Annotated in this window: 105 protein-coding genes and 3 pseudogenes (1 of these 108 only partly in view); 57 read left to right on the top strand and 51 right to left on the bottom strand. The window is 67.6% G+C overall.

Features of this window, described 5'->3' with window-relative positions; translation table 11 throughout:
• From ACIO52_RS26110 to ACIO52_RS26060, 11 genes are all read left to right on the top strand, one after another.
• A protein-coding gene (locus ACIO52_RS26110; RefSeq protein WP_316573305.1) for a glycosyltransferase family 4 protein crosses the window boundary here: on the top strand, positions 1–227 show its 3' portion. Its footprint begins 901 nt before the window's first position; 227 of the gene's 1,128 nt are visible here — the last part of the coding sequence; its start codon lies beyond the left edge, outside the window; its stop codon occupies positions 225–227.
• A 43-nt stretch (positions 228–270) separates the two neighbouring features.
• Positions 271–666, top strand: coding sequence for a polyketide cyclase / dehydrase and lipid transport (locus ACIO52_RS26105; protein ID WP_218717270.1), 396 nt, complete (start codon positions 271–273; stop codon positions 664–666).
• A gap of 50 nt (positions 667–716) precedes the next feature.
• Complete coding sequence (locus tag ACIO52_RS26100; protein ID WP_218717271.1) at positions 717–1,154, top strand: SRPBCC family protein; 438 nt, start codon at positions 717–719, stop codon at positions 1,152–1,154.
• Entirely contained in the window at positions 1,151–2,428 is a 1,278-nt protein-coding gene (locus ACIO52_RS26095) for an ArsA family ATPase (protein ID WP_342801138.1), read from the top strand. The genes ACIO52_RS26100 and ACIO52_RS26095 overlap by 4 nt, the downstream gene beginning before the upstream one ends.
• Positions 2,421–3,260, top strand: a complete 840-nt coding sequence (locus tag ACIO52_RS26090) for a hypothetical protein (protein ID WP_402647526.1) — start codon at positions 2,421–2,423, stop codon at positions 3,258–3,260. Before ACIO52_RS26095 ends, ACIO52_RS26090 begins: the two co-directional genes overlap by 8 nt.
• A complete protein-coding gene (locus tag ACIO52_RS26085) occupies positions 3,257–4,252 on the top strand; it encodes an ROK family protein (RefSeq protein WP_218717123.1) in 996 nt (331 codons plus the stop codon). Before ACIO52_RS26090 ends, ACIO52_RS26085 begins: the two co-directional genes overlap by 4 nt.
• Positions 4,253–4,368: 116 nt before the next feature.
• Positions 4,369–5,097, top strand: a complete 729-nt coding sequence (locus ACIO52_RS26080; RefSeq protein WP_218717124.1) for a 1-acyl-sn-glycerol-3-phosphate acyltransferase — start codon at positions 4,369–4,371, stop codon at positions 5,095–5,097.
• Between the two features lie 80 nt (positions 5,098–5,177).
• Positions 5,178–5,951 (top strand): sporulation protein, encoded by a 774-nt coding sequence (locus ACIO52_RS26075; RefSeq protein ID WP_402647522.1) that lies wholly within the window; start codon positions 5,178–5,180, stop codon positions 5,949–5,951.
• A 106-nt stretch (positions 5,952–6,057) separates the two neighbouring features.
• A complete protein-coding gene (locus ACIO52_RS26070; RefSeq protein WP_402647519.1) occupies positions 6,058–7,437 on the top strand; it encodes an ABC1 kinase family protein in 1,380 nt (459 codons plus the stop codon).
• Between the two features lie 113 nt (positions 7,438–7,550).
• On the top strand, positions 7,551–9,107 hold the full coding sequence (locus ACIO52_RS26065) for an alkaline phosphatase D family protein (protein ID WP_402647516.1): 1,557 nt from the start codon (positions 7,551–7,553) through the stop codon (positions 9,105–9,107).
• 51 nt (positions 9,108–9,158) lie between these two features.
• The gene (locus ACIO52_RS26060) at positions 9,159–10,430 is read left to right on the top strand and encodes an FAD-binding oxidoreductase (protein ID WP_218717128.1); all 1,272 of its coding nucleotides are present in this window, start codon (positions 9,159–9,161) and stop codon (positions 10,428–10,430) included.
• A gap of 76 nt (positions 10,431–10,506) precedes the next feature.
• Here the strand turns inward: ACIO52_RS26060 and ACIO52_RS26055 are convergent, their stop codons facing one another.
• A complete protein-coding gene (locus ACIO52_RS26055; RefSeq protein ID WP_218717129.1) occupies positions 10,507–10,923 on the bottom strand; it encodes a cytochrome c oxidase subunit 4 in 417 nt (138 codons plus the stop codon).
• A gap of 10 nt (positions 10,924–10,933) precedes the next feature.
• A complete protein-coding gene (locus ACIO52_RS26050; RefSeq protein WP_218717130.1) occupies positions 10,934–12,055 on the bottom strand; it encodes a cytochrome c oxidase subunit II in 1,122 nt (373 codons plus the stop codon).
• Positions 12,056–12,408: 353 nt separating this feature from the next.
• Between ACIO52_RS26050 and asnB the strand changes: the two genes are divergently transcribed.
• Entirely contained in the window at positions 12,409–14,379 is a 1,971-nt protein-coding gene (asnB, locus tag ACIO52_RS26045; RefSeq protein WP_316573300.1) for an asparagine synthase (glutamine-hydrolyzing), read from the top strand.
• A 60-nt stretch (positions 14,380–14,439) separates the two neighbouring features.
• On the opposite strand, the gene ACIO52_RS26040 is transcribed toward asnB, so the two are convergent.
• Together ACIO52_RS26040 and erpA are read right to left on the bottom strand one after the other, a co-directional pair.
• A complete protein-coding gene (locus tag ACIO52_RS26040; protein WP_255587322.1) occupies positions 14,440–15,429 on the bottom strand; it encodes a carbohydrate kinase family protein in 990 nt (329 codons plus the stop codon).
• 267 nt (positions 15,430–15,696) lie between these two features.
• Positions 15,697–16,053 carry an iron-sulfur cluster insertion protein ErpA gene (erpA, locus tag ACIO52_RS26035; RefSeq protein WP_067496006.1) on the bottom strand — a complete coding sequence of 119 codons (357 nt, stop codon included), beginning with the start codon at positions 16,051–16,053 and terminating at the stop codon, positions 15,697–15,699.
• Between the two features lie 258 nt (positions 16,054–16,311).
• On the opposite strand from erpA, the gene ACIO52_RS26030 reads away from it, so the two are divergent.
• On the top strand, positions 16,312–16,971 hold the full coding sequence (locus tag ACIO52_RS26030; protein WP_218717133.1) for a DUF3043 domain-containing protein: 660 nt from the start codon (positions 16,312–16,314) through the stop codon (positions 16,969–16,971).
• A 52-nt stretch (positions 16,972–17,023) separates the two neighbouring features.
• Here ACIO52_RS26030 and ACIO52_RS26025 read toward each other — a convergent pair whose 3' ends face one another.
• Positions 17,024–17,191, bottom strand: a complete 168-nt coding sequence (locus ACIO52_RS26025; protein ID WP_316573299.1) for a hypothetical protein — start codon at positions 17,189–17,191, stop codon at positions 17,024–17,026.
• Positions 17,192–17,277: 86 nt separating this feature from the next.
• Here ACIO52_RS26025 and ACIO52_RS26020 point away from each other — a divergent pair, with 86 nt between their 5' ends.
• The 6 genes from ACIO52_RS26020 to ACIO52_RS25995 all read left to right on the top strand — a co-directional run bounded on the left by ACIO52_RS26020 (position 17,278) and on the right by ACIO52_RS25995 (position 22,846).
• Positions 17,278–18,258, top strand: coding sequence for a helix-turn-helix domain-containing protein (locus tag ACIO52_RS26020; protein ID WP_402647508.1), 981 nt, complete (start codon positions 17,278–17,280; stop codon positions 18,256–18,258).
• Between the two features lie 206 nt (positions 18,259–18,464).
• Complete coding sequence (locus ACIO52_RS26015) at positions 18,465–19,379, top strand: alpha/beta hydrolase (RefSeq protein WP_402647505.1); 915 nt, start codon at positions 18,465–18,467, stop codon at positions 19,377–19,379.
• A 16-nt stretch (positions 19,380–19,395) separates the two neighbouring features.
• Positions 19,396–19,929 carry a bifunctional adenosylcobinamide kinase/adenosylcobinamide-phosphate guanylyltransferase gene (locus ACIO52_RS26010; RefSeq protein WP_402647502.1) on the top strand — a complete coding sequence of 178 codons (534 nt, stop codon included), beginning with the start codon at positions 19,396–19,398 and terminating at the stop codon, positions 19,927–19,929.
• A 39-nt stretch (positions 19,930–19,968) separates the two neighbouring features.
• Positions 19,969–21,081 carry a nicotinate-nucleotide--dimethylbenzimidazole phosphoribosyltransferase gene (cobT, locus tag ACIO52_RS26005; protein ID WP_218717137.1) on the top strand — a complete coding sequence of 371 codons (1,113 nt, stop codon included), beginning with the start codon at positions 19,969–19,971 and terminating at the stop codon, positions 21,079–21,081.
• Between the two features lie 169 nt (positions 21,082–21,250).
• Positions 21,251–22,000 (top strand): adenosylcobinamide-GDP ribazoletransferase, encoded by a 750-nt coding sequence (locus ACIO52_RS26000; RefSeq protein ID WP_402647499.1) that lies wholly within the window; start codon positions 21,251–21,253, stop codon positions 21,998–22,000.
• Positions 22,001–22,132: 132 nt separating this feature from the next.
• A complete protein-coding gene (locus tag ACIO52_RS25995) occupies positions 22,133–22,846 on the top strand; it encodes an MBL fold metallo-hydrolase (protein WP_218717139.1) in 714 nt (237 codons plus the stop codon).
• 173 nt (positions 22,847–23,019) lie between these two features.
• Here the strand turns inward: ACIO52_RS25995 and ACIO52_RS25990 are convergent, their stop codons facing one another.
• A complete protein-coding gene (locus ACIO52_RS25990; protein WP_218717140.1) occupies positions 23,020–24,117 on the bottom strand; it encodes a branched-chain amino acid aminotransferase in 1,098 nt (365 codons plus the stop codon).
• A gap of 26 nt (positions 24,118–24,143) precedes the next feature.
• A complete protein-coding gene (gene gcvT, locus ACIO52_RS25985; RefSeq protein ID WP_316573295.1) occupies positions 24,144–25,244 on the bottom strand; it encodes a glycine cleavage system aminomethyltransferase GcvT in 1,101 nt (366 codons plus the stop codon).
• Positions 25,245–25,408: 164 nt separating this feature from the next.
• On the opposite strand from gcvT, the gene ACIO52_RS25980 reads away from it, so the two are divergent.
• Entirely contained in the window at positions 25,409–26,950 is a 1,542-nt protein-coding gene (locus ACIO52_RS25980; RefSeq protein ID WP_255587327.1) for a bifunctional phosphatase PAP2/diacylglycerol kinase family protein, read from the top strand.
• An 85-nt stretch (positions 26,951–27,035) separates the two neighbouring features.
• Positions 27,036–27,665 (top strand): nucleotidyltransferase domain-containing protein, encoded by a 630-nt coding sequence (locus ACIO52_RS25975; protein WP_218717142.1) that lies wholly within the window; start codon positions 27,036–27,038, stop codon positions 27,663–27,665.
• 18 nt (positions 27,666–27,683) lie between these two features.
• Here the strand turns inward: ACIO52_RS25975 and ACIO52_RS25970 are convergent, their stop codons facing one another.
• Complete coding sequence (locus ACIO52_RS25970) at positions 27,684–28,718, bottom strand: hypothetical protein (RefSeq protein ID WP_402647494.1); 1,035 nt, start codon at positions 28,716–28,718, stop codon at positions 27,684–27,686.
• Between the two features lie 116 nt (positions 28,719–28,834).
• Here ACIO52_RS25970 and ACIO52_RS25965 point away from each other — a divergent pair, with 116 nt between their 5' ends.
• Positions 28,835–29,086, top strand: a complete 252-nt coding sequence (locus ACIO52_RS25965) for an excalibur calcium-binding domain-containing protein (RefSeq protein ID WP_218717143.1) — start codon at positions 28,835–28,837, stop codon at positions 29,084–29,086.
• Positions 29,087–29,143: 57 nt separating this feature from the next.
• Here the strand turns inward: ACIO52_RS25965 and ACIO52_RS25960 are convergent, their stop codons facing one another.
• The 3 genes from ACIO52_RS25960 to msrA are packed head-to-tail and all read right to left on the bottom strand — an operon-like array spanning position 29,144 to position 31,099.
• Positions 29,144–30,259 carry a hypothetical protein gene (locus tag ACIO52_RS25960; RefSeq protein ID WP_308248397.1) on the bottom strand — a complete coding sequence of 372 codons (1,116 nt, stop codon included), beginning with the start codon at positions 30,257–30,259 and terminating at the stop codon, positions 29,144–29,146.
• A gap of 15 nt (positions 30,260–30,274) precedes the next feature.
• Positions 30,275–30,547, bottom strand: a complete 273-nt coding sequence (locus tag ACIO52_RS25955; RefSeq protein ID WP_402647490.1) for a hypothetical protein — start codon at positions 30,545–30,547, stop codon at positions 30,275–30,277.
• A 36-nt stretch (positions 30,548–30,583) separates the two neighbouring features.
• Positions 30,584–31,099 carry a peptide-methionine (S)-S-oxide reductase MsrA gene (gene msrA, locus ACIO52_RS25950; RefSeq protein WP_402647487.1) on the bottom strand — a complete coding sequence of 172 codons (516 nt, stop codon included), beginning with the start codon at positions 31,097–31,099 and terminating at the stop codon, positions 30,584–30,586.
• Positions 31,100–31,338: 239 nt separating this feature from the next.
• Between msrA and ACIO52_RS25945 the strand changes: the two genes are divergently transcribed.
• Both ACIO52_RS25945 and ACIO52_RS25940 read left to right on the top strand, forming a co-directional pair.
• Positions 31,339–31,740 carry a hypothetical protein gene (locus tag ACIO52_RS25945; protein ID WP_402647484.1) on the top strand — a complete coding sequence of 134 codons (402 nt, stop codon included), beginning with the start codon at positions 31,339–31,341 and terminating at the stop codon, positions 31,738–31,740.
• A gap of 110 nt (positions 31,741–31,850) precedes the next feature.
• On the top strand, positions 31,851–33,806 hold the full coding sequence (locus ACIO52_RS25940) for a GMC family oxidoreductase (protein ID WP_402647481.1): 1,956 nt from the start codon (positions 31,851–31,853) through the stop codon (positions 33,804–33,806).
• Here ACIO52_RS25940 and ACIO52_RS25935 read toward each other — a convergent pair.
• The 7 genes from ACIO52_RS25935 to ACIO52_RS25905 all read right to left on the bottom strand — a co-directional run bounded on the left by ACIO52_RS25935 (position 33,803) and on the right by ACIO52_RS25905 (position 41,933).
• On the bottom strand, positions 33,803–34,183 hold the full coding sequence (locus tag ACIO52_RS25935) for a DUF742 domain-containing protein (RefSeq protein ID WP_402647478.1): 381 nt from the start codon (positions 34,181–34,183) through the stop codon (positions 33,803–33,805). The two genes, ACIO52_RS25940 and ACIO52_RS25935, sit on opposite strands and share 4 nt — an antisense overlap.
• Positions 34,180–36,192 carry a nitrate- and nitrite sensing domain-containing protein gene (locus ACIO52_RS25930; protein WP_402647475.1) on the bottom strand — a complete coding sequence of 671 codons (2,013 nt, stop codon included), beginning with the start codon at positions 36,190–36,192 and terminating at the stop codon, positions 34,180–34,182. Before ACIO52_RS25930 ends, ACIO52_RS25935 begins: the two co-directional genes overlap by 4 nt.
• Before the next feature lie 196 nt (positions 36,193–36,388).
• Positions 36,389–37,693, bottom strand: a complete 1,305-nt coding sequence (locus ACIO52_RS25925) for an AAA domain-containing protein (RefSeq protein WP_218717150.1) — start codon at positions 37,691–37,693, stop codon at positions 36,389–36,391.
• Positions 37,690–39,171 carry a hypothetical protein gene (locus tag ACIO52_RS25920; RefSeq protein WP_316573285.1) on the bottom strand — a complete coding sequence of 494 codons (1,482 nt, stop codon included), beginning with the start codon at positions 39,169–39,171 and terminating at the stop codon, positions 37,690–37,692. Before ACIO52_RS25920 ends, ACIO52_RS25925 begins: the two co-directional genes overlap by 4 nt.
• Positions 39,172–39,217: 46 nt before the next feature.
• Positions 39,218–40,303 (bottom strand): hypothetical protein, encoded by a 1,086-nt coding sequence (locus ACIO52_RS25915; protein WP_218717152.1) that lies wholly within the window; start codon positions 40,301–40,303, stop codon positions 39,218–39,220.
• Positions 40,300–41,100 carry a hypothetical protein gene (locus ACIO52_RS25910; protein WP_342801343.1) on the bottom strand — a complete coding sequence of 267 codons (801 nt, stop codon included), beginning with the start codon at positions 41,098–41,100 and terminating at the stop codon, positions 40,300–40,302. Before ACIO52_RS25910 ends, ACIO52_RS25915 begins: the two co-directional genes overlap by 4 nt.
• 221 nt (positions 41,101–41,321) lie before the next feature.
• Positions 41,322–41,933 (bottom strand): GNAT family N-acetyltransferase, encoded by a 612-nt coding sequence (locus ACIO52_RS25905; protein ID WP_402647470.1) that lies wholly within the window; start codon positions 41,931–41,933, stop codon positions 41,322–41,324.
• A gap of 89 nt (positions 41,934–42,022) precedes the next feature.
• On the opposite strand from ACIO52_RS25905, the gene ACIO52_RS25900 reads away from it, so the two are divergent.
• Together ACIO52_RS25900 and ACIO52_RS25895 are read left to right on the top strand one after the other, a co-directional pair.
• A complete protein-coding gene (locus ACIO52_RS25900; protein ID WP_308248398.1) occupies positions 42,023–42,835 on the top strand; it encodes a helix-turn-helix domain-containing protein in 813 nt (270 codons plus the stop codon).
• A gap of 9 nt (positions 42,836–42,844) precedes the next feature.
• On the top strand, positions 42,845–44,356 hold the full coding sequence (locus ACIO52_RS25895; RefSeq protein ID WP_218717155.1) for a leucyl aminopeptidase: 1,512 nt from the start codon (positions 42,845–42,847) through the stop codon (positions 44,354–44,356).
• Here ACIO52_RS25895 and ACIO52_RS25890 read toward each other — a convergent pair whose 3' ends face one another.
• On the bottom strand, positions 44,357–44,701 hold the full coding sequence (locus ACIO52_RS25890; protein WP_218717160.1) for an oxidoreductase: 345 nt from the start codon (positions 44,699–44,701) through the stop codon (positions 44,357–44,359).
• Between the two features lie 257 nt (positions 44,702–44,958).
• Between ACIO52_RS25890 and sucB the strand changes: the two genes are divergently transcribed.
• The 6 genes from sucB to ACIO52_RS25860 all read left to right on the top strand — a co-directional run bounded on the left by sucB (position 44,959) and on the right by ACIO52_RS25860 (position 50,355).
• Complete coding sequence (sucB, locus tag ACIO52_RS25885) at positions 44,959–46,707, top strand: 2-oxoglutarate dehydrogenase, E2 component, dihydrolipoamide succinyltransferase (RefSeq protein WP_402647465.1); 1,749 nt, start codon at positions 44,959–44,961, stop codon at positions 46,705–46,707.
• A gap of 20 nt (positions 46,708–46,727) precedes the next feature.
• Positions 46,728–47,633: a TIGR01777 family oxidoreductase gene (locus tag ACIO52_RS25880; RefSeq protein ID WP_402647462.1), complete on the top strand. Its 906-nt coding sequence runs from the start codon at positions 46,728–46,730 to the stop codon at positions 47,631–47,633.
• Positions 47,633–48,136, top strand: coding sequence for a GNAT family N-acetyltransferase (locus tag ACIO52_RS25875; protein WP_218715930.1), 504 nt, complete (start codon positions 47,633–47,635; stop codon positions 48,134–48,136). Before ACIO52_RS25880 ends, ACIO52_RS25875 begins: the two co-directional genes overlap by 1 nt.
• 65 nt (positions 48,137–48,201) lie before the next feature.
• Entirely contained in the window at positions 48,202–48,951 is a 750-nt protein-coding gene (gene lipB / locus ACIO52_RS25870) for a lipoyl(octanoyl) transferase LipB (RefSeq protein WP_402647459.1), read from the top strand.
• On the top strand, positions 48,948–49,970 hold the full coding sequence (lipA, locus tag ACIO52_RS25865) for a lipoyl synthase (protein ID WP_218715932.1): 1,023 nt from the start codon (positions 48,948–48,950) through the stop codon (positions 49,968–49,970). Before lipB ends, lipA begins: the two co-directional genes overlap by 4 nt.
• A gap of 73 nt (positions 49,971–50,043) precedes the next feature.
• Positions 50,044–50,355, top strand: coding sequence for a pyrimidine/purine nucleoside phosphorylase (locus ACIO52_RS25860; RefSeq protein WP_218715933.1), 312 nt, complete (start codon positions 50,044–50,046; stop codon positions 50,353–50,355).
• Positions 50,356–50,416: 61 nt separating this feature from the next.
• On the opposite strand, the gene ACIO52_RS25855 is transcribed toward ACIO52_RS25860, so the two are convergent.
• Positions 50,417–51,409 carry an SDR family NAD(P)-dependent oxidoreductase gene (locus ACIO52_RS25855; protein ID WP_402647454.1) on the bottom strand — a complete coding sequence of 331 codons (993 nt, stop codon included), beginning with the start codon at positions 51,407–51,409 and terminating at the stop codon, positions 50,417–50,419.
• A gap of 71 nt (positions 51,410–51,480) precedes the next feature.
• On the opposite strand from ACIO52_RS25855, the gene ACIO52_RS25850 reads away from it, so the two are divergent.
• Positions 51,481–52,824, top strand: a complete 1,344-nt coding sequence (locus ACIO52_RS25850) for a TIGR01777 family oxidoreductase (RefSeq protein WP_402647452.1) — start codon at positions 51,481–51,483, stop codon at positions 52,822–52,824.
• A 7-nt stretch (positions 52,825–52,831) separates the two neighbouring features.
• Here the strand turns inward: ACIO52_RS25850 and ACIO52_RS25845 are convergent, their stop codons facing one another.
• The 5 genes from ACIO52_RS25845 to ACIO52_RS25825 form a co-directional block, all read right to left on the bottom strand.
• Entirely contained in the window at positions 52,832–54,079 is a 1,248-nt protein-coding gene (locus ACIO52_RS25845; RefSeq protein WP_316573276.1) for a cyclopropane-fatty-acyl-phospholipid synthase family protein, read from the bottom strand.
• Positions 54,076–54,798: a DUF1365 domain-containing protein gene (locus ACIO52_RS25840; protein WP_316573275.1), complete on the bottom strand. Its 723-nt coding sequence runs from the start codon at positions 54,796–54,798 to the stop codon at positions 54,076–54,078. Before ACIO52_RS25840 ends, ACIO52_RS25845 begins: the two co-directional genes overlap by 4 nt.
• Entirely contained in the window at positions 54,795–56,108 is a 1,314-nt protein-coding gene (locus tag ACIO52_RS25835; protein ID WP_402647448.1) for an NAD(P)/FAD-dependent oxidoreductase, read from the bottom strand. The genes ACIO52_RS25840 and ACIO52_RS25835 overlap by 4 nt, the downstream gene beginning before the upstream one ends.
• 91 nt (positions 56,109–56,199) lie before the next feature.
• Positions 56,200–57,042: a MerR family transcriptional regulator gene (locus ACIO52_RS25830; protein WP_218715939.1), complete on the bottom strand. Its 843-nt coding sequence runs from the start codon at positions 57,040–57,042 to the stop codon at positions 56,200–56,202.
• Positions 57,043–57,077: 35 nt separating this feature from the next.
• Positions 57,078–57,458, bottom strand: coding sequence for a hypothetical protein (locus ACIO52_RS25825; protein ID WP_402647444.1), 381 nt, complete (start codon positions 57,456–57,458; stop codon positions 57,078–57,080).
• Positions 57,459–57,595: 137 nt separating this feature from the next.
• Between ACIO52_RS25825 and ACIO52_RS25820 the strand changes: the two genes are divergently transcribed.
• The 4 genes from ACIO52_RS25820 to ACIO52_RS25805 all read left to right on the top strand — a co-directional run bounded on the left by ACIO52_RS25820 (position 57,596) and on the right by ACIO52_RS25805 (position 63,049).
• Positions 57,596–58,144, top strand: a complete 549-nt coding sequence (locus ACIO52_RS25820) for a lipocalin family protein (RefSeq protein ID WP_402647693.1) — start codon at positions 57,596–57,598, stop codon at positions 58,142–58,144.
• A complete protein-coding gene (locus ACIO52_RS25815; RefSeq protein ID WP_402647441.1) occupies positions 58,141–59,463 on the top strand; it encodes a cryptochrome/photolyase family protein in 1,323 nt (440 codons plus the stop codon). The genes ACIO52_RS25820 and ACIO52_RS25815 overlap by 4 nt, the downstream gene beginning before the upstream one ends.
• 89 nt (positions 59,464–59,552) lie before the next feature.
• Positions 59,553–60,974, top strand: a complete 1,422-nt coding sequence (locus ACIO52_RS25810) for a WGR domain-containing protein (protein WP_218716432.1) — start codon at positions 59,553–59,555, stop codon at positions 60,972–60,974.
• Between the two features lie 113 nt (positions 60,975–61,087).
• Positions 61,088–63,049, top strand: a complete 1,962-nt coding sequence (locus ACIO52_RS25805; protein WP_402647438.1) for a UvrD-helicase domain-containing protein — start codon at positions 61,088–61,090, stop codon at positions 63,047–63,049.
• A gap of 124 nt (positions 63,050–63,173) precedes the next feature.
• On the opposite strand, the gene ACIO52_RS25800 is transcribed toward ACIO52_RS25805, so the two are convergent.
• Together ACIO52_RS25800 and ACIO52_RS25795 are read right to left on the bottom strand one after the other, a co-directional pair.
• Positions 63,174–63,908: a glucose 1-dehydrogenase gene (locus ACIO52_RS25800; RefSeq protein WP_402647435.1), complete on the bottom strand. Its 735-nt coding sequence runs from the start codon at positions 63,906–63,908 to the stop codon at positions 63,174–63,176.
• Between the two features lie 187 nt (positions 63,909–64,095).
• Positions 64,096–64,641, bottom strand: coding sequence for a hypothetical protein (locus tag ACIO52_RS25795; protein WP_218716435.1), 546 nt, complete (start codon positions 64,639–64,641; stop codon positions 64,096–64,098).
• Between the two features lie 279 nt (positions 64,642–64,920).
• Between ACIO52_RS25795 and ACIO52_RS25790 the strand changes: the two genes are divergently transcribed.
• Positions 64,921–66,018, top strand: coding sequence for a WD40/YVTN/BNR-like repeat-containing protein (locus tag ACIO52_RS25790; RefSeq protein WP_402647432.1), 1,098 nt, complete (start codon positions 64,921–64,923; stop codon positions 66,016–66,018).
• Positions 66,019–66,021: 3 nt separating this feature from the next.
• Positions 66,022–66,294, top strand: a complete 273-nt coding sequence (locus ACIO52_RS25785) for a MoaD/ThiS family protein (protein ID WP_218716437.1) — start codon at positions 66,022–66,024, stop codon at positions 66,292–66,294.
• Positions 66,295–66,297: 3 nt separating this feature from the next.
• On the opposite strand, the gene ACIO52_RS25780 is transcribed toward ACIO52_RS25785, so the two are convergent.
• Positions 66,298–66,453: a hypothetical protein gene (locus ACIO52_RS25780; protein ID WP_218716438.1), complete on the bottom strand. Its 156-nt coding sequence runs from the start codon at positions 66,451–66,453 to the stop codon at positions 66,298–66,300.
• Between the two features lie 141 nt (positions 66,454–66,594).
• Between ACIO52_RS25780 and ACIO52_RS25775 the strand changes: the two genes are divergently transcribed.
• The 11 genes from ACIO52_RS25775 to ACIO52_RS25725 all read left to right on the top strand — a co-directional run bounded on the left by ACIO52_RS25775 (position 66,595) and on the right by ACIO52_RS25725 (position 78,478).
• Positions 66,595–68,427: a PQQ-binding-like beta-propeller repeat protein gene (locus tag ACIO52_RS25775; protein WP_402647429.1), complete on the top strand. Its 1,833-nt coding sequence runs from the start codon at positions 66,595–66,597 to the stop codon at positions 68,425–68,427.
• A gap of 129 nt (positions 68,428–68,556) precedes the next feature.
• Complete coding sequence (locus ACIO52_RS25770) at positions 68,557–68,772, top strand: hypothetical protein (protein ID WP_218716440.1); 216 nt, start codon at positions 68,557–68,559, stop codon at positions 68,770–68,772.
• Positions 68,769–70,019 (top strand): hypothetical protein, encoded by a 1,251-nt coding sequence (locus ACIO52_RS25765; protein WP_402647425.1) that lies wholly within the window; start codon positions 68,769–68,771, stop codon positions 70,017–70,019. The genes ACIO52_RS25770 and ACIO52_RS25765 overlap by 4 nt, the downstream gene beginning before the upstream one ends.
• Positions 70,020–70,075: 56 nt before the next feature.
• Positions 70,076–70,387: a hypothetical protein gene (locus ACIO52_RS25760; protein ID WP_316573266.1), complete on the top strand. Its 312-nt coding sequence runs from the start codon at positions 70,076–70,078 to the stop codon at positions 70,385–70,387.
• Positions 70,387–72,177: a M91 family zinc metallopeptidase gene (locus ACIO52_RS25755; RefSeq protein ID WP_402647422.1), complete on the top strand. Its 1,791-nt coding sequence runs from the start codon at positions 70,387–70,389 to the stop codon at positions 72,175–72,177. The genes ACIO52_RS25760 and ACIO52_RS25755 overlap by 1 nt, the downstream gene beginning before the upstream one ends.
• A gap of 209 nt (positions 72,178–72,386) precedes the next feature.
• Positions 72,387–72,884, top strand: a complete 498-nt coding sequence (locus ACIO52_RS25750) for a hypothetical protein (RefSeq protein WP_402647420.1) — start codon at positions 72,387–72,389, stop codon at positions 72,882–72,884.
• A gap of 166 nt (positions 72,885–73,050) precedes the next feature.
• Positions 73,051–74,025: a hypothetical protein gene (locus tag ACIO52_RS25745; protein WP_402647417.1), complete on the top strand. Its 975-nt coding sequence runs from the start codon at positions 73,051–73,053 to the stop codon at positions 74,023–74,025.
• 72 nt (positions 74,026–74,097) lie between these two features.
• Positions 74,098–75,213, top strand: a complete 1,116-nt coding sequence (locus ACIO52_RS25740; protein ID WP_402647414.1) for a type VII secretion target — start codon at positions 74,098–74,100, stop codon at positions 75,211–75,213.
• Positions 75,197–75,847, top strand: coding sequence for a hypothetical protein (locus ACIO52_RS25735; RefSeq protein WP_218716446.1), 651 nt, complete (start codon positions 75,197–75,199; stop codon positions 75,845–75,847). The genes ACIO52_RS25740 and ACIO52_RS25735 overlap by 17 nt, the downstream gene beginning before the upstream one ends.
• Positions 75,844–76,272, top strand: a complete 429-nt coding sequence (locus ACIO52_RS25730) for a hypothetical protein (protein ID WP_402647412.1) — start codon at positions 75,844–75,846, stop codon at positions 76,270–76,272. The genes ACIO52_RS25735 and ACIO52_RS25730 overlap by 4 nt, the downstream gene beginning before the upstream one ends.
• A 202-nt stretch (positions 76,273–76,474) precedes the next feature.
• Positions 76,475–78,478 carry a UvrD-helicase domain-containing protein gene (locus tag ACIO52_RS25725; protein ID WP_402647409.1) on the top strand — a complete coding sequence of 668 codons (2,004 nt, stop codon included), beginning with the start codon at positions 76,475–76,477 and terminating at the stop codon, positions 78,476–78,478.
• Positions 78,479–78,771: 293 nt separating this feature from the next.
• Here ACIO52_RS25725 and ACIO52_RS25720 read toward each other — a convergent pair.
• From ACIO52_RS25720 to ACIO52_RS25690, 7 genes and pseudogenes are all read right to left on the bottom strand, one after another.
• A pseudogene (locus tag ACIO52_RS25720) lies at positions 78,772–79,919 on the bottom strand (IS3 family transposase).
• A 224-nt stretch (positions 79,920–80,143) separates the two neighbouring features.
• On the bottom strand, positions 80,144–80,434 hold the full coding sequence (locus ACIO52_RS25715) for a hypothetical protein (RefSeq protein WP_402647407.1): 291 nt from the start codon (positions 80,432–80,434) through the stop codon (positions 80,144–80,146).
• Positions 80,435–80,473: 39 nt separating this feature from the next.
• Positions 80,474–85,891 carry an ATP-binding protein gene (locus ACIO52_RS25710; protein ID WP_402647404.1) on the bottom strand — a complete coding sequence of 1,806 codons (5,418 nt, stop codon included), beginning with the start codon at positions 85,889–85,891 and terminating at the stop codon, positions 80,474–80,476.
• Positions 85,888–87,525 (bottom strand): hypothetical protein, encoded by a 1,638-nt coding sequence (locus tag ACIO52_RS25705; protein ID WP_402647401.1) that lies wholly within the window; start codon positions 87,523–87,525, stop codon positions 85,888–85,890. The genes ACIO52_RS25710 and ACIO52_RS25705 overlap by 4 nt, the downstream gene beginning before the upstream one ends.
• Positions 87,516–91,781, bottom strand: a complete 4,266-nt coding sequence (locus tag ACIO52_RS25700) for a protein kinase (protein ID WP_402647398.1) — start codon at positions 91,779–91,781, stop codon at positions 87,516–87,518. The genes ACIO52_RS25705 and ACIO52_RS25700 overlap by 10 nt, the downstream gene beginning before the upstream one ends.
• Positions 91,781–93,196, bottom strand: a complete 1,416-nt coding sequence (locus ACIO52_RS25695; RefSeq protein WP_402647395.1) for a hypothetical protein — start codon at positions 93,194–93,196, stop codon at positions 91,781–91,783. Before ACIO52_RS25695 ends, ACIO52_RS25700 begins: the two co-directional genes overlap by 1 nt.
• Positions 93,193–95,334, bottom strand: a complete 2,142-nt coding sequence (locus ACIO52_RS25690; protein ID WP_402647392.1) for a restriction endonuclease subunit M — start codon at positions 95,332–95,334, stop codon at positions 93,193–93,195. The genes ACIO52_RS25695 and ACIO52_RS25690 overlap by 4 nt, the downstream gene beginning before the upstream one ends.
• Positions 95,335–95,593: 259 nt before the next feature.
• Between ACIO52_RS25690 and ACIO52_RS25685 the strand changes: the two are divergent.
• Positions 95,594–96,815: pseudogene (locus ACIO52_RS25685) on the top strand (IS3 family transposase).
• Positions 96,816–96,909: 94 nt separating this feature from the next.
• On the opposite strand, the gene ACIO52_RS25680 reads toward ACIO52_RS25685, so the two are convergent.
• Positions 96,910–98,051, bottom strand: a protein-coding gene (locus ACIO52_RS25680; RefSeq protein ID WP_402647389.1) for an IS3 family transposase whose coding sequence is annotated in 2 segments (ribosomal slippage) — positions 96,910–97,736 and positions 97,736–98,051 — 1,143 coding nt in all. Because the reading frame shifts where the segments join, the coding sequence is not laid out codon by codon here.
• Positions 98,052–98,224: 173 nt separating this feature from the next.
• Positions 98,225–98,746 carry a hypothetical protein gene (locus tag ACIO52_RS25675; protein ID WP_402647386.1) on the bottom strand — a complete coding sequence of 174 codons (522 nt, stop codon included), beginning with the start codon at positions 98,744–98,746 and terminating at the stop codon, positions 98,225–98,227.
• A gap of 111 nt (positions 98,747–98,857) precedes the next feature.
• Between ACIO52_RS25675 and ACIO52_RS25670 the strand changes: the two genes are divergently transcribed.
• Positions 98,858–99,532: a hypothetical protein gene (locus tag ACIO52_RS25670; RefSeq protein WP_402647383.1), complete on the top strand. Its 675-nt coding sequence runs from the start codon at positions 98,858–98,860 to the stop codon at positions 99,530–99,532.
• On the opposite strand, the gene ACIO52_RS25665 is transcribed toward ACIO52_RS25670, so the two are convergent.
• The 7 genes from ACIO52_RS25665 to ACIO52_RS25635 form a co-directional block, all read right to left on the bottom strand.
• The gene (locus tag ACIO52_RS25665; RefSeq protein ID WP_402647380.1) at positions 99,529–100,242 is read right to left on the bottom strand and encodes a 2'-5' RNA ligase family protein; all 714 of its coding nucleotides are present in this window, start codon (positions 100,240–100,242) and stop codon (positions 99,529–99,531) included. The genes ACIO52_RS25670 and ACIO52_RS25665 overlap by 4 nt on opposite strands.
• Positions 100,243–100,342: 100 nt before the next feature.
• Positions 100,343–101,821 carry an arginine--tRNA ligase gene (gene argS / locus ACIO52_RS25660; protein ID WP_402647377.1) on the bottom strand — a complete coding sequence of 493 codons (1,479 nt, stop codon included), beginning with the start codon at positions 101,819–101,821 and terminating at the stop codon, positions 100,343–100,345.
• Between the two features lie 7 nt (positions 101,822–101,828).
• Positions 101,829–102,110 carry a hypothetical protein gene (locus tag ACIO52_RS25655; protein WP_402647374.1) on the bottom strand — a complete coding sequence of 94 codons (282 nt, stop codon included), beginning with the start codon at positions 102,108–102,110 and terminating at the stop codon, positions 101,829–101,831.
• A gap of 51 nt (positions 102,111–102,161) precedes the next feature.
• The gene (locus tag ACIO52_RS25650; protein ID WP_402647371.1) at positions 102,162–102,887 is read right to left on the bottom strand and encodes a hypothetical protein; all 726 of its coding nucleotides are present in this window, start codon (positions 102,885–102,887) and stop codon (positions 102,162–102,164) included.
• Positions 102,884–103,141, bottom strand: coding sequence for a hypothetical protein (locus ACIO52_RS25645; protein ID WP_402647368.1), 258 nt, complete (start codon positions 103,139–103,141; stop codon positions 102,884–102,886). Before ACIO52_RS25645 ends, ACIO52_RS25650 begins: the two co-directional genes overlap by 4 nt.
• A gap of 38 nt (positions 103,142–103,179) precedes the next feature.
• Positions 103,180–103,800, bottom strand: coding sequence for a class I SAM-dependent methyltransferase (locus ACIO52_RS25640; RefSeq protein ID WP_402647365.1), 621 nt, complete (start codon positions 103,798–103,800; stop codon positions 103,180–103,182).
• A complete protein-coding gene (locus ACIO52_RS25635; RefSeq protein ID WP_402647362.1) occupies positions 103,797–105,314 on the bottom strand; it encodes a pyridoxal phosphate-dependent decarboxylase family protein in 1,518 nt (505 codons plus the stop codon). The genes ACIO52_RS25640 and ACIO52_RS25635 overlap by 4 nt, the downstream gene beginning before the upstream one ends.
• A gap of 331 nt (positions 105,315–105,645) precedes the next feature.
• Between ACIO52_RS25635 and ACIO52_RS25630 the strand changes: the two genes are divergently transcribed.
• From ACIO52_RS25630 to ACIO52_RS25610, 5 genes and pseudogenes are all read left to right on the top strand, one after another.
• On the top strand, positions 105,646–107,100 hold the full coding sequence (locus ACIO52_RS25630; RefSeq protein ID WP_402647359.1) for a hypothetical protein: 1,455 nt from the start codon (positions 105,646–105,648) through the stop codon (positions 107,098–107,100).
• Between the two features lie 98 nt (positions 107,101–107,198).
• On the top strand, positions 107,199–108,341 hold the full coding sequence (locus ACIO52_RS25625) for an IS3 family transposase (RefSeq protein WP_402647356.1): 1,143 nt from the start codon (positions 107,199–107,201) through the stop codon (positions 108,339–108,341).
• Between the two features lie 121 nt (positions 108,342–108,462).
• Entirely contained in the window at positions 108,463–108,849 is a 387-nt protein-coding gene (locus ACIO52_RS25620; protein WP_402647353.1) for a CBS domain-containing protein, read from the top strand.
• A complete protein-coding gene (locus tag ACIO52_RS25615) occupies positions 108,830–109,168 on the top strand; it encodes a hypothetical protein (protein WP_402647350.1) in 339 nt (112 codons plus the stop codon). The genes ACIO52_RS25620 and ACIO52_RS25615 overlap by 20 nt, the downstream gene beginning before the upstream one ends.
• 86 nt (positions 109,169–109,254) lie before the next feature.
• Positions 109,255–109,359, top strand: a pseudogene (locus tag ACIO52_RS25610) (hypothetical protein); the annotation flags it as partial.
• Positions 109,360–109,580: 221 nt separating this feature from the next.
• Here ACIO52_RS25610 and ACIO52_RS25605 read toward each other — a convergent pair.
• The 7 genes from ACIO52_RS25605 to ACIO52_RS25575 all read right to left on the bottom strand — a co-directional run bounded on the left by ACIO52_RS25605 (position 109,581) and on the right by ACIO52_RS25575 (position 114,867).
• A complete protein-coding gene (locus tag ACIO52_RS25605; protein ID WP_402647690.1) occupies positions 109,581–109,931 on the bottom strand; it encodes a SitI3 family protein in 351 nt (116 codons plus the stop codon).
• Positions 109,932–110,040: 109 nt separating this feature from the next.
• On the bottom strand, positions 110,041–110,505 hold the full coding sequence (locus ACIO52_RS25600) for a hypothetical protein (protein ID WP_402647347.1): 465 nt from the start codon (positions 110,503–110,505) through the stop codon (positions 110,041–110,043).
• Positions 110,498–111,958, bottom strand: a complete 1,461-nt coding sequence (locus ACIO52_RS25595) for a deaminase domain-containing protein (protein ID WP_402647344.1) — start codon at positions 111,956–111,958, stop codon at positions 110,498–110,500. The genes ACIO52_RS25600 and ACIO52_RS25595 overlap by 8 nt, the downstream gene beginning before the upstream one ends.
• A gap of 5 nt (positions 111,959–111,963) precedes the next feature.
• Positions 111,964–112,266: a WXG100 family type VII secretion target gene (locus ACIO52_RS25590; protein WP_402647341.1), complete on the bottom strand. Its 303-nt coding sequence runs from the start codon at positions 112,264–112,266 to the stop codon at positions 111,964–111,966.
• A complete protein-coding gene (locus ACIO52_RS25585) occupies positions 112,266–112,565 on the bottom strand; it encodes a WXG100 family type VII secretion target (RefSeq protein WP_402647338.1) in 300 nt (99 codons plus the stop codon). The genes ACIO52_RS25590 and ACIO52_RS25585 overlap by 1 nt, the downstream gene beginning before the upstream one ends.
• 561 nt (positions 112,566–113,126) lie before the next feature.
• A complete protein-coding gene (locus tag ACIO52_RS25580) occupies positions 113,127–113,861 on the bottom strand; it encodes a transposase (protein WP_402647687.1) in 735 nt (244 codons plus the stop codon).
• Positions 113,862–113,946: 85 nt separating this feature from the next.
• Positions 113,947–114,867 (bottom strand): restriction endonuclease, encoded by a 921-nt coding sequence (locus ACIO52_RS25575; protein ID WP_402647335.1) that lies wholly within the window; start codon positions 114,865–114,867, stop codon positions 113,947–113,949.
• Positions 114,868–115,107: the final 240 nt, after the last annotated feature.

Below are 115,107 nucleotides of genomic sequence, written 5' to 3'. Positions count from 1 at the left end.
TGCCGGTGGTGGCGGGCAGTTCCGGCGGCGCGCCCGAGACCGTGCGGGAGGGCGAGACCGGGCTGGTCGTGCACGGCCGCTCCGCCGAGCAGATCAGCGACGCCCTCGTCGAACTGCTCACCGACCGCGACAAGGCGGCCGCCATGGGCGCCGCCGGGCGCGCGTGGGTGGAACAGAACTGGCATTGGGACCGTCAGGGCGCCCGGCTGCGGGAGCTGCTGCGGTGACACCCCGGCCGCGTCCGGTGTGGCGTCCACTACGCTCAGCGAGGTGAGCAGTATCCAGGTCGCAGATCAGACCTTTCTCGCGGCGCCGCCCGCCGCGATCGCCGACGTGCTGAGCGCCACGAACAACTGGCGTCGCTGGTGGCCCGATCTCCGTCTCGACGTGCGGGAGGATCGCGGCGACAAGGGCATCCGCTGGACGGTGGCGGGCCCGCTGGACGGGACCATGGAAGTGTGGCTGGAGGCCGTCCCCGAGGGGGCCATCCTGCACTACTTCCTGCACGCCGAGCCCACCGCCGCCAAGCCGCTGACCCCGCGCGCGCTGGCCGCGGCGAATCGGGCCCGCCGGGTGGCGGGCAAGCACATGTCGTTCGAATTGAAGGCTCGACTCGAGGCAGGCCGACCCGCCGGCGTCGCGCCCGCGGTCGCCGCGGCGTCCTGACGCCACCGGCACCGACTGCTCGTCCCGCACGAAAGGAACCGTTGTCCGCCATGGCCGACCGGACCCAGAGATCGATCGTCATCGAGGCGCCGTCGCAGCAGGTGATGGCCGTCATCGCGGACCTGGAGTCCTATCCGGAATGGGTCGCGGCCGCGCAGTCGGTCGAGGTGCTCGACACCGACGCCGCCGGGCGGGCGGCGACCGCCAGGTTCGTGCTCGACGCGGGCGTCGTCAAGGACACCTACGTGCTGGCCTACACCTGGCGCGCCGACGGCCACGCGGTGAGCTGGCGGCTGCTCAGCGGTGACCTGCAGAAGGCCCAGGACGGCAGCTACGAACTGCGCGAACGGCCCGACGGCAGCACCGAGGTGGTCTACGAGCTGACCGTCGACTTGAACATCCCGATGATCGGCATGTTCAAGCGGAAGGCCGAGAAGGTGATCACCGATACGGCCTTGAAGGAACTGAAGAAGCGGGTCGAGGGCTGAGCGCCCCGGGCGGTACCCGCGTCGAACTGTTCGTCGGCAAGGGCGGTGTCGGCAAGACGACGCTGGCCTGCGCGACGGCCATGGCCCACGCCCGCGCCGGACAGCGGGTGCTGATCGCCTCGCTCGACCAGGCGCATTCGCTCGGCGACGCGCTCGGCTTCCGTTTCCCGCACGATCCGGGCACCGTCGCCGGGGTGGCCAGGGTCGCGCCCGGGCTCGAGGTGATCGAGATCGATTCCCTCGCCCTGCTCGAGGACCGGTTCCGCGATGTGGTGCGGATGCTGGCCAAGGGCGGCGGCCACGATCACGGCGTCGACTTGACCGCGATCGACCCGGCCGAGCTGACCGGCCTGCCCGGCGTGCAGGAACTGCTGATGCTGGTGGAGATCGCCCAGTACACCGAGGAGGACGACTGGGACGTCATCGTCGTCGACTGCCCGCCCTCGGCCGACATGCTGCGCCTGGTCACCGCGCCGGACACCCTGCTCACCTATCTGGAACGGCTCTGGCCGCGCCACGAACGCACGATGAGCGCGATCGGCCCCGATCTGCGCAAAGCGGTGCTGGCGGCCACGGTCGAACGGATCGTCGCCGCGGTCACCGGGGTTCGCGACCTGCTCGCCGACCGCACCCGCACCAGCGCCCGGCTGATCACCGGTCCCGAGCAGGTGGCCGTCGCCGAGTCCCGGCGCGTGCGTTCGGCGGCCGCGCTGCTCGGTCTGCGGCTGGACGCCGTCGTGGTGAACAAGGTGCTGCCGCAGGTGCCGCCGCCCGGCGAGAACGCCCATCCGGCCGTGCACTGGTATCTCAACCGTCGCGCCGAGCAGCTCGAGGTGGTGGCGCGGCTGCACGAGCAGATCACCGATGTCCCGATCCTGATCGCCCAGCACGCGGGCGCCGAGCCGGCGGGGCTGAGTTCGCTCTCGGCGTTCTCCTACGCGGTCGACACGCTGCCCGGCCCGCACGCTCAGAGCGCGCGATCGGGCGAACCGATGGTTCGATGGGAGTCGGGCTCCGGTGTCGACTCCGTGTACGCGATGCGGATGCGGCTGCCGGTAGTCGATCCCGGCACCTTGCGGCTGGGCCGAGTGGAGGACGATCTGATCGTGGGAGCCGACGGGGTGCGCACGCGCGTACGGCTCGCGCCGGTGCTGCAACGCTGCACGGTGGCGGGCGCCGAGCTCGACGACGGTCATCTGGTGGTCCGCTTCCGGCCCGATCCGCAGGTCTGGCCCGCCGATCCGAACTACACGAAGGCCACCGCAGATGAGTAGTGACGCCCAGTCCGACCGCCGCGGCTACCACCCCGACGGCTTCGCCGAGTTCACCGAGGAGCTGCGGCTGCTGGCCGAAGTGCTGCTGGCCAGAGTCGAACCGGTGCTGCGCCGCACCGCCGCCGACGGGCAGGCCGATCTCGGCGGCTGCGCCTGGTGCCCGGTCTGCGCGGCCGCGGCGCTGGTGCGCGGCGAACACCACGACGTGGTCGCCGCCCTCGCCGAGCACGGCACCTCGATGGTGACGGTGCTGCGCGAGGCGCTCGCCGGTGTCCCCGTGGAGCCGGTCCTGCCGCCGGAGTGGGCCGAACACGCTGCCGGACACCATGATTCGCACGACCCCGCGTGGCCGCACCAGCACGGCGCCACCGACGCCCGGCCGGCCCCCGACGCCGACGGACAGCACGACGGCGCCGACGGCGACGGAACCCGGCCCGCCGCCGGAGCTCAGCACCACGGCCGCGCGACCCCCGGCGCGGCGCAGGACAGCGACGCGGGGCCCCCCGCGCCCGCGGACCCGTCCCCGGACGACCAGCACGCCACCGCCCCCTCCGACACCGCGGCCCGGTCCCGCCTGCGCTGGGGTTCGGCCCGCCCCGAGGGCACTCCCCGGCCGCGCCGGGTCGACGAGTACGCCGCGCCCCGACAGCAGGGCGCATCGACTCGCACCGCCGCAGGACCGCAGGTCCCGAGCGACTCCGGCACCGGCGTTTTCGCGACCCCGGCGCCGCCCCGGGCCGACACCGCCGAGCGTCCCCGCGACGATCGATCGCGGACCGCCCGCGCGCCGCGCTCGCGTTATGTCGACATTCCGGTGACGATCCGGGGATGACCCAGGGGATCGACCGTCAGCACCTGCTCACCGTCGGCGTCGACGTCGGTGGCACGAACATCCGCGCCTCGGTCGTCGACGCCGAGGGCGAGCTGCTCGATTCCGTGCAGTCCCCGACACCGCACGCGGCGCGCGCGCTCGAGGACGCCATCGACCGCTCGGTCCGCGAGCTGGGGCGCAGGCATCCGATCGCCGCGGTCGGCCTGGCCGTGGCCGGCTTCATCTCCGAGGACCGCTCGACCGTCCGGTTCGCGCCGCACCTGCCCTGGCAGGACGCCCCGGTCGCGCAGCGGCTGACCGCGCGACTCGGGCTGCCGGTGATCCTGGAGCACGACGCGAACGCCGCGGGCTGGGCCGAGTACCGCTTCGGGGCGGCCGCGGGCGGGCACACCGTGGTCCTGGTCGCGATCGGCACCGGCATCGGCGCCGCCCTGCTCATCGACGGGAAGCTCTATCGCGGCAGCCACGGCATCGCCCCCGAACTCGGGCACCTGCAGGTGGTGCCGGAGGGGCGCGCCTGCGCCTGCGGCAAACGCGGCTGCTGGGAGCGCTACTGCAGTGGCACCGCGCTGGCCGACACCGCGATCGAACTGCTGGCCACCGATCCGGTGCGCTCGGTGCTCGCCAAGGATGTCATCCGCGATCCCGGCTCGCTGACCGGCCGCCGGGTGGCGGGCGCCGCCCAGGACGGCGACCCGCTCGCGGTCCGGGTGATGGCCGACTTCGCGCGCTGGCTCGGCCTCGGCCTGGCCTTCGTCAGCGACCTCTTCGATCCCGATCTGGTCGTGATCGCCGGCGGCGTGAGCAGTTCGGCGCCGCTGTTCCTCGACGAGGCGCGCGAGCACTACGCGAGCGCGGTCACCGGCGCCGGGCACCGCCCGCTGGCCCGGCTGCGCACCACCCAGCTCGGGGAGGCGGCGGGCATGATCGGCGCGGCCGAATTGGCCAGGGCGGCGGTCGACACGCCGCTGGCGGGTCGCACCGGGAGATGAGGGTCACAACCATGCACTGCGGCTACCGTCCTGGGTTGGTTGTGACCTGCGACCAGCGGTAAAGTCGTTTTCCGACGAGGCCGCACACCACGATCCCGGTCCGAAGAAAGGACGCCATGTTCTACTGGCTGCTCAAGTTCGTCTTCCCGGGACCGTTCATGCATCTATACAACCGGCCCGTGGTCGAGGGTGTCGAGAACGTGCCCACCGACGGACCGGCGATCATGGCGGGCAACCACCTCTCGTTCGCGGACTGGCTGTTCGCCCCGCTGCTGAGCCCGCGCCGGATCAGCTACCTCGCCAAGGCCGAGTACTTCACCACCCCCGGTCTCAAGGGTCGGCTGCAGAAGTTCTTCTTCAGCGGCACCGGCCAGTACCCGATCGACCGCAGCGGCGCCTCCGCCGCCGAGGACGCCCTCAACGCGGCCCGCAAGCTGCTCGACAAGGGCATGCTCGTCGGCCTGTACCCGGAGGGCACCCGCTCCCCGGACGGTCGCCTGTACAAGGGCAAGACCGGCATGGCGCGGCTGGCGCTGGAGACCGGCGTCCCGGTCATCCCGGTCGCCGTCATCGGCACCGACAAGGTGAGCCCGCCCGGACCGTTCAAGTGGCGCAGGCACCGGGTCACCCTCAAGTTCGGTGCCCCGCTGGACTTCTCGCGCTACGAAGGGATGAGCGGCAACCGCTTCGTCGAGCGCGCCGTCACCGACGAGGTGATGTACGAGCTGATGCGCCTGACCGGCCAGGAATACGTCGACGTCTACGCGCACAGCCTCAAGAAGGGTGTCGCCCCCACCGACCGTCAGCTCGAGGCCACCCGCATCCCGGACACCGCCGCCGGCTGAGTGCCCGCGGCACGATGAGCTGATCCACAGCACCGGCCGACGGTAAGCGGATCGTAAGCGCCGTCGGCCAGACTGCTCGCATGTTCAAGCAATTGCTGGCCGCGGCCGGTGTCGGCGGCGCCGAGGTGGAAACCGAATTGTTCACCCCGGGTGCACAACCCGGCGGGCTCGTCGAGGGTGTGATCCGGCTGCGCGGCGGCCGCGTCGACCAGTCGATCGGGCACGTGGCCGTCGAGTTCGTCACCCGCGTCGAGCGTGAGTACGCCGACGGCGAGGAGCATGTCACCGATCACGGCTTCGGCCGGGCCGGGGTGGCCGGTCCGTTCACCCTGATCGCGGGCACGGTCGCCGAATTACGGTTCGCCGCACCGGTTCCCTTCGAGACACCGATCACCTTCTTCGACGGTCACCACCTGCCGGGCGCCGGCGTCGCACTGCGCACCGTGGTCGACATCCACGGCGCCGTGGACGCCACCGATACCGACCCGCTCGGCATCGGGGCGCTGCCCGCCCAGCACGTCGTGCTGGATGCCGTGCGGCGCATGGGTTTCGGGTTGCGCCGCACCGATGTGGAGGCGGGCGCCATCGCGGGCACGCCGCAGCTGCTGCCGTTCTATCAGGAGATCGAATTCGGTCGCTCGCCGCACTTCCCGCGGGTGAACCAGCTCGAACTCACCTTCATCGCCGCCGAGCACGGCATGAGCGTCGTCCTGGAAGCCGACATCGAGGGCGGCTGGTTCCGCGAGGACCGCGACGGCATCGGCACCTTCTGGGTCGACTACGCGCACCTGGCCCACCGGGACTGGACCGCCGAGATCCACCGCGTCCTGCACGGGCTCGGCGCGCTCGGCTGAGCTACCCGCGCCGACCCGCTACGCGCTGCCCACCCCGGTTGATAACCTGCACAGAACACGACGCCGGGCAGGCGTCGACTCATTCCGGCGGGGCAGTGAGGTGGACATGGTCGGGCGCGATCCCGAGGGCAGGGTGATGCCGTTCGCCCGCTCCGCTACGGATTCGCGGATCGGCCATCCCCCCACCGGCAAGGTCGTGCGCGGCGCCCGGCTGGCGGCGGTCCCGGTCGCCTACGCCGGCCGCCGCATCGCCGGGTTCGGCAAGAAGGCGATCGGGCGGGTGCCCGCGGACGTCGACCGCGACATCCGAGCCCGCACCGCCGAGCATCTGTTCCAGGTGCTCGGCGAGCTCAAGGGCTGCGTGGCCAAGCTGGGTCAGCTGCTCGGCCTGCTCGAACTGGGCCTGGCTCCCGATCTGGCCGAGCCGTTCCGGCAGGCGCTGGCGCGGCTGCACGACTCGGCGCCCGCCATGCTGCCCGCCGCCGTGCACAGCGAACTCGCGACGCAGCTCGGCCCCGACTGGCATTCGCTGTTCCTGGAATTCGACGACCGCGCCGCCGCGGCGGCCTCGGTCGGCCAGGTCCATCGCGCCCGCTGGCACGACGGCACCCCGGTCGCGGTCAAGGTCATGTACCCCGGTGCGCGTCGGGCGGTCCTGGCCGATCTGCAGGCCCTGCGCGGCGCCACACCGCTGTTCACGGCGCTGCTGCCCGGCGCGGACACCCGCCCGGTGATCGAGGCGCTGTGCGAGGAGATCAACGCCGAACTCGACTACGCCCGCGAGGCGGCCAACCAGCGGGTGTTCGCGGCCGCCTTCGCCGACGATCCCGATGTGGTGGTGAGCCGGGTGATCGCCCAGCGCGGCGACGTCCTGGTCACCGAATGGCTCGACGGTGTCCCGCTGTCACGGTTGATCGTCCGGGGCGAGGCGGCCGAGCTCGACCGGCTCGGCGTGCTGATCCTGCGTTTCCTGTTCTCCGCGCCCGCCCGCGCCGGTCTGGTCTACGGCGACCCGCACCCCGGCAATTTCCTGCGGATGCCCGACGGCCGCTTGGGCGTGGTCGACTTCGGCGCGTGCACGCCGTGGCCCGCCGCCTTCCTCGATGTCGCCGGCGACGTCGGCGCCGCGGTGATCGCCGACTCCCCCGCCGATCTCGAGGCCGCCATCCGCCGCCACGGTTTCGTCGCCCCGGGCCGTGACCTCGACATCGCCACCGTGGCCGCCCGCCTGCGCCCGGTGCGCGAGGCCTTGCTGGCCCCCACCTACCCGCTCTCCGCCGACTGGTTGCGCACCCAGGTCCGCCTCGCCACCGACCTGCGCCTGTCGAACGTGTTGCGCCAGTTGACGATGCCGCCCGGCCACACCCCCATCCTGCGATCCTTCCTCGGCGGTGTCGCCGTCCTGTGCCAGCTCCAGACCGAGGTCCCGCTGCGCGCCGAGTGCACCCGCTGGTACCCGGAGACCGCCGCCGCCGCGGGCTTGTAGGTCAGCGGGCGGCCCAGCGCGGCGGAGACCGTTAGCCATCCGTACGACACCGTTCATGTGGCGTTGCCGCGCGCGCGTCCCGGTGTTCCGTCCGGCGATGCACCGTGAGGCCCATGGCTCGATCGGATTTCGCGATGTCCCGGCGCACCCTGTTGCGCGCCACCGCCCTCGGTCTGGTGACCACGCCCGCGCTGGCCGCGTGCGCTGACGGTGACGGCCCCGGCCTGGTGCGGGCCAGGCCCACACTGACCCACGGCATCGCCGTCGGCGACCCGCGCAGCGACGGCGCGCTCATCTGGGCGCGCTCGGACCGGCCCGCGACCCTGGTCGTGGAGACCGCGGCGACCGAGAAGTTCGGCGACGTCAAGCGTTTCACCGGTCCGCTGCTCACCCCGGCCACCGACGGCACCGGCCGGGTGCGCGTCAACGGCCTGCCCGCCGGTCAGCTCGTGCACTACCGGGTGCGTCTGGAGGGCGAGGACGGCGCGAGCTCGGAAACCCTCACGGGCGTCTTCCGCACGGCTCCGACCGCACCCGCCGACATCAGCCTGCTGTGGTCCGGTGACGTGGCGGGCCAGGGCTTCGGCATCAATCCCGGCCTGGGCGGCATGCAGGTATTCTCCGCCATGGCCGCCCGCGACCCGCATCTGTTCCTGCATTCCGGCGACTGCATCTACGCCGACAACGCGCTGAAGGAATCGGTGACGCTGCCCGACGGCCGGGTCTGGAAGAACATCACCGCCGAGGCCAAGAACGCGCCCGCCGAGACCCTCGACCAGTTCCGTGGCAACTACGCCTACAACCTCACCGACGACAACTACCGCCGCTTCAACGCCGCCGTCGCGCAGGTGGTGCAGTGGGACGACCACGAGACCACCAACAACTGGTACCCCGGCGGCACCGTGGCCGCCGACAAGGGCTACACCGAGCGCAGCATGGACACCCTGGCCGCGCGCTCCTGGCAGGCCTTCCACGAGTGGATGCCGTTGGAGCCCGCGGAAGCCGTCGACGGCCGCCTGTACCGCAAGATCTCCTACGGTCCGCTGCTCGAGGTCTTCGTGCTGGACATGCGCGCCTACAAGGACGCCAACGGCGCCAACACCGCACCGCGCGGCACCGTCTTGGGCGCCGCCCAGACCGAATGGCTCATCGCCGGCCTGCGCGATTCGAAGGCCACCTGGAAGATCGTCGCCGCCGATCTGCCGCTGGGCCTGATCGTCCCCGACGGCAAGACGGCCTTCGAGGGCCCGGCCAACGCCGCCGGCGGCGCGCCGAGCGGCCGCGAGACCGAGATCGCCCAGGTGCTCTCGGCGATCAAGGCGAACAAGGTCGCCGACGTCGTCTGGCTCACCGCCGACGTGCACTACACGGCGGCGCACCACTATTCGCCCGCCCGCGCCGCCTTCCCCGATTTCGACGAGTTCTGGGAGTTCGTCTCCGGTCCCCTCAACGCCGGGGCGTTCGGGCCGAATGAGCTCGATCCCACCTTCGGACCGGAGGCGGTGTTCGTGCACGCGCCGCCCGCGCCGAACACCTCGCCGCTGGACGCGCAGTACCAGCATTTCGGCGAGGTCCGCATCGACGGACGCTCCGGCGAGCTGACCGTGAACCTGTGCGACGCGACCGGGAAAGTCCTGTTCACGAAGCAACTCGCGCCTACGCGGAAGTAGGTCCGAGGTACCGTGCGCAAGAATCGCCGAGCTGTGGTTAGCTATGCGGTCATGGGCACGCCGCACTCCGTCATCTCCGAAGAATATCTCCCCCGGGACACCGCGGATGTCGTTCGCACTGTACGTGATTCGCGCGATCGTTCGGAACGGTTGACGGTTCGCGGCGGCGAGCAGACCGAAGAGTCCTATGGGCTGGCCGATCAGCGCGCGGTGCTCTCGCTGCGCAAGATGAACTCGGTGCTCGACATCAACCTGGGCAGGCGGACGGTCCGGGTGCAGGCGGGCGCCAAGCTCTCCGAGATCGACCGCCGCCTCGGCGCGCACGGTCTCGGGCTGCCGGTGGTCGGCGACCATCGCGACATCACCGCGGGCGGCTTCGCCTCCGTCGGTGGCGTCAGCACCGCCTCGCACCGCTACGGCATGTTCATCGATCAGATCGTCGACCTGGAGTACGTCGACCCCGACGGCCGGATCGGCACCTGCGGGCGCGGACACCACACCGAGCGGTTCCATCGCATCCTCGGCGCGGGCGGCCGCGCGGGCATCATCACCGCGCTGACCCTCGACGTCGTCGAGGTGGACAAGGACCACACCTGGCTCACCACCGACGCCGACCGGTTCCTCGACTTCGATTCGTTCGTCGAGCACGCCACCACCGAGATCACCAATCCGGGCAGCGCGGCGCTGCAGGTCGGCCGCTGGGTCGACACCGCGCCGCTGAAGGTGGCCCGCCCGGTGGGCACCGGCCAGGTGACCCTCGGCGCCGTCCGCTTCGGCCAGTGGTCGAGCCTGTACCCCACCGCCCCCACCCGCGGCCTGCGGGCGCGGCGCGAGGTCGGCACCCGCACCCGCAAGTCACTGGGCGCCATCGCCTCCGCGGCGGGCGGGCGCGCGGGCATGCCGGTCCGCAACGCGGCGGCGGGCGCGCTGATGTTCGCGCCGAAGGTGCTCACCATGCGCGACGCGGAGTACCTGGCCGATACCGTGATCAGCTCCTCCGAGCGCGGCCCGGCCTACCGGGTCGGCGTGTTCGCCCCGCTGGCCAACTACGGCTCGGTGTTCTACGGCCTGCACGACCTGTTCTCCAATCACCGGGAACGCACCGGCTGTTTCACCGTCATCTCCGCGATGACCTACGGCGTGCGCTCGGCGTACCTGCGCGCCGAGGCGGCCGCCCGCGGCCTGTCCCCTGCCGACTACGGCCTGATCACCTTCACCTGCCGCCTGCGCCCCTCCGCGCTGCCGTCGGAGCAGCTGCGCGAGATCGTCTCCGGCATCGACGACATCTGCCGCTCGGAGCAGGCGCTGCGCTACAGCGTCTAGCCCCATCCGCCCAGACAAGGGAAGGGCCCCACCGGAATCCGGTGGGGCCCTTCCCTTGTGTCTGTGTAGCTGTCGCTCAGTGCTTCTCGGCGCCGAGGTAGTACTCGAACACCAGGCCGGCGGCGGCACCCAGCACGCACACCACGCCCAGGGCGATCAGCCACATCTGGAAGAACGCCAGACCCAGCGCGGTCACCGAACCGGCGGCGGCCAGGGTGATGGGCCAGAAGCTGCCGGGCGAGAAGAAGCCCAGGTCACCGGCGCCGTCGACGATCTCGGCCTCCTCGTAGTCCTCGGGCCGCAGGTCGATGCGGCGCGCGACGAACCGGAAGTAGGTGCCGATGATCAGCGACAGGCCCGCGGTCAGCACGATCGCGGTGGTACCGGCCCATTCGATGCCGGTGCGCGACTGAGCGGTGAAGAAGCCGTAGACGATGCCCACCAGGATGAAGAACGCCGTGAGCAGTTCGAAGATCCGTGCTTCGATCCTCATATCAGAATCCTCACTTGCTCTCGTTCACCGAAGCGCTCTTGATGTCACGCTTGGTGTTGAAGGGGTACGTGGAGGTGGCCACCGGCGACTCGCCGATCGACTCGAGCGCCTCACCGTTGGTCTTGCCGTCGATGCGCGCCTGCATGTACTTGGCGTACTTCTCCGGCGAGACCGCGCGGACCTCGAAGTTCATCATCGAGTGGTAGGTGCCGCACATCTCGGCGCAGCGGCCGACGAACGCGCCTTCCTTCTCGATCTCGGAGATCTGGAAGACGTTGTCGGACTGGTTTTCCTTCGGGTTCGGCATCACGTCGCGCTTGAACATGAACTCCGGCACCCAGAAGGCGTGGATCACGTCGGCGGCGGCGAGCTGGAACTCGATGCGCTTGCCGGTCGGCAGCACCAGGACCGGGATCTCGGTGCTGGAGCCGATGGTCTCGACCTTGTCGTAGTGCAGGTACGAGAGGATGTCGTTGGCCGGCTTGCCGTGCAACGGACCCGGCTGCGGGTGCCCCTCTTCGTTCTTGCGCTCCTCGTACTGCGCCAGCTGCTCTTCGTTCGCCAGCTCACGCTCGGAGTCGATGCCGTTCCAGGTCAGCCCGCCGACGTTGTTGACGTTGCGGTAGCCGAACTTCCAGTTCCACTGGAAGGCGGTCACGTCGACGGTGACATCCGGGTTGTCCGTCTTCTCGTGCACGTAGTTCTGCACGACCACGGTGAAGTAGAACAGCACCGCGATGATCACGAACGGGATCGCCGTGTAGGTCAGCTCCAGCGACACGTTGTAGCCCGTCTGGCGCGGGAACTCCGGGGAGTCCTTGCGCTTGCGGTGCATGATGACGGTCCAGAAGGTCAGACCCCAGACCAGCACGCCCATGGCGAGCGCGGCCAGCACGGACCAGGTCCACAGCTCCCGCATCCGGGTGGCCTGCGGCGTGATGCCCGAGGGCCAGCCGAACCGCAGCCATACATTGTCGATCGAGCAGCCCGAGACGAGGACGGCAGTGATCCCCAAGGACACCGCCAGCCCGGCCCGTCGAAGGATGCGGCCCTGCCGACCCCGAACGGGTCGTGCCCCGATCTCTTCGCTCGCCTTGTGCGCCACGCTCACGCCTTCCTGGTCGCTACACATTCCGACACATTGCGTCGTCCGGGCCGCGATCCGCCCGTTCCGACACCGCTTTCAAGCACGTTTCAGGCCGCCCTCGAGTATTGCCGCTGTGACGCCTGCACACCTGAGAAGGACCTGAGTACTACGCAGCGTAGACCAAAGCGGGCGCTGTCTTGTCGCGGGGTCGTGTTCGACACTCCGCTGTGACCGCACCGGAGGCGGCGACCTGCGGTTTGCCGTCCGCGGCGGGTCGCGGGCACCGCGGCGACGGGTTGGGCGCGGCGCGTCGCCCGGGTGTGCGGCATACTCGGACACAGCGTTTCGGCCCGAGGAGCGGCCACCCCATCATCGAACGAGAGAAGGTTGCCGACACCGTGTGCGGACTGCTCGGATTCCTGACAGCTGATCCGGCGACGACCGAGGTGGTCGATCAGGTGTACGACGCGCTGCACTGCCAGCGGCACCGCGGCCCCGATGAAAAGGGAACCTGGCACGGCGTCGCCTCGGAGCGGGGGCCCCTCGACGATCACATGATCTTCGGCTTCAACCGCCTCTCCATCATCGATATCGAGCACTCGCATCAGCCGCTGCGCTGGGGCCCCGCGGACAACCCGCAGCGCTACGCGATGACGTTCAACGGCGAGATCTACAACTACCTGGAACTGCGCGAGCAGCTGGCCGCCGAGCACGGCGCCGAGTTCCCCGACGGCAAGATCTTCGCCACCGACGGTGACGGCGAGTCCATCGTGGCCGCCTTCCACTTCTGGGGCCCCGAGGCCGTGCGCAAGCTGCGCGGCATGTTCGCCTTCGCGATCTGGGACACCGAGACCCAGGAGTTGTTCCTGGCGCGCGACCCGTTCGGCATCAAGCCGCTGTTCTACGCGACCGGCCCCGGCGGCACCGCCTTCGCCAGCGAGAAGAAGAGCGTCCTGGAACTGCTCGGCCCGCTCGGGCTCTCCGACGAGCTGGATCCGCGCGCGCTCGAGCACTACACGGTGCTGCAGTACGTGCCCGAGCCCGAGTCGCTGCACCGCAACATCCGCCGCCTCGAATCCGGCACCTACGCCACCGTGAAGGTCGGACAGGCGCCGACGACCACCCGCTACTTCCGTCCCGACTTCCGGGTCCGCCCGTTCGCCGAGGGCGCCGAGCGGGCCCGCTACGCCGAGATCGCCGCGGCGCTCGAGGACTCCGTCGCCAAGCACATGCGCGCCGATGTCACCGTCGGGTCGTTCCTGTCCGGCGGCATCGACTCCACCGCCATCGCGGCGCTGGCCATGCGGCACAACCCGAAGCTGATCACCTTCACCACCGGCTTCGAGCGCGAGGGCTACTCCGAGGTCGACGTGGCCGCCGAGAGCGCCGAGCTGATCGGCGCGCGCCACATCGTCAAGGTGGTCTCCCCCGCCGAGTTCGCCGCCGCGATCCCCGAGATCGTCTGGTACCTCGACGACCCGGTCGCCGACCCGGCCCTGGTGCCGCTGTACTTCGTGGCCAAGGAGGCCCGCAAGCACGTCAAGGTGGTGCTCTCCGGCGAGGGCGCCGACGAGCTGTTCGGCGGCTACACCATCTACCGGGAGCCGTTGTCGCTCAAGCCGTTCGAGTACCTGCCCGCCGGGCTGCGCAAGCTCGTCGGCAAGCTCGGCGACAAGATGCCCGACGGCAGGCGCGGCAAGTCGCTGCTGCAGCGCGGGTCGCTCACCCTCGAGGACCGCTACTACGGCAACGCCCGCAGCTTCAACGACGCGCAGCTGCGCTCGGTGCTGCGTGAGTTCCGGCCCGAGTGGACCCACCAGGACGTCACCGCGCCGATCTACGCCCAGTCCGCGGGCTGGGACCCGGTGGCCCGGATGCAGCACCTGGACCTGTTCACCTGGCTGCGCGGCGACATCCTGGTCAAGGCCGACAAGATGACCATGGCCAACTCGCTGGAGCTGCGGGTGCCGTTCCTGGACAACGAGGTGATGCGCGTCGCCCAGGGGCTGCCCTACGACCAGAAGATCACCAAGGAGACCTCGAAGTACGCGCTGCGTCAGGCCTTGGACGGGATCGTGCCCGACCACGTCCTGCACCGCGCCAAGCTCGGCTTCCCGGTCCCGCTGCGGCACTGGCTGCGCGGCACCGAGCTCTACGACTGGGCCCAGACCCAGATCGCCGAGTCCCAGACCGACCACCTGATCGACAAGGCCGCGGTGCTACAGATGCTGCGCGACCACAAGGCCGGGGTGTCCGACCACAGCCGCCGCCTGTGGACCCTGCTCGTGTTCATGGTCTGGCACGGCATCTTCGTCGAGGACCGGATCAAGCCGGAGATCCAGGAACCGGTCTACCCGGTCTCGCTGTAGTCCCTCGCGACGCGCGAACGCCCCCTCGATCGACAGATCGAGGGGGCGTTCGGTTTTCGGTTACAGCAGGACCGACAGCTCGTCGGCGGCGTCGGCGCCGTAGGCCTTGGTGAGGCGTTCGACGGCCTCGTCCCGGTTGAGGGTCCATTCCTGGGTGCCGGTGGTCTCCAGGACCAGCACGGCGATCAGGGAGCCGAGCTGGGCGGCGCGCTCCAGGCTCAGGCCGGCGCGGTGAGCGGTGAGGAAGCCGGCGCGGAAGCCGTCGCCGACACCGGTCGGGTCGACCTTGGACACCTCGGGCACCACGCCGACACGCACCTCGGTGCCGTCGGCGTCGACGACGAGCACGCCCTCCGAACCCAGGGTGGTCACCCGGATGCCGACCTTGGCGGCGATCTGCTCCTCGGTCAGGCCGGTCTTCTGCAGCAGCAGGCCCCACTCGTACTTGTTGGTGAACAGGTAGGCCGCGCCGTCGACCAGCTCGGCGGCCTGCTCGCCGTCGAGGCGGGCCAGCTGCTGGGACGGGTCGGCGGCGAAGGCGATGCGCTGGGCCTTGGCCTGGCGGGTGTGCGCGACCATCGCCTCGGGGTCGTTCGCGCCGACCAGCACCAGGTCGACATCGTGCGCGTCGGCGATGGCGGCGACATCGATATCGCGCGCCTCGCTCATCGCGCCCGGATAGAACGAGGCGATCTGCGCCATCGCCTCGTCGGTCGTGCAGACGAACCGCGCGGTGTGCGCCGTGCTCGACACGTGCACCGCCGAGCAGTCGACGCCGTTGGACTCGAGCCACTGGCGGTACTCGGCGAAGTCGGCGCCCACCGCGCCGACCAGCACGGGCCGCTGCTTGAGCAGACCCATCGCGTAGGCGATGTTGCCCGCCACGCCGCCCCGGCGGATCTGCAGGTCGTCGACGAGGAAACTCAGGGACACATGGTCGAGCTGATCGGCGAGCAGCACGTCGGCGAACTTGCCGGGAAAACGCATGAGGTGGTCGGTGGCGATGGATGCGGACACAGCAACAGACACGAGGCGAGGCCCCTTCGACATTAGGCGCGGGAACAGAAAAGCCCGAGATCACCAGATCTCGGACTTCAACGGTAGCAAGCGCCACACCCCCTGGGGTTCACCTCCGCGCTACGGTTTTCGGCCGCCCCGCGACCGAGGGGCGATACGTCACGGCGAAGCCGGAGTATCGCCCCTCGGTCGCGGGGTTACGAGGCCGAAAACCCGCGGCGCCAGCCGCCAATCGACACTGCCGAAAACCCGCGGCGCCAGCCGCCAATCGACACTGCCGAAAACCCGCGGCGCCAGCCGCTAGTTGAAACTGTCGCCGCAGGCGCAGGAGCCGGTGGCGTTCGGGTTGTCGATCGTGAAGCCCTGCTTCTCGATGGTGTCGACGAAGTCGATCGAGGCGCCCTGGATGTAGGGCGCGCTCATGCGGTCGACGGCGAGCTTCACGCCGGAGAACTCGACGACGATGTCACCGTCGAGGACGCGGTCGTCGAAGAAGAGCTGGTAGCGCAGGCCGGCACAGCCACCCGGCTGGACGGCGATGCGCAGGGCGAGGTCGTCGCGACCTTCCTGGTCGAGCAGCGCCTTCGCCTTGGCGGCGGCAGCGTCGGTCAGCGTCGCACCGTGGGTCTCGGTGGCGGTCTCGTTCTGCACAGTCATGGACACTCCTAAGTCGGCCGGCCCGCGTAACGGACCTCAGGTGCACAGCGCACGACTGATTTCAACACCATCGCGGCGGCTGCTATTCCTATTTTGCCACCCCCGCCACGCAGCGTGGATTCGACCTGGGTGGTTCACCCCACAGTACGCGTCGCGTCGGCGTGACCCAGCTCGCACTCCGGGCGCCGATGAGACCGGGCGCACCGCTCGGCGGACCGCATTTCCCGATGCTCGGCACTATCGAATAGCCTGGTGAACGTGAAATTGTTCCGTCGCGACGAGTCCAGCACCATCGACGAGTCCGTCGACCCCTCGGTGCCGGATGTCGAACAGACCGCCACCGCACCCGCCTCCACCACCCCGGGCAAGGGTCGCCCGACCCCGAAAAGGCGTGAGGCCGAAGGCAAACGGCGCGGCCCGGTGGCGCCCGCCCCGATGACCGCCAAGGAAGCCCGCGCCCGCCGCAAGGCCGCGAAGGGCTCCAAGGAAGACCGCAAGGCCGCCGCGGCCGACCGCCGCGCCGCCGTGCAGGACCGCCGCGCCCGGATGCTGGCCGGCGAGGACAAGTACCTGCTGCCCCGCGATCAGGGCCCGGTACGCGCCTATGTGCGCGATCTGGTCGACGCCCGCCGCAACCTGGTCGGCCTGTTCATGCCGATGGCGCTGGTGCTGATCCTGTCGATGTTCGTCGCCCCCGGGCTGCAGACCATCGTGACGCTGGCGATGCTGGTCATGATGGTGTTCATGATCATCGAGGGCTTCGTGCTCGGCAAGATCGTGAACAACCGGGTGATCGAGCGCTACCCCGACACCACCGACACCGGCTTCAAGCTGGGCTGGTACGCCTTCGTGCGCGCCTCGCAGATCCGCAAGATGCGCGCCCCCAAGCCGCGGGTCGGCCCCGGCGACGCCGTCTGAGTTCGCCCTCACGAATTCCGTTCCACCCGCGGGTGGGGCGGCATTCGCGCGTTCAGTGATGCCCGGGGCGGATGTCGGTGGCATAGCCGGCGATGGCGGCCAGTTCGGCGTCGATGCGCTGGGCGTCGCGGTCGACGACGCCGGTCGAGCCGGCGGTCCCGCGCCCGATGAGGACGGCGAGTCCGATGATGGTGGCGAGGACGATCGAAAAAGTAACCATGGCAGAAATTTTGCGCTCGTCAGTTTTCGGCCGAAAGTGGCGGTACTGTCATTGTGCGTAAAAATTCGGCCAGATAGCATGGGGTGATGCTGTCCAAGGTCTCGGTCGTCCTCAACGACAAACTCGCCATGTTCGAATTCGGCGTCGTCTGTGAGGTTTTCGGGCTCGACCGCACCGCCGACGGTCTGCCCGGCTTCGACTTCAAGGTCTGCGGGGCCACCCCCGGCAAGCCGCTGCGCTCCACCACGCCGGGCGTCTCGGTGACGCCCGAGTACGGCCTCGACGAGCTGGTGCACGCCGACCTCGTCGCCATCCCGGCCTTTCCGTTCACCGTCGGCCACAGCTACGACGAGCGGGTCGTCGAGGCGGTCCGGGCGGCCTCGGACGCGGGCGCGATCGTGCTGACCGTGTGCTCCGGCGCCTTCCTGGCCGGCGCGGCCGGGCTGCTGGACGGGCGCAAATGCACCACGCACTGGCGCTACGTCGACATCCTGGCTGCCCAGTTCCCCGAGGCGACCGTCGACCCGGACGTGCTGTTCGTCGACGAGGGCAACCTGATCACCAGCGCGGGCACCGCGGCGGGCATCGACGCCTGCCTGCACCTGGTGCGCCGCGAGATCGGCACCGCCGCGGCCAACGGCATCGCCCGCCGGATGGTCGTGCCGCCCCAGCGCGACGGCGGCCAGCGCCAATTCATCGAGCAGCCGGTGCCCGAATGCCGCTCCGAGGGCCTGTCGACCACGCTGACCTGGCTCACCGAGAACCTGGCGCACCCGCATACCGTCGACGAGCTGGCCGCCCGATCCAGCATGTCCACCCGCACCTTCGCCCGCCGCTTCGCCGCCGAGACCGGCACCACCCCGGTCAAGTGGCTCACCACCCAGCGCGTCCTGTTCGCCAAGCACCTGCTCGAGGCCACCGACATGCCGCTCGAACGCATCGCCGACCAGTCCGGCTTCGGCTCCGGCGCACTGCTGCGCCACCACTTCCAGCGCCAGGTCGGCATCGCCCCCACCGAATACCGCCGCCGCTTCGGCGGCCCCACCCGCGAGCCCGCCTCCTCGTAGGGAGCGAGCGCGCGCCGTGTGGCGCGATCCGGTCTCGCGCCGCCGATCCCTTGGTGAACAGCACAGTTCTCCACCCGGTCGGCCTGTAGACCCTCAGCATCGCCTTGACTGTCCCGCGCGCTCATCGACAGGCTGGTCTGGTGCTTCATGCTGGGTGGGGAAATCTTCGGACGCTGACAAGAGCGCTCTCGGTCGTCACGACGGCCGTGGTCCTGTCGTCGATCGGCTTGTCGACGGCCACCGCCGGACCGCTCGCCGCACCGGTAACGCGCACTCCCGCAGGCGGTTTCGAGGAGCTGCTGGTCCCGTCGAGCATGGGGCCGGTGCGGGTGCAGGTGCAGTGGGCCGCGCGCGGTGGCAGCTCGGCGCTGTATCTGCTCGACGGGCTGCGCGCGCCGTCCGATCACAGCCAGTGGACCACCGACACCGACGTGCTGCGCCGATTCGCCGGTGACGACGTCACCTTGGTGTTCCCGGTCGGCGGGCACTCGAGCTTCTACACCGACTGGTACCGCCCGAGCAGCACCAATCGGCAGGCCACGACCTACCGGTGGGAGACCTTCCTCACCCGCGAACTGCCGGACTTCTTGGCCGGATACGGCGTCTCGCGCACCGACAACGCGATCGTCGGCGTCTCCATGGGTGGCAATGCCGCGCTGACCCTGGCCGCCCATCATCGTGACCAGTTCCGGTTCGCCGGATCGTTCTCCGGCTTCCTCAACCCGGCCTACCCGCTGTGGAATCAGGCCATGCGCGCGGCCATGCTCGACGAGGGCGGGTTCAACATCGACGACATGTGGGGCGCCGCGGGCGATCCCGCCTGGAGCCGCAACGACGCCACCGTCCAGGCCGAACGGCTGCGCGGGCTGCCGATCTACGTCACCACCGGCAACGGCGTCCCCGGCCCGCTGGATCTGCCCAACGGCGTCGGCGACACCGTCAACGCGGCGGGCATCGAGGCGTTCGCGGTGATCGCGGCCAGTATCTTCCGCGACCGGACCGCGGCCCTCGGCATTCCCGCACGGGTCGATTTCGGCACCGGCACCCACACCTGGCCGTACTGGCAGCAGTCGATCACCACCGCCCGGCCGATGATCCTCGACGCACTCGGCGTCGGCTGATTGCTACCGTGCTGGCATGCCAGCCAGCGCCCCGACCCGCACCCTCGTCCTCGGCGGCGCCCGCTCCGGCAAGTCCGCGTTCGCCGAGAACCTGCTGGCCGAGGCGACCACCGTGCGCTATCTCGCCACGGCCGTGCTGGATCCGGCCGACGAGGATTTCGCCGCCCGGATCGCCGGACACCGCGACCGGCGGCCCGCGCACTGGACGACCGTCGAGAACACCGAGCCCGTAACGGTTCTCACCACCGCGGCGCCCGCGACCCTGCTCGACGACATCGGTACCTGGCTCACCGCCCGCCTCGACGCCCGCGCCGCCTGGGACGCCCCGCGCGGCACCGTCGCCCCCGACTGCGACGCGCTCGTCGCGGCCGTCGAGTCCTACCGGCAGCGGCTGGTGATCGTCTCGCCCGAGGTCGGGCTGGGTGTCATCCCGGCGACCCGCTCCGGGCGGTTGTTCCGCGACGAGATCGGCGCGCTCAACCAGCACCTGGCCCGGGTGTGCGACGAGGCGTTCCTGATCGTGGCCGGGCTGCCGGTCCGGCTGAAATGAGCCGGGTCGGTCGGCGCGACGCACCGTGATCCGGGCAAGATGAGCGTCGAACACCCGGCACCCCTGTCGAAAGGCTTGCAAGTGACACACGGATTCGGACCGGTCGCGGCCCCGGACGCGCAGGTCCGCGCGGCGGCCGAGCAGCGCCAGACGCAGCTCACGAAACCGGCCGGATCGCTGGGACGGCTCGAGACCCTCGGCAACTGGATCGCGGCCTGCCAGGGCGTGTGCCCGCCCCGGCAGTTCGAGCGCGCCAGGGTCGTGGTGTTCGCCGGGGATCACGGGGTCGCCCGGCACGGCGTCTCGGCCTACCCGAGCGAGGTCACCGGGCAGATGGTGGCGAACTTCCTGGCGGGCGGGGCGGCCGTCAACGCGCTCGCCGCGGTCGCGGGGGCGACGGTTCGGGTGGCCGATATCGCCGTCGACGGTGACACCGATCCCGCGGTCGCCCAGCACAAGGTGCGCCGCGGCAGCGGCGCGATCGACCGGGAGGACGCGCTCACCGCCGACGAGGTCGCCGCCGCACTGGCCGCGGGCCGCGCGATCGCCGACGAGGAGATCGACGCGGGCGCCGACCTGTTGATCGCCGGAGACATGGGCATCGGCAACACCACCCCCGCCACCGTTCTCATCGCGACGCTGACCGGCACCGAGCCGGTCGCCGCCGTCGGCCGCGGCACCGGCGTCGACGACGCGGGCTGGATCCGCAAGGTCGCCGCCATCCGCGACGCCATGCGACGGGCCCGGCCCGTCGCCACCGATCCGGTCGACCTGCTGCGGGTCGCCGCGGGCGCCGACTTCGCCGCCATGGCCGGATTCCTGGCCCAGGCCGCGAACCGCCGGACCCCGGTCGTGCTCGACGGTGTCGTCGTCACCGCCGCCGCCCTGGTCGCCGAGGACCTCGCCGCGGGCGCCAAGGAATGGTGGCTGCCGGGCCACCGCTCCACCGAACCGGCGCACGACCTGGCCCTCAAGCATCTGCGCCGGGAACCACTGGTCGACCTGGGCATGCGACTGGGCGAGGGCTCGGGCGCGCTCACCGCGCTGCCGATCCTGCGCGCCGCCGTCGCCACCCTCGCGGAGATGTCGACCTTCGCCGACGCGGGCGTCAGCACCGCCGACGAACTGGACGCCGTCGACCTGAGCAAGTGATCACGGTCGCGACGGGCACCGTCAGCCGCAGGTCGTTCCCTGTGCACGCCAGGTCGTGCCAGCGCGCCCGGTGCCGATCCGCAATTCGTGGCGTCGCGCGAGGTGGCCGGGCCCGCCACCACCGCGGACCCATGACGATCACCCGTTCGCCGCGGTCGCGGAGCGCGTCGTGAACAGCGTGCGGCTGGCTGTTTCCTGGCTCACCGTCCTGCCGGTGCGAAGCCCCGATACCGTCGACCGGCGGGCAGCGGGCCAGGCCATCGCGCTCGCGCCGCTGGTCGGGCTGCTGCTCGGCGGGGCGGCCGCCGCGGCGATGCGGCTGTCGGTGGCCGCGGGGCTCACCACACTGCTGGCCGGACTGCTCACCGTCGGGCTGCTCGCGCTGCTCACCCGGGGCATGCACCTGGACGGTCTGGCCGACACCGTCGACGGCCTGGGCAGCTACGGTCCGCCCGAGCGGGCCAGGCAGATCATGAAGTCCGGCGGCGCGGGACCGTTCGGGGTGGCGGCGCTGATCTTCGCCATCGCGATCCAGGCCGTCGCCTTCGCCGCGCTGGCCGGCGAGCAGCGGTGGGTCGCGATCGTGCTGGCCGTGGCCCTGGGCCGGGTCGCCGTGGTGCTCGCCTGCCGTCGCGGCATCCGCGCGGCCCCCGACTCCGGGTTCGGCACGCTGGTGGCGGGCACCCAGCCGCTCGGCCCCGTCCTGATCTGGCCGATGGCGGCCGTGGTGGCGGCGGTATTCGCGGTGCCAGCCAACCTCTGGCTCGGCCCCGTGGTGACCGTCGCGGTGCTCGCGCTGACGATCACGCTGACCCGGCATTGCGTCCGCCGCTTCGACGGGCTCTCCGGCGACGTGCTCGGCGCCGTCGTCGAGATCACTGTTTCACTTGCGGCCGTTGGGTTCTCGCTCGCGGGTTAGTCCACCGCCCAGCGATGTGAAACCTGCATTGGTCACAAGCTCGGGACGGCGGCGGTTGTGTGGTCGCACAGACAGTCCGCTCATCGGTACTCGGGTGCTCCCCCAGCACACCGGTGGCAATACAGTGTTGACATGTCTTCCGAGCGCCTCTACTTCCGCCAGCTACTGTCCGGCCGGGATTACGCCGTCGGCGATCCGATCGCCACGCAGATGCGCAATTTCGCGTATCTGATCGGCGACCGGGAGACCGGCGAAACCGTCGTCGTCGATCCCGCCTACAAGGCATCGGACCTGGTCGACGTCGCGACCGCCGACGGGATGACCGTCACCGGCGTGCTCGCCACCCACCACCATCCCGACCACGTCGGCGGCACCATGCTCGGCTTCACCCTCGGCGGCGTGCGTGAGCTGCTGGAGAAGACCAGCGTCGCGGTGCACGTGAACAAGCAGGAACTGGACTGGGTCGCCCAGACCACCGGAATCGCGCCGAGCGAACTGACCGGCCACGACAACGGCGACAAGGTGAAGGTCGGCGCGCTCGAGATCGAGTTATTGCACACCCCCGGCCACACCCCGGGCAGCCAGTGTTTCCTGTTCGACGGCCGCCTGATCTCCGGCGACACCCTGTTCGTCGACGGCTGCGGCCGCACCGACTTCCCCGGCGGCGACTCCGACGAGATGTTCCGCAGCCTGCGCCACCTGGCCGCCCTCGACGGCAACCCGGTCGTCTACCCCGGCCACTGGTACTCCGAACAGCCCAGCGCCGAACTGTCGGCCATCCGCGACAACAACTACGTCCTTCGCCCGCAGACCTTGCAGCAGTGGCAGGCCCTGATGCCGGGCTAGGCAGACGAACTCGGCCATCACGCCCCGACCTCGAGGAGGGGCAGGCCGACGCAGTCGGCCGTCGCGGCCGTCCCGTCGGTCGGGTTGCCGTTGCGTAGGCGACACAGGAGCGAGCAACGGTGCCTGACCGACGGGACAGAAGTGGCCGCGACTCGAGCGCGCCGGCGCTCCGATTACACCGTGCGCATCCACCCGTGGGTGTCGGCGAAGGTGCCGCGCTGGATGCCGGTCAGCGTGTCGCGCAGCGCCATCGTCACCTCGCCGGGCTCACCGCCGCCGATGCTGAACTCGCCGTCGGCCGAGCGCACCCAGCCGACCGGGGTGATCACCGCGGCGGTGCCGCACGCGAAAACCTCGCTGATCTCGCCGGATTCGGCACCCTTGCGCCATTCCTCGACCGAGACCTTGCGCTCCTCGACTGGGTAGCCGGAATCGGCGGCCAGGGTGAGCAGCGAGTCGCGGGTGATGCCGGGCAGCAGCGAGCCGGACAGCTCCGGGGTCACCAGCCGGGCCTCGGAACCGGTGCCGTAGACGAAGAACAGGTTGTTGGTGCCCATCTCCTCGACGTAGCGGCGCTCGCAGGCATCCAGCCACACGACCTGGTCACAGCCCTTTTCGGTGGCTTGAGCCTGGGCCAGCAGCGAGGCGGCGTAGTTGCCTGCCACCTTCGCCTCGCCGGTGCCGCCGGGGGCCGCGCGCACATACTCGGTGGACAGCCACACCCGCACCGGCTTCACCCCGCGCGGGAAGTACGCGCCGGCCGGCGAGGCCAGCAGCAGGTACTTGTAGGCCGCCGCGGGCTTGACGCCCAGGCCCGCCTCGGTGGAGAACATGAACGGACGCAGGTACAGCGAGTCCTCGCCGCCTGCGGCGGGCACCCAGTCGGCGTCCACGTCGAGCAGCTGACGCACGGATTCGACGAACAGCTCCTCCGGCAGCTCGGCCATCGCCATCCGGGCGGCCGAGCGGCGGAAGCGCGCGGCGTTGGCGTCGATCCGGAAGGTGGCGATGCTGCCGTCGGGCTGCCGGTAGGCCTTGAGCCCTTCGAAGATCGCCTGCCCGTAGTGGAACACCATGGTCGCCGGGTCCATCGACAGCGGGCCGTACGGCTCGACCCGCGCGTTGCCCCACGCGCCGTCGGCGTAGTCGATCGACACCATGTGATCGGTGAAGAACCGCCCGAAACCGGGGGCCGCCAGTACCTCTTCCCGCTGCTGCGCCGAAACGGGCGCCGGATGCGGAATACGAGTGAACTGTGCAGCGACTGTCATGATGCGATCCTATCCATTGCGCGGAATTACTTCGTTTTGGTGTCGACGAACGGCGGCTTGACCACCTCGCAGCGCAGCCTGCGCCCACGCACGTCGACCTCCACCTCATCGCCCGGTTCCAGCTTCGCGGTGGTGTCGAGCAGGGCCAGCGCGATGCCGATCTTCAACGACGGCGAGAACGTCCCCGAGGTGGTCTCGCCGACCGGTTCGCCGTCGCGCAGCACGGTCTGCCCCTGCCGCAGCACGCCGCGATCGAGCGCCTTCAAACCCATCAGGGTGCGGCGCGGGCCGTCGGCCTTCTCCTGCTCGAGTGCCGCCTTGCCCCAGAACTCCGGCTTCTTCCAGCCGACGGCCCAGCCGGTGCGGGCCTGGTTCGGGGTGATGTCGAGGGACAGCTCGTGGCCGTGCAGCGGGTAGCCCATCTCGGTGCGCAGGGTGTCGCGCGCGCCCAGCCCGGCCGGCTGGCCGCCCGCGGCGAGGACCTGCGCGGTGAGCGCGCGGAAGACCGCCTCGGCGTCGGCCCAGCGGGGCAGCAGCTCGTAGCCGTGTTCGCCGGTGTAGCCGGTCCGGCACACCCGCACCGGGCGGCCGTCCCATTCGGCGTCGGCGTAGGCCATGTATTCCATGTCGGTGGGCAGGCCGAGCGCGGCCAGCACCTCGGTCGACCGGGGGCCCTGCACCGCGAAGACCGCGTAGTCGCGGTGCTCGTCGGTCACGGTGACGCCCTCGGGCGCCACGGTGCGCAGCTCGGCGACGACGGCCGCGGTGTTGGCGGCGTTGGGCACCAGGAACACCTCGTCGTCGCTGACGTAGTAGGCGATCAGATCGTCGATCACGCCGCCGTCGGCGGCACAGCACAGCGTGTACTGGGCCTTGCCGGGACGGATCCGGGCCAGATCGTTGGTCAGCGCCGAGTTCACGAACGCCGCCGCGCCGGGGCCGGCGACCGTGGCCTTGCCCAGGTGACTCACGTCGAAGAGTCCCACGGTGGTGCGCACGGCGGTGTGCTCGCCGACGGTGCCGCCGTACTGCACGGGCATCTCCCACCCGCCGAACGGCGCGAAGGTGGCTCCGAGTTCGACGTGAACAGCGTGGATGGGGCCCTCGAGCAGCGCGTTGTCGGTCATGGCCGAGAGCTTATCGGTCCCTCCCGGCACCACGCGAACCTCCGAGCAGGGGGGTGCGAGCCCCGACGTCGGCGTCGGTGCCGGCCGCCGTCATCGGGGTCCGGGTCGCCCGCGCACGAAAGCCGATGCCGGGCAACGGCGGTAAGGTCGTGGCCGTGAGTGAGATGTCCGGCCGCAGGTTCCGCACCGTCTCCCGGATGGACCGGGTGCTGAGCCAGACCGTGTCCAGGATCCCGGAGTCGTCGGTGGACCGGGGCATGCTGCGCCTGACCAAGTCCGCCAACACCGGCGGTCTGTGGCTGGCCGCGGCGGCGGTGCTGGCGGTCAAGCCCGGCCAACCGCGCCGGGCCGCCCTGCGCGGGGTGATCGCGCTGGCGGGGTCGAGCTTCACGGTGAATCTGGTGCTCAAGTCACTGATCCCGCGCCGACGTCCCCCGGCCGAACTCATGCCGCACGGCAGGCGCCTGATCGACGCGCCGGTGTCGTCGTCGTTCCCGTCGGGGCACAGCGCCAACGCCGCGGCCTTCGCCACCGCCGTCGCCCTGGAGAGCCCGCGGACCGCACTCGCCGTCGCCCCGGTGGCCGCCGCTGTCGCCTATTCGCGCATCCACACCGGCGCGCACTGGCCGTCCGACGTTCTCGTCGGTGCCGCCGTCGGCACCGGTGTCGCGCTGGCCACCCGCCGCTGGTGGCCGATCCGCGAATCCGACGAGGCGGACGCGCACGTGGTGCGCGACGCGCCCGCCCTGGTCGACGGCAAAGGTCTACTGCTGCTGATCAATCCGCGCTCCGGCGACTCCGCCTACGACCCCACCGCCGACATCGCCGAGGCGCTGCCCGCGGCCACCCTGCTGCACACCGAGCCCGGACGCGACGCCGTCGAACTGTTGCAGGAGGCCGTCGACTCCTCGATCGTCGCGGTCGGCGCGGCCGGGGGTGACGGCACCATCGCCGCGGCGGCGGCCGTCGCGGTGCGCAATGATCTGCCGCTGGTCGTCGTCCCGGCGGGCACCCTCAATCACTTCGCGCGCGACCTCGGCGTCTACGACCTGCGCGAGGTCGTGGACGCGACCGGCGCGGGCGAGGCCGTCGAAGTCGACATCGCCGCCGTCGAGTTCGACACCCCCGAGGGGCCGCGCACCCACTACCTGATCAATACCGCCAGCATCGGCGCCTACCCCGAACTGGTCCGGCTGCGCGAGAAGTGGGAGGACCGCTGGGGTAAGTGGCCCGCGTTCGCGGCGGCGCTGATCGTCATGCTGCGCCGGGCCGAACCGACCCGCGTCCGGATCGACGACCGCTGGCACGATCTGTGGTTCCTGTTCATCGGCAACGGTCCGTACCATCCGCACGGCGCGGTCCCGGCGTTCCGGTCCCGGCTGGACGAAGGCCTGCTCGATGTCCGCTGGCTGCGCGCCGACGTCCGGTTCTCCCGCACCCGTGCCGTCATCGCGCTGATGCTGGCCGCCATCGGGCACAGCCGGGTCTACGGCGAGCGCCAGATGCACGAGCTGTCGGTGGCCGTGCACGTCCCCGTGTCGGTGGCCGCCGACGGCGAAGTCGTCGGTACCGCACGCGATCTGCGCTTCACCATCGCGGGCCGCATCCCGGTCTACCGGCGCAACGAGGACAACCCGCGCTGGGAGAACCGGGCGCGACCGCACCATCGCCGTCCGCTGGCCTGGCTCACCGACCGCCGTCGCTGATTTCCTCACGAACCCGTCTCACCTCGATCACCATCGGCCACAACAACCTTGCGCGGGCCCCCGCACCTGTGGACATGATGGATTCATGAGCTCACCGGACGGCGCCCGTCCGATCACCGACACCGAAGCCACCCGCCGCTGGGACCCGTGGACCCCGAGCGTCGTCGCCGCCCGTCTCGACTCCTGCTTCGCGCCGTGGGCGGTCGCGGGCGGCTGGGCGATCGATCTGTTCGCGGGCGGGATCTCCCGCGCGCACGGCGACATCGAGATCGCCGTCCCCCGAACGGCTTTCCCCGAGATCGCCGACGCCTTCCCCGAATACGAGTGGGACATCGTCGGCGACGGCCACCTGTGGCCCTACGCCCGCGCCGCCGACCGCGACGACCTGCACCAGACCTGGCTCCGCGATCCCTACACCGGCGCGTTCCACCTCGACGTCTTCCGCGAACCCCACGACGGCGACACCTGGATCTGCCGCCGCGACCCGACGATCACCCTCCCCTACTCCGATCTGATCCGCACCACCCCCTCCGGCATCCCCTACCTGATCCCGGAGGTCGTCCTGCTGTTCAAGGCAAAAGCCCACCGCCCCAAGGACGACGCCGATCTCCGCCGAGCACTGCCGCTGCTGTCCGAGCAGCGCCGCGCCCGCCTGACCTCGTGGCTGGAACTGGTCCACCCCGACCACCCGTGGCTGAGCAGGACCGCGGCCTGACCCTCGGCCGGGTCCGATTCAGCCGGGCAGGCGGCACCAACCCTGCCGGTAGTCCGTCCAGTCCTGGGGTCTGGCCGCGAAATCCACGTACAACGCCACCCCGAAATTCGCCCGGTCCGCGTCGGCTCGGGTCAGGCCGAGCCGGATGCCGCGGACGGCGGCGGCCACCGTTTCCGAGGACCCGTCGTGGCCGGGGTCGTCGGCCCAGAACGCGGGTGCGCCCATGAGCAGGTCGACCTCGTGTGGGGTCACCTCGGCGGCCAGTTCGGTTTGCTGGGCCAGGTATCCGCTGTAGAGGGCCTGGGTCGGCATCGCGGTGTCGTAGGACATCACCGCCACCTGCTCGACGCGGCGCGCGACCTCGGCGAAATAGGCTTGGCTCCACCATTTCCCGTGATCGACGAGCGCGATGCCCACCGAGTGCAGGCCGGGCAGCGGATCGATGACCGGGGCCGAGACCGACAGCGGGACCCCCGCCGCCGAGGTCACCGCCCTGGTCGCGTCGAGCAGCGCGAGGAAGCCCGGGGAGCCGGACCGGATCGGCTCCAGGTCGTAGTGGATTCCGTCGAAGCCGTATTCCAGGACCTGGCGCGCGGAGGCGACCACGCGGTCGCGCGACGGCGCCGATTCCACGTCCAGACCATCGAATTCGGGCCGCACGATGTCACCGAGCCACGACTGCACCCGCACGCCCGGCACCTTCGCGTGCACCGCGTCGACGAACCAGCGCGCCCGTGGCGCCAGCTCGTCGCGCAGGCTCCCGTCGTGTTCGAGCGGGCCGGTGTGCACGTAGAGATCGCGGATACCGGTGCCCGCCAGCAACGTCGCCAGCCGGTCGACATCGGCGTCGGTCTTGCGGCCGTCCACCCACGCGTGCCCGAGCCAGAAGGCGTCCTTGCCCCGGGTGCGCGCGTGCTCGGACTGCTCGCCGATGTTGTGCGCCAGCAACGCCGTCACCACCCCCGCGACCGGCAGCGACACCACGGCGAGCACCACGAGCACGAGCACCGCGCTCCGCGTCCACCACGACCACTTCCGCCACATCCCCCGCATCGCGGCCTCCCTCTCGCCCGAGACCCCAGATTACCCGCAGGTACCGATCCGCAGATTTCCGGCAAACCGACAGCCCGTGAAAAGCTGTGCGCCGCTGTATAACTGAACGGAGCACCATGAAATTCGCCGTCACCCTGGGATCGGCCGCCCTCGCGGCCTTCGCTTTCGCGATCGTGACACCGGCCGTGGCCACCGCCCAGCCGTCGGGCAACTGCCACAAGTCCTACTCACCCTGCCTACCGATCGTCAGCGATGTCGACTGCGAGGGCGGCAGCGGGAACGGACCGGTCTACACCGGACGCGTCCAGGTGATCGGGCCCGACGAGTACGGCCTCGACCGTGACGGTGACGGCATCGGCTGCGAGTAGCACGAAAAAAGGGGGCGTGCGATGCGGTGCATCGCACGCCCCCTTTCCTGTGCGGGGTCAGCGGTCGATATCGGGACTGCCGGGGCCCTCGCCCGGCTTGCCCAGGTCGGGCCTGCCTTCGGGTCCGCCCGGCGTGCCGTAGCCCGGGCTCGTGCCGGGGGTGCCATAACCCGGCTGACCACCTTCGGCCGGACCGCCGTACCCGGGCTGCCCACCCTGCGCAGGGCCACCGTAGCCAGGCTGACCACCTTCGGCCGGGCCACCGTAACCGGGCTGACCGCCCTGAGCCGGACCACCATAGCCGGGCTGACCGCCCTGAGCGGGGCCGCCATAACCGGGCTGACCCCCCTGAGCCGGACCACCGTAACCGGGCTGACCGGGGTACCCCGGCTGCCCGTACCCGGGCTGACCCGGCTGACCGAATCCGCCTGCGGGCCCGCCGTACTGCTGCGGGTAGCCGGGATCGGCGACGGCGGTCGCGGCGCCGACGACCGGTCCGCCGGTCACCACCCGGTACGCGTAGGTCGAGGCGATGATCGTCAGCGGGACCGTCACCAGCAGGCCGAGACCGCACAGCAGCGCGCCGACGATATTGATGCCGAACAGCGCCAGCGTCAGCAGCAGCAGGGGTCCGGCATTGCTCGAGATCGCCGAGAAACTCGATTTGATCGCCGTCACCGCATCCTGGTTCCGGTCGATCACGAATTGCATCGTCCACCAGGTGAAGAAGGCGATCACCAGACCCGGCAGGATGCACAACACGAAGCCGATGCCGGTGGCCAGACCGACCAGAATGCCGGCCAGAATCACCGCGCCGACATTGGTGAACTGGAAGAAATCACCGAATCCCGGTTTGCGCCCATCGGTTTCGTGCAGCGCGCCGCGCACGAACGCGGCGGAGATCAAATAGCCGATGACGGCGCTGACGACGGTGCCGATGAACTGCCAGATACCGAAGCCGATGCTGATGCCACCGTCATAGTCGGTATCGGTCGTGTTCCCCAGGCCGAACAGGAAGTTGATCGCCACCTGGATGACGAACGCGATCAGCACGATCGCGATCCACACCACCGCGTTGTTCTTGAATTTGTCCCAGCCGTAACCGATGGCGTCGCCGACACCGAGTTTCGGCCCCGCCGGTGGATACCCGGGTTGCTGCTGTCCATACGTCATCCGAATCGCATCCCCTCACCTTGTGCGACGACCGAAGCCGCCGATATGAGTCTTCCGATCCGGCGCCACGGTCACGCCGATGGGTCCGATCATTTCACACCACCCGCCCCACGTGCGGTTTTCCTGCGCCGAGCCCGGCACAGCGGGGAATTCGGCCGCCCAGGCCCACGGGAAAACGGCACGGTGTTTCGACGGAATCAGCGGTGCAACGAATTCGACACGATTACCGGCCGGATCGTCGGTGCGGAATGCGGGAAACTCGGCGGGAAGAACCGCCGCACCGAACACCCCGGCGCGAGACCGGGGCGAACGGGTCGCGAAGGGCTACTTCTCGGCCTCGGCCCGCTTGGGCAGCTTCCAGCCCGGGCGCGGGAAGTGGCAGGTGTAGCCGTCGGGGTAGCGGATCAGGTAGTCCTGATGCTCCGGCTCGGCATCCCAGAAGGTGCTCGCCGGGGTCACCTCGGTGACGACCTTGCCCGGCCACAGGCCCGAGGCGTCGACGTCGGCGATGGTGTCGATCGCCGTGTGGCGCTGGTCCTCGTCGAGATAGAAGATCGCCGAGCGGTAGCTCGAGCCGATGTCGTTGCCCTGACGATCCTTGGTGGTGGGGTCGTGGATCTGGAACAGGAACTCGAGCAGGGCCCGGTAGTCGGTCTGCGCCGGGTCGTATTCGATCTCGACGGCCTCGGCGTGGCCGGGGTGGTTGCGATAGGTGGGGTGATCGTTGCTGCCACCGGTGTAGCCGACCCTCGTCGACAGCACGCCCGGTTGACGGCGGATCAGATCCTGCATGCCCCAGAAGCATCCACCGGCCAGAATCGCCTTACGGGTTTCGGTCACGCGTCCTCCTTCATAGAGCTCCACGGTCGCACAGAACGGCCACAACCGCCTCTATGGAACTCCCCTGTCGGCCCCGGAATTCCCGCCAGTAGGCTCGCCGCGCGAGCGATACCTCAGGAACGTCCATGTGTGCCCCAGCGTCACCCAGGAAACAGGAGGAAGTCGGCGAAATGCCACGTAGCGTCGTTGCCCGGTATTCGATGATCGGACTGGCCGCAGTCGCTCTCACAGCGGGTGCGGTGACCACCGCGGGAGCCCATCCCGGCAGCGCCGACACCGTCGAGCAGACCTCGACCTGCGAAGCCAGACAATCGCGACAAAACGACCTAGCGCTACGCACGCCCGACCCGGCGGCCACCGGGCAGATCGACGCGGTCCTGCTCGACGAGTCCACCCGAAAGCCGATCACCGGCGGCGAGGTGGTCCTGACCGGTTTCGACGCCTGTGGCGACACCATCCACCGGCACCTGTCCACCGGCGCCGACGGACAGGTGAGCTTCCGCGGCCTGCAACCGGGCCGCTACCAGGTGAGGGCCTACCCCGGCGAGGCCACGGCGAAAACGGCCGCCACCGCCGATGTCGAACTGTCGACACCGACGCTGAAGGCACTGCAGTTCACGGTCGCCACCGGCCGCCGTTAGCCGCCGGTCGGGCCGGGTGCGCGCTGCCCGGCCCGAAACCCGGCGACACCGAGCACGCCCGCACGACCCGTGATACAAATCACCCCAGAGTGAGAAGGGGTGGTTTCCGTATGGAACCAACAGCCGCGCAGCGGGCAGCGCTGGGCTTGATCTGTGACACATTCCTGCCGGGCGACGAGTTCGGACTACCGCCGGCGACCGAGCTCGGGACGGTCGACACGATCTTCCGGATCCTGGGTCGCAATCCGCGGGAAGCAGATCAGAAGCAGCTGGCGATGTTGTTGGGGCTGTGGGATTCCCGCGTCTTCGGGCTGCTGACCGGCAGTGGCCCGCGCCGGTTCTCGTCGCTGTCGCAGCAGCGTCGCGAGGCCGCGCTGCTGCGGCTGGCCGATTCCGGGCTGGCGCCGGCGCGCGCGGTGTTCCAAGCGCTCAAGCAGGCCTCGCTGCTGGCCTACAACGTGACACCCGGCCCGACCGGGACCAACCCGCTGTGGGAGAAGATCGGCTATCCCGCCCCGACCGGGCCGCTGGCGGATGCCCCCGCGCCCGCGCTCACCCCGCAGCGATACGCCGAAGCGACCACCCTCGACTGCGATGTCGTCGTGGTCGGCTCCGGCGCCGGTGGGGGCGCGGCGGCCGCGGTACTGGCCGAGGCGGGCCTGGACGTGGTGGTCCTCGAACGCGGAAACTACTACGACGACAAGGATTTCGGCCACGGCGAGCTCGACGCGCTGACCAGCCTGTACGCCTCGGGTCCGCCCGCGTCGGCGGAGGGGCAGATCACGCTGGTGGCGGGGTCCTGCCTCGGCGGCGGCACCGTCGTCAACTGGAGTACCTCGCTGCCCACCCCCGACAACGTCCGCAAGGAATGGGCCGAATCGGGGGTCCCGCAGTTCGCCGACGACGAATTCGGTGCCGCGCTCGACACGGTGCAGCGCCGGATCGGGGTGACCGGCGGCCGGTCGCCGCTCTCGGCCCGTGACGGCATCCTCGAGCGTGGCGCCAAAGCGCTCGGCTGGGATGTCGACACCCTGCCGCGCAATGTCGGCGACGCCTGCGACGCCGCGGTGGAATGCGGTCGGTGTGGTTACGGGTGCAGGCTCGGCGCGAAGCAGTCGGTCACCAAGACCTGGCTCCAGGACGCCGCCGGGTACGGGGCGCGCCTGGTGGTCGACGCCGATGTCCGCACGATCACGGTGAAAGCCGGTCGAGCGGAGTCGGTCTCGGCCCGCACGTCCGACGGTGTCGAGATCACGGTGCGGGCGCGCGCGGTGGTCGTCGCCGCGGGCGCCATCCAGACACCGGCGCTGCTGCAGCGTTCGGGCCTGCGCAACAAGAACATCGGCAAGCACCTGCGCCTGCATCCCGCCGCCGCGGTGTTCGGGGTGTTCGAGGAGGAGATCCGGCCCTGGGAGGGCGCGTTGCAGGCGCGCATCAGCAGGCACCACGCCGATCTCGACGGCAACGGCTACGGCGTCATCTACGAGACCGGGCCGATCCATCCGGGTCTGGCGACCGGTTTCATGAGCTGGCGCGGCGCGGCCGCGCACCGGGACACCATGCTCGACTTCGCCCGCACCAACTCGATCGGCGTGATCACCCGCGACCGCGATCCGGGCACCGTCTCGATCGACGGCAGCGGCGAGGCCGTGGTGAAGTACCGGCTCTCCGACTACGACGCGAACCACCTGCACACCGGCATCGTCGGCGCGGCCTCGGTGCTCGAAGCCGCGGGCGCGCAGCGCATCTACTCGGGCCACCAGGCGGGCATCTCATTCGAGCCCGGCGTGCGCGGTTCGCTCGCGGAATTCGACGCGGCCTGCAAGAAGGCGGGCTACGGACCGGGCCGCTGCTCGCTGGGCGCGCTGCACATCATGGGCTCGGCCCGGATGGGCGGCAGCGCGGAACTGTCGGCGACCAACCCGGACGGCGTCACCTGGGATGTCGACAACATCGTCGTGGCCGACGGCTCCACCTTCCCCACCGCACCGGGGGTGAACCCGATGGTCACCATCGAGGCGATCGGCTACATGAACGCCAAGCGCCTGGCGGCCGGGCTCACCTAGCCGTCGACCCGGCGGATGCCGGCGAGGACGGCCCGCAGCACCCCGAGGTCGGCAGTGCCGACCGCGCGGTGCTGCGGGGCGCGGGCGATCAGCCTGCCCTCGTCGATCAGGTCGGCGATGAGCACCTTGGCCAGATTCAGTGGCAGTCCCAGGTGCGCCGACACCTCGGCCACCGCCATCGGGGTGCGGCACAGGTCGACGATCGCGGCGTACTCGGGTTCGGGCCGACGCAAGCGGGTGCCCGCGCCGGCGTCGACCAGCAGGGTCGTGAGGTCGAGTTCGTCGCGCTCGGTCCGGCCGCGCCCGCGGGTGACCGCGTAGAGACGCACGATCGGCCCGGCGTCCTCCTCGTACCAGTGTTCGCGTTCGTCGCTCATACGCGCGGGGAGACGGCGGGGAACTGGCCGGAGATCGGCGCGGACGGATCGCTCGCCTCGGCCAGCGCCGAGGGAATCAGCACGACCGCGCGCACCCCGCCGTAGACCGATTCCGACAGCCGCACCGAGATGTTATGCCTGCCTGCCAGTTTCGCGACGACGAACAGGCCGAGCCGGGAGCTACCGGACAGCGTCGCCACGCTGAACTCGGGTGGGTCGGCCAGCATCGCGTTGCGTTCGGCGAGATCGGCCTCCGGCATGCCGAGACCCTGGTCGGTGATCTCCACCGCCACACCGCGCCCGACCACCACCCCGGACACCACCACGTGCGCCTCCGGCGGCGAGAACGCCGTCGCGTTGTCCATCAGTTCGGCGAGCAGGTGGATCACGTCGGCGACCGCGTGGCCGGCGATGCGCACCTCGGGCATCTGCTTGGTCTGGATCCGGGTGTAGTCCATGCTCTCGGCGATGGCGCCGCGGACCAGTTCCAGCAGCGCGACGGGATTGCGCCAGCGCCTGCCCGGCTGCTCGCCGCCGAGGATGATGAGGTTCTCGGCGTTGCGGCGGGTGCGGGTCGCGAGATGGTCGAGCTGGAACAGCAATTCGAGCTGATCGGCGTTGCTCTCGTCGCGTTCGGCGCGGTCGAGCAGGGCGAGCTGGCGGTGCACGACGACCTGGCTGCGGTGGGCGATATTGAGGAACACGGTATTGATGCCCGCCCTGGTCTGGGCCTCGGCGATCGCCGCCGACACCGCGGCCAGATGCGCGCGGTTGAACGCGGCCGCGACCTGGCCGAGCTCGTCGGAGCCGAAGTCCAGCCGGGAGGTCTCCGCGCGGGCCTCGACCTGCTCGCCCGCGGCGAGTCTGCGCATGAGGTCGGGCATCCGCTCGTCGGCCAGTTCCAGGGTGTCGTGGCGCAACCGCCGCATGCGGGCGATGAACCGGTTGGCCAGTACCAGCGCCACGAGGAAGGCGGCCACCGCCAGCGCCGCGACGAGCGCGCCGCCGAGCAGGGCGTTACGGGTGTCGGTCTCCCCCTGCTGCCGGGCGATGACGTGGGCGTCGCCGCTCTGGTCCGCCCACAGCTTCTGCAACGCGAGATTCACGTGCCGGGAGGCGTCCTGCCAGCCCGCCAGGCTCAGTGGCAGCGCCGCGTCCCCGCGATCGTTGCCGACCGGACCGCGCGTCACCAGCGCGTCCTGCATCGAGGTCACCTGCTGCCAGTCCGCGCTCGCGGTGATCGCACCGAGCTGGGCGAGCCGGTCGCCCTTCAGCACCGTGGCCGAATAGGCCACCTCGCCACGGAATTCGCCGACCCGGTGCCCGAAGTCGGCCAGCTCGGCGGCCGACATCCGGCCGTTGGTCAAGGCCACCGAGCCGAGCGTGTCGGCCTGCGACAGCGCCTCGGCGGCGCGCAACTGTTCCACGCCGTAGCTCAGTTCGATGCCGATCTTCGCCTGCGGCGCCACCCGGGCGGCCAGCATCGACGCGGCGACGATCGTGCCGATCACCTGGGAGAAGAACGTGAACACCTGATCCGGCGGGATCTGGAGCGCGTCCACGCCGCCGCGCACCGTCGGCACCATGGCGAAGAGCTTGTTGTAGCCCTCGATGTCCTCGGCCGAACCGTCCGGATTGAGCTTGCGCGCGGCGTCGCCCTTGGCCATCACCGCGGCGAGCGCCTCGTCGGAGCGCTGGCGGGCGGTGACCAGGGCGGGCGTGGACGGTGGGTCACCGGCCAACCGCAGCAGCGACAGCCTGCGCTCCTCCTGGAACGCCGAGACCATCAGGATCGCCGGCGCGGTGGTGCTGCTCGCCAGCTCGGCCCATTCGGTGGATTCGCGCGCCGAGTCCACCAGATACACCGCCGCGCCACCACCGGTGACCAGCAGGATCACACTGGAGATCAGCACGATCGACAGGAGCCGGATCCGCACGCTCACCCGGCCGCGAACACCGCGCCCGCCCCACCACGATGTCCCGAGCAACGAGTTACGCCAGTTCTTCACACCGAAACTTTCCGCTCCCGGAGCCGCCCCGGCGCTCCGCTGCGTGCTGCGCCCGCGACACAGACGATCCGGCACGCTTGTCTTCGCGCCAGAGACTAACCGACCGGCCGCACCCGCGCGCGGTTTGCGTGGGACGCGAAAAAGCCCTCGTGTCAAGCAAACTCACAGCACCGCGACGGTGAACCGTCACGTGATCTCAGAGCGCGGTCGCGCGCACCCGGTGTCGCGTCAGATGGCTCAGCACGGACTGATTCGCCTCCCACCCGTCGGGGAACTTCACCGGCACCCCGAGATGGACCGGTTCGGCCGAGGGGTGCGCGTCGAGGAGTTCCGGGATGCCGGCGCGGCCGACCAGGATGCAGGCGTGCCGGTGCCGGGAGGCGAGCACGCACAATCGGCCCGCTTCGAGGTGGAAGGCGCTGGCGTCGCGGCGGCCCGAGAGCGGGTGCAGCACCAGGGTGACGTCGTACTCGCGGCCCTGGAGCCGGTTGGCGGTATCGACGGTGACCGGCTCGGCGGCGGTGCCGCGCAGGGCGGTCCGCACGGCGTCGGCCTGGTCGCGGTGGGCGGTACCGATGGCGACCCGGTCGGTGGTGACCGGGTGACTGCCCGATTCGGAGTGCGCGGTGGCGCCGCGCTCGATCAGCCGGGCGGCGATCGCGGCGAGCGCGTGCACCGCCTCACGGTCGGTGCGCAGGGTGTGCCGGGCGGGCAGTTCGTACCAGCCCCAGCCCGTCGCGGCCGCTTCCTCGAGCACCGCGTCGATCGATCCGCCGAGGCCACGGGTGGTGAAAGCCATCCTGCGGTCACCGAATCCGGTGCCGGACTCGAAACCGGTGAACGGGTAGAAGGCCTGCGAGACGACCGGCGCCGCGGTGGCGGGCAATCGCCACGACACCGGCAGCCGGTGGATCGGGATGTTGTCGTTGTTGGCGAGCATCACGCTCACCGCGCTCATCGTCGGATCCCAGGTGAGCCCGGCCCAGCGCGCGGTCTCGACGGTCGCGAACGGATCGAGCTGCCCCGGATCGCCGACGAACAGCCCGCGATCGAACCGGTTCGCGATGCGCAACAACATGTCCGAGCGCATCTGATACGCCTCGTCGATGATCGCGTGCGACCAGCTGCCCTCGGTGATGGTGGCCCATTTGGCGGCCGTCCCGATGACGATGGTGCGATCGGCCAGATCGCCGGGTTTGGTCGCGACGCGGACGTTGGCGTGCTGGTCGACCCGCTCGCTGGTGACGTAGGCGGTGCTGGACAGGCGCCCGATGCGCATTCCCGGGTCGGCGCCGGCGAGGCGGTCGATGAGGTCGTCGACCTGTTCGTTGGTCTGGGCGACGATCATCCGCTGGTCGTCGTCCTCGGCGAGCTGGCGGGCGGCGCGCACGACCAGCGTGGATTTGCCCGCCCCGGGCGGCGAGTCGACGACGATGGCGCGATGACTCGCGTCGCGCAGGTCGGTGAGAATATTCGCGACGGCCTCGTCCGGCGTGGTCACTGCAGCTCCTCCCCTTCGTCGTCGGTGGGCGGCACCCATTCCGGCGGCGGGCCGCCGTGCGTCCACGGGGTGTCCTCGCGTGCGGGCAGATTCAGCAGACCGTTGAACGGCGACGGCGAGAACCGGGCGAACCCGAGCGCCTCACCGTCGGTCGGCACCGAGCCCGGTTCGGCGACGAGCTTGCGGCCCATCCCACCCGAGAGTTCCAGCACCATGCGGTCGCCGTCGATCTCGACGACGACCCCACTCTGCTTGGGCCGCTCCACACAGGTCAGCTCCTCGCCGACGACCGCCAGGAACGGATCGGTGGTGCGAATGTGGATGTGCGGGCGCAGTTTCGGGCGCGCGCCCGAACGGTCGACACGGTCCGGTTCGCTGTGCACGACGGTGCCGCGAAACGCCGCCCCGGTGACCCGGTGCTCGAGCATGCGCAGCGGATCGTCGAAGGCGCACTGGGCCTGCAGCGCTTCCAGGGCGCGCTCGCGTTCGAGCAACCTGCGCACCGCGCGCACGGCGGGATCGCGCCGGGCCTGCGGCGTGCCCTCGGCGACCTCGGCCGCGAAATAGGAGAACGCGCCGCGATCGTCGGTCCACCGGTTCTCCACGCTGGCGCCCGGCGGCAGCGCGCGCAGCAGGTCCAGCGCGCGCCACATCAGCTGCCAGGTGGGTTCGAGCTGACCGCGCAGCGACCGCTCGAGCCGTTCAGCGGCGACGGCCCTGGCGTTCTCGTCCACGGCGGCGCTGTAGGCGGCGATCAGCGGCGCGAGTTCCTCGTTGTCGAAACCGGGATCGGTGGCCGGACCCGCGGGCGGGGACTGCAACGGGTCCTCGGCGATGGCCGCGGCTTGGGCGCCGGTGCGGCCCGGTGGCGGGTCGATCCAGCCCAGCAGCGCGGCGAGATTGCCGTCCTCGAGCGCGGATTGGCCGGTGGCCCAGTGCGCCGACAGCGCCGAGGTCATCGCGGGCAGCACCGCCGACCCGGGGTGTTCGGCGCGGTCGCCGAACCAGGTCAGCCAACGGCCCAGCAGGGGAATCGAGACGGGCACCGGGTTGTCGCCGTCGGTGCGGTGGAATCGGACCGAGCGGCCCAGCAGCTTGAGGAAGTTCACCCCGCCCTCGTTCGGCGTCCAGATCTGCGGTGCGTCCAGGCAGCGGGTGTAGCTCTCGCCCGCCTTGCTGGTGAGTTCCTCGCTCTCGGCCAGGAACGACGCGAGATAGGGCAGCACGATGTCGGCCAGCTGCTCGATGAACCGCAGCCGCAGGACCCGGTCGCGTGGCTGCGGCACGATCAGCACGTTCTGGTCGCCGCGCGCGGTGCCGATCATGATCGCCAGCGGTGCCGCCGCCTCACCGGCCAGCCGCAGCGGCACCGCGACCAGCGGCCGCTCGCCCAGGTGCAGGTGCCGCACCGCCGCGGTCGGCTGGGCTCGGCCCGCGCGGACGGCCTCGGCCTTGGCGAGGGCCGACAGCACGCTCATCCCTGCCCCCTGACCGTGCACACGGCCGCGCGCATCTGCCGCACGCTCATCCGGCGATCTCCAGCCGCAACCGGTGCGCGGTGCGCAGCATGGCGGTGATGTCGGCGTGCTCGGGTCCCGGTTGCAGCGTCCCGTCGGCCAGACCCAGGACGGTGTGCAGATTCTCGATGCCGCCGACCTCGTCGCACACGCCGCGGCCGAGCGCGTCGACCGAACCGCAGGTCCTGGCCTCGTCGCGGCAGGCGAAGGCGAGCTCGCAGCTCGACATGCACTCCGGGGCGTAGCGGGCGGGAATGGCCGCGATCGTCTTCTCCAGGTCCTCCCCCGGCGCGAAGGTGGCCTCGGGCGGCAGCAGTTCGAGCAGTTCGGGAATGGCGGTGAGCCGGGTCAGCTGCCGGGACACGACCGCGAGCTGCTTGCGCAGGTCGACCAGGGCGGCGGTCGGCCGGTTGGTGAAGTCCTTCGCGCACACCAGGATCGTGTTGTGCGAGACCAGCTCCGGTGACTCGCCGATCTCGGTCATCAACTCGCGCAACGCGATCACATACACCGCGGACTGGCGGGCGGCCGCCGCGACCTGGGCCGGGTCGGCCTGCCCGTCGATCACCGGGAACGCCTTGATCTCGACGACGTGGAACTTGCCGTCGAGCTGCACGGCGACCACGTCGGGCTCCAGGTAGGCGGTGGCACCGGCGATGTCCAGACGCAGCATCGGATGGTCGAACAGAGTGCCGTCGCCCGCGGCGATCGTCGACTTCAGCAACTGCCGGGTGCGCTGATACCGCACGGCGTTGCCGGTGTTCTCGCCGACCGAGTTCAGGTCGTGGTAGGCGACTTCGGGGATGGTGAGGCCGAGCTTGTCGCGCAGCAGCGCCAGCAGTTCGGCGCAGCCGTTGGCCTTCACCATCGATTCGAAGGCGTTGCCACGGGTGATGGCGAACTGGGACTGACCGAACTGTGGTGGGAAACCGAGCGATTGGGCGATCACGGTCTTGTCGACCGCGGCCGCGTCGAGCAGGGCGCGCCGGGCGCACCCGGGATTGGCCGTGAGCGCGGCGATGGTGCGGGCGTTGTGCCTGGTCGCGGGCGCCGCGCCGCGCAACTGGTCCAGCTGTGCTGCGAGAGTGCTCATTTCACCTCGATTCGTCGCCGGTCGGCCACCCCGAGCCGAACCCCGAATAGTTGGGCGGCCGGATCGGCCAGCTGTTCGGACGCCCGGCGCGCGGCCGCGATGCGCTGCCGTGCGTCCTCGTCCTCGTGGACGGCCAGCTCCCGCCGGGCGGCCTCGATCACCGCCGCCGGGTCCAGTGTGTCGGGCGCGCCCGACACTCCGGGAATCGAGACGGCGAGCCGCCACAGTACGCGCTGTCCCGCCTGCGTCGCGGCAGGCTGCGCCGCGAGGTGGTCGGCCAGTCGGATCGCCGAGATCAGCAGGCCGACACGCGGACTCAGCGGACCCACCATCCGGCGCTCGAGCGGCCAGGAGCTCACCGCGAGCAATCCGCGCGCCTGCGACAGCAGATCCGTCGTGAGCGCCGCGCACAGGTAGTACGGCCGGGCATACGGCGCCGAACGGAACGAGCGTTCCTCGTCGCGGCGCAGGCTGGTCAACCGGGCGGGCAGGAGTTCGCCGGAGAAGAACGCCTCGTGCACGGCCAGGACGAGTTTGGGCGAGGACGGCACCGACAGCAGCGTCAGCGCGCGGTGCACGTGCTCGCGGACCGGCACGGCGGGCGCGTCGGCCCGTTCCGGCGCGGCGGCGGGCTCCGGGATCGACCCCAGGACGACAGCGTCCCAGGCGGATTCGGTCTTGCGCAGTTCCGCGCGCAGCTGCCGGGCGGTGGCGCGATCGCCGGACGCGGCGGCCCGGCGCACCTCGGCGCGGAGGTCGGCGATGCGCGCCTCCAGCTCCTCGGCCGTGTCCGTCACGAGCGTGAGCGTATTCAGCAGTTCCAGTGTTGTCCAGTGTTTGCCAGTATTCACCACCGGATTGCCACGTGGACCACATCGAGGATCCGCCCCCGTAGGCCGCGGTTGCCAGAATTTGCCACCGCCGTCGTCGAGCGCCGCGCTGCCGCGCGGGCCCGGCCTGGCGTTCTCCCTCCGGCAGCCGTGCGCGCCGGACGGCGTCGCCCTGCGGAACGGGCCGCTCAGCCTCGATGCCACATCGGCAGCAGGGTCGGTCCGTCGTCGGGCAACTCGATCGGCTCGCCCTCGTGCACGAAGCCGTGACGGGCGTAGAGCCGCGACGATCTGGTCGTACTGGCTTCCAGATACGCCGTTTCGCCCGCGTCGGCGAAGGCCGCGAGCCGATCGGTCAGGATCGCGCCGCCCGCGCCTTTGCCGCGATGCTCGGGCACGGTGACGATGACATGCAGGTAGCGGTGCGGGAATTCGCGCGGATGCGCGGCGGCGACCAGGCTCGAGACCGCCGCCATCCGCCGGAACGACACGACATCGGGCGCCGCCTTCAGCAGCGCGCGCGCTTCGTCGGCTTCGGCGGCGAGCCGGTCGGCGGAGGTGACCGTCTGCCACAGCGACACCGCCCAGATGTCCTCGCCGTCGCCCGCGACCCACACCTCGTCCTCGGCCAAGGCCTTGGCCACGAACTGCGGTCCGAACGTGGTGCGATAGGCCTGCTCGATCTCCGGGTCGCCGGCGCGGATCCACGCCGAGACGACCTCGTCCAGACTCGCCGCGACGAAAGCGTCGGCGACCGCGGCGAGTTCGTCGGGACGGGCCTGCCTGACGTGGACGTTCATCGGTCTCTCCTCCTGGGTGAACAGTGTGCGTAGTCGCCAATCTAGGAGTGCGCCAGCAGGGTTACGAGTATTTCGTCACACTGGTTGGTGTGCGGAAATCGACGCTGTGCGTGCACTGTGGACGCGAGGTGGAGCAGGCCGACCGAGGCCGGGTGCGCCGCTATTGCTCCCGGTCCTGTCAGGGGCGGGCCTACCGGGCCCGCCGGGACCGGCGCCCGCCGGTACGCCGTGCCCGGCCGACCAGGCTGACCCCGGTGCACATCGCCGCCACGGCGATCGAGGTCGCCGACCGGGACGGGCTCGACGGCCTCACCATGCGTCGCCTCGCCGGCGAACTCGGCGTCGCGACCGCCGCGCTCTACCGGCACTTCCCCGACCGGGAGGCCCTGCTGGCGGCGATGACGGAACTGGCGCTCGCGCGCACCCCCGCACCCGCGCCGGCCCCGGACTGGCGCGCCGCCCTGGCGACCGAGGCCGACGGGGAATGGCGACTCTATCGGCGGCACCCGTGGATCCTCACCGTGCTCGCCCGCACCCGGCCGCCACTGGGCCCGGCCCTGCTCGACTCACTGGAGCGCTCCTTCGCCGCGCTCGACGAACTCGACCTGACCAGCGGCGAGATGCTCACGATCTACCTCGCCTACTCCGGCATGGTCCAGGGCCTGGCGCTGATGTGGAGCACCGATCGCGGCGACCGCATCGGTGCCGCCGCGATCGCGACCGCCGACCCGGTGCGCGCCGAACTCGCCGAACTCCTCGACCCGTGCGCCCGCCCGGTGCTGCACCGGATGTTCGCCGCCGAGCCGCACGGACCCGACCTCTCCTTCGACGAACTGCTCACCGCCGGTGTCGCACTACTGCTCGACGGCGTCGCGATGCGGCAGCCGAGGCCGACCGCATAATCTGGGGCGATGACCGCTGTTGCAGATCGTTCACTCGGACCGGAATTGGCACGTACCGAAACCATCAGCCCGGACACCGATGTCCTGGTGATCGGCTTGACGTCCTCGGAGAACGGACCGGCCATCGTCCCCGCCGACCTGTTCGGCGACGTGCTCACCGCCGAGGTTCGCGCGGAGCTGCTCGACGCTCTCGGCGCGGTCGGCGCGAAGGGCAAGCCCGAGGAACTCACCCGGGTGCCCGCGCCCGCGGCGCTGGCCGATGTGACCAGCGTGCTCGCGGTCGGCCTCGGCGCGGCGGACAAGGTCGATGCCGAGCAGGTGCGCCGTAGCGCCGGTGTCGCCGGGCGCGCGCTCAGCGGCACCGAACTCGTCGCGACCACCCTCTCGGGCGTCGACCTGGCCGCCGCGGCGGAGGGCTTCTACCTCGGCGCGTACACCTTCACCACCTTCAAGTCGGCCAAGAGCGCGCCCAAGCCCGACGAACAGCCGGTGCTGCGCGTCGAATTGCTGGTTCCCGAACCCGAATTCGGCGTGCTGGAACTGCTGCGCGCCCAGCTCGTCGCCGAGGCCGTCGCGACCGCGCGCGATTTCGTCAACACTCCGCCGAGCGCGCTGTACCCGGCCGAGTTCGCCGAGCGGGCCCGCCTGCTCGCCGAGGCGGCCGGGCTCGAGGTCGAGGTGCTCGACGAGGACGCGCTCGCCGCGGGCGGCTACGGCGGCATCGTCGGCGTCGGTCAGGGTTCCGCGCGCCCGCCGCGCCTGGTGCGCATCACCTACGCGGGCGGCCCCAAGAAGGTCGCGCTCGTCGGCAAGGGCATCACCTTCGACACCGGCGGCATCTCCATCAAGCCCGCGGCCAACATGGAGAACATGACCTCCGACATGGCCGGCGCCGCGGCGGTCATCGCGACCACCCTGCTCGCCGCCCGGCTCGGCCTGCCGGTCACCGTCACCGCGACCGTGCCGATGGCCGAGAACATGCCCTCGGCTACCGCGCAGCGCCCCGGCGATGTGCTCACCCAGTACGGCGGCACCACCGTCGAGGTACTCAATACCGACGCCGAGGGCAGGCTCATCCTGGCCGACGCGATCGTGCGCGCCGCCGAGGACGAGCCCGACTACCTGATCGACGTCGCCACCCTGACCGGCGCGCAGATGGTCGCCCTGGGCACCCGCACGCCCGGCGTGATGGGCACCGAGGAGTTCCGCGACCGTGTCGCCGCCGTCTCGCGTTCGGTCGGCGAGCACGGCTGGGCGATGCCGCTGCCCGCCGAGCTGCGCGCCGACCTCAACTCCAAGGTCGCCGACCTGGCCAATGTCGCACCGCACCGGTGGGGCGGAATGCTCTCGGCCGCACTGTTCCTCAAGGAGTTCGTGCCCGAGGGCGTGCAGTGGGCGCACCTGGATGTCGCAGGTCCGGCGTACAACACCGGCGGGCCGTTCGGCTACATCGGCAAGGGCGGCACCGGTGTCCCGGTGCGCACGCTGATCACGGTGATCGAGGAGATCGGCGCGGAGTAGTCACTGCTCGCGCTCGCGGGCCCGCCGCCGCTCGATCCGGCGGCGGGCATCGTAGTCGCGCATGCGCTGGGGGTAGCCCGTCCGGTTGACGTCGTAGACCGGAATCTTCAGCGCCCCGGCCAATCGCCGGGCGCCGCGTTCGCCGACGATGCGCCGAGTCCATTCGCCGTCCGCGGCGACCAGCACCGCTGTGACATCGGTCACAGCGGTTTTCGGTTCGATGAACGCCTCGACGCCGCGGCGGGCGCGCGCCCAGTCGGCGAGCGCGGCGATCTCCGACGCGCTGTCGCGAGCGACTGTCCTGCTCCGGCCGCGCGCGCCGCGGAAACGATCCAGCAAACCCACCGGTAACAACCTCCTGCGCTCCGACGGAATTCTGCTCACCGCCGTACATTCCATGGTGCCAGCTCTGCCCGGAATGCCGCCCTGCGCTACGTCGGCGGCGAGCGAGTGCAAGGATGGTTGCCGGAACAAGAAACCGACGATTCCCGGACGCCTCGCTCCAGCGGCGGGGTGGACGTACGCCGCGACCCGCGACGGGTGTCTGCCGGGGTCGAAGCACTGTTGTATTACCCGTCTAACAGTCAGAGGAGACAGAGGACATGGCCTTCTCCGTCCAGATGCCGGCTCTTGGTGAGAGCGTCACCGAGGGAACGGTGACCAGGTGGCTGAAGCAGGAAGGAGACACGGTCGAGGTCGACGAACCGCTGCTCGAAGTCTCCACCGACAAAGTCGATACCGAGATCCCGTCGCCCACTGCCGGTGTGCTGTCGAAGATCGTCGCCCAGGAAGACGACATCGTCGAGGTCGGCGGTGAACTCGGTGTGATCAGCGAGGCCGGCGAAGCCGCCGCTGCCGCTCCCGCACCTGCTGCCGCGCCTGCCGAACCCGCTCCGGCTCCGGCCCCCGAGCCCGCGCCGGCGCCCGCCGCCGAGGCGCCCGCCCCGGCTCCGGAGCCCGCGCCCGCCGCCGCCCCCGCCGCAGCTTCCGGCACCCCGGTGAAGATGCCCGAACTGGGCGAGTCGGTCACCGAAGGCACCGTGACCCGTTGGCTCAAGGCCGTGGGTGACACCGTCGCCGTCGACGAGCCGCTGCTCGAGGTGTCCACCGACAAGGTCGACACCGAGATCCCCTCGCCCGTCGCGGGCACCCTGCTCGAGATCTCGGCGCAGGAAGACGACGTCATCGCCGTCGGTGGTCAGCTGGGTGTGATCGGCAGCGGTGCTCCCGCGGCCGCTCCGGCGCCCGCGCCGGCTCCCGCTCCCGCGCCCGCCGCGGCGGCTCCGGCTCCGGCACCTGCCCCCGCTCCGGCACCTGCCCCCGCTCCGGCTCCCGCGCCTGCCCCGGCTCCCGCGCCTGCACCGGCTCCGGCCGCGTCGGCTCCTGCCCCGGCGGCCACCGCCAACGGCAGCTCCCCGTACGTGACCCCGCTGGTGCGCAAGCTGGCCGAGGAGAACAACGTCGACCTGGCGACCCTCACCGGTTCCGGTGTCGGCGGCCGCATCCGCAAGCAGGATGTGCTCGCCGCGGCCGAGGCCAAGAAGGCGCCCGCGCCCGCCGCGGCTCCGGCCGCCGTCGCCGCGCCCGCCGCCCCGGCCAAGCAGGCCGCCGCGCCGAAGCTGGCCGGTCTGGTCGGCACCACGCAGAAGGCCAGCCGCATCCGGCAGATCACCGCCACCAAGACGCGCGAATCGCTGCAGACCACCGCGCAGCTGACCCAGGTCCACGAGGCCGACGTCACCAAGATCGCGCATCTGCGTCAGCTCGCCAAGGCCTCGTTCAAGTCGCGCGAGGGCGTCAACCTGACGTACCTGCCGTTCTTCGCGAAGGCCGTGGTCGAGGCGCTCGGTGTGCACCCGAACGTGAACGCCTCCTACAACGAGGACACCAAGGAGATCACCTACCACGCGTCGGTGCACCTGGGTATCGCGGTCGACACCGAGCAGGGTCTGCTCTCGCCGGTCATCCACAACGCCAGCGACCTGTCGCTGGCCGGGCTGGCCCGCGCGATCGCCGACATCGCCAACCGCGCCCGCACCGGGGGCCTGAAGCCGGACGAGCTGTCCGGCGGCACCTTCACCATCACCAACATCGGCTCCGAGGGCGCGCTGTTCGACACCCCGATCCTGGTCCCGCCGCAGGCGGCCATGCTCGGCACCGGCGCGATCGTCAAGCGCCCGGTGGTGGTGACCGACGAGGCCGGTAGCGAGTCCATCGGCGTGCGCTCGATGGTGTACCTGCCGCTGACCTACGATCACCGGCTCATCGACGGCGCCGACGCGGGCCGCTTCCTCACCACCATCAAGCATCGGTTGGAAGAGGCGGCGTTCGAGGCCGATCTCGGTCTGTAGTCGAGGAATTCGGCCGACGTATGAAGGTGGTGATCGCCGGTTCGTCCGGGCTGATCGGGACAGCGCTCGTCGCGGCTCTGCGCCGCGACGGGCACGAGGTGTCGCGATTGGTGCGCCGCGCTCCCGCGGCACCGGACGAATTCGCGTGGGATCCCGCGCGCGCCCAGCTCGACGAGCGGGCGTTGCGCGGGGCCGACGCGGTGGTGAATCTGTGCGGCGTGAGCATCGGCGCGCGCCGCTGGAACGGTGGTTACAAGCAGACGCTGCGTGACAGCCGGATCACCCCCACCGACGTCCTGGCCACCGCGGTCGCCGCCGCCAAAGTGCCGACGCTGGTCAACGCCAGCGGCGTGCACTACTACGGCGGCGACACCGGCGACGCGGTGGTCGACGAGACCTCCCCCGCCGGAACCGGTTTCCTCGCGACCCTGTGCCGCGACTGGGAAGCCGCGACCGAGCCCGCGAGCTCGGCGGGCGTGCGCACCGTCCTGGTCCGCAGCGCCGTGGTCCTGGCCCGCAACGGCGGCATGCTCAGCATGCTGCAACCGCTGTACTGGCTGGGCCTGGGCGGGCGCCTGGGCAGCGGTCGCCAGTACACCCCGTGGGTCTCCCTCGACGACGAGGTCGGCGCGATCGCCTTCGCGCTCACCCATCCCGAGGTCGCGGGCCCGATCAACGCCGCGGGCCCGGCGCCGGTCACCAACGCGGAGTTCAACCGCGCCCTCGGCCGGGCCCTGCACCGGCCGACCCCGTTCCTCGTGCCCGGTCTCGCCCTGCGCGCGCTGGTCGGCGAGCTGGCCGACGAGGCCATCCTGCGCGGTCCACGCGCCATCCCCGCCGCGCTGGAGCAGGCGGGCTATACCTTCCAGCACCCCACGATCGGCGCCGCGCTGGCCGCGGCCGTCGGTCGCCCCGGAGATCACTGATGTTCATCCGCGACGCCGACAAGGCCGACCTCCCCGCCGTCCTGGCGATCCACAACACCAATATCGCGTCCTCGACCGCGATCTGGGACACCGACGAGGTCGACCTCGACAATCGCCTGTCCTGGTTCGCCGATCGCACCGCCGCGGGTATGCCGATCCTGATCGCCGAGATCGACGGCGAGGTCGCCGGTTACGCCTCCTACGGCCAGTGGCGGCCGAAGACCGGCTACCGCTTCTCCGTCGAGAACTCCGTCTACGTCGACGAGCGCTTCCAGCGTCGCGGCGTGGCCACCGCGCTGCTCACCGAACTCATCGCCCGCGCCACCGATTCCGGCCGCGTGCACGCCATGATCGCCGCCATCGAATCGAGCAACACCGGTTCCATCGCCCTGCACGAGCGCTTCGGCTTCCGCACCGTCGGTGAGCTGCCCGAAGTCGGCCACAAGTTCGGCCGCTGGATGGATCTGACGCTGATGCAGCGCACCTTCGCGCTCGACGTCTGACCGGCCGACCCGCACGTCCCGACCGGTCTTCACCTCCGGTGGCCGGTGGGCGTAACGTCAGGACGGTGAACGACACGCGCCCCACCGCGTCCGCTCGATTCGATACGACCCCGATCGTGGTCGAGGATCTCGGACTCATCGAATACAACGCCGCCTGGGAGCTGCAACGGCAGATCGCCGACGAGCGCGCCGCAGGCGAAGGTGCCGACAAGCTGCTGCTGCTCGAGCATCCGTCGGTCTACACCGCGGGCCGCCGCACCGAGACCGAGGACCTGCCGATCGACGGCAGCCCGGTGGTGCAGGTCGACCGCGGCGGCAAGATCACCTGGCACGGTCCGGGCCAGCTCGTGGGCTACCCGATCATCCGCCTGGCCGAGCCCGTCGACGTCGTGCAGTACGTGCGCCGCCTGGAGGAGGCCCTGATCCAGGTGGTCTCCGGCCTCGGGATCGAGTGCGGCCGCGTCGAGGGTCGTTCGGGCGTATGGCTGCCCGCCACCGAGTGGCTCGCCGAACGCAAGATCGCCGCGATCGGGGTGCGTGTGCAGCGCGGCGTCGCCCTGCACGGCATCTCCCTGAACTGCAACTCCGCCCTCGACGGCTTCCAGGCGATCGTGCCCTGTGGCATCAAGGACGCCGGCGTCACCACACTGACCCGCGAACTCGGCCGCGAGGTCACCGTCGCCGAGATCAAGCCGCTCGTCGCGGCCGCGATCGTTGCCGCGCTCGACGGCGACATTCCCGTTCGGCCGCATGACATTGATCGCACCACCACCGCCGCGAACATCGTCGCCCCGAGCGTAGAGTCGGTCCAGTGACCTCCGTAGACGCCTCTGCCCCCGCCGGACGCAAGCTGCTGCGCATCGAAGCGCGCAACGCGGAGACCCCGATCGAGCGCAAACCCAAGTGGATTCGCACCCGCGCCACCATGGGCCCGGAGTACACCGAGCTCAAGGGCCTGGTGAAACGCGAGGGCCTGCACACGGTCTGTGAGGAAGCGGGCTGCCCCAACATCTTCGAATGCTGGGAGGACCGCGAGGCCACCTTCCTCATCGGTGGTGAGCAGTGCACCCGCCGCTGCGACTTCTGCCAGATCGACACCGGCAAGCCCGCCGCTCTCGACCGCGACGAGCCCCGTCGCGTGGCCGAGAGCGTCCAGGCCATGGGCCTGCGCTACTCCACCATCACCGGCGTCGCGCGCGACGACCTCGACGACGGCGGCGCCTGGCTCTACGCCGAGACCGTGCGCGCCATCAAGGCGCTCAACCCCGGCACCGGCGTCGAGCTGCTCATCCCCGACTTCAACGCCGACCCCGACCAGCTCGCCGAGGTCTTCTCGACCCGCCCCGAGGTGCTCGCGCACAATCTGGAGACGGTGCCGCGCATCTTCAAGCGCATCCGCCCCGCCTTCCGCTACGAGCGCTCGCTGGCCGTCATCACCGCTGCCCGCGAGGCCGGCCTGGTCACCAAGTCCAACCTCATCCTCGGCATGGGCGAGACTCCCGAGGAGGTCACCGCCGCGATGCGTGACCTGCACGAGGCGGGCTGCGACATCCTGACCATCACCCAGTACCTGCGCCCCTCCCCACGCCACCACCCGGTCGACCGCTGGGTCAAGCCGGAGGAGTTCGTCGAGCACTCCAAGGTCGCCGAGGAACTCGGCTTCGCCGGTGTCATGGCGGGTCCGCTGGTCCGGTCCTCCTACCGCGCCGGGCGCCTCTACGCCCAGGCCATGGCCCATCACGGCCGCGAGATCCCCGAGGCGATGACCCACCTGGCCCAGGAAGGCACCGCCTCCCAGGAAGCCAGCTCGGTGCTGGCTCGCTACGGCAGCTGACCACGTCGGGCCAGAGCTCGGTGAGCTCTGGCCCCTCAGTAGACTAAGGGTCCCCTCACCCCCGGAAGGACCCATGTCGAAGTTCGAGAACGTCTCCGTCGTGAAGAAGGCCAACGTCTATTTCGACGGCAAGTGCGTCAGCCACAACATCGAGCTGCCCGACGGCACCTCGAAGTCCGTGGGCGTCATCCTGCCCGCCACCCTGACCTTCACCACCGGCGCCCCGGAGATCATGGAGCTCATCGAGGGCGAGGCGAAGGTGACCCTCCCCGGCGAGACCGAGCCGAAGGTCTTCCGCGGCGGCGAATCGTTCTCGGTCCCCGGCAACAGCGCCTTCGACATCGAGGTCGTCGAAACCCTGCACTACGTCTGCCATTTCGGCTGATCGTCGTCACCCCGAAGGGCGGTGGCTCCGGCGGAGCCGCAGCCCTTCGCCGTCGGTGCGATCAGCTCGCGCCGGGAGCCCCGATCAGCGCGCGGCACTCCCGCCAGAGCGCGACGGCGTCGGCATCGGAGTAGCGGGTGCCCGGCCGCAGGTGCAGCGGGCGGATCCGGCGATCGTGCCAGAACTGGCCCGACGGCAGCGTGTTCCGGGTGGCGGCGAGCCAGACCGCGGTGTCGGCGCCTTCGGCCGAGGTCCGCAGCAAGGGCCGGGTCATCCGGCGGAACCGGGGCAGCGCGTCGGCGATACCGGGGGTGTCGACCCACCCGGGGTGCACCGCGTGCACGCCGATCCGCTCCTCGGCCAGCTCGACCGCCAGCAGCGGCGTCAGCGCGACCTGCATCCGTTTCGTGCGCGCGTACGCGGCGGCGCCGCGGTAGTCGCCGCGCCGGTATTCCGGATCCTCGACCGTCAGGGGCTGGGCATACATCCCGCCCGAGGACATGAGCACGACTCTGGCCCCGCGTGCCGCGGCCAGCAACGGGCGCACCAGCTCGGTCAGCAGCAACGGACCCAGCACATGGGTGGCGAAGGTGAGCTCGTGGCCGGTGCTGGTCTCACGGCGTTCCGGTGACAGCACCCCCGCGTTGTGCACGAGGGCATCGATCGGCGTGTCGCCGAGCTCGGCGGCACAGCGCCGGACCGAATCGGGTTCGGCGACATCGCATTCGACCACCGTCACCGTGGCGTCGGGATGCCGTTCGCGCAGGCCGTCCGCCGCGTCCGCGCCCCGCTGCGGATTCCGGACCGCGAGCACGATCGCGGCGCCCAGCTCGGCCAGGCCGTCGGCGACGGCCAATCCGATCCCACTGTTGGCGCCGGTGATCACCACCCGACGCCCCCGCATCGCGTCGGCGGGGGGATCGTCATCCGGCCAGCAACGCCGGCGCAGGGCGATGCCCAGGCGGCTGTATCCGGGCAACACAGTTCGGTCGAGGAGCGCATCGACGCGCGATGGCTCGAAGTTCGCATCGTTACTCACGTCATTAGCGGTCACCCCTCCAGAGTACCGCGATAAACGATGCACAAACGATTCACACCGTCGGGCGGACGGGTTACAGTCGAACTATGGGCATCGACTGTTCGACAGTTGTCTCCGCACCTCGCGACGAGGTCTTCGCCTGGTTCGCCAGGCCCGGTGCGTTCACGCGCCTGGCACCGCCCTGGCAACCGGTCCGGCTGCTCAGCGAAGCCGACGATCTGGCCCGCGGCGCCGCCGTCCTCGGCCTGCCGGGCGGCCTGCGCTGGGTCGCGCGGCACGATCCGGCCGCCTACGACCCGCCCCGCCGTTTCGCCGACGCCGTCGCGACCGAGGGGCTCGCCTCCGCCCCGGTCGGCCGCCTGCTGCCGTGGCGGCACACCCACGACTTCACCGCCGTCGACGACGAGCACACCCGCGTCGCCGACCACGTCGACACCCCACTGCCCGCCCGCCTGCTGCGCCCGATGTTCGACTACCGCTACCGCCAGCTCACCGACGACCTCGCCGCCCACCGGCGCGCCGCCGAGCGCGGCTTCACCGCCCGCACCATCGCGGTCAGCGGCGCCTCCGGCATGGTCGGCACCGCGCTGTGCGCGTTCCTGACCACCGGCGGGCACGATGTCGTCCGGCTGGTGCGCCACGCCCCGTCCGATCGCACCGAACGCCGGTGGGACCCCGCCGATCCCGCGCCCGACCTGCTCGACGGCGTCGACGCGGTGGTTCATCTGGCGGGCGCGCCCATCGCGGGCCGATTCACCGACGAACACCGCCGCGCCATCGCCGACAGCCGGATCGGCCCGACCAGGGCGCTGGCCGAGGCCGCGGCCCGCAGCGGCGTCGGCACGTTCGTCTGCGCCTCCGCGATCGGCTACTACGGCTACGACCGGGGCGAGGAGGTCCTCACCGAGACCGCCGATCCCGGCGACGGCTTCCTCGCCGAGGTGGTGACCGGCTGGGAGGCGGCGACCGCACCGGCCGAGGCCGGCGGCGGCCGGGTGGTCCAGGTCCGCACCGGCATCGTCCAGTCACCCACCGGCGGCACCCTGCGCTTGCTGCGACCGCTGTTCGCGGCGGGCCTCGGCGGCCGGATCGGCGACGGCACCCAGTGGCTGTCCTGGATCGGCCTGGACGACCTGCTCGATGTCTATCATCGTGCGCTCTGGGACGATTCCCTCACCGGCCCGGTCAACGCGGTCGCCCCGAATCCGGTCCGCAACAGCGAGTACACCGAGGTATTGGCCCACGTCCTGCACCGGCCCGCCCTGCTGCCGGTGCCCTCGTTCGGCCCGGCGCTGCTGCTGGGCGAGCAGGGCGCGCGGGAACTGGCCGAGGCGAGCCAGCGGGTGTCCCCGGCGCGGTTGTCCGAGGCGGGCCACACCTTCCGCGCTCCCGACCTCGAACAGACCCTGCGCCACCTGCTCGGCCGCTGAGCCGGGGTCATTCCCGCGCGAGAACGAACTGCCCCACGTCGAGGTACCCGGACCGGAAACCCGCCTCCGAGTACGCCAGATACAGCCGCCACATCCGCACGAACGTCTCGTCGAACCCGAGCGCGCCGATCTGCGCCCGCGCGTCCTCGAACCGTTCCCGCCAGGCACGCAGGGTGCGCGCGTACTGCGGACCCATCGAGAACTCCTCGCGCACGCGCAGGTCCGAGCCACGCGCGACGGATTCCTCGATCGCCCGCACCGAGGGCAGGAACCCGCCGGGGAAGATGTACTTCTGGATCCAGGTATAGGTGTGCCGGGTGGCCAGCATGCGCTCGTGCGGCATGGTGATGGCTTGGATCGCGGCCCGCCCACCCGGTGCGAGCACCCGGCCGATGGTCGCGAAATAGGTGTCCAGGTATTCGTAACCGACCGCCTCGATCATCTCCACCGAGACGACGGCGTCGTAGGTGCCGCGCACCCGGCGGTAGTCGAGCAGGTCCACCCGCACCTGCTCGGCCAGTCCCGCCGCCGCCACCCGCGCCCTGGCCGCGGCCTGCTGCTCGGACGACAGCGTCACGGTGTGCACCCGCGCGCCACGCGCGGCCGCCCGGACGGCGAGTTCGCCCCAGCCGGTGCCGATTTCGAGCAGCCGGGTGCCGGATCGCACGCCCGCGCGGTCGAGCAGCCGGTCGATCTTGGCGCGCTGGGCGGTGGCGAGATCATCGGCCGGATCGGCGAACAGCGCGGCCGAATAGGTCATGGTCTCGTCGAGGAACAGCCCGAAGAAGTCGTTGGACAGGTCGTAGTGCCGGGCGATGTTGCCGCGCGTGTTGTCCTCGGAATTGCGTTCGGCGGCGGGATGTCCGGCGACGTAGAGACGGCGCAACCGGGCCAGCGGGCGCGGCACCACCTCGGCGACGTGCGCGGCGAGCACGGTCAGCACGCCGACGAGATCGGGCGCGTCCCAGTCACCGGCCATGTACGACTCACCGAAGCCGATGAGCCCGGCGGCGCCGACCCGGGCGGCGAAGTCGCCGGGCCGGTGCAGGATCAGGCACGGCACTCCGGTGGCCGAACCGGCGACGGTGCCGTCGGGGTAGCGCACCGCCAGCGGCAAGCGGCGGGTCAGGCGGCGGACCAGCACGTCGACGGCCATCGCCGACACGCCCGCGCGCAGGCCGTTCGGCACGGCCAGGTCCGGCCACCGATCCCGCTCCGGTACAGCGGGATTCGCGGTGGTGTCCACGGTTGTCATCGGAGCGCCTCCTCGGGCACGGCCACCGGACGCGGTACGACCGGCAGTCCCCTGGCCCAGAGCACCACGCCCTGCCACCGGATACGCGCGGCCACCAGCAGTGGCGGAATCGGGTCGGTCAGCACGGCGCGCACGATCGCGCCGGTGGTGGCGGGCACGCATCGGCCCGCCATGGTGGCGACGAAGATCGGCCGGTCGGTCGCCAGCGTGATCGACACCCGCAGCGTGGTATCCGGCTCGGGCACCCGCAGCCGATACTCGCCCGCCACCGGGTTGAACGGCGAGACGTAGAACTCCTTGCCGACCCGCGCGCGACCGTCGCCGTCGGGCCGCAGCAGGTAGCGATGCGCGCCACCGTAGGTGTTGCGGACCTCGGCGATCACACACACCGGCGTGCCGTCACGGTCACGGCACCAGTACAGCGTCAGCGGATCGAAGACGTAGCCGAAGGCACGCGCGCCGGCCAGCATCAGCACCCGCCCTCCCCGCAGGTCGATGCCCTGGGTCGCCAGGTACCCGTCGATGGCGGCCCGCAGCGAGCCGCCGCGTTCGCCCAGGTGGTCGCCCGCGTCGAAGCCGACGAACGGCCGCAGCCACCAGGGGAACCGGGGCAGCCGGTCCAGATCGACCAGCCAGCTGTGCCCGCGATAGCGGAAGGCGTGCCGGATCGGCGCCAACCGGGTGTGCCGGATGTCGGTGCGGATCAGCCGAGCGGTCACGACACCGCCACCAGGCCGGGCAGCGGTCCCGTCCAGCGTCCGCCCAGTCGCTCGGCGGCGCGCAGTCCCGACAGCGCGCCGTCCTCGTGGAAGCCCCACCCGTGGTAGGCGCCCGCGAACGCCGTGCGCGCGCACCCGAGTTCCCCGGCGCGGGCGCGGGCGGCCACCGATTCCGGGGTGTAGAGCGGGTGTTCGTAGGTCATCGTGTCCAGCACTGCGCCGGGATCGATCCGGTCGCCGTCGCCCAGGGTGACCAGGAATCGTCGGTCGCCGGTGTCGTCGAGACGCTGGAGCCGGGTCAGGTCGTAGGTGACCAGGACGCGGTCGGGTTCGGCAGCGCAGGCGGGCAGGCGGTAGTTCCAGGACGCGCGAGCACCGGTGGCGCGCGGCAGCAGGCGGGAATCGGTGTGCAGGACAGTGTGATTCACCGAGTAGGGCATCGCCGAGAGGAGGTCGCGTTCGGCGGCGCTCGGCTCGGCGAGCAGGGCCAGCGCCTCGTGCGGATGGGTCGCGATCACCGCGGCGTCGAAGTCGTCGACGCCGTCGTCGGCGGTGCGGACGGTGATTCCGCCGGGATGCCGGTGCAGCGCCCGGACCGGGGTCGCGACCTGTACTCGGTGCAGGCGTTCGGCGACCGCCGCGACGTAGGTCGCCGATCCCCCGGTGACCGTGCGCCAGGTGGGTGAGCCGAACACCGTCAGCATGCCGTGGTGTTCGAGGAAGGTGAACAGGTAGCGGGCCGGATAACGCAGCGCGGTGCGGGGATCGCAGGACCAGACCGCCGAGATGAGCGGTGCCAGGAAGTGGGTGCGGAAGTAGGCGGAGAATCCGGCGTCGGCCAGGAATTCGGCCACGGTGCGTTCCGTCGTCGGGTCCGCGGCGAGTTCGGCGCGGGCCAGGCGGTGGAACCGCGGCACTTCGGCGAGCAGTCGCAGATACCGCCCTCGCATCAGGTGCCCGGGGCGCGGGAACAGGCCGGGCAGCCCGCGCGCGCCCGCGTATTCGAGCCCGCAGCCGTCGCAGCGCACCGACATGCTCATGTCGGTCTCCCCGGTGGCGATATCGAGCTCGCCGAACAGCCGCTGCAGTGTCGGGTAGGTGCGGTCGTTGTGCACGATGAACCCGGTGTCCACGCCGATGGTCTGCCCATTGCCCGCGACCACACGGTGGGTGTCGGCGTGCCCGCCGAGACGGTCCTGTGCCTCGTAGAGCGTGACCTCGGCCGAGCGCGCGAGCACCCAGGCCGCGGTCAGCCCGGCGACACCACTGCCGATCACCGCGACTCGGCGCTGCCCGTTCGATGCGTTCATTGCGATTCCTCCGGTCGTCCCCCGGCCAGCGGATGGACGATCCACCCGAAGTGAATCAATTATGCATCGTTTGATGACCGACGGCCAGTCGTCAGCGCAACGCCTCGACCGCACTCGCGAGGGAGGCGATCCGCGCGACCGCGGGCGGCAGCAGCGCCGCGTCCCAGCCGGGCCCGCCGACGAAGACCCGTGCGCCCGCGTCGAGGCCGGCCAGCACGGCCGAGGTCAGCGCGCTCGATTCCCGCTGCGACCACAGCAGCAGCGAGGTCGGCCCCGAGGGCCGGGCCAGCGCGCCGACCAGCGCGACGGTCGGCACGTCCGCGCCGAGCATCCGGGCGCCCACTCCCTGCTCGGCCAGTGCCGCGCGCAGCACTTCCAGTGGGAGCGAATGGGTCTCACCGCCGGTACAGGCGAGCACGACGGTCCGATCGGCGACCGCGGGCGCGGTCTGCACTCGCTGCATCACCGCCGCGATCGACCACGACAGCAGATGCTCGACATCGATGCAGTTCTCCCCGACACCCTGACGTGCCACGATGTCGGCGAAGGCGGGCCTGCACAGCTCGTCCCAGGTGCGGACGACGCCGTAGGCGCGCACGTGCGCCTCGACGAGGTCGACCGAGGTCGCGGAGTCGAGCGCGAACGCGGCGTCGAGCAGGTCGACGCGGTTGCCCGCCCGCACCGCGGGCCCGCGGGCGGCCGCCGCCGCGCCCGCCGGACTGGCACCGTCGCGGATCAGCGTCAGCATGCGTTCGAGCAGGCCGATGTCGGCTTCGGTGTAGAGCCGATGCCGACCGGGACGGTCCTGCGCGGGCCCGATGGCGTAGCGGCGATTCCAGCTACGCAGGGTGGCCGTCGGGATGCCGAGACGATCCGCGACCGCGCGCACGGTGTACCCGGCCGCGTCGGAGACAGGGGCGGAACCGGCGGACATCGTTCCATTCTGACCGATGCCGCTCCGCCCGCGTGTCACGGCCGTGCGGCGGCGGGTCGCCGCGGCCACGCCAGTGCCGTGGTTCCGGCACCGAGCAGGCCCCAGACCAGCGGCACCGCGATCGCGGTGCGGCGCAGGCGAGGGTCGACCGCCGTGCCGAGGACCAGCGCGTCGGCGAGGTCGGCCGCGATCCGCACGCCCGCGGCGGCCCGCGCGACGCGGGCGTCCGGCGCGAGCACCATGGCCGCGCCGGAGATCGCGTCCCGGCAGCCGACCATGCGCGCCAGCGCCCGGCTGCCCGGCCGGTCGGTCTCGAATCCACACGGCCGCAGCAGCACCTCGGGGCGAACGGCCACACTCGCGCCGTAGGCGGCGGTCGCCAGGCCGAGCAGACGGAACGGCCACTCCCGTGTCATCGACAACTCCTCTCGCCGGGTGAATCAATTATGCATCGTTTCTTGATAGTCTGTCAGTACCAACAATCCGAGGAGTTCTCGTGCGCATCGCCCATTCCTCCGTTCCGCTCCGCCTCCCGCTGCTCGCCTGCGCGGCGATGGCCACCGTGGCGCTGGCACCGGCCACCGCGTCCGCCGCGCCCCCGGCGCCGGTGCCGTCGCTCGATGTCGAGCGCTATCTGGGCGTCTGGCACCAGCTGGCCGCGATCCCGGCCCCGTTCAGCCTCGATTGCGCCGGCGACACCACCGCCACCTACACCCTCGACGACGCCGGTGACGTCGGCGTCTACAACCGCTGCCGTACCTGGTCTGGCGGCACCAACGAGATCCGGGGCACCGCGACGGTGACCGATCCCGTCACCAACGCCCAGCTGCATGTCTCCTTCCCCGGCGTGCCCGGCCAGGATCAGCGCACCGGCGCCCCCAACTACATCGTCACGGCCCTCGGCCCGGACTACTCCTGGGCGGTCGTCACCGATCCCAGCCGCCTGTCCGGCTTCGTCCTGTCACGCACCCCCGCCGTCGACGCCGCCACCTGGAACGACATCGACGCCGCGATCGTGGCCGCCGGCCAGAACACCTGTGTCTACCTGACCACGCCGACCGCGGGCGGCCGCTCCGACATCACCCCGCTGTGCGCCCGATGACCGTCTCGATCGCGCTGTTCACCCGTGACCTGCGCACCGCCGACAACCCGGTCCTCACCGCCGCGCACCGCGACAGCGATGCCGTCGTCCCGCTGTTCGTCGTCGACGACGGCATCGTCCCGGACCGCTGCCCGCCCAATCGCGCCGTCTTCCTCGCCACCGCGCTGGCCGAACTCGACGAGCGCCTGCGCGGGATCGGCGGGCGCCTGGTGGTCCGGCGGGGCGAGGTGACCGACGTCGTGGCCCGGATCGCCGCCGAGACCGGCGCGAGCGCGGTGCATCTGGCCGAGGACGTCAGCGCCTACGCCACCCGCCGCGAACAGGCCCTGCGGGACCGCCTCGCCGGCACGGACTGCGCCGTGCGCACCCACAGCGCGGTCGTCACCGCGGCCGATCCCGCCGTCCTCACCCCCGCGACGGGCCGTGACCACTACGCGGTGTTCACCCCCTACTTCCGGCGCTGGGTCGACGCTCACCAGCGCCACCCGCTGGGCACCCCGCGCGCGCTGTCCGTTCCCGACGTGGCCGGCGACGCTCTGCCTGCGCCCGGCGACCTGTCGGCCGGCGAGCCGTCCCCGAACTGCCCTCGTGGTGGCGAGATCAGCGGCCGGGTGCTGCTGCGCAAATGGCTCGCGGGCCCGATCCAGGACTACGCCGACCGCAACGACGACCTCGCCGCCGATGCCACCTCCCACCTCTCCCCGCACCTGCATTTCGGCTGCCTGTCGCCGGTCGAGATCGTCCACCGCACCGACCTGTCCGACCCCGGCGGTCACGCCTTCGCCCGCCAGCTCGCCTGGCGCGACTTCCACCACCAGCTCCTGGCGGCGCGCCCCGACACCGCCTGGACCAGCTACCGTCCCGGCCCGTTCGCCGTGCGCACCGACCCCGACGCCGTCGCCGCCTGGAAGGACGGCCGCACCGGCTACCCGATCATCGACGCCGCCATGCGCCAGCTCGTCACCGACGGCTGGCTCCCCGGCCGCGCCCGCCTGATCACCGCCTCCTTCTTCGCCAAATCCCTGCGCCTGGACTGGCGCATCGGCGCGGCCCACTTCCTGCACTGGCTCGTCGACGCCGACCTCGCCAACAACCAGCTCAACTGGCAGTGGGCCGCGGGCACCGGCACCGACACCCGCCCCAACCGCGTCCTCAACCCCCTGCGCCAAGCCGACCGCTACGACCCCGACGGCACCTACGTCCGCACCTGGCTCCCCGAACTGGCCCACCTCGACGGCCCCACCATCCACCGCCCCTGGCGCGCCGAGATCCCCCACTCCGCCTATCCCCCACCGCTACTCGACGTCGCGGGCATGTGACCTGCGCGGACTCCGCTCGCCCCGCCGATGTCGGTGTGCCTTGCTAGTTTTCGCTCGTTCGACCCACCGCACGAGCTCAGCGAGGATCCATGACGACCGCCGAAACCACCTACCTGGAACTGTCCGACGACACCGGTTCCTCGCACAAGTTCTACGAGGTGATCGTCACCGGCACCCAGGTGAACATTCGCTTCGGCCGGATCGGCGAACAGGGTCAGTCCAAGGCGAGCTCGTTCGCCACCGCGGAGAAGGCGAAGTCGGCCGCGCAGAAGAAGATCGGCGAGAAGGTCCGCAAGGGCTACGCGCCCGCCGTCATGGGCGCGCGCGAGCGTCGCTCGGTGACCCGCCGCGTGATCACCAGCCAGCGTTCCACCGCCAAGAGCGCTCCGGTCCTGTGGCGCTTCGACTCCGGCGCCGCCGCGTTCGGCATCTTCGTCGACGAGCAGCGCTGCTGGGTCGGCAACGAGAACGGCGAGGTCTACACCCTCACCCCCGACGGCGTGGTGACCAACCGCTACCAGCTCCCCGACGGCGTGAAATGCCTGGTGGCCGACGACTTCTGGATCTACGCGGGCTGTGACGACGGCCGCGTCTACGACCTGTCGGGCAAGGTCCCGCGCGCCGCCTACGACGTCTCGGCCACCGACGTCTACTGGCTCGACATCCACGACGGCATCCTCGCCGCCTCCGACGCCGCGGGCGGCCTGACCGTGATCGACCACGAAGAGGAATCCCTCTGGTCGGCGCGCAGTACCGGCAACTCCGGCTGGATGGTCCGCCTCGACCCCACCGGCGTCTACCACGGCCACAGCGCGGGCGTCACCAAGTACACCTTGGAAACCGGTGCCACCCAATGGCATTCGCCTACCCGGGGCTCGGTCCTGTTCGGCTGGCAGGAGACCTCCGACGTCTACGCGGGCACCTCGGCCAACCGCGTCGAGGAGATCACCAAGCAGGGCGTCACCACCCGCGCCTACCAGTGCGACGCCGCCGTTTTCTCCTGCGCCGCCTCCCCCGACGGCCGCTACGTCTTCGCCGGCGATTCGCACTCCTCGGTCTACTGCTTCGACGCCACCGGCACCCGCCGGTGGAAGCTGGCGACCGGCTGCGGCTCGGCCTACTCCATGCAGTACCACGACGACAAGCTGTACCTGGTCACCACGTCCGGGGCGCTGGCCTGCCTCGACGTGAGCGAGTCCGCCGTCCGCGACGCCGACCAGGGGGTGCTCCCCAGCACCGTCTCGGTCAAGGCCCCCGAGATCTCCGCCGTCCCCGCCTCCAGCACCCTCGAGGTCACCACCGACGCCGGCACCGGCATCGTCGTCGAATGCGTCGAACACGGCGGCTCCCTGCGCGTCCACGTCGTCAGCCCCGGCTACGAACGCGGCTGGAACGTCCAGTTCCCCCGCGACATCCGCCAGGCGGGCACCCGCTACGTCGTCGACGCCGTCACCGAATCCGCCCGCGGCGGCTTCTACCGCGTCCGCGGCGACATTCGCCGCCTGAGCTGACCAGCAGGCCGGCCGAACGCCGCTCCCTCGATGACCGGATTGCTTGTCTGACATGAAGTATCTTGTCAGACAAGGCATTACGACCTGATGCCACGGACCGCATCGGGGGGATCATGTCCGACATCAGCAGGCATCGCCGCGCCCACTGGGCGGAGCAGCAGATCGCCGCGCATCCGCAGCTCACCGCATCGCAACGTCGCTTCCTCTCCGCCATCCTGATCGAACCGCGATGGCATCTCTTGCTCGACACGACACCGCCCACGCCGGACCGGGCGGCGGCATTCGCGATCGGCCGGTCCGGAGTGTTCGCGCTGGTCTTCACCGATACGGTGCCGGCCGACCAGGTCGTTCGCGGAATCCGCCGCACCGCCGAGGAGATGTTCGCGAACTTGCTGTTCGACCGTGCGCAGTTCGTCCCGCACACCCTCGAACTGGTGCTGCTCATGCGACGGCGGGTGCCCACGGAGGCACACGATCCTTTCCTCACCGCCGATGAAGCCACGATCCGTGACACCCTGCTGACGCGTGAACGATTGCTGTCGCCGAGTCGGGCCGCGACCATCGCGGCCACGGTCGCCACCCGGGTGGGCGCGAGCTTCACCTCGATCAGCACCGACGACGCACCGACCCCGGAAATTGTCGCCACGGATGGCTTGTTCGACAGCGCGGATCTGGACAACGACACCCGGTCCGCCTCTCTGACCCGGCCGTTTCGCGAGTGGATCACCTTCCTCGACCCCGAACAGCTCGCCCTCGTCCACGCCAATTTCACCGGGCCCGCGCGGTTCAGCGGCCCGGCAGGCACGGGTAAATCCGTGGTGGCGCTGCACCGCATGGCCCATTTCGCCAAGCGGAACCCAGGTCGGCTACTGTTCACGAGCTTCGTCCGCACGCTGCCCACTTATCACCGGTCCGGGTTCGCGCGGATCGCACCGACCGTGGTCGACCGCACCGAGTTCATCGGCCTGCACGCGTGGGCGACCGGATTCCTCAAATCCCGCAAGGTCACCTTCCACCTCGACGTCGACGCGGCCGACGACGCCATGGCCCGAACGTGGATGGGTGTCCGTCACCGGCTCGACGGCTACGCGGGGACCGATTTCACCTACTGGGAAGAGGAGATCAAACGAGTCATCAAGGGTCGCGGCCTGACCACGCTCGACGAATACCGCGCCATCGAACGATCCGGTCGCGACGGGTTGCGCCTCACCGGCCGCCAACGGGAATACGTCTGGGACAACCTGTTTCTGCCCTATCAGCAAAGACTGGCGGACAAGCAGACGCACGACTTCAACGACGTCATCGCGCTGGCCACCGATGAACTCCGGCAGAGCCCGTTCGACGACGACGAGCGCTACTCGATGGTGGTCGTCGACGAGGTGCAGGACTGCACGCTGATGGAGCTCCGGTTGGTCCACCGCATCGCCGGAGGCACCGACACCGACCAGCTCCTCCTGGTCGGCGACGGACAGCAGCAGGTCTATCCAGGTGGTTGGCGGCTCTCCGATGCCGGGATCCCGCTGGCGGGTGGCCGCGGCCGGGTGCTGCGCACGAACTACCGGAATCGTGCCGCCGTGCTGGATCTGGCCAAGAAGCTCGAGGCGGGCAATACGGTCGACGACCTGGACGGCGGGCGCGGATTCGTCCTGCGCGACAGCGACGGGACGCTGCCCGACGGCGCGGCCGTGAAAGTCCGTCTACGCCGCGACGAACTCGATGCCGCCTTCCTGCACGCCGTCCGAGACTGTGGTGTCCCCACGGGCGAGATCGCCGTGATCGTGGATACGCACCGGGATGCCAAGCACTGTCGCGACCTTCTCCACGCGGCCGGCCTGCCGACGATGGCGCTCGACGACTACAACGGCACTCAGCTCGCCGAGATCAAGATCGGCACCGTGCACCGCGCCAAGGGCATGGACTTCGCCGCCGTCTTCCACATCACCACCGAACCGGCGACCTTCGCGACCGTCCGGGGCGCCACCCGTGATCGGGCGGAACTCGCCGCACGGCAGAAGCTCGTGGCCGTCACCCGAGCACGCGACTACGCGTGGCTGGCCTACATCACCGATCAGTGACCTGGTGTCGGGGTCGGCGACACAGCCCGTCGCCGACCCCGACTACCCGTCATGGTCGGTTCGTGCCCCACGGATCGGCCCGTGGGGCTGAGTCCGAATCACCCGGTACGGACCTCGTCCTCGTTCAGAAACTCTTGTGCGGCACCCCGACCGTGAGCCCACCGTCGACCACGAATTCCGCACCGGTCGAATACGACGACTCGTCCGACGCCAGGTAGGCGACCAGGGCCGACACCTCGTCGGGCTCGGCGCCCCGCTTCAGCGGAATCTGCAGGAAGTCCGCCGGGATCCCCTCGGTCATCGGCGTGCTGATGAACCCGGGATGCACCGAGTTCACCCGGATTCCCTGCGCCGCCAGCTCCAGAGCCGCCGACTTGGTGAGTCCGCGCACCGCGAACTTCGTCGCCGTGTACCCGTGCAGACCCGGGCTGCCGCGCATCCCCTCGACCGAGGAGATGTTCACGATCGACCCGCCGCTCGTCATCGCGGGCACCGCGGCCTGCATCCCGAGGAACGTCCCGGTCAGGTTGATGTCGATGATCCGCTGCCACTCCTCCAGCGCGAAGTCGACCAGCAGATTCCCGTTGACGATCCCCGCGTTGTTCACCAGCACGTGCAGTCCGCCGAAGGTCTCGACCGCCGCCGCGACGACCGCGGCCCACTGCTCGGGTTCGCGCACATCCAGGTGCCGGTAGATCGCGGCATCGCCGAGCTCCTTGGCGACGACGGCGCCTTCGTCGTCGAGCACGTCACCGAGCACCACCGACGCGCCCTCGGCGACGAACCGGCGCGCGTGCGCCGCGCCCATCCCCCGCGCTCCGCCGCTGATCACCGCGACTTTGCCGGCCAACCGTCCCATGTCCACATTCCTCTCACCAGAACTGAGCCACTCTCACCGTAGGAGCGTGGACCCGTTCCGCGTGGGGATATGCCTAAATGAAAGGTGAGTCGATCCGACGAAATACCGACACGGCCCGCTCGCCGCACCGGGTTTCAGCCCTGGCCGATGCGCCACTACACCCCTGCGGCCGGATGATTCGCCGTGATCAGCAGGTGAGGTTGGCCGCGCCGTACGAGGAGAACGACACGTGCACGTGGTCGTAGTGGTTCTGGGTCGGGCTGCCCCGGTCCTCCATGTAGGACCAGCCGCCGCCGTCGTTGTAACGCTGCTGCCAGATCACATAGGTGACGCCGAAGCGCGCCTTGTTGGCCAGCACGAACGCGGCGATCGCGTCACCCTGCGCGGGGTTGGAGGTCATGATGTCGAGCGCGAGACCCGCGCCGTGGTCACCGTCGAATCGTCCGTTGGCGCCGCCGATGTCGTCGAGCCCGAACATCTTCTGCACCATGTGGCTGACCTGCGCGACGTGGGGCTGGGTGCCCTTCCACTCCGTCGAGCACAGGTACTTCAGCTTCGAGGCCGACAGCGTCGCCGACTCGTCGTCCGCCGCGACCGGCGCCGGCGCGATGGTCGGTTCGTCGTGGGTCAGCGCGGGCAGGACGTCGACCTCGACCGCGGACGGCGTGTGCGGCACGACGGCCGCGACCTGCTGTACTTCGGTTCCACCCGGCCGGAACGCCATCCAGAGCATGCCGGGAACCGTTGCTGCGAGGCTGCACACAGCCAACGACATGCGCCCCGTCGGAGGAGCGGGGGTGCGATGTTGACCAGGCACTTTATCAATCACCAGCTACTGTCGAGAACAAGGTCACTGCCAGATTACGAAATGGTCGCGAAAAAGTCACGCTCGTGCGACGGGTTGCGCACGATCGGACCAGTATCCCTCACCGATCGCGATCATGCGGCCCTTACGTCCCCGCGGAGTACGCTCATTTTCATCCGCGTCGGTGAGACGACCTGGAGGTCGGCGATGGACGTACTTCTCGGAATCGGCACGCGCAAGGGATTGTTCCTGGCCCGCAGCTCGGACGACCGGGCGAGCTGGACGGTGAGCCCGCCCCAATTCCCGGTCGCCGATGTGAAAGCCCTGGCCATCGACACCCGCCGCACGCCACCACGTCTGCTCGCGGGTGTCCTCAACAGCCACTTCGGCCCGACGCTGGTCTCCAGCGACGACCTCGGCGCGACCTGGACCGAACCCGACGACGCCCCACTGGCCTTCCCCGCCGACACCGACGCCGCACTCGAGGGTGTCTGGCAGATCGCCCCCGCCACCGCCGCCGAACCCGAGGTGGTCTACGCGGGCGTCGAACCGTCGGCGCTGTTCCGTTCCACCGACGGCGGAAGGACTTTCACGCTGGTCAGCGGCCTGTGGGACCATCCCCACCGGCCGCAGTGGGCGCCGGGCGGCGGCGGTCTCGCACTGCACACCGTCCTTCCCCATCCCACCGACACCCAGCGCCTGGCCGTGGCCATGTCGACCGGCGGCGTCTACCAGACCGCCGACGGCGGCGCCTCCTGGACACCGACCAACAAGGGCGTCACCGCCGACTTCATGCCCGGCGAGCTGCCCGAATGGGGCCAGTGCGTGCACAAGGTCGCCCGCGACGCCGAAACCCCCAGCACCCTCTACCTCCAGAACCACGGCGGCGTCTTCCGCAGCACCGACGACGGCACCACCTGGCAGTCCATCGACGCCGACCTCCCCCCGTCGAACTTCGGCTTCCCCATCGTCGCCCACCCCCGCCGCCCCGGCGTCATCTACACCTTCCCCCTCGTCGCCGACATGGACCGCTTCCGCTTCCCACCCGACGCCACCTGCGCGGTCTACCGCAGCGACGACGCGGGCCGCACCTGGACCGCGACAACGAACGGCCTACCGACGGTGCCCTTCTGGGCCTCCGTCCTGCGCGACGCCATGACCACCGACGACGCCGACCCCACCGGCATCTACTTCGGCACCCGCAACGGCGAGGTCTACTGCAGCCGCGACGAAGGCGACCACTGGCACCTCGTCGCCGACAAACTCCCCGACGTCCTCTGCGTCCGCGCCGCCGTCATCGGCTGACCCATGGCCCGCGTCCTGCTCCCCTCCGCCCTGCGCCCCTACGCGAACGGCGCGCGCGAACTCGACATCGACGGCCCCACCCTCGGCCACGTCCTCGACACCCTCCGCGACCGGTCCCCCGCCCTGGAACGCCGCCTCCGCGACGAACGCGGCACCCTGCGCCGCTACGTCAACTTCTACATCGACGGCGACGAATGCCGCACCTTGCACGGCGTGGACACCCCCCTGACCACCACCACCGAACTGATGATCATCCCCGCCGTCGCCGGCGGCTGACCCTCACAACCCGTACTTGCGCACGAACTCCTCGGTGAGATCCACCGAGGGAACCCCCTGATCCACACCCCGCGTCTCGATCGTCGTCTCTTCGATGAGCTCCGAAGGCTCCGGCGGAAGTTCCCGCCACCTCGCCCGCGGATCGTGCTGCTCGGACATCTCAGCTCCCCTCGTCCCCCTCCAGAGTAAACGGAAGTGGTTACCTCCGTGGGCCGTCGAGACGCGCGGGCTTGGTAGCCCGCGACTACGCTACTTCCCTGCCGGAGACACATCGGTCACTGACAAGGGGAGTTCAGTTCCATGGGGGATCTACACAGCACCACGCCGGACGACCGCCCAACCGCGACGCTCCCCACCCTGGAGCGTCCACTCGGCCGCCTGCCCCGCACCCGCGCGACAGCCGCCGCGACCGGCACCGGCCTGCTGATCGGCGGTGTCCTCCTCGCCCTCTACAGCTGGTTCGGCGCCACCACACGCCCCGTGAGCACGACGCTGGCCCAGCCCGCGCAGTTCGCCGCCGTCGCCGGCGTGCTCGGCACCGTCGTGCTCGCGATCGTCGTCGCCGCATGGTTCACCGGACGGCGACGCAGGATCGATCTGTGGAACAGCCAGCACGCCTGGGAACTTCGCGCCGGCGGTGCGGTCGTGCTGGTGCTCTTGATCCTCGTCGGCATGTCCTGGAGTCGGCATCTGCCCAGCAGCTTCTCGGAGATCCGCGCGGACTATCCCTACTTCGACCAACTCCCCACGGCAGTCGGCGCGATCGCGCTCGTGGGCGTAGGCGCGATTCTCGCCCTGCTGCTCACGATTCACATGGGCCTGGCCAGAACCGTCAGCCGCCGCATTCTCTCGATCGCCGTCACCGCCGGGTTGGCGGTATCGACCGCCGTCGCAGTCACCGCCGTACGCGCGGGCGACGACAGCGCCAACATCGACCACCTGACGGTCGCCGAGGCTCCGATCGCCCCCGTTCCCGGCCGGATCACGGCCGAGGCGTATCGCCTCCAACTGCCCCCGACCAACGAACGACGGGAGTCCACTGGCCGCCAAGTACTCGCGGCGGGAACAGGATTCGTCGTCGTCAGCATCGACGGCGTGCGCGCCTACGACGGCGCGACCGGCGGACCACGCTGGCACTATCTGCGCCGACCGCAGTCCGGCCATCGCGTCATGTGGCCCGATTCGGGCGCCGCGTTCACGACTGCCGACCGCTCGGTCCTGATCACCCGCTGGTTCGCCGAAGACACCACGACACGTATCGCTTTCGATGCCGTGACCGGCCGGCTCCTCTGGACCTCCGAAGACCACAACGATTACACGGCCGACTATCCCGACGTTGCCCGCAGGGTGATCAGCGCAACCACCGCCACCGACCTCCTGGTCGAAACCGACGACGCAGTCACGGGATACGACGCCCGCACCGCCGCCCGGCGCTGGACGGTCGCTCTCCCCACCGCCGGCTGCACCCCGGACGAGGGGAAGACGCTGGCATCGGACCGAGCCGTGTACCGGCTGTACCGCTGCGGTGAATCGACCCGCCGTCTCTTCGCGATCGACACCACCACAGGCACGCTGGTCGGATCCCGCGATATCTCCACCCGCAACAGTCCCTCGGCCTCGCTGCTCGAGAACACGTTGCGAATCAGCTGGTACCAGCACGAGGACCAGGGCAACTACTACCTACTCGTCGACCGCGCCGACCGAATATCGACTGCCCCGATCCGTACCGCAGGCAGCCCCTTCGCCGCCGACCCCAACGGTCCGGAGGTGCTGGTCGCGATGCCGGAGCCCGAAGGCCCACAGCACAGCAAATACGCCGGGATGACGACAACCGACAGCATCGACCTCCGACGGATACCCGGCATGACACCGGGATACGAAGGCATCGACGGCGACTACTTCTACTTTCTCGCCGACGAATTCGTCGATCTGAACTTCGGTGGCTCCACCCACGAACTGTCGATCCGGGACCGCCGAACCCTGCTTCCCACCAGCACGATTCCCATCACCAACCCCTGCCGCCCCGGTCTCGCCCAGCCCACGCTGATGCGCGCCTCGTCAACCGTCCTGGTCGTGTGCCAGAACAACGAGGCGATCGGCAACGCCACCCTCGACATCATCGGCTTCCGATAACAGTCCAGCCCCGACGCCGACGCACCCTCCCATATCCGACAGTGATCCTCGCCGCCGAAGAAGCGGCGGCGATCACCCACAGCTATCGTGTAATCGCCACTGCCACAACACCATCGAAGGAGCCCGACGGTGCCGGACCGCCTCGACCAGCTGACCGCGACCCTCGGAGCCCCTCCCCCGGCGGAGTTCGCGACCCTCGATGCCGACGACCTCACCCGCCTCCACGGTCTCACCGAATCGGCACTGGCCGCCCGCAAGGCCGCCATGGACGACGCCCTCGGCGCGGGAATGCACCTGATCCCCCGGCTGGCCCGCCCCGCCGTCCGAAAGGTCCTAGGACTATGAGCAGCATGCGGCACACCCTGGCCGAGATCGCGAAACTCGCCCGTGTCCTCGACGTCGACCCCGCCGAACTGAACTTCCTGACCACCCGATCTCCTTCGGCGATCAAGGCTTTCCGCGACCAGGTCAGCGACGAGATGTCCGGCCGCGACGTCCTCCGCATGCAACGCGTCGCCGCCGCGGTGAAACTGGTCCCCAAGCCGATCGCCGCGCTCGTCGCCGAAAAGGCACTCGGCCCCGCCCTGGCCGCCGCCGTCGCCGGCGCGGTCGAACCGGCCCGCGCGGTCGGGATCGCCGAATCCCTGTCCCCCAAGTTCCTCGCCGACGCCACCGTCCTGCTCGATCCGAAACGCGCCGCCGAAGTCATCGCCCGCGTCCCCGACACCATGGCCGCCGAGGTAGCCAAGGAACTCATCGCCCGCGGCGACTACCTCACCATGGGCCGCCTCGCCGGCGCCATGCCCGACTCCATCCTGTTCGCCGCCCTCCCGCAAGCCACCGACAGCGACATCCTCCAGGTCGGCCTCCACCTGGAAGACAGCTCCCAGGCCGAACGCCTCCTGAACATGGTCACCGACCGCGTCCCCGGCATGGTCACCACCATGTACGCCGAGGAGAAATGGGCCGACGCCATCTCCCTCCTCGACCTCATCGGCCCCGAGGAACGCGCCCGCATGGCCGACATCGTCGCCGAACAAGACGACGAGATCCTCGACGGCCTCCTCACCGCCGTCACCGAACTCGACGCCTGGGACGCCCTCCTCCCCGTCGCCGCCGGCATGGCCATCACCGGCTTGCAACGCCTGGCCCAGCGCCCGGTCATGCACGACCCCGCCACCCTGGAACGAGTCTCCGACATCTCCCTGGCCCAGGGCCTCTGGCTCGATCTCCTCCCCCTGGTCCCCCACCTCGATCACAACCAGCAACGCTGCATCGCCCGACGAGTCCTCGCCGAAGACGACACCGCCCTCCGCGACCTGATCCTCCTCGCCAGCCCCGCAGCCCCCACCATGCTCCCCCTGGCCCTGATCATCGACGGCGAACCCCGAACCCGCGTCCTCACCCTCCTCGACGGCCTCCCCGAACTCGACTCCCTCGTCGAACTCCTCGGCACCGGCGACGCCACCGCCTGGGAAACCATCGTGTCCGTCAACGACGAACTCCCCGACCGCGTCCGCAAACTCCTGGTTGTGCAGGCCCGTACCTGCGGCCTCGACGAAGTCGCCGCGGCATTGTCGAACGAGTCCTAGACGCCAGCTGTTGACCCCACACCGCTCCCTCACTAGCCTTCCGGCAAGGGGGACACATGAGTGGTACCGGAAATCTGGACCTGCCTGTCGCGGAATTGGTTTCGACCATCCAGCGGCTCGTGACCGAGACCGAGACAGTTCGATACGACTGGAACTCGCTGTCTACCGAGATGCACGGCGCCGAGCCGGGTTGGGGCGGTGAATCGACAACCGCCGCCGCGACCCTCGACGCCGCCTTCGACACTGTCGGATCCGCGCTGCTGACGGTCCTGACCGGGTTCACCGAGGCCGTCATATCCAGCATCGACTCGCTCGCCGCGGTCGACGGCTCGACGGCGGCGGCCCTGACCGCTCAGACGGGCGCCTGATGGCCGCGACCTGGTCCGACGTGATCTCCTGGAACTCCGACACACTGATGACCGCGGTCCGCGCATTGTCCCGCCGCAGCCAATCGGTGCGCGATTTCGAGGGCTACATCGATCGCGCCTCCGCGTTCCCCGACTGGACCGGCGCGACCAAGGATGCCGCGCAACAGAATCTGCTGACGTCGAAGAACGAACTCAGCCGAATCGCCGGAATCGTCGAACCACTCAAACAGGTCGCGATCAACCGTGCCGACACCATGGATCGACTCCGAACACGAGCGACCGATCTCGAAACCTGGGCAACGACAGAAGGATTCGAAATCGCCGCGGACGGGTCGGTGACGGACAGCTGGAAACGCGACGGACGCGACACCGACCTGACCGACTCCGAACGCACCCGACGCACAACGGTGCAATCGGACATCGTCGCCTCGGTCACGGCCATCATCGCCGACGCGAACACCGACGACCAGACCACCGCCGCGGCACTCCGAACCGCCGCCACCGAATTGGGCGGCGGCCTCGACCCGGCGGGGCAACCCGTTGTCGTCACCACCGACAAGACCGTCGTGATCAAGACAGGCGACGGCGACGACGATGTCGACGTCCACGAAGACCCGAACACCCACATCGTGACCGTCACCGTGAACGGCAAGGAGTACAAGTTCGAAGGCCGGCAAGCCCAGAACATCACACTCTTCACCGAAGGCGGCAACGACAAGATCTCCGTCGACGCGGGCACCCAGGTCGGATTGAAGCTCGAAGGCGGCGCGGGAAACGACAAGGTCCAAGGCGGCGGCGGTAAGGACTACATCAACGGAGCCTCCGGCGACGACATCCTCGGCGGCGGCACCGGTGACGACGTCATCTACGGCGGCGAGGGCAACGACACCCTCTTCGGCGGCGACGGCAACGACTACGTCGAAGGCTCGGCCGGTGACGACACCGTCTTCGGCGGTTTCGGCAACGACACCGTCTCGGGCGGCGCCGGCAACGATCGCCTCCAGTCGGGCGGCGGCGACGACAAGGTCTACACCGGCGCCGGTACCGACGCGGTCGGCAACGACGGAGGCAACGACACCATCTACGCCCAGGACGGCGAGGATTCCGTCGGCGCCGCCGGCCAGAACGGCAGCAACAACGTCGTGAACGTGGTGCTCAGCGACATACCCGACAAAGTCACCGTCACCGGATCCCCGGAATTCCAGGATCGCGTACGAGCTGACTTGGAGTTCATGCGGTCATCGCCGATCGGGCAACAGATGCTCGCGAGCCTGGGCGAAACCCCGCACAGCGTCACGATCATCGAAGGAGCGGCCGGATCGGACTCCGCCAGAGCGACAGATCCCGCCGCAGCGGATCTCGGCGCCGACGGCAATCCAGGCGCCGGTACCTCGTCGACGATCACTTACAACCCACGCGGCACATCGTTCTCCGAGGTCAGCTCCGCGTACGCTGGAACGCCGTACGACAACCACCCACCGATCACGACCCTCTACCACGAAGCCGCGCACGCCTACGACGAAACGCATGGCACAATGCGGCCGACGTCCGATGTCTACACCGGCACCGACGCGGTCGACCGCCAGTACCCGAACAAGTACTCGCCCACCGGCGAAGGCATGTTCGAACGCGAACGGGTCGCCGTCGGCCTGACCATCGACCACGACAACGACCCCAGCACACCGGAACAGTTCGCCGACGAGAGCGAGCATCCCTCGGTGCTGACCGAGAACGCACTACGAGACGAACTGGGAATCCCCCGCCGAGAACACTACGCACCCGGGAAGTGATCAGTACTCCCATGAACATACGACGGGTCCTCTTCGCATCGTCGATCCTCGTCCTCACCGGGTGCACCCAAGAGCACATCGACTCGGCTACGCGATACTCGGCGATTCCAACCACCTCGCCACAACCATCGTCCACTCCGATCGACGAGAACCGATACCAGTGGTGCGAACCCGCCCCGGCGCAGTGGGACGAAAGACTGGGGCTGACTGTGGACATCACGAAAACCCCAACGGAACTGATCATCCGCTACACCGCGACCAACAACCGAACCAGCCCCGTCTACGCGATCAACCGAATCCAGCAGGACACCGGCTCGGCCGCCCCTCGCGAGAGGCATTTCGTCGTACCCCGCACCGATGGTGTCGTCGAGATCAGCCAGCGACAATTCCTGTACCGATCACCGAATTGCCTAGTGCCGAGATCGATCCCGCTCCCGCCCCCACTGGCAACCCGAATCGAACCCGGATCCACTCTGACCGACAGGATTCACGTGCCGCTGCCATTGCGTGTAGTCCACCCGGAAGGACCTTCGGCGACGGAAAACCTGCCGCCTCTGACGGGCCCTCCGTATTCGATCTCGTTCTGCCTCGGCTTCTCGTCGACAGCCGGCCCTGCCCCTCGCGACGTCGACGGCGAATCCCTGTACACCGGCTTGCCCGGCGGGCAGGAGACGATCGCCTGCAGTACCCCTCTCCTACTGCCGTGATTCGCCCGGGCGCCCCGCTCCCCCACGGCATCGTCGTGCGTGCGCGGTGAGATAGCTGCCACCGGATTCAATTGGGGGATATCGTGTTCCGTCCGCATCGCGTTGCCGTACAACACAGCTCGGTCATCACGACCGACCACACCGCCCGTCCGAATGCGGTGACGACATGACCGATCTCATCGTCGACGTCGGCAGCCTGACCGGATTCCACCTGGACCTCGAGGACGCCCGAACCAACCTCGCGTCGAACACCACACGACTGCTTCCAGCAGTGACGCTCCCGCCCGGGGCATCTGGGGTAATCGCCACCCTGACACCCGCGTTCGAGAAGTTCCACGTCGCGATATCGGCAGCGCAACAATCGGACCTGGCGGCCATCGACACACTCCGCACGACCTTGACCACGGCGGCGAACGAGTACGGGTCCACCGACGATGCGACGGCAACCGCGCTGTCAACGACCTCCACGAACGCCCATGGTGGCTCCGATACAGCAACCGGATCCAGCGCTACCGTGAAACGCTTCGGCGGACTGCAGTTGCCCACTCTCCCGGACACCCCGGAGGATGCCTACACATTGCGCGCGGTTGTGGTCAGCGCGATCGAGCAGATAGCCGGATACGACGAAGCATTGAGTGCGGCGATCGGCATGAAGCCCGCCGCAGACTATCTGACACCGCTGGAAGCCGACTGGGAGACGCTGCAGGCTATCGGCCGACGCATCGGCAGCCTCAGCATCAACGACTATGTGGCGTCACAGAACCTCACCGAAGGCACGCGATGGCTGCAGAACAGTTGGCAGGGCGACGCCTCTACCGCCTTCGGATCGAGCACGTCCACCCTGGCGCAGACGGTCACGGGGCGAAGTGACGACCTGAACGCCGTGTCGAAGATCGTCGAGAACGGCGGCGCATGTCTCGAGCGCCTGGTCTACAGCCAGGCGATGGCCTTGGCCGGCGGAGTCATGCAGTCGATGAGCTTCTTCGGCTTCAGTCTCCGATTCGGTGCCCGGCGCTCGTCGATCGTGCACTCGATACGGTTTGAGCCAGCACCACGTCGGATGCGCTCACAGCACCGACATCCGCGATGGCGCACGGGTGGAACCTACTGTACTCTCCAGCCCAGATCGCTGAACTACTAAGGGGGAGTGGGCATCACATGCGATTTGCGATAGCGCATATACACCGCCGGCTATCTCGTCCAGGCCTGGACCATGGCTGAACTATCGGTAGAGTCGACTCAGCTCAACGGCTTCAGGCTGGACTTGCAGGACATCGGTTCGAACTTCTCCGCCAACGCCTCGCGCCTGATGCCCGAGATCCGGCTACCCGAGGGCGTCGCGGGTCTTCTCGCCGAGGTATCGCCGCCACTCGAGCGGTTCCACGTCGCGGTCGAGGCCGCGCAACGCACGGATCAAACCGCTATCCAGGACCTCGCCGACAATCTCTCGACTGCGGCAACCTCCTATCAAGCAACAGACCAGAACAATGCGTACGCCTTGGCGAGCGTCGGAGGAGATAGCCGCTCCGGCGATCAGCTGGGCACTGGCGACAGCGTGCGATACCCGTCGCTGCAACTTCCAGCACTCACCAACACCGACTCTGTCACGTACTCGGTCCGCCAGACCGTGACCTCCGCCATCGAGTCGATCTCGTGCTACGACGCCGCGATCATGGCCGCTGTCGGCGTCCAGCCGGCAGCCGATCTCCTGAAGCCATTGGAGGCCGACTGGGAGTCACTGAAGACCGCCGGCAAGCTGGTCCGGCTGATCGGGATCAACGACTACGTCGCCTCCCAGAACCTTTCCGGCGGTACGACCTGGCTGCGGAGCAGTTGGTCCGGCAACGCCGCGCAGGCCTTCGAGGCGAGCTCGAGCACGACTGCGATGACGCTGACCAACCGCAGCGACGACATGGAGGCTGTCTGTCAGATAGTCGAGGCCGCCGCCACCTTTCTAGAACGACTCGTCCACAACCAAGCGACGGAACTCAGTGGCGGCCTCGCCAAGTCGATCACGCTGCTCGATTTCACATTCCCGTTGGGAGTTTGGGCTCAAGCATTGGCGGAGCCGATCCAGGAATCGTATCGCTCGACGATCTCCTCCGAGTTGGACGTCCTCATCGCGGCCGCTCGTGCTCGTCAGGACCAGATACGAGACGCGATCGGAAAAGTGTCCCAAGCATTGGAGTACACGTCAGGCCGGGTCCCTCCGGCCTTTGCGCCCGACGATTTCACTGCTCCGGGCTGGGCCATCGCTGACATGGGAACTAGGCGATACGGTTACAGCGACAACGTTTGGTGGGAGAACAGCCTTGCATCCACCGCCTGATCCGCCGAAGAAGAATCCGGCCGCGTATGGATCACGCACTGGAATCGCCGACAAGATCGAAGCCAGGACTTACAAGACCGTCGACGCTTTCTTCGCTCTACAATATTTTCAGGGCGCCGGCTACACCTTCTCAGCGGACCTCTTCAAATTCTACCTGTCGAACCCTGGACCGAACTCCGACTTCACCATAAAATCCGAACATTTCCAAAAAGCGGTGAACACAACGAACGTCCGGGACACCGTCGCGTTGTGTCTCGACGGGATCGTCGAACAGGCGAGACTGGACCCACAGGTCGGTATCCTTCGAGAGCTCACCTCTGACTGGAAGGGCTGCGGACCCACCGAGGATCCAGACGTCGAGTTCGGGATCGGGCACTTCGATGTGTCAGTCGGAAGCGACACAATCGTTCGTTCCAGAGACGACGGTCTATACGCCGAGTTGAGCTATAAGGTGTACATCTGGGATTACTACAACTTTGAAACAAAGAATTGGATTCCATTTGGCAACGTCAAACGAAACCAAGCCAACTCGGTTGGCAATCACATGCGCGAACTCGAAGAATTCGGGTGGGCACGAAGTTTCATAGCACGCGGACAATCCGACACCATACAGACCTGGACACAGAGGCTATGAAACGAAGACTGACCTATGCACTCCTCATCGCCGCGATAGGCGCGCAAATATTTGCACTGACAGCCTGCTCGAGCGAGCGCAAAGACCTCCTATCACTCGAGACCTGCGGCTCACTCGTGTTCCCAAACAGCGTCAAACTTGTCGAATTCGAGCAGCAGACAGGTTTCGGAGATGAAGTAGTTACCGCTGTGGTAGAAATCCCCGCCAACGAAATGGATGAGTTCAAGACCAAGTCAGGCCTTACCAAATTCATTGCCGGGGTGCCGAAAGATTGGAAGTACCACTGGCGGGATACGAAGAACCTCCCGCTGTTGGAATCGGAACATACCTTTCGCGCCGACGAAGGGCAAACCGCCCTGACCAGGTGGGTCGCCTATACGAGCAAGGACACATCCGAGATCGTCTTCATCCACGCCCTTTGCTAGCACCGCGTCAAGCGATGCCCGCATTGGCTGACACTGCCTCGACGCGGCATCAATCGTATGCGAAGCCCTGGCAGCCGGTGTGAACGTTGAACCGCTGCCCCGCCATTGCATGCCTGTCGCACGTCACACCACTGCCCACGTCCCTGATCCCGAGTAGGCGCTGGTGTCGAAGGAACCAATGCGACGGCGCAGATCTTCAACTATGTTGTCCAGCAATGGATTAGCGGCGCCTGGCACCAAGTGCGGCGACATCGACCAGGTTGGGGGAACCATGGCCAATATCCGACGTGAGCGGCGCCTGCGCGCCGCTGAGCAGGCGCTCGCCGTCCAGACCCACTTGAGCTCGTCGGAACGTCGCGTGCTCACGGGCATTCTCGCCAGCGACGGCTGGCAGCTATTGGTCCGTACCACGGCGTTCCACCCAGGTAGGCCCACAGCTTTCGCGATCGGCTCCACCGGGGTGTTCGCCGTCGTGTTCGCCGCGACCATGCCGAACCCTTCCCACTTCGGTGAATTGCGCAAGCACGCCGAAGAACCGCTCGCGCGCCTGGCCCTCGACGACTTCCGTTTCGTCCCGCACATGGCCGAGATCGTCGTGGTACTCCCCGGCCGGGTCCGCCCCGAATCCGACGGTCGCGTTCACATCGTCGACGAACCTGGCTTCGTCGCCACCTTGACCGGAGGCGACCGGCGATACAAGCCTGCCCGCGCCGCCCAACTCGCAGCTTCCGGCATCGACAAGTACACGCACCTTCGACTCGATCTGATCGACGAATTCGACTCTCCAGCTGAGCTTTTCACCGATACCGACCTCAACGAGACAGAACGTGTCGCCGCCCTGTCCCGTCCGTTCAGCGACTGGATGACATTCCTCGACCCAGCTCAGCTCTCCTTGGTACACGCGAACTTCAATGGTCCCGCACGAATCAGCGGACCAGCCGGCACCGGCAAGTCCGTGGTCGCCCTGCACCGCATGGCGCACTGGGCCAAACGCAACCCGGGACGCCTGATGTTCACCACGTTCGTGAAAACCCTTCCCACCTTTCACGAACGCGGCTTCGCCCACCTGGCTCCGCGAGCGGCCGACCGCGCGCTCTTCACCGGCCTCCACGCCTGGACCCTCCGATTCCTCAAAGACCGGGACGTGCCGTTCAACCTCGACGAGGCGGCTGTCAATGCCTCCCTCGCGGATGCGTGGCGCCGTGTTCGCGACACCCTCACCGGCGTCAAAGGCACCGACTTCGGCTACTGGCACGACGAAATCGACCGCATCATCAAGGGTCGCGGGTTGCGCGACTCCGCGAGCTATCTGGCGGTACAGCGAACCGGTCGCGAGGGCATCAGCCTGCTGCCTTCGACGCGAAATACAGTCTGGGAAAACTGGTTCGCCCCCTACGAGGAAGGTCTCGCGGCGCGCGGCGCACACGACTTCAACGACCTCATCGCTCTCGCCGTCGAGGAATTGCGTGCCCGTCCCCTCATCGGCGACGAACGATTCGGCCTGGTCGTTGTCGACGAAGTCCAGGACTTCACTCTCCGCCAGCTCCAGCTCGTCTACGAAATCGCCGGTGCCCGTGAGGATTCCCAGCTGCTCCTGGTAGGCGACAGCCAGCAACGTGTGTATGTGGGCAGCTGCACCCTAGCCGAGGCAGGCATCCCGGTCCCCGGCGGCCGCGGCCGGATCCTGCGCACCAACTATCGCAACCGCGCCGCAGTCCTGTCCTATGTCCAGCGCATCGAAACCGCCGGCTCCGTCGACGACCTCAACGGCGGCGCAGGCGTCGTCATCCGCGAAAGCAACGCCACTCTCCCCGACGGCCACGTCGTCGAAACCCGACTCACCCACCGCGAATCACTCACCGTGCTCCCCCAGGCCATTCGCGACGCGAACCTGAAACCCGATGCCGACATCGCCGTCATCGTCTCCACCAGAAGCGACATCGAGCGCTACCTCACCGTCCTGCGCAGGGCGGGCCTGCGCGCCATGCCACTGGAGCACTACGACGGCACGCAACCGACCGACATCAAGGTCGGCACCGTCCACCGTGCCAAGGGCATGGACTTCACCGCCGTGTTCCTCCTCCTGGCGAATCCACCCACAACCCACCCCGGTGGGCGCGACGCCGACGCTCTCCGCTCCCGCCAGCACCTGGTGGCCGCCAGCCGAGCCCGGGACTACCTCTGGGTGTGCACACTGACCGACTGAAGGTCAGCAACGAGCTTCGACGAGCGCCCGAGTTCGCGACGGACTATCTCTCGATGACTGCGTTTGGGGAAGCGACGCCCGCCCCGTAACACGGCGTGCACGGGAACCGAATGCACTGCTGACGGCCGTCGCAGGGCTCATCTTGCTGCCGTTCAGGTACTGGCGTCTGCCCGCTCCGTGCCCTGACGGCTTGACTCAATCGCTTGGCGGATTCGGAGGAACTGCCGACGGGATTGAGCAGTCCCCGATGACGAGACCACCCGGGAATAGAGTCAGGCGATTTCGTTCGGTGTTCAGTTGGTCCCGCAGGCCACCGGGTGGTGGATGCAGGTGCAGGCCGCAGCGTACTCGGCCGGCGTCAGGTAGCCCAGCGCCGAGTGCCGATGCCACCGGTGGTGGTCGGCCTTGAAATCGCCGATCACCACCCGGGCCTCGAGCAAGCTGGTCCAGTGGTTGCGGTTCAAACACTCGGTCCGCAACCTACGGTTGAACGATTCGACGAACCCGTTGTTCCAGGGCGTGCCGGGCGGGATGTAGACGAGACCGACCTTGTCGGTGCAGAACCTTTGCAGTGCAACGGAAATGAACTCTGGCCCGTTGTCCATCCGCAGTACCTTCGGTGGCCCGCCTGCCGCCGCGAACACCTTCTCCAGTTCGGCGACGAGCCGATCAGCGGTGATCGAGCGTTCCACCACGTGCAGCAGCGATTCGCGGGTGTGTTCGTCGATCATCGACGCGATCTTCACCGCTCGCCCGTCGATGGTGGAATCGAACTGGAAGTCCAACGCCCAGACCACCCTCGGGGATCGGCATCGACCGTCGGCGCCGAGGAAACCCCGGCCCGTTTGCGGGGATGATGGTGTTGGCGGACCTGCAGCCTCTCCTCACGCCAGAGCCGGTGTGGACCTTCTTGATGTTGACGCCGGCGCCCTGATCGAACCGCAGGGCCGCCCAGGCGCGGCGGAATCCGTGGTCCTGATGTTTGACCGCATACGAGCGCAGCCACGCCCGCAAACCGGCGTCCGGATCGGTCGGGGTGTCCTTGACCGGCAGACGCCGGTAGGTCGACCGATTCAGCCCAACGACCCTGCACGCCAACCATTCCGGCATGCTCTTCACCTCACGAAGCATGTCCACGGCGCGGCGTTGGTCGCCGGGCTCAGAATCTTCCCTTGGCGATCTCCCGCAGCGCGTCCTTCTCCAGCTCAGCGTCGGCGAGCAGCCACTTGAGACGGGCGTTCTGCTCGCGCAGCTCCTTGAGCTCCTTGGCCGCGTCGGTGTCCACACCGCCGTACTGACGGCGCCAGTTGTACAAAGTGGCCGCCGATACCTTCAGCTCAGCCGCGGCTTCCTCGCCGGTCTTGCCGGCGGCGATCAGCTCGTCGGCACGGCGCAGCTGCCGCACCATCTCTTCCGCGGAGTGCCGCTTGCGTCCTGCCATGGTCTTCAGTGTCCCTCCTCGGCCTTCACCAGGCCAAACAGGACTCCAATACCGAGTGGTCTCATTCATTGTGAGCGGCCCACGACGTTCGCCAAGGTCTCCGAGAAGCTGTTCGCGCAGCTGCTCAACCATCGTGTCCTCCGGAATACCGCGCACGACGCCAGTTCGCCTGTCGAACTGCCCGCCGAGATCAGCCGCACCCAAGACGCATTGACCCGAAAGGGTCAGGTGATCATGTACAGCCCGCCCGGAACCGGGAAGACCACGTTGGCGCAATACACGAAGTGATCGCTCAGCTCGCCTTGAGCCTCAGCCCACTCACCATCGGCTTCGAGCATGAGGAGCGGGTCGATGAAGAGTTTGGTATCGATCGTGAGATGCGGATCGAACCAATCGTCTTGATCTGTTCGCTGGATTCCGTAGTGCTCAGAGAACCGCATGTGAGATTTCGTCCCTTCCAGAGTTCCCAGAAAAGACGCGTTCGACGAGCGATCTTCATCATTGCCTTCTGCCACGACGCTGTGGCCACATTGCCACTTGGCCCTCAGTCGCGCTCATCCCTGCGCCGTCCTCGTAGCACCACCATGCCGAGTCACCCGGGGACGAAGACTGACGCGGACTGCCCCGTGAATCAGCGACCGTTCGGTCGATTTTCCTGCCCACAGGTATGCTTCTCCCGGCTGCAAGCGGGAAAGCTGTTCCGGCCGAAGGGTATCAAGGGAAGCGTTGGCCTTCTGGATGTGCTTCAGCCAGGCGGGTGAAGTCATCTTGTGCATGATGACGACATCGGAGAGCTCGATCAGGGACGTGGGGACCGATAGTGGATCTTGGCTGGCCACAAGGATGCTCATCCCTTTGTGACGCATCTCGCGGACGGACTCGACGAGTACACCGACGAGTTCCGGGCTGCCGATGTACTTGTGAGCTTCATCGAATACGACGAGCTTGTTGAAGTGTCCACCGCCATCGGTGGCCTGAGCGAAAAGTTGCATGAGGACGACGAAAAGTCCCAGGCTCTCGTCCTTCTCGATGAGTTCATCGCGGAGATCTACGATGATGAGCCGTCCCGGCCGCACGTAATCGGAGATACGTACGGAGTCGTCGATATAGGGCTCGGCAAGGTCGAGGCGCTGCCGGACAAGCTCTTTCATGTTGTCGGCCATGGCCGATGAGTCGACCGCGGTTCGGATCGTGCCGAGAGTCAGATCAGAACGGTTGGCTCGGAATATCTGAGTGAGCTGTCGGAGGTACATCGACTGGTTACCGACCGCGCCGAGCAGGAACTTCCAGTGGTTGATCTGCAATTCGCCCGAACCGAAAAGTAGCGGCTGGACATCGATGCCGGGGAATTCGCGCCGACGCGCCTCGAGTTGATCCCCGGGTGTCAACAGCAGGACATCATCCAGCGCTGCCGGTTCGGCACCGTAACGCTCCCGCAACCTAGCAATCTGACCGTCGTGATCGTTGGCGGAAATCATCGAGGTGAATTCGGGCGCGTAGTCCTGAGTGCTGCTGTAGTGGAAGACGATTGTCGCAAGCGGGTGTGGAAGGTGATTGATTCCCGGCGCGGGCAGAGTCGCACCTTCGATGACGGAGCCGAGAGTGTAACTCTTGCCGCCTCCTTGGACGCCGAACAGGCTGATCGTGTGTGTTTCGTTCAGATCCAGGGCGGTCTTTCGGCCGCCGGGCACGTCGCCCAGCAACGCCCATTGCGGCGTGTTGCTTACTACACCGACGAAGATGTCGGGTGTGGGTACTGGATCCGCCGCAATGGGCACGTCGGCGCTGTCCACATCCGACGAATCGACGTCGCCAGTTTTGGCCACTTCTGGCTCTGGCTCTGGCTCTGGCTCAGGCTCTTTCACATTGAATACTGCCGGTCCGGTATCTGGATACCCAGGTTGCGCCGACGGTTCCGCGGCGGGCGCGACCAGCTGGGAAGACGGTGCCGATTCTGGTTCGTCATCCGCGAGGGGATCGACAGTTGGTGCGCGGAAGGCTGCGCCGCTACGGCGTGTTCGGGTCAGCTCCGGGATGGTGATCGAGTGGGGTTCGGTCGCATCGCCAGGTCGTTTCGGCTCGGTGGGCACAGACCTGAGCAGTTCATCGATTTCGTCGCGGCCGATGTGATGGAATTCGATGCCACCGATCTCTTCTGGATCGCTGCTGCGACCGGACAGCTCGAAGATGAGCCCCGCACGCTCGAACCTCAGGGTGAACCCGTCGTCGAGTGTTTCCAGCAGGTGCCGGGCGTGATCGGAGACCGAGCGATCGATCATGCGATAGCGCTCGGCCCGCTCCAGGTAGAACCGAAGCAGGGCGGCCAGTTCCAGGTTTTTCACGGTCCGGTCTACTCGGTCGGGATCGGTGAGACCGGGGTCGAATTGTTCTCGGAGCACTTTTTCGGAGGTGGCGATTTGTTCGGCGATCTGGCTCTGCAATCGCTCGTACGCGACGGGGTCCGGGATGGTCGAATAGGCCTTGACCTCGACGAGCCGGCAGGTGATCGTGCGGCTGCGTGCATCGAAGCTGAACAAGGCAAGGTCGGTTCGCCGCAACGAGCGCGCCGCGGACGCTGCGCGGCGGGTCTCGGCATACAGCTCGTGATGTGCGTCCAGCGGGACAACGATCTGGTCGCCCAGCACCCGTTGGCCTTCCAGGTAGATGCGCGCCAACGCGAGCCCGAGCACTTCGGAACGCTGATTGCGTACTGCGGAGGCCAATTTGAAGGCCAGGGTCCCCGACAGCAACCGCAGCTGTTCGAAGAACGTCTGCAGATGCCGGTCGTCGACAGTGATCCCGTGGTCACCGACTACCGGGGCGAGCAGGCTACGGAGTTCGTCGACCTTGCGCGAGCTCACCAGCACCTGTCGGCCGAGTCCGGTTCGGCCCGCCACGTAGTCGATGACGTAGTCATTGGATCCGCGATCATCGGCGCGATCGAAATACTCCAGGCCGAGGGTCCGGTCGACGACGATGACCCAGTCGCTGGTGTCGTGCGCCTGGTGCAGCAGCGACCGCTGCACCGCGTCCAGGGTCAGCGTCGTCGTGGGTACCCGGTCGAACACTTTCGTTGCGACGGCGGCGGCTGACACCGCCAGGTCATGGGGTAGCCCGGTCAGGAGTTCGCCCGCGTGTTCGGTCCTGCGGACAGACGAAGCGAACAACGGCGTCTTTCGCCAGGTCACTCCTGCTCCCTCGTCATCGACGTGGAACACAGTGGTCGCCTGCTGGAGGAGCCCGTGTACCGGTGCTTGCGCAATGTGGTTCAGGCGCGTCGTATCGTGCTCTTCTCCGGTGAAGGCGTCGATGAGGATCGTCAGGTGTGCCTCGAATTGTTCGGGATGATTCTCGAACTCCGTCAGTGAACGCACCGAATAGGCCAGCTTGGGCACGCCGTGGGCCTGACGTGCCCCGAAGGCTTCGGCCTCGGCGCTGTTGAATCGGTTGTCCGAGCGGGTGATCTCGGCTAGTTCGTCGCCGACGCCGGGCATCTCCGTCTGTTCGGTGCACAGGCGCAGGTCGTAGTTGAGGTGCTTGGTGTCGGCGCGTCGTTGCAGGTCGAGCAGGATTTCGACGATCAGGGCGGCATCGCCCGGGTTGACGATATTGATGACAAGCGTTCGCACGTAAGGGTGCTGGCGTACGTATCGCTCGACCCGCTCCGCCAGAATCTTGCTGGTCTGGTCGGCACCGGCTCCCCGTGCGGCGGCCGGAATGCCGAGCACATCGGCGATCTTGCCGACGAGTCCATGGGAGTCCTCGACTCCACTGGGAGCGTACGCCGCCCAGAACGGCGTCAAGTTGCCGACCGTAGCCAACAGTCGGCCATCTTGGCGCGGTACCGCGAACGGGAATCCGAGTGGGTCCAGCCGCTCGAAAAACGAGGACCGCGCGTTCGCCGCGGCTGCTGTCGGGCGACGGTTCAGATCGGACCGCCACTGTGCGCCGAGGGCAGCCCACTCCGCGAGCCACAACAACCGCAGGGGATGGGTCGGGCCGACCAGGAGTAGCCGATGCAGTGCTCCCAACCCGTCGATGTATGTCACGGCCAGCGCATCGAGTTGTTGCAGCCCAGCCAGCGCACGCAGCGCCACGGCGTTCTTGGTGGAACCGGTGGTGTGTGCATACGCCGCTTGTGCGTTCAGCGTCTGTTGGAAGACTGCCGCGTACTCCGTGATCTGTGTGCGCAAGGTGGCCAGGTCGGCGGTTTCGACAACCTCGCCGGGGTGGTCGTCATCGACAGTACCGAGAATATCGGCGAAGAGTCTGCCGCGGGTCGAGAGCAGCACGCCGAAGGCCCGCTCGGCTTCCGGCCCGAGCCCGGCTACCCACTCGACCCCGTCACGTCGCGGCTCGGGCAGCGAACCATCCTGGTTGATCGGTACCTGCCACAACCCGATTTCCGCCGGTGCCAGCAGGGTCTTGCGCTCGATGTCGGTCAACCGCTCCGAAAGACGCACTTCGATATTGCCGGCGCCTTCAAGGCGCGCACTGGCAGAAACATGGAGGCCGCCTTTCGCAGGTGTCGACCAGGCGGTCTCTCCCGGTAACAGGTCACGCGCGGACTTACCTTCGACGCATCGGTCGAAGGCGATGTGTTCCACTGCGTGCAACACACTTTCGTAGCGGGCTGCCTTGTTTTCCGGCGGTTCCTCGTCTTCGTCGGCCCGAACGACGAAGAATGCCGCACTGCGACCGGTTCCCGACTTGACCACCACGGGTCGGTCGGTGTCGGCGATCGGAGAGACCGCCAGCACGTGCCAACCCTCGTCGAGTTCGGCCTTATGCAGGTTCCGCACAGTCGCTTTGTAGTCGCTCTTCGGCTTCGCGCCGGCAGTGACTGAGACCGCGCGCCCGGTGGGGCCGCCGTCCTCGGACACGATCTCGGCGCGGAGCTTCAACAGCCCGTCGGTCGGAGTCAGTGGGGTGTCGACCGTGAACTTGGCGGTGAGGTTCTTCGTACCGTTGGCGCCGGCAATCAAATATGGCTGGCCTGCCAAGGATTTCAGCGCGGGATACCGCGCGAGGTGTTCGGCGTGATCGCCGGCCCTGGGCAACTCCAGGGTGTGTATGTCGATGCCGATGGCGGTTTCGCGGCTGCGGGGAGCGGGCCACTTGTCGAAGGTGAGTTCCCTGTTCTCTCGATCGGTGATGACCCGCCGGGTCCAGGTGTTGCGGTCTTCGAGTCCGATCCGCCCGGCGAATCCGGCGAGTTTCGCGATGAAGGCGGAGTCGGACACTCCGAGGCCGAGAACGCGTTGGCGTTCGTCGAGTTCGATGCGGCTGAGCTCGTCGACATGTGTTCGGTTCTGGCTGACCCGGCTGGCCACATCGGCGCCGGTGGTGAACATTCCGAGGTCCGGTACCAGTCCGAATTGGTAGACGGCCGCGCCGGCGGCGTCCGACTCGTAGCCATTGGCTGCGATGGTCAGTAGGTAGTGGGCCCAGGCCCGGTCATCGCCGCGACTGTCGTTCTTCTGCGCAAGTGTCTCGCGTAGCTGCTCGATACCGTCACGCAAGGCGGCCGGTACCTTGGCCAGCAGTTCGTCGCGCAGCATCCGATAGGCATCGCCGACGCCGACCTCTTCGAACGTTGCGACTCCGAAGGAGTCTTCAGCGCTGGCCCGCAGACCTGGTGGCACGAAAACCAAAAGGGGACCGGATGTTTCCTCGACCGGGCGGTTGCGCAGTTCGACCAGTTTGGTACTGCTGACCAACGATCCGGTGGTGTCCGTACGGACCTGCTCGTCGGTGGAAAGCAGGCACACGGTGGTCCCCGGGAGCGTAGCCGTACGGAGCCGTTGTACTAGGCAAGATGCGAGATCGGTATCGAGTTCGGTGACCCGCATGCAGTGGCCCGCTTGCCGGGTGGACAGCAAGCTCAGCAGGTGCGGCACCAGCACGTCCTCCAACGCGCTGCGCACATCGGCGGGGGTGGGTTCGATCAGCCCAACCGTTGCTCCGGTCATCGGGGACTCCTCTCGGCCCTATCTCCGTCCGCGCCGATGGTGAAGCGCGGCGTAATGGTCTGGGTCAGATACGCGTCGGACAGGTCGCGGTAGTAGCCGATCTCCCGGAGACGGTCGATGAATGCCGCGGAGTTCGCTCGCAAGGCCGCCTGGTCGGGCACATCGGCGCCGGCGAATCCGTCCTCGCCAGGGAGACGGTCGATGTGCAGCCCGTACCGGACCCGCAGCAGCTCCAGCACCTCATCGACCCGCCGCGGCCGGGTACGCATGCGTCCCGTTGTCTCGTCCTGATCCACGAGCGATACCTGCAGGAGCACTTCCAGCAGCCGTGAGTCGAGCACGAACCGCCGCGCACCGGCTTTCGGCTGGGCGACCATCTGGCCGGGACGATTCTTCATCAGGAGCGAGTCCAGGCACTCGACCAGATACTTTCGCTGGAAAGCACTGCGATAGTGCATGATCAGCTCCAGATAGGTCTCGAACCGGTTCAGGCCGAGATCCACAATGGTCTGCAACTCCGGTGCCAGCGGTTCCTCTTCGTCGTCAAGGATGCGGCGTACCCGCATGTCGAAGAACGCCTCGCGGTCCTTCTTGTGCTTATCGGCCAAGAGCGCGATCACGTCGGCCGCCGAGAGATCGCCTCGGCCCCCCGTCTTGGGCAGCTTCCCGTGTTTGACCAGGTCTCCGGCGAAATCGATCAGCTTTTGGACAGCGAAGGTACCCCGAACGAACTGCGGCAGGCGGCCGTACCAGATCCCGGCACTCTTGGCGGCATATGGGGCGGGCGCACCGTTGTCGACCCCGACCATATCGACGAAAAGATGCACCGCATACGGACAACTCTCCCCCGGTCGGTGGCCACGGGTGCAGGACGCGTCCACAACGCCGCCGCGCACGGCCGCCGGAACCAATTTGATCATTCGCAGGTGGTAGAGCGCGAGATGGAAGGAGAGCAGAATCTTGAGATGTTCGACCAGCACGGTGCGCGGCATGTAGTCGCGGTGGAGCAGCAGACGGAGCACATCATCGGCCATGAACTCGGCGGGCTGCTTACAAAAGGGCACCAGTGGTTTGCGCGTCGAACCATCGGGCCGGTCCTGGGCTTTCCTCTCGGTCATCGACACCATGCTCAGCAGCGCCTGCGACTCGACATCGATATCAGGACCGGGAATCACTGTCCCGTCGGCCCCGATGTCGGAGAAGAAGAAATCCTTGAGCGCCTGGACGGCCAGCGGCTTGACCGCCAACATCTCGTAGAGGTGTTCATCCGCACCGTAAGGGCGGGAGTGGCGACTGTTGCGCAGGCGATACGCGAAGCCGTGCAGGGGCCGAGGCCCGGCAACCGCCTCAGTAACCCGGCCGCGGCTCACCAAGTCGAGCAGGTGCGTACCGACCCACCGACGGCTGATGTCCTCGTTATCGGCGAACCCTTCGAACGGCGCGGCCGGATCCACCAGAAGCGAGAGATAGTCGTCGACTGTGAGATCGACAGCCCGGCTCATCCGGCTGGGTACCCCGTTGTGCCACAGTCTGGCGAGGAAGGCCGTGAGAACTCGGTCCATGGCGAGACTCTTGTAGTCGATCCGGCTGATCGCGTCGCACCGGAAGGCTCGATCCTTACTGTCTAGCGCCATTCCGACTCCTCGGTCTCCGGTACCGCCGCACTCTGCGAGGCCAGGTGCAGGATTCCGTCGTCGGTTCGACGCACTGTATGCATCAACGCACCATCGACGGTGAGCAACACCTCCTGATAGGGCACAGCTGCGAGTTGGTTCTTGAACACGGTCAGGGCTAGGGCGTAGCCCTGATTGTCATCGACACTCGCACGGTAACCGCGCCGGAATCGCTTGAGCAGTTCGAAAAGGTCCAATCCGATGCGTAATTCCGCTGGCACGGCCCCCGCACGGTTGGGGTCCGTATAGGTCAGCCGTAGCGCGCTCGGCCTGGTCTCCAGGTACTGATGTGTGTAGGTGCCTACTCTTCCCACTACGAAACCGTCCTTGGGGAAACGACGGAAGCTGCGCACCGTGCCACCGATGACCTCACGGACCCGGATCACCAATCCGCCATCGGCGACTTCGGGCGAGACCACGCCCTCACTGCGGTTCAACGCTCGCAACATGTCCTCGACCAGCGGCGGGGTCTCGTCGAGATGTTCCAAGAAGCTGCGGACCGAGGCATACGGCAGCATCTTCGTCGCCGCATCGGGATCACGCATTTCGAAGTACATCAAACGCCGGGCCATGGCCACGTAATCGGTTGTCCCGATCGTGTTGGCAGTGTCCCCGTCGAGCTGAGCGTAGACCTCGGCGAGGAGGGCACGGTCGGGGGTGCGGCGATCACCCGGAGTAATCAGCTGGTGCTCCATCAACCCTTCGGCGGCCAACCTCCGATCCATAACGGGCTGGGGAACTGCGGCAACGTCGACCTCCCGCAACTGCAGCAGCAGCCGGTCCCGCTCGATCTCGGCGGCACCACCACGGTATGCGTTGAAGTAGTGTGCCCCCAGAACCTCAGCTGCGTCCGACCTCCGATAGAACTCGTGGATTTCGCTGCAGTCACGTCCCGAGGTGATCGTGTAGGCAAGCGCCGAACGCAGGTCCCGAAGAGTGATGTGCAGCCGCCCCCGCAACTGGGCGATCTCGTAGATCCGGCGTAGGCGACCGCGAACCTGCGCACCGATCACCGGGTTGGCGACGGTCATCGCATTGCGCCGCGCATAGCAGGAGTCGATGAGCGCGCATCCGGAACATGCTTCCCAGAAGTCCGGACTGCTGATCTGTGTCAGCATCTGCTCCAGGATGGAATCTGTATCGTCATCGTCACCGGAACCTTTCCCGGGCCGGACGGTGACATCGCGAAGGTTGAGGTTGATCACGGCAACCGCCCCGGGTCTTTGTTCGCCGCGAAGACCCTCCTCGACCGCAGCGGCGAGCGCTCCGAATCGCCGACTGTGATGAGACAAGAAGTCGATCAGGCGGCCCTCGTTGACCGCGATCAGCCGCGTCTCACCGGCCAAGGCGCCGATGTCGTCGGCACCCTGGAAGGGGGCGAAGAAATCAGTGAGGACTTCGTCACTGACCGTGCCTTCTTCATCCTGGCTGCCATCGTAATTGGTCCGGAAACGACGGCCCCGCAACTCGAACTCCGCACCGTTCGGACGCTCCGCGGCGAAAACCGCGCCCTCGGCGCGTGCGTCCGCGGTGAGCCGCTCCAGAAAGGCGGTCTTGCCGTCCCCGGCGTTGCCCGTGACAATCACCAGCGAATGCGTGCCGTCCAGCACCGCCGGCGCGAGAGCAGTGTCGAGAGCGGTCGGCACATACACTTGATAATCATGGGCATCCATACCCCGGGTGCCGCGGTTGCTGCGCCTGCTCTGGCTGTAGAAGGTCTGCAGTCGGGCAACGAACGGGTTCTCCCTCGCCGCCGACTGTTCCGATCCCGCGATCTCTGATATCGCAGCCACGGCATTGCTACTCACCCGCGCTTCGGCAATGGCCGTGCCCGTCGATTCGATGACGGTAGAAGCCGTTACCGCCGGGAAATCCGCGGCAACGAGCGCGGCAAGGAACTCCTCGGCGCTGACGAACCGTTCACCGCGTTCAGGAGCGATCGCTCGCAGGATCGTCTTGATCAGTTTCGCTGGCGCCTCCTCCGGCAATGCGAACCGGATGCGCGGGTCTTCGGCCGGCATCCCAGGTGGAGGAGTACTCGTCTGCCAGGGATACGCACCGGTCAACGCCTCGTACAGGGTGATCCCGAGCGCATACAGATCCCGGTCGACGAAGCCGGCACCCGTGGCAGGAACCTGGTCGATGTCGGGCGGGGTGTAGCGGGGAGTATTGGAAGTGTGGCCCTGGGTGGACTCAGGGGTCTTGGCGATGCCGAAGTCCAGAATCCGTACGCCATCCTCGGTCCATAGCAGGTTGCCCGGTTTGATATCGCAGTGCCACACATCCCGAGCGTGGATGTGTGCCAGCCCCGCTGCCACGTCGCGGCCGATACGGAGAACGTCCGAGACTGTCAGTGTGCCACTGCGGATTACCTCGCCGAGATCCTTGCCTTCGACGTACTCGAAGACCAGATACGGGTGCGAGTCCGGTGGCGGCAGCTGGTCGACGTCGACCATCTCGACCACATTCGGGTGGCTCGCATCGCACAGCCGCTCCATGACCTTGTACTCACGACGCGCCTGCTCACGAGGATTGGCCGGGTCGCTCAGAATAAGCTTCACCACCCGGTCGATATTGCGCATCGAGTCATAGACCCGGTAGGCGACACCGGACGCCCCTGGCTTACCCAGCCTGGCCTTCACCAGATACTTCGTGCCCAGCAGATGGTCACGCTCGAGGTGCCGCCAGAATTCCGGATCGCGTCGCGGATCCGGGTCGGCGGCCCGGCCCGCGTTCGGTCCCGGCTCGGAAATGCTTCCGCTGTCACTGTTTCCGATGCGGCGTTTCGGCCGACGCACCTCCCCGATCGCCAACTGCAGCCGGCGTAAAGCTTCCTTGGCATCCGGCCGGTCTTCCGGATTCGCCGCGCAGAGCAGCGCCAGCCAATGCTGCAGTTCCGGCGGCACATCGGCTTGCACCAGATCGTGCTCGGGCAGAATCCCCCGTGCCCGAACCTGACCGGTCATCGACCTGAACGGCAGATGTCCGGTGAAGAGTTCGAATCCGATCACGCCGACGGCGTAGATATCGGACTTCGCACCCATCTTCGCCAGGTCCTCAATCGCCTCGGGAGCCAAGTAGGTGCTATCGGCGTGAGCATGCGCCTCGTACGCCACGGTGTGCGACCGTGGCTGAGCCGTTTTTGCGTAGTCGAAGCCGGTAATCATGGCACGTCCGTCGTTGGTGAGCACGATCGTGGCAGGACTGAGGGCACGGTGCACGAGCCGCCGGGACTGGATGAGCGCTAGACCCGCGAGTACCTGCTGCAAGATCGCCAACTTGCGGTCGAAGGTCAACGGCTCGGCGGCAGCCGAGCCCAGATGCACCCGCAAGGCCGAACCCGGCACATCGTCGTAGACCGTCACATAGCCGCGGTCCTCCAGGTCGGGAAAGAAGTCGCGCACACCGACTATGGCGGGATGCGCCGGAAGCTTACCGAGCGCCTCGTAGGCGACACCGATCTGCTTCTGCTGCTTCTCGCGCTCCCTCGTCTCGGCGTATAGGTCCGCCTGACGGACCACCAGACGCACAGTACCGGAGCCCTGAACAGTATTGGCGTTCTTCGCACGGTACTCGGCCACCACGTCGACGCCCGGGGCATGCTGAGTCTCGCTGAGAGCTTCCAGAACCTGCCAGTTACCGAACAGCAGCGGCCCCGACGGCGCCCTACCCACCCCTTCGATCGCTTGCACGATCTTGTTGTGATGGCGGCTGATATCAGCATCGACCGCATACGCGCCGGTCGGTACTCGGGAAGTGTCGGAGAGCAGCGGGATCAGATGTGCGAGATTCACCGTCGCTCCGGCGTCTCGTTGCGGGGAGTTGTGGTCGACCAGCCGTGCGTCCTGTACCGGAAGTACGACAGCCACACCGACGAACACCCGGGTCAGTTCGGGAAAACTATTCTCCAGCAGAGCTTTTACACGTTTGGCGTTCTCCCGCAGCTTCGGCAACGGCGTGTGGAACGGCTGACGGCCGGCGGGCATCCACCTGCTGCCATGGACATCGATCCGGCCGAACGTGCCCTTCACATCAATGACGTAGACCTTGTGCCCGGTCACGACTGCGATGTCGACCTCGAACAGGTTGCCCCGGGCATCGGACACCTCGAAGTTGTGCAGGACCGTCCAGTCGTCGGGCCCGTGATCGCGCAGGTAGGCGATCACTCGCCGCTCGGCATCGTTCGCAGGTTCCCCGATCCGGACGATCCGCGCCATCAGACCTCCGCCCCCTCAATCGCTTTCGTCAACAAGTCCAGCGCTTCATCTTCTAGCACATCCGCGCGGTCACGGTCGCGGAATGCTCGACGAACGGCCTCCGCGATGCGGTGTCGATCCTCAGACCGGGCAGTCGGTACGGGAATGGCGCTTCGCAAACCTTCATGAATGTCCTGCTGCTTACCACCGGTGCTCATTGAACGGAAGAGCCGAAACACAGGCTCCGAACGAAGGAACGCAAACAGGTAGGCGCCCGGAACCTCAGAGTCACCGCTCTGAATCCGGAGAAAATGCTCCGAGTAAGCATAGTCAAGCCATGACCCCGTGGCCAGAATGGCGCGACAGTAAACTTCGCGTTCACCGAGCGTCCCCTGAGATGCAACAAGTACTGTCTCGTCCTTTGCGAAAACCTCTGCAGGCAAAGACCCCCGACTAATGAGCCGCCCTTCCGGACGTGACCAAAATGCTTGGCGCTGGCCGATCAAGGAGGCGCCGTATTCCTCGTCGGCATCGATCCGCTTGAACCGGACGCCACGACTGAGTACGCCTTTCTCGCAAATTTCTCCTAGCACGCGATGCTCCACCGATTTAAGTTTCTGGAGCAAACTCTTTGCGCGCGGCGAGAAATTCAGCGCCCGCAGGGTCGAGGAAGAAACGCCCTTGACGACGAACCCCCTGTCGGACTCCTGTTCATGCCAGCGGTAGTCGATGAGCTCGGGCAGACCGACACTGCGGAAGAAGTCTTCGGTGGCGGTGTTCAGGCCAGCCTGGAAAGCGGCACGAAGGTGAGCGGCTTCCTCTACAAGGCTATGGATGCGTTGCTCCAGATCGGCGTCGAAGCGAGGCACCGGCAGGTCGGCGAGGTGGTCGGGCTCGATGTGCTGAATGATCGCCCCGTAGGCCGAGGAGACGATCATCGGAATTCCGAAGCGACTGCGCAGGAAGGTGTACAGGTAGCCCGACGGGATCTTTTTCGGATCGGCTTGCACCTTCATCACGTCCTGCGAGGACCAGAATCCGGCCATATCGGGCCGGACATAGCCCATGCGGCCGATGGTTCCCGAACAGGAGATCAGCGACATCCCCGGCTGAACCTTGAGATAGGCGAGTTTCGTAGCAATGTCTCGACTCAAGCGTGGCAGGTAGCTGAAATCGGCCTCAAGCATATCGGTACTACCCAGGAACGGGACACTGTGCTCCGGATCGTTCAGGTAGATCCGGCTGAACTTCGGACCGTTGAAGATCCCCCCGCCATGTCCGGTCGTGATGCTGTCAAGCCGCACGGCGTTCGGCAACGCCTCAAGCCGCTTACGAGCCTCCAGCGCACCTGATAAGTACGGGGCTGGGTCCAGGCGACAGCCCTGCTCGAAGAACCAGTCGACCTTGACCGGGTTATCGAGACTTGAGACCTTCATGCCCTCGCTCCCTCGGCCGCACGCGGATCGAAGCCGGGGATCGGATGGTTTCTCCGGAATTCCCTGTACTTGTCTGCAATCAGCGGCAGGTCGTCGTTGACGACGGGGCGGCTCCGCTTCACCACACGGGTGCGGGGGATGCTGGAGATAGTGATGTACTCGGTCTCCTCGAAGGTCTCCATAATGACATCACCGTTGGGAGCGCGCTTGTAGAGTTCGTTGCCGCGGCGATCGATGCCAACCTTCTCCGCGACCGCCATGAAGACGGGGTAGGAAATCACATCGCCGAGTTCTTCGGCGGTCTTCTCCTCGTCGGTCTTGCGCTTGAGAAAAAGCAGCGTGGTGAGGATATTGACATTGGCATCGACGATGAACGTCTCCACCGGCAGCTCGATGCTCGCCAGCACCCAGCACTCCCGCAGGATATAGCGGCGGATGCCCTCGTCAGCGGGGCCGGGATTGGAGAGAATGCCGTTCGGCAGAACGATTCCGAGCCGGCCGCCGGGTTTGATCCACTCGATGGCTCGCTGCACGAACAGCTGCTCGGGTGCAAGAGCCCCAGGTAGGTTGGCGCTCTCCCGCAGTTCGCCGGTCTCCTTGTCGCGTGACCACGACTTCGCCACGCCTTCGCGGAAGTCGCCGAGCACCGACTCGTCGCTGACCGGGATATCGGCGCCGAACGGCGGGTTGGTCAGCAGCACATCGACCGCCCCCGGCGCTGCGCCCTTCGCCAGCGGGATCCGTTTACTCGCTTCCGCGACACCAGACAGATGGCCCCGTGGGAAAGCGAGCGAATCCATGTGGAAGACGTTGCCCGGGGTGTCGGCCAAGGTCATGATGTTCATCGAGGTGGCCCGCACCAAGAACGGATCGAAGTCGGCGCCGAAAAGATGCTGATCGGCGTAAGCGCGCAGCCGGTCACGGTAGCGCTCACTCTGCTCGGGCGAATCAGGAAGGCCCTGGGTACCGTCCTTCGCCTGCATCTTGTGGTGCAGATGAGTCAGGGTCGCGTGGAGGAACCCGCCTGTACCGCACGTGGGGTCGAGGACGGTCTCATCTTCCTGCGGGTCGAGAATCTCGATCATCAGCTTCACGGCACGACGGGGGGTGAAGTACTGCCCGCGATCGCCGCGCAGGTTGGTGCCGACCAGCTCCTGGTAGGCCAGCCCCTTGGCGTCGATATCAGTGCGGCCCAGGTCATAGGACGCCAGTTCGCTGACGATGAAGGCCAGCGCTCGATCCGAGAGGGTGATCTGGTCGCGGTCGGTGAACAGCCCGGACCCGGTGTACTGCTGTTTGACATCGGCGAAAAGGTCGAGGATCCGAACCCGGATCGCTGCCCGGCCCGCCTCGTCGTACGGCTCCGTCATGCTCGTGTAGAAGCGGCGTGGGCTGCCGTCACGGACGGCGCGCTCGTCGTACATTTTCGCGAATAGCAGGTAGAGGAACTGCCAGAACGCCGCATCCTTCGGCATGCCCTCGTTGCCGTGGATGTAGTTGTGGCAGCGCCGGAAGGTGACCTTGAGCATCTCCGGCTCGGCGCGACGCAGCTGCTGCGCGGAGACGACCTGCCCGGAACCGACGGTGCCGTCGGCCAGCGGCCAGTCGGCCCGCTGATGGTAGGTAGCCCCGAAGCGCCCTGACTCCTTCTCGATGAAGAAGAAATCCAGGTTGTCGGTCCACATGCCGTGGCGCCGCTCCGGGAAGTTCTCGGCGCCCAGCAGCGCCTCGAGTTCGGCCTGCTCGGTCTTCATCTGGTCCAGATCACGCAGCTTGACGACATTCTTACCGCGCTTGGGTTCCTGCTTGCACACGACCACGCGACGCAGGTTGGCCTCGGTGTGTCCGCAGCCGGGAGCGAAGACGGCGATATCGACCTTCTTGTTCCTGGTCTTGCCGTCCACGCCGACCTTGACCGGAAAGTCGCGCGCCATATCCTCCGGGGCGATCTGATATTCGTGGAAGAGCACCCGCAAGATCCGCTGCCGCACTCGCTCCTTACCGTTGTCCTTCACCGGCTCGTTGGTGAGGAAGTCAATGAGGTAGCCCTCGTCGAGGTGCTGCACCAGCGGGCCGGAATCGATCTCGGTCTGCGCCGTCTGTGTGCCTGGGGCAGCATGGGTTGCGGAGTCGGTCACTTCCACCTTCTCATCGAGCAGGGACAGGACAGCCGTGTGTACGTCGGCCGCGGCCCGTAACCTATAGACTAGGTCCGACAAGATCGGGTCTCCGGCCCGCCGTGCCGACGGCCCATCATATGCATGGTCTGTATCCCACCACCCGGCGGTAGGGAGCTCGCTTCGTCAGGAACTCCGATACATGGTGTGGGCGCTGACCCCGGGTGATGGACACGCTTGAGCTTGGTCTCAGACCAGGGAAAGCGAGAAGATTCACCCGATATCCAACAATCACTACACCGACGGGTTCCGCCGCGACGCGGCCGCGCTCTACCGCGAAACCGCAGACGCGACCGTGGTCGGGATCGCCACCGACCTCGGCATTTTCCCACGGCTCGCTGACCGCGTGGCTCAAAAGGCCAGTGTCCTGATCCGGCAACCCCGATCCGGTGCCCGAGCCCATCAGACAGGAGGCTCCCGAGCAAGAAGCCGCCCGCCTGCGGGCAGAGCTCGCCCAGGTCAAGGTTGAGAAAGCCAAGCTCGAGACCGAGCGTGACATCCTGCGATCGGCGGCCAAATATTTCGCCGGGGAGACGCGCTGGTGACCCGCCTCCAGTTCGTCGCCGACCACTCACACACCTTCGAGGTGAAGCGGTTATGCCAGGTCATCGAGGTCGCCCGTTCGTGGTACTACGCCTGGATCAGTGCCGCCGACATACGCGCAGCCCGCGCCATTGCCGATGCCGACCTCGCCACCCAGATCAGGGCGCTCCACGACGCCGACAACACCTGCGGACGGCCTCGGATCACCGCCGAGCTCAACCACGGGTGCACCCGCCGGAGCGCGGGTCAACCACAAACGCGTCGCACGGATCATGCGCGAGAACAACATCGAGGGTTTGCGGCTACGACGCCGGCACCGAACTACCGTGCCCGACCCTGCCGACATCCCAGCCCAAGACCTGGGCCCGCCGGGATTTCACCGCGTCAGCACCGAACACGAAATACGTGGGTGACATCACCTACCGGCCCTGCGAAGACGGCGAGTTCTTGTGCTTGGCCACGGTGATCGACTGCTTCTCCCGCCGCTGGTCGGCTGGTCGATCGCTGATCACCTGCGCACCGAACTGGTCGAAAACGCGCTCAATGCCGCAGCCGCGACCCGCGGCGGTCTCGCTGGAGCGATCATTCACGATGATCATGGAAGTTAGTACACCGCAAAGGCTTTCGCCGATCTGTGCGCGACGCTTGGTGTCACTCAATCGACAGGCGCGGTAGGCACGAGCGCGGACAATGCTTTCGCGGAATCGTACAACGCGACCCCGAAACGCGAGACGTTGCAAGGCGCGGGCCGGTGGGAATCACCGCGAGCGGCGCGGTTGGCGGTGTTCCGGTGGATCACCCGCTACAACTCTCGGCGAAGGCATTCCTACTGCGGCTACCTCAGCCCCGTCGACTACGAAATCGCCCATGCCCCCGATAGCATGGCTTACGCCGCGTAATCACAAACCCGTGTCTAGTCTCCGGGGTCAAAGTGACCGGTCCCCGTTGACGGGACCACCCGGTCTTTGAGTCCGGGTTGCTTTCGATCCAGTCTCAGTTGATGTCGCAGGCCACTGGATGGTGGGTGTGGCCGCAGCGGGCAGCGTACTCGACCGGGGTGAGGTAGCCCAGCGCCGAATGCCGATGCCGATGGTTGTGTTCGGTCTTGAAGTCGCCGATCACGACCCGGGCTTCGAGCAGGCTCGTCCAGTGGTTGCGGTTGAGGCACTCGGCTCGCAACCGCCGGTTGAACGATTCGATGAACCCGTTGTTCCACGGTGTTCCGGGAGGAATGTATATGATTCCCACACGATCAGCGCAAACCTGTTGCAGCGAATGGGAAATCATCTCCGGCCCATTGTCCATCCGTAGCACCTTCGGCCGTCCACCGCGGGCGGCGAACACACTCTCAAGTTCGGCGACGAGCTTGTCAGCGGTGATCGACCGCTCGACCAGGTGCAGCAGTGATTCGCGGGTGTGTTCATCGATCATCGACGCGATCTTCACCGCCCGGCAGTCGACGGTAGAGTCGAACTGAAATTCCAACGCCCACACCACCTTCGAAGCATCAGCGTCGACCGCGGGCGCCGAGGAACATCCGGCCCGCTTACGCGGGGAATGCGTGCGTACCTGCAAGCCCTCCTCACGCCAGAGCCGGTGCACCTTCTTCTTGTTCACCTCACTGCCCTCGTCGAACCGCAACGCCGCCCACGCACGCCGGAACCCGTGACCTTGGTGTTTGGTGGCATAGGACCGCAGCCAGGCCCGCAAACCGGCATCGGGATCGGACGGAGTCTGCGCAGTCGGCAGCCGCCGGTATGTCGATCGATGAAGCCCAACGACTTTGCACGCCAACCGTTCCGGCATGCTCTTGACCTGTTAAGCATGTCCACGGTGCGGCGCTTGGCCACCGGGCTCAGAATTTCCTTGGCGATCTCCCGCAGCGCGTCCTTCTCCAGCTCGGCATCGGCCAGAAGCCGCTTGAGCCGCGCGTTCTGCTCGCGCAGCTCCTTGAGCTCCTTCGCTGCATCGGTGTCGATACCGCCGTACTGACGGCGCCAGTTGTACATCGTCGCCGCCGACACCCCCAGCTCGGCCGCTGCCTCCTCCCCGGTCTTGCCCGCCGCGATCAGCTCATCGGCACGGCGCAGCTTCCGCACTATCTCCTCCGCGGAATGCCGCTTGCGTCCTGCCATGTCACTCAGTGTCCCTTCCAGCCCTTATCAGGGCCAACAGGACTCTAGTACCAAGTGGTCTCATTCAATGGGGACGGGCCACGACGATTCGGAACTAAGGATGGGTGACAAACTGTCGCGCTGCCTGGTGCGCCGCACCCCGCTCAAGAGAGTGACAGGGCGTAGCGTGCGCCCTACCCTCGTATCGGTAGGCGTTTACCAGGGCGATCGGGGGCATCGTGACGGTAGGAGCTTGGACTGGCATCGAGGTTCGTGCGATTCGGACCGCCGCGCTTCGGCTGACTCAGGCCGAGCTCGCCGATCGTCTCGGCTTCACAGAAGCCGTCGTCCGCAAGTGGGAGAAGCGCGGCGCGACAATCACTCTCACCAATCAGCACGCAGCGGCGATGGATACGCTCCTTCAGCGTCTCGACGCGGAACAACGCAGCAGGTTCGACAGCGCTTGTATCGAAGCTCGGTGCGCGACGACGACTACGGGCATAACGCGCTTCGACCAGCCAGATGCGATAGTTGGTCAGCTTCAAGATCTCTCCGGACTTCGTGGGGACGGCGAGCTCGTAGATGGATTCCGTCTCGCACTCGACGACATCGTCGACCGGTACGAGGCGGAGGGGCCACGTGAGCTCGCTGTCGAGGCCCGAGAGCTTCGGCAGCGCGCCAATCTCCTTCTCCAGCAACGACGTCACCCAGCTCACGTCGAGAGTCTCTACCGGATAGCGTCCCGAATCTCCGGCGTCCTCGCGTATATGGCCGTCAATTGTGGCCGGTTCGGTACTGCGCGGATGTACTGCCGCGAGGCTCAGGTGATGGCCTCGTTCACCGATGACCGCGAGATGCTGGCCTGGGTGAAGTCCACCGAGAGCTTCTGCGCCTACTATGCAGGCGATTTCGCGGAAGCCGCGGCGCTGGCGGAGCAAGGAATCGCGGTGGCCAAGACAGGCTCTCAGGCGATCCGCTTGTACTCCAACGGATTGGCTCGCGCCCAGGGGAAGCTAGGCGACACCGCCGACGTCGAGCGCTCGATCGAGCAGGCGATGGCGCTGGCTGATCGAATGAACGTCACGCCTGGCCTGACCCCTGCGCTCACCTTCAGTTCGTATGGAAAGGCCCGCCTGCTGGCCAACGCCGCGACGGCATTCCTCTCCGCGGGGCGATTCGACAAAGCACTCGAGTACGGGAGCTTGGTCAATGAATATGTCTCGCAGTCGGATTCAGTATGGAGCCGCGCGCTCGTGACCTTGGATGTGGCGACCGCGCTCACCCTCCAGCGGTTCCCAGAAGTCGAGCAAGCGGTTCATTTCGGGATCGAGGCACTCGACGCTTCTGCGGATCGGCCGATCCGCTCGGTGTGGCAGCGAGCGAACGAACTCGGCGCCCTCCTCGAAGCCCAGTACTCTGAACAGTCACGCGACAACATCGAACGATTGGCACAATGGCGACGAGCCTCGCGGCCGCTCATCGCGCCGGAGAGCGCTCGTTAGCCACCCAGCGGGATGGCGGCGCGCGTGTCCCAGCGATAACAGCGCCCGTCGCGCCGGAGAACCACCAGTTCAACGGTGTCCACCCGAACAGAAACCCGCTCGGGTCTCCGCAGCGCCGCAACCGCGGCGATGACTTCTGCCGCGGCGCGGTCAGTGTTGTTGTACGCAATGCCCAAGTGTGGCCGGAACCGAGACGACGGGTCTGGTGCATCGCGAGTCGTACGTTCCGGCGATAGCTCGTCGGAACATGCCGACAGAATTCGTTGCAGGTCGAGCAGTGGATCCCACGGCGCGACCGAGAATCGAATCGCGCTTCGGGATCCGCTGAGCGGGCCGATGGTCAGGTCGAACGGCTTCACTTCCGAAAGCCGTTCGCGAGCGAGTGAAACCAGCGTGTCGACCTGCTCGCTGGTGACGGCGGTCGTATCGCCAACACTTCTGACCGTGATGTGCAGACCGTCCGATGGCACCGCGTCGATACCCGTGAGGCCGAGACCGTTCTGGCATTCCGCAGCGAACTCGACCAGGTCCGGGTCATCGAAGGTCAGGTACCAGTAGTACCCGGTGCGCCCGGGTGCCCAGTGCTTCACGCTCCAGTGGTCGCGCAGATGTTCGAGCTCGGCAAAGGCCTCCCAGTCGTTCCGGGAGATGGCCTCGGGATCCGACGTCGAGTTGGGCAGATGCCGGGGAAATGGACCCTTGGAAGTCATCCCTGGTCGGCCTACCTCTCGATGTCGAACTCCCTGGCTGGGAGTGTACGGCTCCGCCGGCCGGACACAACTCCACGACGGTGCGCGTCCGGCCGGTGGCTCACATTCGTTGCGGTGCGGCGATTCCCAACTGCCCCAAACCCAGCTCGAGGGTACGAGCCGTCAACTGGCACAGCGCGATTCGATTCGAACGGACCGGCTCCTCAGCGGAGATCACCGGACACGAATCGTAGAAGGTCGTATAGGCGCGAGCCAGCTCGTAGAGGTATCCGGCCAGCCGGTGCGGTTCGAGCGCCTCGGCTACCTCATTCAGCACTGTCCCGTACCCGTCGAGGGCCAGCGCGAGTTCACGCTCGGCCGGTTCCAGCGGGCCGTTCGTATCAACCGCGACCGACGTCGTCGTGCCGGCTTTGCGGAGGATCGAGCACACCCGAGCGTGGGCGTACTGCAGGTAGACGCCGGTGTTGCCGTTGAGCGACGTCATTCGAACAGGGTCGAAGGTGTAGTCCTTGACCCGGGAGGTCGACAGATCCGCGTATTTCACCGCCCCGATGCCCGCCTGCTCGGCGATGGTGTCGAGCTCGGCGGACGCGAGGTCCGGATTCTTCTCGGCGACCACGGCGCGGACGCGTCCGACCGCCTCGTCGAGGAGGTCCATCAGCCGTACCGTGCCGCCCGCACGAGTCTTGAACGGCTTGCCGTCCGGTCCGAGAATCGTTCCGTAGGCGACGTGGTCGACCTGGATCGCGTCGGTCAGCCAGCCGGCGCGACGGGCGGCCTCGAAGATCAGCTGAAAGTGCAGAGCCTGGCGGGAGTCCGTGACGTACAGCAACCGGTCCGCGCGCAGCGAGGCGATGCGGTAGCGGATGGTGGCGAGGTCGGTGCTGTCGTAGCCGTAGCCCCCGTCACGCTTGCGGGCCATCAGCACGGCGGGCTTGTCGTCTGGGCCCTTGACCTGCTCGGACAGAACGACGACGGCGCCGTCGCTGTCGATCGCGACACCATTGTCGACGAGCTCGGTCACCGTATCGGCCAACTGGTCGTTGTAGAACGACTCCCCGACGTAGTCGTCGGGAGTCAGCAGGACGCCGAGGCGGTCGTAGATGGCGCCGAACGCCTTTTCCGATTGCGCGACGATCTCCCGCCACCGGGCGACGGTGTCGCAGTCGCCGGCCTGCAACGCGACCACTCGCGTTCGCGCTCGGTCGGCGAACTCCGCGTCGGCGTCGAACTGCGCGCGGGCAGCCTTGTACAACGTGTCCAACGCCGATACCGAGCTGGTTTCGGCGTCGAGTTCCTCGGTGTGCCAAGGTGATTCGGGGTGCTCGTCGATGTACTGGATGAGCATGCCGAATTGCGTTCCCCAGTCGCCGAGGTGGTTGGCGCGCACCACATCGGCGCCGAGGAACCCGAAGATCCGGGCGAGGCTGTCGCCGATGATGGTTGTCCGGAGGTGTCCGACGTGCATCTCCTTCGCCACGTTCGGGGCCGAGTAGTCGATGACTACCCGGCGTCCGTTCTCCGTGGCCGGGATGCCGAGCCGCTCGTCGGCCAGTCGGGCCGCTACCGATTCCCACACCGCCGAGTCAGCGAGGGTGATGTTCAGGAATCCCGGACCCGACGGCTTGCACGTCGGTGATGACTCCCTCCGCGCTGTCGATGCTCGAAGCGAGCTCACCGCCCAGTTGTGCTGGCGGCGTACCCACCCGCTTGGCCAGCGGTAACGCGGCGTTGGATTGAAAATCGGCGCGGTCGGATCGTCGCACTACCGGGTCCGCGTCCGCCGTTTCCGGACGGACTCGGGCGATCGCCTCCGACACAGCGGTAGCGACACGTCCGAGCAGCGGTACTTCACCGGCAGAGCTCACCTTCGGTTCCTTTCGAGAGAGGGGGATCGTCGGGCGATTGTCGCAGGTTTCTCACGCTGCCTGAACTGGGCCGACCACACCGCGTGGTCGGCGGCACCTGCGGAATCGCGCCCCGCCGACAGCCTCAACCATGTTGCAAGCCGCCAGCGCGGCGAAACCGGATTGGATGGTCGAACACAGGTGGGCGTTCGGTTGGTAGCCGAGAAAGTCCTTGCCCCGAGCACCCGCAGGAGACTGGGTGAGTGCCGCGACCGCCTCCTGGAGACTGACCTCGGGCTTGTCGACCAGCGAGAGGGCGAGGGATGCCACTGCCCGTTCCGCTCGCGACCTGTCGCCTCGATAACGCTGCACGTCCCCGCCTAAGAATACGTGCTGGCTGGTCAGGGCGTTGAGTACCAGCCGCTGCGCGAACTCGGCCGAGTTCAGCCAATCAGGATCGGCAACAACAGGTTCAGGGCTGGGATTCCCTTCTCTCCGTGGGAAACACCGCAATTCGACCGCGCAGCAGACATCCGCGTAGGTCGCGAAGAGCTTCGTCTCGTAGTCGACCTCGGTATCGCTGGTTAGACCGAAGTCCCTGTGGAGCCCGCACACCGCGGCGACCAGTTCGCTCATGGGCTGGAAGCCAGGACGTGACCGGCCGATGATGACGAGGTCGAGATCGGACCTCGATTTCCCGTCGCAGGCCGCCTGCGATCCGTAGACCAGCCCGTACCCGCGCGGCGGAGCGAAGTCCCGACACACGTCGGCGGCCGCGGCGAAGAGTTCCGGCGTCATGATTCGAGTCCGATCGGGAGCGACGCGTACGGGTGGGCGACCGTGTGAAAGTCGATGAGATGAACACCGCTGGGGATCGCGATATCACCGCTCGCCATCTCATAGCGGTCGATGAAGTCGTCGACCTCACGTGCTACCGCGGTGTCCTCGAGGAGTTGAGGGTGGTGCTTGAAATGCACTCCCGAGAACCATTCGCGTGCCGCCTCCCGGTCGGGCGCCAGGGCAACTCCCCCGAGCCTGGTGTGCGAGAGCACTCCTTCACCACGTTCCTCAGCGGCGCGGAGCGCATCGATCAGAATGTGCCGCGTGTAGGCGCGCCCGCCAAGCGGAAAGGGGCGACCTTCTCCCACGCCCGCGTCACCAACTGCTGCTCGGGGCTTTCCGCGTCGAACAGCATCGCGAGAAGATGGCCGCCGGGCGCGATCAACCGCACCAGGTCCCGCACGAAATCGCCGGCTCGGACGGCGGCGTGCGCCTGGTCGTCTCGGAGCCGCACCCCTGCGGGCGACAGCTCCTCGAAGAACTCGCCGATCGGGTAGCTCAACGACCAGAAGGCGGTGACCAGATCGAAGCTGGCCGCCCGGCCCGCGTCGATCAGCTGGGTGACCGCGTCACGGGTGTCCGCACAGATCGTTTCCGAAGCGGGGAACTTGCTCGCGACCGCCGCCACCATCGTCTCGCTGTAGTCGGCCAGAACTGATGCCGCCGCATACGGCGCGATGGCTTCGGTGACTCGACCCGTGCCGCAGCCGAATTCGACCACGTTCAGCTGAGCCTGCGGAACGGCGAAGTGCTCGGTGAGCCAGTCCGCCACCAGGTCGACGTCCTCCGTCCCGCCGTAGAAGTGCCGCAGCAGCAGTTTGTCGTAGGTGCCGACCGTCTCGTAGACAGCGCGGAAGATCTTGTCGGTCATGCTGTTCCCTCCAACTCGGCCGCGAGGTGGTCGAGGTAGACGAGGACCTCCCGCATATGGGCCTCGGTGAGGCCGGGGTTGTTCGCCATGAACCGCAGTGGATGCACGATCGCGCCCTTCCGGAGGCGTCCCAGGTCATCGGGCAAGGTGAACTGATGCAGGTGCCACTTCCCCTCGGCGAGCATTCGCTGGTGGATGGCGATGTTCAGCTCGTTCACAGAGCGAAGTTCGTCGGCCCCCAATTCGCCGGAGCCGATGCCAGACGGCAGATAGGCGAACACCACGGCCGCGAGGTCTGGATCATTGAGCCGTATCAATCGAGGATGCTTATCGACGAGAGCCGCGAAACTGCGCGCCAATTCTTCTCGGCGGTCGGCCATCTCGGCCAAGCCGGATCTCCCACGGCCGAGCATCATCATCCACAACTTCAGCGACATCCAGCCTTTGGTGCCGATGAACGGGGTGACCTGCCCGAAGGCGAAGTCCTCCTGCATGATCAGATCCGAGTACGTCGAGACAGACCGCACGACACCGGGCCGACGCACGAGCAATGCGCTCAGGCCGTAGGGCACAGCCATGATCTTGTGCGGGTCGACGGTGATGCTGTCGAACTCGGCGATGCCGTCGATCTTTCCCCCCATCCTCGGACTGAAAGCGGCCAGCAGGCCCCAGCACGCGTCGGCATGCAACCAGATCCCGCTGTCGACATTCCGGACGACCTCGTGGACTGCGCGCAGGTCCTCGACCGTTTGTGTCCTGCTGTCACCGGCGTACGCGACCACCGCCATCACTCGGCCACGGTGGCGGGCGAGCGTTCGGTCGAGTTCGCGCTTGTCATAGCGGAATCCGTCGGTGTCGACCTCGATGATGTGCGCGCCGCACCCGATCCAGGTCAGCGCGGCTTTCACGCTGTAGTGCCCGATTCCCTTCGGCACTACTACGGCCATCCGGTGTGGTTCGGTCACGCCGGACCGCATCGTTTCCGGAGCCTTGGCCTCCCTGGCGAGCATCATGGCCACCGTGTTGCTGGTGGTGCCGCCCGGAGTCACCATCCCGCCGACGTCCCACACGGTGTGGACGTCAGCGACCGGCGGGTTCGAGTATCCGAGCAGATCACGCAGCCAGCGCAGGACGGCGATCTCGATGAATGTCGCGCTCGGGCTGTCGAACGACTGATTGATCATGTTCTGTTGAGTCAGCACGGCGAGCATCGTGCCCATGAGTGCCAGAGGGTCGTCCCCGGTGTCGCCGAAACCCATGAACCGCGGCGATGCCTCGTTCTTGCACAGCGATAGCACCCGGTTCTCGAAATCGGCGAGCACTTCGTCGCCCGTCATCGGATTGTCGGGGAGCTCGGTCAGCAGCAGATCGCGGATCTCCTCCGGATCGCTACGTCGTGCGAAGATCTCGGACCTGGATTTGAACCGCAGCCCGAGATCGACCACGCGATGCAGGAGTTCATCCCCATCGCGTGGTGGTCTCGCAGAGGTGTTGTGAATCGCCAACTGGTGCATCGTGATTGCCTTCCGTGGGCAAGTTTCCATTGCCCATTACGATCCCGGCTATCGTGACGTTTCAGAAGGCACGCCATCGCTACGCGACCGATACGCAAGCGATCGCCGTCGCGCTTCGGGGGCGGCCTCACCCCCGTCGATGACGCCATCGAGGTCACCCGTGGCCGAGCCCACGCCCCCTAGATCACGCGAACTCGGCGCGCTGCCTGCCCACAGGGGCGGATCACCTGCCACCAACGACGACCTCAGCAACAGATTGGTCGACCACTCACTTGCCCGCCTGCACCCGGCATAATCCAGGATCAGGGTGCCGAGGAGCTACTCTGCCTAGGTGGTTTACGTTGTGACCCTCACTGCGACAGAGCTTTCCCGCATCCGGCCGAGGCTCCGGGCCGAGCAACGCTTCACAAAAGGATTCGCCCATCGTGACGCATCCGACTCGGTGCCGAACCTCGTGCTGATAACGCAGGAAGACACGGACGCATCCCGCAAGCTGGTGTGGCTGGGGGTTGCGGTTCATAGGGGCACTGTCGGAGCGGTCGATTCCAGTCTGACCATCGCGCATCTTCGTGAATGCACCGAGGACATACCGCTCGATGGGGACAAGGGGCTGCTGCGCTTGCTGCCCGAGGAGGCTCGCGAGGCGATCGAACGGTCGTTCCGTCTCGGCGCCGTCGGCTCCTTCGGCCGACCGGCATGGAATGCCGTCGAGACCCGTCTGCGCGAGCAGCACCCGAATCTCACGCCGGTACTCGAATGGCTAGGCGCACTTGCGGAAGCACCCGAACTTTCCAGCGACAATCCAGCGGACCAAGCCTGGCAAGAGCAGCGGGACGCGGTCGGCACGATCGCGCGAATCTTCAAGGTACCTCCTACGACGTTCAGCGCTTGGAAGCGTCCGGCGTCACCGCACGCGCCGTACCTCGCGGGCCTGATCCCTGAGCCCGTCGAGCACAGCCTCATCGAGCACGATGCCAGGGCGGTCACGAGGGACCTCAGTCTGTTCAGCGAATGGGCCGAAAATTCAGATGCACGGTGCGACATCCAGGTCTTCCAGGACGATTCGGGTCGAACCCTCGAGATCGCCAATGTCAACGCGACTCATGTCGAAGCCCGACTGGGTACCGACTTGATCTACTACTACGAACCGACGTCGAGCTTCGTTCTCGTACAGTACAAGCGCCTCGAACCGGTCAAGCGCACGATGTCCGTAAACGCGCAGCTGCTCGATCAGCTGGACCGATTGGAAGCGGTGGCCGACCTCAGTAAGCCAGCATCTCGACCGGATGATTGGCGGCTGGGAGCCGATGCGTGCTTCCTCAAGCTTGCATACTGGCCCGACAGGCACTCCAGCCGTGCGGACCTCATGGCTCCAGGGATGTATCTACCGCTCTCCTACGTCCGATTGCTGCTTCAAGACGAGTGCACACTCAGTGGACGGACACGCGGTGACGGTACGGCTGGGCGGATGCTCGGCTACCCGCAGGTTTCACGCCACCTGATCAATTCCCAGTTCATCGAACTCGTCCAGAATGGCCTGGTCGGAACCAGCGGAGTAACGGTCGAACAGGTACGCGGTCTGGTCAATGAACGCGTTCGAGACGGTCACAGCGTTGTCACCGGCACCGAGCGCAGTCCAGAAACCGCTCGGGTTCGCCAGAAGCGCGTTCATGACCGGGGTTCCACTAGGCGCTCCGTCAAGCAGGTGGGCAGTATCGGAACGACAACCGACGGCCAGAACGAGCTCATGCTCTTCCCGATGCCGCCGGAGACCGGCAACACGTAGACAGTCCCGGAACACGGGGGCAGACGCAGATGGACTTCCCTGACTTTTCCGGAGTTGCGTTGCTAGATTTTCGTGCCACCCCGATGTGAAGGAGTGGTATGGGACGGCGCGGGTATCCGCCGGAGTTCCGGCGCAAGGTTCTGGACCTGGTCGAGGCGGGGCGGCCGGTCGCTGACGTCGCGCGTGATCTCGGGATCAGCGATCAGACGATCTACACCTGGCGGCGCCAGGATCGTATCGACCGCGGCCTGGAGTCGGGGCTGTCCAGCGCCGAGAAATCCGAGCTGACCGCAGCGAAGCGGCGTATCGCACAGCTGGAGGCCGAGCTGGCGGTGCACCGGCGAGCGACCGAGCTATTGAAGGGGGCCGTGCGCCCAAAAGACAGATACGCCGCGATCGCGGTGATGGCTGAGGAAGGGCTTTCCATCCAGATCGCGTGCCGCGTACTGGAAGTCTCCGAATCCGGATTCTACGAATGGCGTTCGCGTCCGCCCTCACAACGGTCGATCCGGCACGCCTGGCTGACCGAGCTCATCCGCGAAGTCCATCAGAGCTCTCGCTGCGCCTACGGCAGCCGGCGAGTTCACGCCGAACTGCGGCTGGGCCGCGGCATCGTCGTCGGGCACGGCGCCGTGGAGATGTTGATGCAACGGGCAGGGCTGGTCGGTGCGATCGGCCGACCGAAGTGGAAGCACGCCAAGCCGGATCAGATCGCCAAGGATCTGGTGAACCGCGACTTCACCGCTGAGGAGCCAAATCGTAAGTGGGTCACCGACATTACCGAGCATCACACCCGCGAGGGCAAGGTCTATTGCGCGGTCGTGCTCGATGTCTATTCCCGTCGCGTGGTGGGCTGGTCGATCGACTCCTCACAGACGGCAGCGTTGGTCACCAATGCGCTGGGCATGGCCATCGACAGCCGCCGCCCGGGCAAGGGCGCGATCATCCATTCCGACCAGGGCGTGCAGTTCGGTTCGTGGGCATTCACCAAGCGCGCCAAGGACTCCGGGCTCGTGCCATCGATGGGAAGTGTCGATGACTGCTACGACAACGCGATTATGGAGTCGTTCTGGTCCCGCATGCAGGTCGAGCTACTGAACCGCCGACGCTGGAACACCCGGATCGAGCTGGCCAACGCGATCTTCGACTACCTCGAGATCTTCCACAACCGGCAGAGGCGTCACAGCAGCCTCGGCATGCTGACCCCGATAGAGTACGAGAACACAACCATTGTGGCATGAAGTCCAGCAACGTGACTCCGTGAAACCAGGGGACGACCATGAGCCGTCGATAGGTGGTGCACGGAGTGCGGAACGGGTTTCGGTCGAGAATGTCGTCGAACCCCAGCCGATAACGCGGCGGTTGGGAAGCCTGCCTGCGGCGCTGATTTCGGTGCCGTCGAGTGTGGAGCTCACCACCGCGAAGACAACGATGGTGCGGCACAAGTATTCACAACTGGCCGTCATCGACGGGCATGACGGTACGTGTCACGGGGCGGTGACCTGGGAGTCCATCGGGCGCGCGCATATCGCGACGGATCATCCGACGCTGGCCGATGCGACGGTGCCGGCGATGGTGGTGGATCACGATGCTCCGCTGCTCGATCAGATCGAGCAGATCTACGACCACGGGTTCATCTTTTATGCGGGATCCGGATCGGGTGCGGGTGAGCGGGATTCTCACCACGGCCGACCTGACGCGCCAATTCGGCACGCTGGCAAAGCCGTTCGTGCTCATCGAGGAGGCTGAGAACCGGCAGCGGCGGGCGGCGCGGGATCGTCTCGACGCCGAGGACTACAAGGCGGCGGCGCCGAAGAATCGGCGGGCGTATGTCAGCGAGCCGGAGCATCTGACATTCGGTGGGTACGTGCATCTGCTCCAGAGTCCGACCAGCTGGCGCAAGCTGGGGTGGCGGCTAGATCAGCGTCAGGTGATCGAACTGGTCGAGCAGGTGCGGGTGGTGCGCAATGAATTGATGCATTTCGCAACCGATCCACTGTCGGCCGGGCAAGAAGCCGCGGTGCGCGGGCTGCTGCAGGTTCTGCGGACTGCGGAACCGAATCCGTGATCGGTGTTCGCGCCGGTGACGTCACCAGAAGATATCCGGGCTTATGCAAGATCGTATTTCGCCGTTCATGACCGCATGTTCGCGCCATGATCCGCGAGAAATCCGGCGACCTCCTCGCCGCCGATTCCGAAGCAATGGTCAACGCAGTCAACACTGTCGGCGTGATGGGCAAGGGGATAGCGCTGCAGTTCAAGCAGACCTATCCAGACATGTTCCGGGAGTATGCACAAGCCGCGCGGGGCCGGCGACCTCCAGACCGGCCACATGTTCGTGTGGCAGACCGGCGCGACGACCGGGCCGCGGCTCGTGATCAACTTCTCGACGAAACGGCACTGGCGCTCGGCCAGTCGCTTCATAGAGCGTACGACATACGAGTGTACGACTGGTGTAGCATTTCGGTGCGCTCGAGTGTTCACATAAAGAGGGCTGAATTTGTTTCGAGGCTGCCCGCACGGCGAATCGCCCAAACATCGCCGGATTCCACGAAGTATACGATCAAGTCGTCGGACGTCACCGCAAGTAGTTTCGTCGCGATGAACAACATGTCGGCGACTTGAGCATCGAGTCTTTCGGTCTTATCCAATCTTAAGAAGATTGATACCGTCGGCTTGAATCCAAATTCCTCCTCTATGGCGTCTCCCCACGCTGGAGATCGGGCGTTGCTTACGTGAATATACAAACCACGTCGAACCGAAACACCATTGATGAGGCTGGTCGCAATTGCCCGACCAGAAATATCGCCCGCGAGGCATACCGACTTCACCAATGTGACAATTTTGACACGCTTCGATCTATCGCGACCGCTACCATGTAATTGAGTGCCATTCAGGACATTCCCATCAACTGGGAGCGGCCCCACCGGCAAGTGACTCTCACTTCTCTAGCGCCACCCGTATCTCTAGTGCGTGTTGGAGAAACGCCAGCAACGACTTTGCAAGCATCCTGACCTCCGGGTAACCTTCTTGATACGTAAATACCGCAGCGGAGTCAGGTTCGAAAAAATATACCTTGTAACCTTGGTGATGGCCAAAAAAGAATCGATTTTCGAGAGACAGCGACTCGCCGTCCCCGCTGGCGACATCGATCGCTGCCTCTCGGGCTTCCAGCGATCGAGGATAGAAGATGTCGGTGCCTTCGAACAGTTCTCCGGCTCTCCTGCCCATTACCTGCAAGAATGCAAGATACTCGCCTGGTAGGCGAAAGGAACCGGCGCTGGAGGATACGTCTTCCATTTCGCTGGCCGAGCATCCCACGATCGCTTCTTCTGACGCGACCCCAGAAGCCAACAATTGTTGACGCAAGTGCTTCATGTCTTCGACATTCCTGTCATTACTCACTGGTTACGTTCACCTTCACTCCGGGGAATTGTTCTTCGAACTGTTTTATTACACTTAAGCAGGCCGGGCATGGTTTTCGTTCAGAATATAGTTCGATAGTACCCTTCGAATCGGGACCGAGTTGCTGAGCGAGAGTCTCCAGGAGCTTGTACTCGGAATCGGTTGGTCGTCGGACATTACCATCCTCGGACACGGGTGTGAACCTCGTGTTGTCAGGAACGCCTACTGTCCCGGCGGGGGAGTTCTTTCCGCTCACCGCGTCTAGTGAAACACTCTGTCCGTCGACCTCACCGCGCATCACTGCGACATTGCGGGTAGCCGCTATGGTTTGACCGCTCGCAGCAAGCCGGTCACGTACCTCCTGAGCTTCCTGCTTGCCGTTGAATTCTGGGTCTGTTCCGGGCTGGCCAGGTCCTGGCGGGTCCACCGTGGTGAGAGTTATCGGCAACTCGACGATGGCCAGAAGGTCGCCGTTTGTCGGCGTGGCGGTGGTGAAACTGAGGGTGCTGAGAGTGGCGAGGAATGTGTTGGCGGGCCCGGCTATGGCCCAAGCCGCGTCGTTCAGGAAGTCGATATCTATGTCGACTTTGTTGTCATTGGGCGACTGCGACTGCTGCTTGCTCGGCGCCTTTTCCTTCGCTGGCTGCTCTTTGACATTTACCATCGAACGCCCGATCGATATGGCGGTGACCACAACCACCGCCGCGAACTGAGTACTAATATCGGCGCGCATTTTCGTCAAGGCTACGTTGTGGGCTTCGACTGCGTTGGCGATGTCGTGGGCAGTGGTACGGATTTCGCGGAGTTTTTCAGCGAGCTTGCGAAGGTTAGCTGTGTGGTTCGGAATATCGTCCGGGACTTTAGGTCCGAAGCCTTGTTCCAGCCCAGAGGCGACGGTTAGTAGCCGAGCCACGCCGTATTCGAGAGGGTCTGAATTGGCGAAGGTCTTCCACATAGTTGCGGCGCGTGCGAGTTTGTCGGTATCTCCATCGGGGACTTGGCCGCCGGTGACAAATGTGGTGACCTTGTCCTGCAGTTCGGTCCAGTCTGTCTGAAGTCCGTTGGTATAGGCTCTGGACGACGCGATACCGACTACTGCGCCCGCGCCGTAGGGCAGCTCAGACGGGATGCCGGTAGGCAACGATGGCGGGTCGCCTTTGTTGGTATTGCGGTTAGCTGTATATTCCGCGGACTTCCAGTTGTAACTGGACGCAGTCAGTATGTCCCCGTAATGTTGCAGGGCTCGCGCGAAGTTGGTCGCCACCATTGTCAATGCGGCGGCACGGTCGTCGTAGGCTTTCGACCACGACTTGACTGCTTCGTAGCCGCCGGCCATCGCGTTTGTTTCTAAGAGTACGGTTTGCGGCGTTTCGTAGACGGTTTGAAATTTCTTAGACAAGTCGTAGCATGTCGTGGCCGCGCTTTCATAGGATTGCGGCGAGACTGCGGCCATAGAAGTCAGCCACCGCTCATTCTCAAGTTGGCTTGCTGTGCCGCACTGTAGGCGTCGCGGGCGGTGACGGCGGAATTGTACATCTGGGTGAGTCCTTCAACTACCGTGGCAGCCCCGGTAGCCCATTCTCGGTAGGCTTCCTCTTGGGCGTCGGCAGCGGCCCCCTGCCAGTTTTGCTGGATGGAGGCGATTCGGTTGTTGATGCCGTCGAGGCTTTCGGCGAGGAAGCCGATGAATCCGTTGGCGCGGCTGATGAGCTGATCCAACTCATCGATGTCGAAGGTGAAATCGCGAGAGTCGTCGGCCATCACATGTTCAGTTGTGGTAGGTCGAGCGAACTCAAAGTTTCGGAGTTCGAGACGTCCTGGCCGGCAAAGGCTTTGCTTGCGATGCCCAGTAGTTCGCCCATCGTCGTGAGGGCGTTCAGTACGTCTGCGGCACCCTTCTTGGTTTCAGTCCAGCCGTCCCCGAATGCCTCTGCTGCCGCACCGCTCCAATTGTCCAGGACAGTCGATATCTCGCGGTCAAGCGTGCCGAGTCCGTTGATCAGGGACTCCGCGACCTGCTGGATATAGACACCGGCATCGGTCACCTCGCCCGGTACCATCGCGAAAACTGTCCCAGGCGTATCGTTTTCACCCGCCACGCGTCCCCCGTTCTCAGGCCATCGGAACCAGCCTAGTCACGGCGGCGTGGGGCTGCAACCGACGAGGTTTCAACCAAAGGAATCGAGCCCATCCCGCATCTCGGGTGTCACCAGTGGGTCATCGAACGCACCATCGCCTGGCTTGGTGGCTATCACCGGCTCTCGATTCGCTACGACCGCAGGGACACTCACTACCTGCGGATTCCTTACGCTGGCTGCGATGCTGACCAGCTACATGAAGCTCGCCAATGCCCGCACCACCACATGAGACACGCTGTTACGGCACCCCTCACGTTTATGTTTCTCGCGAACCGGCGTCACCAGCTTCAGAAGGTCTAGCAATTCCCTCGCATCCGCCAGCTTTTGCGGCTCATTCTCGGGTGCGTCGATGTTCCAGTGTGCAATTTCGTTCTGCGGACGGCGCGTTGTTTCAGGACAGTTTCAGCGGAGCTTTCGCCGCTGTCTAAGCGTTGTCCCGTAAGTCTGGGAGAGCCGCGTCGGGCTCAGTACCCCGTGTCCGCGTTAGTGCGCGTGGGCCAGGTTGGCCAGGGTCGCCACACCCGACATCGCGACCGCGACGCCGTCGCCGCGTAGACGGCAGTCACGCAGGATCTTCCAGGTCTTCATCCGGGCGAAGGCGTGCTCGACACGGGCACGGACCCGGCGGTGGGACTTGTTGTGGGTTTGTTTCCACTCCGGTAGCTCGACGCCCGAGGTCCGGCGGTGCGGGATGATCAAGCCCGTGCCCTGGTAGCCGCCGTCGGCGATCACCACCGCGTTGTGGCAAGCGTGGGCGGCACCGGATTCGGTCCAGGCGCGGCAGTCGTTACGGTTGCCCGGCAACGGTCGCCCAAGCGCGACGACGAGTTCGGTATCGGCGTCGATCACGACCTGGTGGTTGGTCGAGTACCGGTAGTTCTTACTCTGCGCTGCCACCTTGTGGTCACGGGTCGGTACCAGCGTGCCGTCCACGATCAACACCGCACCACGCGGGAACCGGGCTCTGGGCCGTAGCGCCAACGCCGGGCCGAGGTCCTCGATCACCCGCGACTCCGCCGATTTCGACACCCCGAACACCGCGGCGAGCTGACGCATCGTCAGGTTGGTGCGCCAGTAGGTCGCTACCAGCAGCACACGATCCTCGAAACACAGTCCCCACGGACGACCACGCAACGGCCGATCGGCGCCCTCGCGCCGCAACCGGGAGACCAGACGGGCGAACGTGCGCGGCCGCAGCCCGGAGAACAACTCCACCATCACCGGATCAACCGCCGAGATCACCACCGTGACACGGTACCCGTTGCCGCTCAACAACTTACGGGACAGCCCTTAGCACGTCGCCTCACAGTGCCTCGAAATAGTCTTCGTCGAGTTCCACGACAGAGAAGACCGCGCGCTGCTGAACGCCGACGCCGTACCTGATCATCAAATCGGCCAACCGCCGCCCGTCGATCAGAATCACGCGGATAGGGACGTTCTTCGCATACTCCCGTGCGTGTGTTGTGAAGCTGCTGGTCGTGATGAGCACACCGCGAGTCGCACCGACACCGTGCAGCGCGCCGACGAACGACTGCACCGTCTCTCGGCCTACGGAGTTTCCCGGGCCGTATCGTTTGGCCTGCACATAGATCTGGTCAAGGCCGAGCGCATCCTGGTCGATCACTCCATCCACGCCGCCGTCACCAGAGCCGCCGATCCGCTGCGCACGCTGCTCTGTGCCGCCGTATCCCATCGCGACCAGCACATCGAGCACGGTCTGCTCGAATGCAGAAGGATCCTGACCGCGCAGCTTTCGCAACAGTTCGGAGGCGACATCCGCGTGCAGACTGGCGACGCCGGATTCGATCTGTTCGAAAGGCGATGCGGCGGGCAGCAGGTCAGTGGATGCGACTTCGGCGACAGCGCTCGCGGCAGGAACATACGCTTGATACGCAGGAAGAGCCTTCAACGTCTTGTCATCCAGTCCGTGTGGATACTTCACAACAACGTCGTGACCGGCCTGCGTGATCTGGAAGGTGGCGCGAGCCGGCTTGCTGACCAAGTCGGCACGAACCAGTCCGCTCAGAGCCCAACCGATGCGGTTGTCCGCACGGAGCTGTCCCGACGGCAGAACCTCGGATCGTTGGTCGGCTGTGAGACCGAGGTAATTGCAGACGGCATCCACCAAATCCCTCCTGCGCCAGACCTGATCGTCCTTCAGCACTGCCAGAATCGGAGTCAGCATTCCGTGCCACACCGGCATAGCCGAAACAGGTTGGTTCACTGCTGTACCTCACGTCCTGACGCTTCGACCACGAATGCGTTGCCTGATCCCGCTATGGGACATCAACCCCGTCAGGCTACCCGGCTCTGCGGCATGTCCGCGAGATCTGTTGTCGCGGAACGCAAAAAGGCCCTCCAACCGAAGTTGGAGGGCCTTTCGCAATGATGTTCCGGCGGTGTCCTACTCTCCCACACCCTGTCGAGTGCAGTACCATCGGCGCAGGTGGCCTTAGCTTCCGGG

This window comes from Nocardia sp. NPDC087230, from assembly GCF_044744725.1.
Taxonomy (GTDB): domain Bacteria; phylum Actinomycetota; class Actinomycetes; order Mycobacteriales; family Mycobacteriaceae; genus Nocardia; species Nocardia canadensis.
This window is presented reverse-complemented; position numbering and strand designations above follow the sequence as displayed.

Bases quoted from the DNA above. Each gene is read 5' to 3' on its own strand.
- ACIO52_RS25705 (WP_402647401.1), bottom strand. From the start codon at position 87,525: ATGGCGCTAGACAGTAAGGATCGAGCCTTCCGGTGCGACGCGATCAGC.
- ACIO52_RS25920 (WP_316573285.1), bottom strand. From the start codon at position 39,171: ATGAGCGTGCTGTCGGCCCTCGCCAAGGCCGAGGCCGTCCGCGCGGGC.
- ACIO52_RS25585 (WP_402647338.1), bottom strand. From the start codon at position 112,565: ATGGTACCGGGCGAGGTGACCGATGCCGGTGTCTATATCCAGCAGGTC.
- ACIO52_RS25670 (WP_402647383.1), top strand. From the start codon at position 98,858: ATGGCCTCGTTCACCGATGACCGCGAGATGCTGGCCTGGGTGAAGTCC.
- gcvT (WP_316573295.1), bottom strand. From the start codon at position 25,244: ATGACCGACAACGCGCTGCTCGAGGGCCCCATCCACGCTGTTCACGTC.
- ACIO52_RS25995 (WP_218717139.1), top strand. From the start codon at position 22,133: ATGTCTTCCGAGCGCCTCTACTTCCGCCAGCTACTGTCCGGCCGGGAT.
- ACIO52_RS25635 (WP_402647362.1), bottom strand. From the start codon at position 105,314: ATGCACCAGTTGGCGATTCACAACACCTCTGCGAGACCACCACGCGAT.
- ACIO52_RS25940 (WP_402647481.1), top strand. From the start codon at position 31,851: ATGGAACCAACAGCCGCGCAGCGGGCAGCGCTGGGCTTGATCTGTGAC.
- ACIO52_RS26010 (WP_402647502.1), top strand. From the start codon at position 19,396: ATGCCAGCCAGCGCCCCGACCCGCACCCTCGTCCTCGGCGGCGCCCGC.
- ACIO52_RS25695 (WP_402647395.1), bottom strand. From the start codon at position 93,196: ATGAAGGTCTCAAGTCTCGATAACCCGGTCAAGGTCGACTGGTTCTTC.
- ACIO52_RS25810 (WP_218716432.1), top strand. From the start codon at position 59,553: ATGACGACCGCCGAAACCACCTACCTGGAACTGTCCGACGACACCGGT.
- ACIO52_RS25700 (WP_402647398.1), bottom strand. From the start codon at position 91,781: ATGGCGCGGATCGTCCGGATCGGGGAACCTGCGAACGATGCCGAGCGG.
- ACIO52_RS25965 (WP_218717143.1), top strand. From the start codon at position 28,835: ATGAAATTCGCCGTCACCCTGGGATCGGCCGCCCTCGCGGCCTTCGCT.
- ACIO52_RS25880 (WP_402647462.1), top strand. From the start codon at position 46,728: ATGAAGGTGGTGATCGCCGGTTCGTCCGGGCTGATCGGGACAGCGCTC.
- ACIO52_RS25595 (WP_402647344.1), bottom strand. From the start codon at position 111,958: ATGGCCGCAGTCTCGCCGCAATCCTATGAAAGCGCGGCCACGACATGC.
- ACIO52_RS26065 (WP_402647516.1), top strand. From the start codon at position 7,551: ATGGCTCGATCGGATTTCGCGATGTCCCGGCGCACCCTGTTGCGCGCC.
- ACIO52_RS25640 (WP_402647365.1), bottom strand. From the start codon at position 103,800: ATGACCGACAAGATCTTCCGCGCTGTCTACGAGACGGTCGGCACCTAC.
- ACIO52_RS26100 (WP_218717271.1), top strand. From the start codon at position 717: ATGGCCGACCGGACCCAGAGATCGATCGTCATCGAGGCGCCGTCGCAG.
- ACIO52_RS25665 (WP_402647380.1), bottom strand. From the start codon at position 100,242: ATGACTTCCAAGGGTCCATTTCCCCGGCATCTGCCCAACTCGACGTCG.
- ACIO52_RS25755 (WP_402647422.1), top strand. From the start codon at position 70,387: ATGGCCGCGACCTGGTCCGACGTGATCTCCTGGAACTCCGACACACTG.
- ACIO52_RS26060 (WP_218717128.1), top strand. From the start codon at position 9,159: ATGGGCACGCCGCACTCCGTCATCTCCGAAGAATATCTCCCCCGGGAC.
- ACIO52_RS25905 (WP_402647470.1), bottom strand. From the start codon at position 41,933: ATGAACGTCCACGTCAGGCAGGCCCGTCCCGACGAACTCGCCGCGGTC.
- ACIO52_RS25915 (WP_218717152.1), bottom strand. From the start codon at position 40,303: ATGAGCACTCTCGCAGCACAGCTGGACCAGTTGCGCGGCGCGGCGCCC.
- ACIO52_RS25580 (WP_402647687.1), bottom strand. From the start codon at position 113,861: ATGGTGGAGTTGTTCTCCGGGCTGCGGCCGCGCACGTTCGCCCGTCTG.
- ACIO52_RS25785 (WP_218716437.1), top strand. From the start codon at position 66,022: ATGGCCCGCGTCCTGCTCCCCTCCGCCCTGCGCCCCTACGCGAACGGC.
- ACIO52_RS26075 (WP_402647522.1), top strand. From the start codon at position 5,178: ATGTTCAAGCAATTGCTGGCCGCGGCCGGTGTCGGCGGCGCCGAGGTG.
- ACIO52_RS25765 (WP_402647425.1), top strand. From the start codon at position 68,769: ATGAGCAGCATGCGGCACACCCTGGCCGAGATCGCGAAACTCGCCCGT.
- erpA (WP_067496006.1), bottom strand. From the start codon at position 16,053: ATGACTGTGCAGAACGAGACCGCCACCGAGACCCACGGTGCGACGCTG.
- ACIO52_RS25775 (WP_402647429.1), top strand. From the start codon at position 66,595: ATGGGGGATCTACACAGCACCACGCCGGACGACCGCCCAACCGCGACG.
- ACIO52_RS25725 (WP_402647409.1), top strand. From the start codon at position 76,475: ATGTTGTCCAGCAATGGATTAGCGGCGCCTGGCACCAAGTGCGGCGAC.
- ACIO52_RS25780 (WP_218716438.1), bottom strand. From the start codon at position 66,453: ATGTCCGAGCAGCACGATCCGCGGGCGAGGTGGCGGGAACTTCCGCCG.
- ACIO52_RS25845 (WP_316573276.1), bottom strand. From the start codon at position 54,079: ATGACAACCGTGGACACCACCGCGAATCCCGCTGTACCGGAGCGGGAT.
- ACIO52_RS25825 (WP_402647444.1), bottom strand. From the start codon at position 57,458: ATGACACGGGAGTGGCCGTTCCGTCTGCTCGGCCTGGCGACCGCCGCC.
- ACIO52_RS26025 (WP_316573299.1), bottom strand. From the start codon at position 17,191: ATGGTTACTTTTTCGATCGTCCTCGCCACCATCATCGGACTCGCCGTC.
- ACIO52_RS25990 (WP_218717140.1), bottom strand. From the start codon at position 24,117: ATGACAGTCGCTGCACAGTTCACTCGTATTCCGCATCCGGCGCCCGTT.
- ACIO52_RS26085 (WP_218717123.1), top strand. From the start codon at position 3,257: ATGACCCAGGGGATCGACCGTCAGCACCTGCTCACCGTCGGCGTCGAC.
- ACIO52_RS25745 (WP_402647417.1), top strand. From the start codon at position 73,051: ATGACCGATCTCATCGTCGACGTCGGCAGCCTGACCGGATTCCACCTG.
- ACIO52_RS25820 (WP_402647693.1), top strand. From the start codon at position 57,596: ATGGCCACCGTGGCGCTGGCACCGGCCACCGCGTCCGCCGCGCCCCCG.
- ACIO52_RS26040 (WP_255587322.1), bottom strand. From the start codon at position 15,429: ATGTCGAAGGGGCCTCGCCTCGTGTCTGTTGCTGTGTCCGCATCCATC.
- ACIO52_RS25850 (WP_402647452.1), top strand. From the start codon at position 51,481: ATGGGCATCGACTGTTCGACAGTTGTCTCCGCACCTCGCGACGAGGTC.
- ACIO52_RS25895 (WP_218717155.1), top strand. From the start codon at position 42,845: ATGACCGCTGTTGCAGATCGTTCACTCGGACCGGAATTGGCACGTACC.
- ACIO52_RS25830 (WP_218715939.1), bottom strand. From the start codon at position 57,042: ATGTCCGCCGGTTCCGCCCCTGTCTCCGACGCGGCCGGGTACACCGTG.
- ACIO52_RS25760 (WP_316573266.1), top strand. From the start codon at position 70,076: ATGAGTGGTACCGGAAATCTGGACCTGCCTGTCGCGGAATTGGTTTCG.
- ACIO52_RS25975 (WP_218717142.1), top strand. From the start codon at position 27,036: ATGAGCTCACCGGACGGCGCCCGTCCGATCACCGACACCGAAGCCACC.
- ACIO52_RS25740 (WP_402647414.1), top strand. From the start codon at position 74,098: ATGGCTGAACTATCGGTAGAGTCGACTCAGCTCAACGGCTTCAGGCTG.
- cobT (WP_218717137.1), top strand. From the start codon at position 19,969: ATGAGCGTCGAACACCCGGCACCCCTGTCGAAAGGCTTGCAAGTGACA.
- ACIO52_RS26070 (WP_402647519.1), top strand. From the start codon at position 6,058: ATGGTCGGGCGCGATCCCGAGGGCAGGGTGATGCCGTTCGCCCGCTCC.
- ACIO52_RS25980 (WP_255587327.1), top strand. From the start codon at position 25,409: ATGTCCGGCCGCAGGTTCCGCACCGTCTCCCGGATGGACCGGGTGCTG.
- ACIO52_RS25730 (WP_402647412.1), top strand. From the start codon at position 75,844: ATGAAACGAAGACTGACCTATGCACTCCTCATCGCCGCGATAGGCGCG.
- ACIO52_RS25710 (WP_402647404.1), bottom strand. From the start codon at position 85,891: ATGACCGGAGCAACGGTTGGGCTGATCGAACCCACCCCCGCCGATGTG.
- ACIO52_RS25625 (WP_402647356.1), top strand. From the start codon at position 107,199: ATGGGACGGCGCGGGTATCCGCCGGAGTTCCGGCGCAAGGTTCTGGAC.
- ACIO52_RS26020 (WP_402647508.1), top strand. From the start codon at position 17,278: ATGCTGTCCAAGGTCTCGGTCGTCCTCAACGACAAACTCGCCATGTTC.
- ACIO52_RS26090 (WP_402647526.1), top strand. From the start codon at position 2,421: ATGAGTAGTGACGCCCAGTCCGACCGCCGCGGCTACCACCCCGACGGC.
- ACIO52_RS25590 (WP_402647341.1), bottom strand. From the start codon at position 112,266: ATGGCCGACGACTCTCGCGATTTCACCTTCGACATCGATGAGTTGGAT.
- ACIO52_RS25935 (WP_402647478.1), bottom strand. From the start codon at position 34,183: ATGAGCGACGAACGCGAACACTGGTACGAGGAGGACGCCGGGCCGATC.
- sucB (WP_402647465.1), top strand. From the start codon at position 44,959: ATGGCCTTCTCCGTCCAGATGCCGGCTCTTGGTGAGAGCGTCACCGAG.
- ACIO52_RS26080 (WP_218717124.1), top strand. From the start codon at position 4,369: ATGTTCTACTGGCTGCTCAAGTTCGTCTTCCCGGGACCGTTCATGCAT.
- ACIO52_RS26055 (WP_218717129.1), bottom strand. From the start codon at position 10,923: ATGAGGATCGAAGCACGGATCTTCGAACTGCTCACGGCGTTCTTCATC.
- ACIO52_RS25790 (WP_402647432.1), top strand. From the start codon at position 64,921: ATGGACGTACTTCTCGGAATCGGCACGCGCAAGGGATTGTTCCTGGCC.
- ACIO52_RS25835 (WP_402647448.1), bottom strand. From the start codon at position 56,108: ATGAACGCATCGAACGGGCAGCGCCGAGTCGCGGTGATCGGCAGTGGT.
- ACIO52_RS25815 (WP_402647441.1), top strand. From the start codon at position 58,141: ATGACCGTCTCGATCGCGCTGTTCACCCGTGACCTGCGCACCGCCGAC.
- ACIO52_RS25960 (WP_308248397.1), bottom strand. From the start codon at position 30,259: ATGACGTATGGACAGCAGCAACCCGGGTATCCACCGGCGGGGCCGAAA.
- ACIO52_RS25805 (WP_402647438.1), top strand. From the start codon at position 61,088: ATGTCCGACATCAGCAGGCATCGCCGCGCCCACTGGGCGGAGCAGCAG.
- ACIO52_RS25875 (WP_218715930.1), top strand. From the start codon at position 47,633: ATGTTCATCCGCGACGCCGACAAGGCCGACCTCCCCGCCGTCCTGGCG.
- ACIO52_RS25800 (WP_402647435.1), bottom strand. From the start codon at position 63,908: ATGGGACGGTTGGCCGGCAAAGTCGCGGTGATCAGCGGCGGAGCGCGG.
- ACIO52_RS26050 (WP_218717130.1), bottom strand. From the start codon at position 12,055: ATGTGTAGCGACCAGGAAGGCGTGAGCGTGGCGCACAAGGCGAGCGAA.
- ACIO52_RS25970 (WP_402647494.1), bottom strand. From the start codon at position 28,718: ATGCGGGGGATGTGGCGGAAGTGGTCGTGGTGGACGCGGAGCGCGGTG.
- ACIO52_RS25860 (WP_218715933.1), top strand. From the start codon at position 50,044: ATGTCGAAGTTCGAGAACGTCTCCGTCGTGAAGAAGGCCAACGTCTAT.
- ACIO52_RS25650 (WP_402647371.1), bottom strand. From the start codon at position 102,887: ATGACGCCGGAACTCTTCGCCGCGGCCGCCGACGTGTGTCGGGACTTC.
- ACIO52_RS25795 (WP_218716435.1), bottom strand. From the start codon at position 64,641: ATGCTCTGGATGGCGTTCCGGCCGGGTGGAACCGAAGTACAGCAGGTC.